Raw genomic sequence first — 114,278 nt, forward strand, 5'->3', positions numbered from 1 at the left:
TCCTCATCGCCGCCAACAAAGACAATCTGGTCAACCCCGTACGCAACACCGGTGGCTTGGCGGCCAAGCTGCGCGCGGCCCAGGTGCCGGTGCGCGAGGTGTATTACGACGGCGTCACCCATACCACGCTGGTGGCGTCGCTGTCGAACTCGCTGAAAAGGCTGGCGCCGACGCTCGACGCAGTCGAGGCGTTCGTGCGTAGCGATGGCGGGCGCAAATAAGCGCAGAGCCTACCAGCGCCGATCCCTCACCTCGAACATCGGATCCGGCCCATTCATCATCTGCCGCACGACGCCCTGCTCGTCGAAGTGCACGTGCATCAGCGAATTCCACACGCCCGCTTCCTTGTAGCGATACGACCACACCTCGTAGTTGCGCTGCATGACGCGCGACTGTTCGGCGGGGCGGCCGATGGTGCGCAGGACGTCGGCCTTGGTGGCCTGGTCGATCTTGAGCGTCGCGAATTTTTCGCCGGTGAGCACTTGCTCGTACGAGACCAGCCGCCCGTCGGGCCCGATATGCGCCATCCAGGTGAACTGGCCGAAGGGTGCGGTGGCGTATTCGAACAACTGGCCGCCGCCCGGGGCGGGGTAGACCGAAGTCGGCTGTCCCATCTTGCTGGTGACGGCCGCCACCGGGTCGCCGACGAGCGGCGCCTGCTTGAAAATCGGTCCGGCGCAGCCGGCCAGGGACAGGGCGGCGCACAGCGTTGCGATTCTGATCATCTTGTTCATGCGTTCCCCCGCAGCTGACTTGTAGCCTCCATGATGCCTGAAGCGCGCCGCAGCAAAAGCTGGTGACGCCAACTGTTTTCGCATATACTGGCGGGTCTGTCCGCGAGGGCAGGTTTTTTTAATCAAATCACGGTGCGCTGGGTTGCGACTCTTGCACCGCATGTGAAAGGTAACATCATGTCCGTAGAAAACATCAACAAGTCGGCAATCATCGCCGACAACGCACGTGGCCAGAACGACACCGGCTCGCCGGAAGTCCAGGTCGCACTGCTGACCGCACGCATCAACGAACTGAACGGCCACTTCAAAGCCCACCAGAAAGACCACCACTCGCGCCGCGGCCTGATCATGATGGTCAACCGTCGTAAGAGCCTGCTGTCGTACCTGAAGAGCAAAGACCTGAACCGTTACCGCGACCTGATCGCCAAACTCGGCCTGCGTAAGTAATTTTTGCGCCAGACGGTTTAGTCACGGAAATGCCTGCGTCAGTTCCAACTGTCGCGGGCATTTTTTGTATCTGGCGTTTGTAGATTTTGCAGTATTGAAATTAGTAGAAGGAGAGGGCGCCAAGCCCTCTTAACGGTGGCCCGACGGGTCATGCGCGGTGAGGTGAACGACAGCTCCTGAAAATCTGTCGGCAAATAGAAAGGGATTACCAATGTTTAATAAAGTTACGAAGACTTTCCAGTACGGCCAACATACCGTCACCCTGGAAACCGGTGAAATCGCCCGTCAAGCCTCCGGCGCCGTCATGGTCTCGGTGGAAGACACCGTCGTGCTCGCCACCGTCGTCGCCAGGAAAGACGCCAAGCCGGGCCAGGACTTCTTCCCGCTGACCGTCGATTACATCGAAAAAACGTATGCTGCCGGTAAAATCCCGGGCGGTTTCTTCAAGCGTGAAGGCCGTCCTTCCGAAAAAGAAACGCTCACCTCGCGCCTGATCGACCGTCCGATCCGTCCGCTGTTCCCGGAGGGTTACCTGAACGAAGTCCAGGTCATCATCCACGTGCTGTCGGTCAACCCTGAAATCGATCCGGACATCCCGGCGATGATCGGTGCCTCGGCCGCCCTGTGCGTCGCCGGCATTCCGTTCAACGGCCCGATCGGCGCCGCCCGCGTCGGCTACGCCAACGGCCAGTACATCCTGAACCCGAGCACCACCCAGCTGAAAACCTCGCAGATGGACCTGGTCGTCGCCGGTACCGAAACGGCCGTGCTGATGGTCGAATCCGAAGCGCAGCAGCTGTCCGAAGAAATCATGCTGGGCGCGGTCGTGTTCGGCCACGACCAGATGCGCGCCGTCATCGACGCGATCCACGCCCTAGTCGAAGAAGGCGGCAAGCCGGAAGTCGAGTGGACCGCACCGGCGAAAAACGAAACCCTGATCGCGCAAGTGTCGGAACTGGCCTCGGCCAAAGTGCGCGAAGCCTACCAGACCCGCGAAAAATCGGCGCGCCAGCAAAAGCTGAAGTCGCTGTCGTCGGAAGTCATGGCAGCCCTGTCGGAACAAGGCGTCAGCGCCGATGCAGCCGAAGTCGGCAACATCCTGTTCGACATGGAAGCCAAGGTCGTGCGTACCCAGATTTTGGATGGCGAGCCACGCATCGACGGTCGCGACACCCGCACCGTGCGCCCGATCGAAATCCGTACCGGCGTGCTGCCGCGTACCCACGGTTCGGCCCTGTTCACCCGCGGCGAAACCCAGGCGCTGGTCATCGCGACCCTCGGCACCGCGCGCGACAGCCAGAAGATCGACGCGCTGATGGGCGAGTACACCGACGACTTCATGATGCACTACAACATGCCTCCGTTCGCCACCGGCGAAACCGGCCGTGTGGGCACCCCGAAGCGCCGCGAAATCGGCCACGGCCGCCTGGCCAAGCGCGCACTCGTTGCCGCCCTGCCTAACCCGGAAGATTTCAGCTACTCGGTGCGCCTGGTGTCGGAAATCACCGAATCGAACGGTTCCTCGTCGATGGCATCGGTCTGCGGCGGCTGCCTGGCGCTGATGGACGCCGGCGTGCCGATGAAGGCGCACGTCGCCGGCATCGCCATGGGCCTGATCAAGGAAGGCGGCAAGTTCGCCGTCCTCACCGACATCCTCGGCGACGAAGATCACCTGGGCGACATGGACTTCAAGGTAGCGGGTACGCCTGCAGGCATTACCGCGCTGCAGATGGACATCAAGATCATGGGCATCACCAAGGAAATCATGCAGGTGGCGCTGGCGCAAGCCAAGGAAGCCCGCCAGCACATCCTGGCCGAGATGCAAAAGGCCGTGCCGACCGTGAAGACCGAACTGTCGGACTTCGCGCCACGCCTGATCACGATCAAGATCAATCCAGAGAAAATCCGTGACGTCATCGGCAAGGGCGGCGCCGTCATCCGCGCGCTAACCGAAGAGACCGGCACGCAAATCGACATCACCGACGAAGGCATCGTCACCATCGCGTCGGTCGACGCCGCCGCCGGCCAGGAAGCCAAGCGCCGTATCGAAGAACTGACCGCCTCGGTCGAAGTGGGCAAGACCTACGACGGTACCGTGCTGAAACTGCTGGACTTCGGCGCCATCGTGCAAGTCATGCCGGGCAAGGACGGTCTGCTGCACATCTCGCAGATCGCCAACGAGCGCGTCAACGCCGTTGCCGACTACCTGAAGGAAGGCCAGCAAGTGCGCGTGAAGGTTCTGGAAACCGACGAGCGCGGCCGCCTGAAGCTGTCGATGAAGGCGGCGGATCCGGCGGAAGCTGCGGCGCAGTAATCATCTTTACAGCGGCTCGCGCCGCTGAAAGTAAAAACCGCCAGTGCGTGAGCCTGGCGGTTTTTTATGGCCATTCGAGAAGCCGGATGGCCAGGTACACCAGCGCCGCAATGGCGAGTCCGAACTTTGTGCCGGACAGGAAGCTGGAATACACCGGATTGCGGCGGTACAAGAATTTTTCGCGGCGACCGAAGATGAATTTCATGGTCTTCTCCCTGGATGGGGGTAATGTGCCATGCAAGCCGTGCGCAGCGTCTACGTAATCTGTTGACAGCAGCCATTGCATTAGCGCAAGACGTCAGGCTAACCAATCCTGCATGGCGTACTCTTGAGCGAGATCAAGCTTTAGGACGCTGGCAGGCGCTAGGAGACGGTTCCGCGCGAGAGGAAGCGCCACGCCCGTCCGGGACCGCCGCACCGCTCAGGCGTTTCATTGGTTCAATAGCAGAAGTGTTATAGTTAGTGATTCTCCAATTGTGGAGCAGCTCGTCCCAGAATCGGGCGCCCACGACAATGACGACCAAAACCAGGATCCATCGATGACGACGAAAGACAACGCCTCCCGTATCAGCCAGCTCATCCAGGAGCACGAAGCCGAGATCGGCTCGCAATGGATCGCGCAACTCGAAGCCCTGCTGGTACGCGGCACCGCCAGTTCGAAAGCGCAACTGCGCGACCATTGCCAGCAATTCCTGGCGGCCTTTGCCGTCGCCACCCGCGCCGGCGAACTGGAGAACATCGAACACCGTTCGTGGGACGAGGTGCGCGACCTGCTGAGCGAAATCTCGTCCAGCCGCGCCAAGAGCGGCTCGACCCCGGGCGAGACCGCCACCTTCGTGTTTTCGCTCAAGCAGCCGCTGTTCGCCCAGCTGACCGCCGGCTTCGCCGATGACGCCGCGGCGCTGGCTGGCGCCTCGTGGGCCGTCAGCGCGCTGCTCGACAAGCTCGGCCTGTACACGATCGAAGTGTTCCAGAAAGCGAAAGACCAGATCATCGTGCGCCAGCAGCAGGAACTGCTGGAACTGTCGACCCCGGTCGTGAAACTCTGGAACGGCATCCTGGCGCTGCCGCTGATCGGCACGCTCGATTCGGCGCGCACGCAGGTGGTGATGGAAAATATCCTGCAAAAAATCGTCGACACCGGCGCCGAGATCGCGATCATCGACATCACCGGCGTGCCGATGGTCGATACCCTGGTCGCGCAGCACCTGATGAAGACGATCGCCGCCGCGCGCCTGATGGGCGCCGACTGCATCATCAGCGGCATCCGTCCGCAGATCGCGCAGACCATCGTCCACCTGGGCGTGAACCTGGAAGACGTCGTCACCAAGGCCACCCTGGCCGACGCCTTCCTGGTCGCCCTCGAACGCACCGGCGCTTCGGTCACCATCCACAAGAAGAACTGAAAGAACCGGGAACACGATGGAACGCATTCCTATTCTGCGCATGGGTGACCTGCTGCTGGTCACGATCCAGGTCGACATGCACGACCGCCTGGCATTGACCCTGCAGGACGACCTGACCGAGCGCATCGTGCGCGACAGCGCCAAGGGCGTGCTGATCGACATTTCGGCGCTCGACCTGGTCGATTCCTTTATCGGGCGCATGATCAGCAACACGGCGGCGATGGCACGCGTACTCGACGCCCAGACGGTCGTGGTCGGCATGCAGCCGGCCGTCGCCATCACGCTGGTCGAGCTGGGCCTGACGCTGCATGGCGTGAAGACGGCACTGAACGTCGAGAAGGGCATGACCCTGCTCGGAAAGAACCTGAACAGATGAGCACCGGGGCAGAATTTGGAGTCGAATTCGACACCGACCTGGTCGACCGTCTCGAGCGGCTGCGCACGGACCGGGTCAGGCTGCCGCTGCGCACTGACGAAGACGTCGTCTACCTGCGCAAGCACGTGCGCGAGCGCGCGGTCGGCATCGGCCTGTCCTTGGTCGACCAGACCAAGCTGATTACCGCTGCCAGCGAACTGGCGCGCAACACGATCAAGTACGGCGGCGGCGGCATGGTCTTCCTCGACAAGCTGGCCGATGGCTTGCGCCAGGGCGTCGGCATCGTTTTCATCGACGCCGGCCCCGGCATCCCCGACCTGGACATGGCGCTGCGCGACGGCTACACCACTGGCGGCGGCCTCGGCCTGGGCCTGGGCGGCTCGAAGCGCCTGGTCGACGAATTCGAGATCGATACCCGTTTTGGGGAAGGGACCGCGATCGCGGTCGTCAAATGGAAACGCTGATCAGTTCCCTCTCGACCCAGCATGTGTATCCGATCGTGCACGCCAGCGACATCGCCGCCGCGCGCCGCGCCGGGCAGAAGCTGGCGCTCGAACTGGGTTTTAACGACACCCGCGCCGGACAGCTGGCGCTGATCGTCACCGAGGCCGGCACCAACCTGCTCAAGCATGCGGGCGAGGGCGTGCTGTACCTGAACGTGGCGCAGGCCGAAGGCGTGCCCGGGGTCGACGTGCTGGCCGTCGACAAGGGACCCGGCATCGCCGACCTCGAGGCCTGCCTGCGCGACGGCATGTCCACCGCCGGCACGGCCGGCACCGGGCTCGGCGCCCTGCGCCGGCTGTCGCACGAATTCGACGTCTGGACGGCGCCCGGCGACGGCGCCGTGTTCTTCATGCGCCTGTGGCGCGACGAGGCGGCGCCCAGCCTGTGCCGCGTCGAAGTCGGCGCCCTGACCGTGCCGCTGGCCGGCGAAGAGGCGTGCGGCGACGGCTGGGGCGTGGCCTGCGACAGCGGCGGCGCCAGCCTGGTCGCGGCCGATGGCCTCGGCCACGGCCCGGATGCCGCCGCCGCCGCCCACGCGGCGATCCGCGAACTGGCGCACCGGCCGCACTCGGAACCGGGTGCCCTGGTCGAGGCCGCGCACGAGGCCTTGCGCAGTACGCGCGGCGCGGCGCTGGCGGCGGCGCGCATCGATTTTGAAAACGATACCGTCCGTTTTGCCGGCATCGGCAATATCGGCGCCTACGTGATCGACGGCGACAGCCGGCGCGCGCTGGTGTCGCATAACGGCATCGTCGGCCACAACATGCGCAAGGTGCAGGAGTTTGCGGTGCCGTGCCCGCCGCACGCCACCTGCATCCTGCATTCGGACGGCATCCAGACCCAGTGGGACCTGGACAAGTATCCGGGCCTGCTGGCGAGGAGTCTCGCGCTGGTGGCGGCGGTGCTGATGCGCGACTTCATCCGCCGCCGCGACGATGCGATGGTGCTGGTGGTACGCCGCAGGGGCCCGGGATGAGCCAGCGCATCCTCACCGTCGCCCTCGAGAGCGACATGGATGTGGTGCTGGTGCGCCAGCGCGCGCGCCAGGTCTCGCAACTGCTCGGCTTTGCCAAGCAGGACCAGGTGCGCATCGCCACCGCCGTGTCGGAAGTGGCGCGCGCGGCCTGCCATGGCGATTGCAGCGCGCGCGCCGCATTCGTGCTGGTCGATACGCCCGCGCGCCAGCAGCTCGAAGTCACCGTCAGCGCCGGCGCGGTGTCCGAGGAAGGCAGCGAAGGCGCGGCGATGGCCGACCAGGCGCTGGTCACCGCGCACCGCCTGATGGACGGCTGCGTGCGCGAGCCCGGCGCCGGTTTCACGGTACGGATGCGCAAGGCGCTGCCGCCGCAAATGCCGGTCAGCGCGACCCAGTTGGGGCAGATCGCCACCGAACTGGCGGCCACGCCCGACGTCGACTCCTACGAAGAAATGCAGCAGCAGAACCGCGAACTGGTCGAGACCCTGGCCGAACTGCGCGAGCGCCAGGAAGACCTGCTGTCGCTCACGCGCGAGCTGGAAGACACCAACCGCGGCATCGTCGCGCTCTACGCCGAGATCGAAGACAAGGCCGAGCGCCTGCGCCGCGCCGACGAAATGAAGTCGCGCTTCCTGTCGAATACCAGCCACGAATTGCGCACGCCGCTGTCGTCGATCCGGGCGCTGTCGAAACTCCTGCTCGACCGCATGGACGGCGAACTCACGCCGGAACAGGAACGGCAGGTGTTCCTGATTTCGCGCACGGCCACCGAGATGTCGGAACTGGTGAACGACCTGCTCGACCTGGCCAAGATCGAGGCCGGCCGGGTGGAAGCGCAGCCGGCGCCGGTCGTGGTCGAGAACCTGTTCCGCGCCCTGAAGGGCATGATGCGCCCGCTGGTCGACACCGACAAGGTCGAGCTGGTGTTCGACAACTACGGCATCGACACGCCGTTCGAGTCGGACGAGACCATGCTGTCCCAGATCCTGCGCAACTTCATCTCGAACGCATTGAAGTTCACCGAGCAGGGTTCGGTGCGCGTCAGCGTCGAGCCTGGGGACGCCGGTGATGCTGGCGAAACGCTGCGCTTCGCCGTCACCGATACCGGCATCGGCATCGATGCCGAGCACCTGCAGCTGATCTTCGAAGAGTTCACGCAGGTCGAGAACCCGCTGCAGCGGCGCAGCAAGGGCACGGGCCTGGGCCTGCCGCTGTGCCGCCGCCTGGCCGAGCTGCTGGGCGGGCGCGTCGACGTTACCAGCCGCCCCGGCGTGGGCTCGACCTTCACGCTGACGCTGCCGCGTCAATTTCCCCAGTCGGCGCCTGCCGGCACCCGAGATACCGAACCATGACCGTCACTCCACCACTCATTCTGAACGTCGACGACAACGACGGCGCACGCTACGCCAAGACCCGGATCCTGCAGAGCGCGGGCTTCCGGGTGCTGGAAGCGGCGAACGGCACCGATGCGCTGGCGATGGTCCGCGAGGACGATCCGGCGCTGGTGCTGCTGGACGTGAAGCTCCCCGACATCAACGGCATCGAGGTGTGCCGCCGCATCAAGGCCGACCCCGACACCAACGGCGTGCTGGTGCTGCAGACTTCGGCCGCGCTGACCGGCCGCGCCGACAAGATCCGCGGCCTCGAAGGCGGCGCCGACAATTACCTGGCCGCGCCGATCGAAGCCGACGAGCTGATCGCCAACGTCAACGCGCTGCTGCGCATGCGCCAGACCCAGGACGACCTGCGCGAAAGCGAAGAGCGCTTCCGCCAGCTGACCGACAACATCGAAGACGTGTTCTGGATGTTTTCGGCGCCCGACGGCGCGCTCGGCTACGTCAGCCCGGCGTATGCCACGATCTGGGGCCGCAGCATCGATTCGCTCAAGCGCCAGCACGCCAGCTGGCTCGACGCCGTGCATCCCGACGACCGTCCGCGCCTGGCCGGACGCTGGGCCACGCTGGCGACCCAGCCGCATTACGACGAGGAGTTCCGCGTGGTGCTGCCGGACGGCGCGATGCGCTGGGTGCGCGACCGCCTGTTCGCGGTGCGTAACGCGCGCGGCGAGGTGTACCGGGTGGCGCGCGTCACCAGCGACGTCTCGGCGCGGCGCGAAATGGAAGGGCTGCTGCGCGCGGCCGACGCCAACAAAAACCAGTTCCTGGCCACGCTGGCGCACGAGCTGCGCAATCCCTTGAGTCCAATCCGCAACGCCGCCACGCTGCTCGGCGTGGGCGGCGAGAACGCCGGCGGGCGCCACGCACATGCGCGCGAAGTCATCCTGCGCCAGGTCGACCACCTGGCACACCTGGTCGACGACCTGCTCGACGTGGCGCGCATCTCGGAAGGCAAGATCGTGCTGCGGCGCGAGGAAGTCAACCTCGGCGCCGTGATCGAACAGGCGCTCGAAACCGCCGGCCCGCTGATCGGTTCGCGCGGCCACACGCTCGCCGTGCACCAGCCCGAGTGCCAGGTCTGGGTCGCGGGCGACCCGGTGCGCCTGGCGCAATCGATGGGCAACCTGCTGCACAACGCGGCCAAGTTCACACCGAAGGGCGGCGCGATCACGCTGAGCGTGACCCTGCATGGCGACAGCGTGCACATCGCCGTGCAGGACAACGGCATCGGCATCGCCGAGGACAGCCTGCCGCGCATCTTCGGCATGTTCGCCCAGGCCGCCGTGCCGCCGGACCGCGCGCCGGAAGGGCTCGGCATCGGCCTGTCGCTGGTCTCGCGCCTGCTCGAGATGCACGGCGGCCAGCTGCATGCGGAAAGCCCGGGCATCGGCCTGGGCAGCACCTTCACGGTGGAGCTGCCGGTCCTGCGCACCAGCGGCGCCGAATGCGCCACCGACGCGGCCGGCGAAGAGACGAACGCCGGCGGCGGCCTGCGTGTGCTGCTGGTGGACGACAACGTCGACGCCATGGAAATGATGGGCTTCCTGCTGGCCGAGATGGGCCACGAAACCTGGACCACGTCGGACGCCGGCGAGATCGAAGCCATGGCGCTGCAGCACCGCCCGCAGGTGATCGTGCTCGACATCGGCCTGCCCGGCGCCGACGGCTACCAGCTGGCGCGCATGATCAAGGCCAACCCGGAACTGGCGCACATCCGCCTGGTCGCGCACACCGGCTACGGCTCGCCCGAAGACCGCCGACGCGCGCAGGAAGCCGGGTTCGATGCGCACCTGGTCAAGCCGGCCGAGCTGGAAGACCTGGAAAAGGCGCTGCGCGGGTAAAGAGTCGAAACCCTACGCCACTGACATATCCGACGTAACGCGTGGAGTCAGGACTCCACCCTACGATCATCCGGTATCGGTAGGGTGGAGTCCTGACTCCACGCGTTTTCGTACCCATGCATACCCGGCCGCCCAAAAAAATGCCCGCACGCGGCGGGCATCGATTTGGACAATCGACCGGACAAAACCGTCCTTATTTATCGGTCACCGTAAACTCGCCGAACGCCTTGAGCTGCTCGCCCACCGCCTTCGGATCGCCTACGACGACGATCGACTGCGCTTCCGGTGCGAAATACTTCTTCGACACGTCACGCACCTGCTGCGGCGTCACCTTCTGGATCAGCGGCACGTACTGGCCGAGGAATTCCGGCGGCAGGCCGATCAGCCAGTTGCGCGCCAGCGTCGAGGCGACCGAGGCTTGCAGCTGGTTGCTGATCAGGTAGCCGCCGGCGACGTAGCGCTTGTTCATCGTCATTTCGTCGGCCGGCACCAGTTCGCTGCCGATGCGGCGGTACTCGTTCAGGTATTCGGTCAGGGCCGCACCCGTGACTTCGTTGCGCACGTCGGCGCCGCCGACGATGGCGCCGCCGGCGCGGTTCATGCGCGCCCCGGCCGAGGCGCCGTAGGTATAGCCCTTTTGCTCGCGCAGGTTGATGTTCACGCGGCTCGAAAAGCCGCCGCCGAGGATGGTGCTGGCCAGGCGCAGCGGCACCTGCTCGTCGGCGCTGGCGGCGATGCCGGGGCCGCCCACGCGGATGGTCGACTGCACGCTGCCCGCGCGTTCGAGCAGGATGCGCGCCGGTTGCGCGGCGCGCGCCGGCGGCGCCGGCTCGGCCAGGGCGGGGCCCTGCGCCTTCCAGTCGCCAAAGGCAGCCTGCACCAGTTTCATCGCCTCGGATTCCTTGATGCTGCCGGTGATGACCAGCAGCGCGCGGTCCGGACGGAAGCGCTGGGCGTGCGCGCCGCGCAGCATGTCCTGCGTGACCGACGTGATGGCGGCGGCGGTCGGCTGGGTATGGCCGTACGGGTGTGCGCCATACACGGCCTGGCTGACCGCGCGCTCGGCGCGGAAGCTCGGCGTGGCCTCGGCCGCGCGCAGCGCCTGCAGCGCATTCGCCTTGGTCAGCTCGACCTCTTTCGCCGGGAAGCTCGGCGTGCGCGACACCTCGGCCAGCAGCGCCATCATCGGGCCGGCCTGCGAAGCGACGGCATTGGCCTGGACGACGATGCCGTCCGCGGCCGGGCCGGCGGCCACCGAGCCGCCCATGCCCTGGGCCGCTTCGGCGATCGCGCGCGAGTCGCGCCTGGCGCTGCCTTCGTTGATCATCCCGGCCAGGATGTTGGCGAAGCCCGGATGGTCCTTGTCGTCGGCGGCAAAGCCGGCGCCGCGCACGGCCAGCACGTAGTCCACGCGCGGCAGGCCCTGGCGCGGTACGACCCAGACCGTCATGCCGTTGGACAGGGTCTTCTTGACGATCTTCGGCGTCGGGATCGGCTTGTCGGCGCCGTAGGGCGGCATGGCGTTGGAGGTGGGAGCCTCGGCAAAGGCAGCCGGGGCGAAGACAAGCGAAATCGCCAGTGTCAGCATCAGTTTGTTCATCGATGCGCTCCTTACTTTTGTGCGCCGGCAGCCGGCGTGGTTGGTGCACCGGCATCCGCCACCTTGGCGACGGGCTTGCGGTCGATGACGGTGCGGTTGTTCTTCACCAGGTAGATCGAGGCCGCGCGCTGGATGTCGGCAGAGGTGACGCCTTCGATCCAGCCCGGGATCTTGTTGACGACGTTGGCGTCGCCCCACAGCGTCTGCAGGCGCGCCAGGGTGTCGGCGCGGCTGATGAAGCTTTCCAGCCCGTTGTTCCAGTCGGCCAGCATGCGCGTCTTCACCCGTTTCAGGGTGGCGGCGTCGACGCCGTCCTTGACGATCTTCGCGACCTCTTCATCCATGGCGTTCAGGATGGCGTCGGCATTCGTGGTCGGCTTGTACATCGTGTAGACGGTGAACAGGGTCGGGCCGCCGAATTCCCACGGGCTGGTGAGGCCGAACAGGACTTCGGTGTTGAGCGCCAGTTCGCGGCCCTTGACCAGGCCCTGGTACAACACGGACGCATCGTCGCCGGCCAGCAGTTCGCCCAGCACGGCCATCGGCGCCTGGTCGCGGCTGCCGCGTTCCGGCATCTTCCAGGCGGCGGCCAGCGCCGGCACTTGCGCCAGCGGGTCGCTCTGCTCGATGCGCTTTTCGGCCTTGTTCAAGCCTTCGCTGAAGTCGCCGCCTTTCGGCACCGGGCGCGCGGCAATGCTGCCGAAGTATTTCTGGGCCAGCGCAAAGCCCTGGGCCGGGGTCACGTCGCCGGCGATCGCCAGCACCGCGTTGTTCGGGCCGTAGTAATCGCGGTGGAAGGCGCGCACGTCGTCCAGGCTGGCGTTCTCGAGGTCTTCGAAGCTGCCGTAGCCGTCGTGGTTGTTCTCCCATTTCTGGAAGGCGTGCTGGCCGATGTCGAGCCACATGAAGCCGCCGTAGGGCTGGTTCTTCACGTTCACGCGGATCTCTTCCTTGACCACGTCCTGCTGGTTCTTGAGCGTTTCCTTGTTGAAGTCGAGCGTCTTCATGCGGTCCGCTTCCAGCCACAGGATCGGTTCCAGCGCGGACGCAGGCGCGGTTTCGATGTAGTTGGTGAAGTCGGGGCGGGTCGAACCGTTGTTGCGCCCGCCCCCGCCGGTGATCGTCTTGTCGAACACGCCTTTCGGCGCGTTCGGCGTCCCCTGGAACATCAGGTGTTCGAACAGGTGGGCGAAGCCGGTACGGTTCTTCGGTTCGAGACGCATGCCGACGTGGTAGACGACGGAGACGCCGACGGTGGGCGAACTGTGGTCTTCGGTGACGATGACGGTCAGGCCGTTGTCGAGTTTCTTGGTGTGGACCGGCAGGTCCCACTTGTCGCTGGCCGCGAGGGCGGAGACCGACAAGCCGAGCCCGGCCAGCAGGACGGGAAGATGGCGCATGCGCATTGATGACCTCGATAGAAGGGCTGAGTCGAATGAAATGCTCCGGACGCAGGGCACCCGAAGCATTTCATCTTAGCGCAAGGGAATATTAGAACGGAAATCCTTTTGCGTATGCATGTTGACCGGACGCAGGGCGGCGAGCCCGTCGATTTGTCGTCTGGTGCCGCAAATCTGCAGTCTGTCGCAATCCGGGCCGGGCGGTGCGGGCGCATCGTTATAGTGACTTCATTGTCAAACTGTATAAGAATTGCCGGGCAAGCGACGTTGTGCGGCGCGGCGGTGGCACAAACAAGAACATGAACACGGAGAAGCACATGAACACATTGTTGAAGTCCGGCCTGGTGGCCATCGGCTTGCTGGCGCTGATGCGCCTGGCGTCGGCCGCGCCCGAAACCGCCACGGAAACGCGTCCGCTCGACGCGCGCGTGGTGCGCATCAAGATCGACGGCGTGGTCGACCTGCGCGTGCGCCAGGGCAGCCCGGCGGCGCTGGTCCTGTCCGGCGAGCCGCGCTTCATCGCGCAGATGACGACGCTGCAAAGCGGCGACACGGTCGTCATCGGCACCGAGATGCACGAGATGCGCATGGGGCGCAAGAACGGCGTGCGCGCCGACCTGGTGATGCCGAACCTGCGCGAAGTGAGTTCGGAGAGCGTCGGCATGACCGAGATCACCGGGTTCAAGGGCGAGGAACTCGAACTGTCGCTGGACGGCGCCGGCTCGATGAACGTGAACGCCGACTTCCGCGTCATCAGCGCCAGCCTCGGCGGCGTGGGCAGCATGCGCCTGGCCGGCATGAACAGCGAGCGCATCAACCTCGACTTGCAGGGCGCCGGCTACGTGACGCTGCTCGGGCGCAGCAAGACATTGACGGCCGAGCTGAGCGGCCTGGGCGGGCTCGACGCGCAGCAGTTCGTGGCGGACGCCGTCACGCTCGAACTATCGGGCCTGGGCAACGCGACGATTACCGCGCACCAGAGCGCCAACCTGAACCTGTCGGGCATGGGATCGGTCACAGTCTACGGCAAGCCGCTCAACCGCCGGGTGAGTGTCGACGGACTGGGCAAGGTCAGCTGGAAGTAAACCACATCGGACAAGGTAGGCGCAAAGACCGATCCACGTACTGAGACAATGAAAAAATTTACCGTAGCGATCCTGCTGGCGCTGGGCCTGAGTTGCGGCCTGCACGGCGCGGCACTGGCAGGTTTCCCCGAAGGGGCGAGCGCGTACAACGCGCGCAATTACGCGCTGGCGATGAAGGAGATCGCCCCGCTGGCGCGCGCCGGCAATCCCGATGCCCAGCACTTGCTGGGCTTGATGTACTACATGGGCCGCGGCACCGCGCGCGACTACAAGCAGGCGTTCACCTGGCATCTGAAGGCGGCGCAGCAGGGCAAGGCCGACGCCCAGTACGTGGTCGGCGCCATGTACTACACCGGCAACGCCGTGCCCCAGGACCAGAAGCACGCCGTCAGCTGGTTTCGCAAGGCGGCCGAGCAGGGCCACGGCGAAGCCCAGCACGCGCTCGGCCTGATGTACCGCTACCACGTGGCCGGCGTGCCGGGCGATCCGGTCATCGCCTACATGCTGTGGAACCTGGCCGCCGCCGCCGGCAACAACAACGCCGTCAGCCAGCGCGCGTCGATCGCCAAAACCATGACGCAGGAGCAGATCGAAGAGGCGCAGGCCCTGTCGCGCACGTGGAAGGTGGGGACGCCGCTGCCGGCGCAGTCGCGCACGGGTGGCGGATGACGCGGTCGGTGACCACGCGGCCCGCCCTTGCCGGGGACAAGCCGCGCATCCGGCAGCTCTACGAAGCGGCGCTCAGGCACCATATCGAGATCATCTGGGGCTGGGATGACGATTGGCAGCAGGCCTATTTCGACAAGGCTTTCGTCGACTTGTCGACGCAAGTGATCGAGGTCGATGGACGTTTCGCGGGCTATCTGCAGGTCGACCACGGCAGCGACGAAGACTACCTGAGCATGCTGGTGCTCGATCCCGGGTTCCGCTCGGACGGTGTCGGCGCACGCTTGCTGGCGACGCTCCAGGCCGACAGCCGGCGCGCGGGCCGCGGCATCTGGCTGCGCGTTTTCCGGACCAATGCGGCGGCGCGGCGGTTCTACGAGCGGGAAGGGTGGGGGCTGGTCGGGGATGAAGGCGATTTCCTGGTCATGCGGCCTGGGACTGGCGTATCGGTTGCCTGAAGCCGTGTGCGCAAGGCTTTGCTTGTCGTGGAAACGATGGTCTTCCCAGGACTGCCCTACACCATTGATTATCTTAAATTAACCAGCAATGTATGCGTGACTTGATTCTCTTTTCTCCCCTTCTTCTGCTCCTTCTTGCTATTGTTTTCGCCAAACTCGTTTACCACCGAACCAACTCGATCGTGTGGGCCAGCACTGTTTTCACCTTGTTTTTCTCTTTTGGTATTGCCTTCGGCCGACTTCCAATTCCATTGCCGACATTAATTTTCTTGCCAATCGCCTTGTATGACCTGATCAATGCGCCGCCTTGTGTGCAGACCAGCGACGGATGTTACTCGGAGGCTGACCCAGTGGGCACCTTGAAGGTCTTTGTTTATCTTTTCTCCCTTCAGTGGGCGTTTTGGACCGCAATATTTGTTTTGTTTCGATATGTGTTCTTTACGAAAAGGCAATGACAGTCACGGAAGAATCCGGCTATTCAATCATCGTCGGTGCATTCGCCGATCCGGCATTCCCGGCGCCCGCGGTCTCGGTCTACGAAGAACGCATGCACCGATGGGTCGTGCCGCCCGCCGGGGCCGAGCATTTCCCGTAAATCATGGAATCGGGCACAGGCCGAGCATCTTCCAAAAATCGGGAATTGAACGTTCTTTATCGTGGAAGTACAGCCACTACCATTGCACTTGCATCCCAGCGCCAACGTTGTAGCAATCAGGAAATTGCAATAGTATCCAGAACCTTAAGGCGTGCGCCGATCGTGCGCCGCCCGTTCGTTCCATTCCGAGGATGTGATTGCATGAAGATTGTTCGCCCGACCCTGCTACTAGCCGCCTGCGTGGCCTCGACCCTCGCGTCGACCCTGCCTCTCCCGGCGCAGGCCGCCGCTGCGTCGAAAACCGCTGCGCCGAAAGCCGCCCTGACAGTGGAGTATCAGAAGTTCACGCTGCCCAACGGCCTGGAGGTCATCTTCCACATCGACCGTTCCGACCCGGTCGTGGCCGTCAACCTGACCGCGCACGTGGGCTCGGCGCGCGAAAAGGCGGGGCGCACGGGTTTTGCGCACCTGTTCGAACACTTGCTGTTCCTGGAGTCGGAAAACCTCGGCAAGGGCGGGCTCGACAAGATGACGGCGCGCATCGGCGGCTCGGGCGCCAACGGCTCGACCTCGCAGGACCGCACGAATTACCTGCAGACCGTCCCCAAGGATGCGCTGGAAAAAATGATCTGGGCCGAAGCGGACAAGCTCGGCTGGTTCATCAATACCGTCACCGAGCCGGTGCTGGCCAAGGAAAAGCAGGTCGTCAAGAACGAGAAACGCCAGGGCGTCGACAATGCGCCCTACGGCCACACCCGCTACGTCATCAACAAGGCGCTGTACCCGGAAAACCATCCGTACAACTGGCAGGTGATCGGTTCGCTCGACGACCTGCAGAATGCGACCCTGGACGACGTCAAGGAATTCTTCCGCCTGTGGTACGTGCCGAACAACGTGACCCTGGTGCTGGCCGGCGACTTCGATCCGGTGCAGGCGCGCAAATGGGTGGAAAAATATTTTTCCGAGATCAAGCGCGGCGATGCAATTCCCGCCCTGGTCAAGCGTCCGGGCGTGCTGAAGCAGACCGTCAAGCTGGCGCATGAGGACAACTTCGCGAAGCTGCCCGAACTGACGATGACCTGGCCGACCGTCGAGGACTTGCATCCGGATTCGTATGCGCTGGAAGTCTTGGCCGAATACCTGTCCGAGACCAAGCGCGCGCCGTTCTACAAAGTGCTGGTGGAAGACACCAAGCTCGCGCCCGCGGTCCAGATCGGCAACCAGACCGCCGAACTGGCGGGCCAGTTCATGCTGCGCATCCGCGCCTTCGAGAACAAGCCACTCGACGAGGTAGCCGGCGCCGTCAACCAGGCCTTCGCCAAATTCGAGGAAGAGGGCATCTCCGAGAAAGACCTGAACCGCATCAAGGCCGGCCTCGAGACCCGTTTCTACAACTCGGTGTCGAGCGTGCTCGGCAAGTCGGCGCTGCTGGCGGAATACAACTACCTGACCGGCAATCCGGGCTATGTGGCCGAAGGCGTCAAGAAGACGCTGGCCGTCACCACGGCCGACGTGCGGCGCGTGTACGACACCTACATCAAGGGTAAACCGTTTGTGGCGACCAGTTTCGTCCCGAAGGGCAAGCTGGCGCTGGCCTTGACCGATTCGTCCAAGGCCGAAGTCGTCGAAGAAAAAGTGGTGCAGGGCGCCGAGAATGCGGTCGATCCGACCGCGAATGCCGAGTACACAAAAACACCATCGACGTTTGACCGCAGCAAGGAGCCACCGTACGGCGAGGCGCTTGCCGTCAAGGTGCCACAGGTGTGGAACGCGACGCTGGCCAACGGCATGCGGGTGGTCGGTATCGAGAACCGGGAAGTGCCGCTGGTGCAGTTCGACATCGCCATCGACGGCGGCCTGCTGCTGGACAAGCCGGAGAAGGTCGGCGTGGCCAACCTGATGGCGCGCATGCTGACGCAGGGCACCGCGAAGAAAACCCCGCAGGAACTGGAAGAAGCGATCCTGCAGCTGGGCGCAACGATCAACGTGACGGCGCGCACCGAGGACGTGCGCATCAGCGTGACGACGCTGGCGCGCAACTACCGTGCGACGCTCGACCTGGTGCAGGAAATCCTGCTGCAGCCGCGCTGGGACGAAAAGGAATTCGCCCTCATCAAGCAAAGCGTGCTGAGCCAGATCCGCCAGCAGGAAGCCGATCCGAACGCACTGGCCGCCATCAATTTCAGCAAGCTGGTCTACGCCAAGGACGATCTCCGTTCGCGCAATATCCTCGGCACCGCCGAGACGGTGAACGCCATCACCATCGACGACCTGAAACGCTATTACAGCGCCAACCTGTCGCCCTCGAATGCGCGCATGCACGTGGTCGGCGCCTTGCCGAAATCCGCCATTGCCGCTTCGCTGGCCGGCCTGAACCGTACATGGAAAGCCAAGCCGGTAGCTTTGCCGGCAGCCACGAGCGCGGCCGGCCAGGCGCCCGGCAAGGTGTACTTCGTCGACGTGCCGGATGCCAAGCAGTCGGTGCTGCAGGTCGGCTACCGGGCGCTGGCCGCCACCGATCCGGACTACTACCCGGCCACCGTGATGAACTACATCCTGGGCGGCGGCGGTTTCGCGTCGCGCCTGACCCAGCAGCTGCGCGAAGGCAAAGGCTACACCTACGGCATCACATCGAATTTCTCGGGCAGCAAGAGCCCCGGACCCTTCATCATCGCCAGCGGCGTGCGCAGCAACGTCACGCTCGAGTCGACCCAACTGGTGAAGCAGATCCTGCAGGACTATCCGGCGACCTATTCGGCGGCCGACCTCGAGACGACCCGCAACTTCCTCGTGAAAAGCAATGCGCGCGCTTTTGAAACGTCCGCAGCCAAGCTGGCCATGCTCGACAACATCAGCAAGTACGGCTGGCGCCCTGACTACGTGAAAGAGCGTGAAGGGATCGTCAAGGCAATGACGCTGCCACGCATCCAGGCGTTGTCGCAGAAGTACCTGGATCCGTCGAAGATGGTGTGGCTGGTGGTGGGCGATGCCAAGACGCAGCTGCCGCGGATGAAGGAGCTGGGGTTCGATGAGCCGGTGCTGATCGCCAAGTAAGCCAGGTTGGCCGCCGGCGTCCAGGATGTTGAATTGGCCCTGGCTTAACGTAGGGTGGGCTCCCGAGCCCACGCGGTGATACGCGGCAGCGAGATCGTCGAGCACGACATCGGAGCCGTTGCGTATCACCGCGTGGGCACAAGTGAAGTGCCCACCCTACGGTAATAGCTTATTGCGCCGGTATTTGAGCCTTCTGCCGCGCCGGTTTCAAGCCCGACACCCCCAGCGACCGAAACAGCCCCAGCGGCACCGCATTGCCCATCGCCTGGTACCCAAGGTCGTTCGGGTGCAAATGGTCGCCGCTGTCGTAGGCCGGCAGGAAGCGCGTCGGGTGCGCCGGGTCGCGCGTGGCGAGGTCGAAGTCGATCACGCCGTCGAATTCGTCGCTCGAACGAATCCAGTTGTTCACCGCCTGGCGCACGACTTCCTTCTCGGGCGAGTAATAGCCCGCTCCCTCGAACGGCGTGAGCGTGGCGCCGAACACGGCGATGCCTTTCGCGTGGGCGCGCGCGATCACCTGGCGGTAGCCGGCGATGAGGTCGGCCGCAGGGATCGGGCTGGTTGCCGGGCTGTTGCCGATGTCGTTAATGCCGATCATCAGAGTCATGTAGCGCACGCCGGCGGTGGCGAGCACGTCGCGGTCGAAGCGTTCGAGGATGCTGCGTCCGCCCAGCAGGTTGGCTGGGTTGCCGAGCAGGCGGTTGGCGCTGATGCCGCGGTTGACCACGCCCAGGCGGCCGTTGATGCCGAGCACCGGGTCGCGCACGGTCTGCAGGCGGCGCGCCAGCCAGTCGGGCCAGCGGTTGTTGGTGTCGGGCGTGCTGCGGGTGCCGTCGGTGATCGAGTCGCCCAGGGTCACGATCGATGGGCCGGCACTGTCGACGTCGACTTCGGTGAGGAAGGGCCAGGCCGTGATCGTGCGCTGCACCGGTAGCGTCGGGGCGGCAGTGAAATTGCCCGGCAGCGAAACGTAGTTGGTCTGCGAGCCCACGTTGTGGATCGTGTTCGCTTCGACCGTACCCGGCAGGTAGAGACTGACGGCGAGATCGCCGAGCGCCGGCACGTTCAGTTCGACCGGGTCGGACAGGACCGGCGCGCCGGGCGGGATCGTCACCGACGCGTTGCCGCCGAAGGTGAGCGCGCGGTCGGTGCCGGGGGCCACGTCGGAGCCGCCGGCGCGCACGCCGATGCGGGCGGCGCCGACGTTCAAGGGCGTGGTCCCCATCTCGTTCGACACGCGGATGCGTACGCGGTTGCCGCCGATGCTGGTGTGGACGATCAGGCGCAGGGTCTGGTCGGTGAAGGTTTGCAGGTTGGCGGCCGGTGGCGGACCGGCCGGGGCCGCGCCCCAGGTGCCGGTCCAGCGCTCGGTGGTCCAGTCCTGGGCGTCGGCGTACTGGCCGGGCAGGGCAAGGGCAATCGCCAGCGCGACGCTGCCGAGCAGCATGCCGCGGCGCGGACGATTCTCTGGCGTGGGACGGGAAAATGCGGATGCCGTTCGGCGCGCAAACTGTGACAGGGCAGCGGACATCGATTGCATGATGTGCTCCTTCGATAGTGGTGGGGGACGACTCGTATGCCTGAGCTCGTGCCCTCCAATCTATGCGGCGGGGATAAGTCTTACAAGATGGTCACGGACGCGTTCGTTGTGCCAGCTCTAAAGTTCCCCAAAAAGCTCATGCATTAGAGAATTTGTTTGCGCTTGAGCACAGCAATCAGAAATATAGTCGCCATCGAGCAACAAAAACAAGGCCGATGACGCTGCCGTACAATGATCGCTTTCTTAATGGAGGCCGAACCATGCGCGCGATCGAAATCACCCAGCCGGGCAAACCCGAGGTACTGCAGCCCTGCGAGCGGCCGACGCCGGAACTGAAAGCGGGCGAGGTGCTGATCAGGGTGCACGCCGCCGGCATCAACCGCCCGGACGTGTTCCAGCGCCAGGGCAACTATCCGGTGCCGCCGGGCGCCTCCGACCTGCCGGGGCTGGAAGTGGCGGGCGAGATCGTCGACGGCGACCTGGGCGATAGCGGTTTTTCGAAAGGCGACATGGTGTGCGCGCTGGTGCAGGGCGGCGGCTATGCCGAGTACTGTGCGGCGCCGCTGGCCCAATGCCTGCCGGTGCCTGCCGGTTTGAGCATGGTGGAAGCGGCGTCGCTGCCGGAAACCTTCTTCACGGTCTGGACCAACGTGTTCGACCGCGCGCAGTTGAGCGAGGGCGAGACGCTGCTGGTGCAGGGCGGCACCTCGGGCATCGGCGTGACCGCGATCCAGCTGGCCACCGCACTGGGCCACCGCGTGTTCGCCACCGCCGGCAGCGACGACAAATGCCGCGCCTGCGAAGAACTCGGCGCCGAGCGCGGCATCAATTACCGCGACGAGGATTTCGTCGCGGTGGTGAAGGAGCTGACCGGCGGACGCGGCGTCGACGTGGTGCTGGACATGGTGGCTGGCGATTACGTGGCGCGCGAGATCGATTGCCTGGCGGACGATGGGCGGATTGCGCTGATTGCGCTGCTGGGTGGGGCCAAGGCGAATGTGGACCTGGGGCAGGTGCTGCGTCGGCGCCTGAGCATCAGCGGGTCGACGCTGCGGCCGCGGCCGGTCGCTTTTAAAGGGGCGATTGCGCGCAACCTGCGCGAGCGGGTGTGGCCGTTGCTGGAGGCGGGCAAGGTGAAGCCGGTGATTTACAGGACTTTCCCGCTGGAGGAGGCGGCCGCGGCGCATGCGCTGATGGAGTCGAGTACGCATGTGGGGAAGATTGTGCTCACGGTGGTGTAAGCCGCTGCGTGGCGGTGCATCGGCTGGCTGAACGCGTGGGCGGGAGACCCGCCCACCCTACACCGCTGCGGTACAAGGCAGCGTTTCGCAAGCCAGCGTAAGGTGGGCGGGTTCCCCGCCCACGCGTTCAACGGACACCAGTTTCGCCGCGCACCATCAATTTGACGTCCAAATCCTTGACGTCTTTTCAACACGCCAGCCCAGCCATTGTTTGACCGCCCCATGAACGGCAGCTAGAATAGCGGGTTATTTGACTGTGGGGTAATATGCGTCCCAAACTCGTTGTAGGTAACTGGAAAATGAATGGCAGCCGCGCGAATAATGCGACGCTGCTCGGCGGTATTGTTGACGGCTTGGGCAGTATCGCCAAGGCAAACGCCGCCGTGTGCGTGCCGGCGCCTTACCTGCAGCAATGCGCCGATGCGCTGGCCGGCACGCCGCTGGCCTGGGGCGCGCAGGACGTGTCGCTCCACGCGAGCGGCGCCTACACCGGCGAAGTCGCCGCGTCGATGCTGGCCGAGTTCGGCTGCCGCTACGCGATCGTCGGCCACTCGGAGCGCCGCGCCTACCATGGCGAGACGAGCGAGCAGGTGGCGCGCAAGGCGCTGGCGGCATTGAATGCCGGCCTGACCCCGATCGTCTGCGTGGGCGAAACCCTCGACGAACGCGAAGCGGGACAAACAAATGTTGTAGTCGGCAAACAAATGTCTGCCGTACTGGAACTGCTTGACGACGACGCCATCGCGCGTATCGTGGTCGCCTACGAACCTGTCTGGGCGATCGGCACCGGCAAGACGGCCACGCCGGCGATGGCGCAGGAAGTGCATGCGCAATTGCGCAGCCAGCTGCGCGAACGCAGCGCGGCGGCAAGCGAGAAGGTCGCGATCCTGTACGGCGGCAGCATGAAGCCGGACAACGCGGTCGAGCTGCTGGCCCAGCCTGATATCGACGGCGGCCTGATCGGCGGCGCGGCGCTCAAGGCGACCGACTTTCTGGCGATCATCGGCGCGGCGGAAGCGGCGGCCTGAAGCCGGGCACTGCTTTTAGAAATTCAGTATTTGCAACGTAGTTAAACTTGGAATGGAATTGGTATGAGCGTGATGTTCAATCTTGTTGTTGTCGTGCAGGTTATCTCCGCACTGGCAATCATTGCCCTGGTCCTGCTGCAGCACGGTAAGGGTGCCGACATGGGCGCCGCTTTCGGTTCCGGCGCCTCGGGCAGCCTGTTCGGCGCCAGCGGTTCGTCGAACTTCCTGTCGAAGTCGACCGCGGTGGCGGCCGCCATCTTCTTCGCCTCGACCCTGTCGCTGGCGTACATGAGCAACAACCGTACCCCGGGCGCGGCGCCGAGCGGCGGCGTGATGGAGCGCATGGCGGCGCCGGCCAATGGCGTACCGGCGAATGCCGGCGCGAACGTGCCTGCCACGACCACCGCCCCTGAAGCCGTTGCGCCGACCGCCGGTGTGCCGGCTGCACCGACGGCCGACGTGCCGCCGGCAGGTCCTGCCGAGACGGTTCCTGCGACGGTGTCGCCGGCGCCGGCTGCGCAGTCGGAGCCAGGTCCGGCCAAGTAATACGTATCGTTTCAGTTGTAGACGTGGGTGGCTCTCTGGGGCTCCCTGCGTGGCTTCAAGGTGGTGGCAGGGTAGCGGATAGGTATCGCGATTCGACGTGCAAACGTGCGTTGAACGCGTGGGCGGAGGAACCGCCCACCCTGCATCCCTCCGGCAAGCGCCCCGCAAGCTCGAATTTTTCCTCTGTAGTACAGCCGGTATTTACCTGACCAGGGCATTTATCCGGTGCTCATGCCTCTTTCGCCATGTTTTCAAAGGCATAACGAAGGAAAGTTTGAGAAATTCCTTGTTTTTCCTTGCGATGGCTCAATTTGAGCATTGAAAAAGGGTGCTAAAGCAGGGTAGAATACTGGTCTCCAGCCGACGTGGTGAAATTGGTAGACACGCTATCTTGAGGGGGTAGTGGCGCAAGCTGTGCGAGTTCGAGTCTCGCCGTCGGCACCAAGATACAGAAAAAGCCAGCAAGGGCAAACGAGCAATTGCTCTCATGCCTGAGCTGGCTTTTTTACGAGGATCAGTCGTACGGTCCTGGTGGCAAGTACGAAGCCAGGATTGCGCGATACGGCGCTGCAGGCATGCAGTGGTTTCATTAACCCGATCGTTCAACATAGGCTTCATCGTGAACCTCGAAAATTACTTCCCCGTTCTTCTCTTCATCCTGATTGGCGTCGGTGTCGGCGTCGCACCCCAGGTGCTCGGATATCTGCTCGGACCGCAACGGCCCGACGCTGCAAAGCTCTCCCCTTACGAATGCGGCTTCGAAGCTTTCGAAGACGCGCGCATGAAATTCGACGTCCGTTACTATCTGGTCGCGATTCTCTTTATTTTGTTTGATCTGGAAACGGCATTCTTCTTCCCATGGGGCGTCTCCATGCGCGAACTGGGCTGGACCGGCTTCATCACGATGATGGTGTTCATTGCCGAGTTCGTGGTTGGTTTCTGGTACATCTGGAAGAAAGGTGCCCTTGATTGGGAATAAGCCATGGCTATTCATGAAGGCGTTCTAAACGAAGGTTTCATTACCACCACAGCCGATAAGCTGATCAACTGGGCGCGCACGGGATCGATGTTCCCGATGACGTTTGGCCTGGCCTGCTGCGCGGTCGAGATGATGCATGTGGGCGCAGCCCGCTATGACCTCGACCGCTTCGGCATTGTGTTCCGTCCATCGCCGCGCCAGTCCGACGTGATGATCGTCGCCGGCACGCTGTGCAACAAGATGGCGCCGGCACTGCGCAAGGTCTACGACCAGATGGCCGAGCCGCGCTGGGTCATCTCGATGGGTTCCTGCGCCAACGGCGGCGGCTACTACCACTACTCGTACTCGGTGGTGCGCGGCTGCGACCGCATCGTGCCGGTCGACGTCTACGTGCCGGGCTGCCCGCCGACGGCGGAAGCGCTGCTGTACGGCATCATGCAGTTGCAGAACAAGATCAAGCGCACCAACACCATCGCGCGTTAATACACTGCGGATTCACCATGACGACAAAACTCGAAGTCCTCCAACTCGCCCTGGAAAAAGCACTGGGCGAGGGCGCTGCCATTTCGGCGGCGCTCGGCGAAGTGACCGTGGTGGTCAAGGCCGCCGATTACCTCAAGGCGATGCAGACCCTGCGCGACGACCCGTCGCTCGCATTCGAAGAAATGATCGACTTGTGCGGCGTCGATTACTCCCAATATGGGGAAGGCACCTGGGACGGCCCGCGCTACGCGGTCACCACCCACCTGCTGTCGCTGGCGAACAACTGGCGCGTGCGCGTGCGCGTCTTCGCCCCCGACGACGAAATGCCGATCGTGGAATCGATCACCTCGATCTGGCGCGCCGCCAACTGGTACGAGCGCGAAGCCTTCGACCTGTACGGCATCCTGTTCGACGGTCATGGCGACCTGCGCCGCATCCTGACCGACTATGGCTTCATCGGCCACCCGTTCCGCAAGGACTTCCCGATCTCGGGCTATGTCGAAATGCGCTACGACCCCGAGCAGAAGCGCGTGATCTACCAACCCGTGACGATTGAGCCGCGTGAGAACATCCCGCGCGTGATCCGCGAAGAAACCTACGGGATGAAATAATGGCTGAGCTTAAGAATTACACCCTGAACTTTGGTCCGCAGCACCCGGCAGCGCACGGCGTGCTGCGCCTCGTGCTCGAACTCGACGGCGAAGTGATCCAGCGCGCCGATCCGCACATCGGCCTGCTGCACCGCGGCACCGAGAAGCTGGCCGAAACGCGCACCTACCTGCAGTCGGTACCGTACATGGACCGCCTCGACTACGTCTCGATGATGTGCAACGAGCACGGCTACGTGCTGGCCGTCGAAAAGCTGCTCGGCGTCGAAGCGCCGATCCGCGCGCAGTACATCCGCGTCATGTTCGACGAGATCACCCGCCTGCTGAACCACCTGATGTGGCTCGGCGCGCACGCGCTCGACATCGGCGCCATGGGTCCGTTCCTGTACGCCTTCCGCGACCGCGAAGACCTGTTCGACGTCTACGAAGCCGTGTCGGGCGCGCGCATGCACGCGGCCTACTACCGCCCGGGCGGCGTCTACCGCGACCTGCCGGACTTCATGCCGAAGCACAAGGAATCGATCATCCGCAGCAAGAAGGCGATCGACCAGCTCAACGAAGACCGCCAGGGTTCGGTGCTGGACTTCATCGAGGCGTTTACCAAGCGTTTCGACGGCTATGTCGACGAATACGAAACCCTGCTGACCGACAATAGGATTTGGAAGCAAAGGACGGTCGGCATCGGTGTGGTCAGCCCGGAAGACGCGAAGGCGATGGGCTTCACCGGCGCCATGCTGCGCGGTTCGGGCGTGGCCTGGGACCTGCGCAAGACGCAGCCGTACGCCGTGTACGACAAGCTCGAGTTCGACATCCCGGTCGGCACCAACGGCGACTCCTACGACCGCTACCTGGTCCGCATGGAAGAGATGCGCCAGTCGAACCGCATCATCAAGCAGTGCATTACCTGGCTGCGCGCGAACCAGGGTCCGGTGATGATCGACAACCACAAGATCGTCCCGCCTGCGCGCGAAGAGATGAAGTCGAACATGGAATCGCTGATTCACCACTTCAAGCTGTTCACCGAAGGCTTCCACGTCCCGCCGGGCGAGGCATATGCCGCGGTCGAGCACCCGAAGGGCGAGTTCGGCATCTACATTGTTTCCGACGGCGCCAACAAGCCATACCGCCTCAAGATCCGCACGCCCGACTATGCGCACCTGCAGAGCCTGGACGAGATGGCGCGTGGCCACATGATCGCCGACGCCGTCACCATCATCGGCACCCAGGACATCGTGTTCGGTTCCATCGACCGATAAGTTCGATCAGTTCAAAGGCAGAAAAGATTATGTTGTTATCCGAGCAGTGCTATAAAAAAATCGACCGCGAGCTGGGCAAGTACCCGGCGGACCAGCGTCAATCGGCCGTGATGGCCGCGCTGGCCCACGCCCAGGTCGAACTGGGCTGGCTGTCGCCCGATACCATGCAGGAAGTCGCCGACTATATCGGCATGCCGGCCATCGCCGTGCAGGAAGTGGCGACCTTCTACAACATGTACAACACCCGCCCGGTCGGCAAGCACAAGATCACCGTGTGCACCAACCTGCCGTGCGCCTTGTCCGGCGGCGAGCGTGCCGCCCACCATTTGATGCACAAGCTTGGCGTCGAGTTTAGAGGCACCACCGAAGACGGCCAGTTCACCGTGCTCGAGGGCGAGTGCATGGGCGCCTGCGGCGATGCGCCGGTCATGCTGGTGAATAACCACCGCATGTGCTCGTTCATGAGCAACGAGAAGATCGACGCCCTGGTGGATGAACTGAAGGAAATCAAGGTATGACCAGCCTGCACGACCGTCACATCAATCCGCTGATCCTGAAGGACCTGGACGGCGAAAACTGGCACCTGGAAGACTACGTCAAGCGCGGCGGCTATTCGGCCCTGCGCCGTATCCTCGAGGGTGGCGTCACCCAGGAACAGGTCATCGCCGACCTGAAGGCCTCGGGCCTGCGCGGCCGCGGCGGCGCCGGTTTCCCGACCGGCCTGAAGTGGAGCTTCATGCCGCGCCAGTTCCCTGGCCAAAAATACCTCGTCTGCAACACCGACGAAGGCGAGCCGGGCACGTTCAAGGACCGCGACATCATCCGCTACAACCCGCACGCGCTGATCGAAGGCATGGCCATCGGCGCCTACGCGATGGGCATCACCGTGGGCTACAACTACATCCACGGCGAGATCTTCCAGGAATACCTGCGTTTCGAAGAAGCGCTGGAAGAGGCGCGCGCCGCCGGTTTCCTGGGCGATGGCATCATGGGTTCGACGTTCAACTTCCAGTTGCACGCCGCGCACGGCTACGGCGCCTACATCTGCGGCGAAGAGACCGCACTGCTGGAGTCGCTCGAGGGCAAGAAGGGACAGCCGCGCTTCAAGCCGCCGTTCCCGGCCTCGTTCGGCCTGTACGGCAAGCCGACCACGATCAACAACACCGAGACCTTCGCCGCCGTGCCGTTCATCATGAACGTCGGCCCCGAAAACTACATGGGCATGGGCAAGCCGAACAACGGCGGCACCAAGATCTTCTCGATCTCGGGCGACGTCGAGCGTCCGGGCAACTACGAGATCCCGCTGGGCACGCCGTTCGCCAAGCTGCTCGAGCTGGCCGGCGGTATGCGCGGCGGCAAGAAGATCAAGGCCGTTATTCCAGGCGGTTCGTCGGCACCGGTCATCCGTGGCGAAGTCATGATGGAAACGGACATGGACTACGACTCGATCGCGAAAGCGGGCTCGATGTTGGGTTCGGGCGCCGTCATCGTAATGGACGAAACGCGCTGCATGGTCAAGTCGCTGCTGCGCCTGTCCTACTTCTATTACGAAGAGTCGTGCGGCCAGTGCACGCCGTGCCGCGAAGGCACCGGCTGGCTGTACCGCATGGTGCACCGTATCGAAAACGGCCAGGGCCGCCCGGAAGATATCGAGCTCCTGAACAACGTCGCGTTCAACATCAAGGGCCGCACGATCTGCGCACTCGGCGAAGCCGCCGCGATGCCGGTCGAAGCCATGATCAAGAACTTCCGTGAGGAATTCATTCATCACATCGAGCACAAGCAATGCTGTGTGCCCGAATACCTTTAAGCCAGGTCAGGTAACGATCAAATGGTTGAAATTGAATTAGACGGCAAAAAAGTCGAAGTCGCACCAGGTTCCATGGTGATGGACGCCGCAAACAAACTCGGAACCTACATTCCGCACTTCTGCTATCACAAGAAATTGTCGATCGCCGCCAACTGCCGCATGTGCCTGGTGGAAGTGGAAAAAGCACCGAAGCCGATGCCTGCCTGCGCCACGCCAGTGTCGCCGGGCATGATCGTGCGCACCCACAGCGACAAGGCCGTGGCCGCGCAGAAATCGGTCATGGAATTCCTGCTGATTAACCACCCGCTCGATTGCCCGATCTGCGACCAGGGCGGCGAATGCCAGCTGCAGGACCTGGCCGTCGGCTACGGTAAAAGCAATTCGCGCTACAACGAAGAAAAGCGCGTGGTCGCGCCGAAAGAAGCCGGCCCGCTGATCTCGATGGAAGAGATGGCGCGCTGCATCCAGTGCACCCGTTGCGTGCGTTTCGGCCAGGAAGTGGCCGGGGTCATGGAATTCGGCATGCTGGGCCGCGGCGAGCACTCGGAAATCACGACCTTTGTCGGCAAGACCGTCGACTCGGAAGTGTCGGGCAACATGATCGACCTGTGTCCGGTCGGCGCGCTGACCTCGAAGCCATTCCGTTACAGCGCACGTCCATGGGAACTGTCGCGCCGTAAATCGGTGTCGCCGCACGACTCGCTCGGTACCAACCTGATCGTCCAGGTCAAGGGCGGCAAGGTCATGCGCGTGCTGCCGCTCGAAAACGAGCACATCAACGAATGCTGGCTGTCGGACAAGGACCGCTTCTCGTACGAAGCGCTGGACAATGCCGACCGCCTGATCAATCCGATGATCAAGCAGGGCGGCCAGTGGCAGGAAACCGACTGGCAGACGGCGCTGGAATACGTCGCCCACGGCCTGCGCAACATCCGTCACGAACATGGCGCCGACAGTATCGCCGCCGTCGCCACCGCGCATTCGACCGTCGAAGAGCTGTTCCTGCTGAACAAGGCCATGCGCGGTTTCGGCGTGAATGCCGTCGACTTCCGCCTGCGCCAGAGCGATTTCGCGCTGGATGGCGCCGTCACGCCATGGCTGGGCATGCCGATTGCCGAACTGTCGAACCTGAAGCGCGCCTTCGTCATCGGCTCGTTCCTGCGCAAGGACCACCCGCTGGTGGCAACCCGCCTGCGCCAGGCGGTGAAGGGCGGCGCCAAGCTGTCGATCCTGCACGGCGCCGACGACGACAACCTGATCCCGACCGCCAACAAGCTCATCGCCGCGCCAAGCGACTGGCTGGCCGTGCTGTCCGAAGTGGTGTCGGCCGTCGCCGCCGCCAAGGAAACCGCAGCCCCTGCCGGCTTCGAGAACGTGCAAGCCGGCGACGTGGCCAAGGCCATCGCTGCTTCGCTGGTCGCGATCGACGGCGACGTGCCGGGCGCGATCCTGCTCGGCAACGCCGTGACGCAGCATCCGGAAGCGTCCAAAATCCACGCCGCCGCGCAATGGATCGCCAACGCCACCGGCGCCAAGTTCGGCTATTTCGTCGAAGCGGCGAACACGGTCGGCGGCCACCTGGTGGGCGCCACGACCAATGTCGATTTGTTCAGCGTACCGAAGAAGGCTTATGTCTTGCTTAACGCGGAACCGGAACTCGACGCAGCCAACCCGCAGCAAGCCGTTGCCGCACTGGCCGGCGCCGAGATGGTCGTCGCCATGTCGCCGTTCAAGCATGGCTTCGAGTATGCCGACGTGCTGCTGCCGATCTCGCCGTTTACCGAGACCGCCGGTACCTTCGTGAACTGCGAAGGCCGGGCACAGAGCTTCAACGGCACGGTGAAACCGCTGGGCGAGACCCGTCCGGCCTGGAAAGTGCTGCGCGTGCTGGGCAACCTGCTCGGCTTGAGCGGTTTCGATTACGACACCGCCGAATCGATCCGCGACGAAGCGCTGGGTAAAGGCATGACTGATCTGTCGGCCAAGCTGAACAACGTGGCGAAACTCGCTCCGTCGGCAGCAAGCCGCTCGGAAGAATCGGGCTCGCTCCAGCGTATCGCTGACGTGCCGATCTATTTCGCCGACGCCATCGCGCGCCGTTCGGAACCGCTGTTGCGTACGGCCGATGGCCAGCAGCCGCTGGCACGCCTGCCGAAAGCCCTGGCCGAACGCCTCGGCGTGAAAGCCGGTGACGTCGTGAAAGTCACGCAAGGCAACGGCAGCGCGCTGCTGGTCGCCGACGTCGACGCCCGCCTGCCGGCGAACGTCGTCCGCGTCGCCGCCGCGCATCCGGCAACCGCAACCCTCGGCGCGATGTTCGGCGCCATCACCGTAGAACGAGCAGGGGAGGGCAACTAATGGCAACGCCCGGTTTTATCGATAACATCTACACCGGCGGCGAATCGCTGCTGGGCCCGGTCTGGCCGCTGGCCTGGACCGTGGCCAAGATCCTGTGCGTGCTGCTGCCGCTGATGGGCCTGGTCGCTTACGCCACCCTGTGGGAACGCAAGCTGATCGGCTGGATCCAGATCCGCGTCGGCCCGAACCGCGTGGGTCCGATGGGCCTGCTGCAGCCGATCGCCGATGCGGTCAAGCTGCTGCTGAAAGAGATCGTCATCCCGGCGAAAGCCACCACCAAGCTGTTCGTGCTGGGTCCGATCATGACGATCATGCCGGCACTGGCTGCCTGGTCGGTCGTGCCTTTCGGCCCGGACGCGGCGCTGGCGAACGTGAATGCCGGCCTGCTGCTGCTGCTGGCGATCACCTCGATCGAAGTCTACGGCATCATCATCGCCGGCTGGTCGTCGAACTCGAAGTACTCGTTCATGGGCGCGATGCGCGCTTCGGCCCAGATGATTTCGTATGAAATCCCGATGGGTTTCGTGATGGTCGTGGTGCTGATGGTCTCGGGCAGCCTGAACTTCTCGGACATCGTCGCCGGTCAAGCCGTCGGCATGGCCGCTTCGAATGGCCTGAACTTCCTGTCGTGGAACTGGCTGCCGCTGCTGCCGCTGTTCGTGATCTATTTCGTCTCCGGCCTGGCCGAATGTAACCGCCACCCGTTCGACGTTGTCGAGGGCGAGTCGGAGATCGTCGCCGGCCACATGGTCGAGTACTCGGGCATGTCCTACGCGATGTTCATGCTGGCCGAATACGCCAACATGATCCTGATCGCCACCCTGGCATCGATCATGTTCCTCGGCGGCTGGCACGCACCGTTCGCGTTCCTGGAATTCGGCGGCGCCTTCGGCGGCTTCTTCTGGCTGTTCCTGAAGATGTTCGCGCTGGTCTCGATGATGATCTGGGTCCGCGGCACCTTCCCGCGTTACCGCTATGACCAGATCATGCGCCTGGGCTGGAAAGTGTTCATTCCGATCACGCTGGTGTGGCTGGTGCTGGTTGCCGGCGTCATGCAGACGTCCTGGAATATCTGGAAGTAAGGAAGCACATTCAAATGAACCGAATTAAAGATATCCTCGGCAGCCTGATGCTGTCCGAACTGTTCAAGGGTCTGGCCCTGACGGGCAAGTATGCCTTGTCGCGCAAGATCACCGTGCAGTATCCGGAAGAAAAGACGCCGATGTCGAACCGCTTCCGCGGCCTGCACGCGCTGCGCCGCTACCCGAACGGGGAAGAGCGCTGCATCGCCTGCAAACTGTGCGAAGCGGTGTGCCCGGCCATGGCCATCACGATCGAATCGGCGCAGCGCGAAGACGGCACCCGCCGCACCACGCGCTACGACATCGACCTGACCAAGTGCATCTTCTGCGGCTTCTGCGAAGAGTCCTGCCCGGTCGACTCGATCGTCGAGACCCACGTGCTGGAATACCACGGCGAAAAGCGCGGCGATCTCTACTACACCAAAGAGATGCTGCTGGCCGTGGGCGACCGCTACGAAGCCGACATCGCTGCCGCTCGAGCGGCCGACGCGAAGTACCGATAAGAAAAAGGCCCGTCAAGTCATGCAATTCACAACTGGTTTGTTCTACGTCTTCGCGGCCATCATGGTGCTGTCCGCGCTGCGCGTCATCACTGCGAAGAACCCGGTGCACGCCGCGCTGTTCCTCGTGCTCGCGTTCTTCAACGCCGCCGGTATCTGGCTGCTGCTGAAGGCCGAGTTCCTCGCCATCGTGCTGGTGCTGGTGTACGTCGGCGCGGTCATGGTGCTGTTCCTGTTCGTCGTCATGATGCTCGACATTAACGTCGACCGCATGCGCGAAGGTTTCCTCGGCTACCTGCCGATGGCCCTGATCATCGGCGCCGTGGTCGTCATCGAAATGGCGCTGGTGCTGTGGAACGGCTACAGCGGCTTTGCCCAGACGCCGGAAGCGGCTGCGCTGAACATCGGCGGCACCAAGGAACTGGGGCGCCTGATCTACACCAAGTACATCTACGGCTTCGAGATCGCCGCCGTGATCCTGCTGGTGGCGATCATCGCCGCCGTGGCCCTGACGTTGCGCCGCCGCAAGGACAGCAAGGCCATCGACCCGGGCGCCGCCGTGCGCGTCCAGCGTAACGACCGCCTGCGCATCGTCAAGATGGCGCCGGTGAACCAGCGCGCCATCGACGAAGCCAACGTGGCTGCCGCAGCAGCAGCAACCGCGGCCGCGCCGAACAAGGAGACCCCATGACTATTTCGCTCGCACACTACCTGGTCCTGGGCGCGATCCTGTTCGCGATCTCGATCGTCGGTATCTTCCTGAACCGGAAGAACATCATCATCCTGCTGATGGCCATCGAACTGATGCTGCTGGCGGTGAACCTGAACTTCATCGCCTTCTCGCACTACCTGGGCGATGCGGCGGGGCAGATCTTCGTGTTCTTCATCCTGACCGTCGCGGCCGCCGAATCGGCGATCGGCCTGGCGATCCTGGTGGTCCTGTTCCGCAACCTGGACACGATCAATGTGGAAGACCTCGACAGCCTCAAGGGCTGACCGGTCTCGGTTGATTAACAATAACGAATAAGGTTCAACATGGCGGAGCAGCTTTCTTCCTCACTCCTACTCGCGGTGCCCCTGGCGCCGCTGGCAGGCTCGGCAATTGCCGGCCTGCTCGGTACCAAGTTCCTTGGTAACGTGGTCGGCCGCAAGGTCTCCCACTCGGCAACCATCCTCGGTGTCCTGATCGCCCTGATCATCTCGGTGCAGACCCTGCTGGCGGTGCTCGACGGCGCCACCTTCAACCAGGACATCTATACCTGGATGCAGGTCGGTACCGTCAAGCTGGCGGTCGGCTTCCAGATCGACACGCTGTCGGCAATGATGATGTGCGTGGTCACCTCGGTGTCGCTGATGGTGCACGTCTACACGATCGGCTACATGGCCGAGGACGAAGGCTACAACCGCTTCTTCTCGTACATCTCGCTGTTCACGTTCGCGATGCTGATGCTGGTCATGTCGAACAACTTCCTGCAGCTGTTCTTCGGCTGGGAAGCGGTGGGCCTGGTCTCGTACCTGCTGATCGGTTTCTGGTACACCCGTCCGACCGCGATCTTCGCCAACATGAAGGCCTTCCTGGTCAACCGCGTCGGCGACTTCGGCTTCATCCTCGGTATCGGCCTGCTGCTGGCCGCCTCGGGCACGATGCACTACGGCGAAACCTTCCAGCAAGCCGACAAGCTGGTCGGCATGACGGTGCCCGGCATTGGCTGGCCGCTGCTGACCGCCGCCTGCATCTGCCTGTTCATCGGCGCGATGGGCAAGTCGGCGCAGTTCCCGCTGCACGTCTGGCTGCCCGACTCGATGGAAGGCCCGACCCCGATTTCGGCACTGATCCACGCTGCGACGATGGTTACCGCCGGTATCTTCATGGTGGCGCGCATGTCGCCGCTGTTCGAACTGTCGGATGGCGCACTGTCGTTCATCATCGTCATCGGTTCGATCACCGCGCTGTTCATGGGCTTCCTGGGCATCATCCAGAACGACATCAAGCGCGTCGTCGCTTACTCGACGCTGTCGCAGCTAGGCTACATGACGGTCGCGCTGGGCGCCTCGGCCTATTCCGTCGCCGTGTTCCACCTGATGACCCACGCATTCTTCAAGGCACTGCTGTTCCTGGGCGCCGGTTCGGTCATCATCGGCATGCACCACGACCAGGACATGCGCAACATGGGCGGCCTGCGCAAGTACATGCCGATCACCTGGATCACCTCGCTGCTGGGCTCGCTGGCCCTGATCGGTACCCCGTTCTTCTCGGGCTTCTACTCGAAGGATTCGATCATCGAAGCGGTGCACGCGTCGAACATCCCGGGCGCCGGTTTCGCCAACTTCGCCGTGCTTGCTGGTGTCTTCGTGACCGCGTTCTACTCGTTCCGCATGTACTTCCTGGTGTTCCACGGGGAAGAGCGTTTCGGCAAGGCGCATGCGCATGATTCGCACGCCCATGACGACCACAAGCAAGCGGTCGCTGCTGGCCACGGCCATGCGGACCCGCACGCCGAGCACGATTCGGATGCGCACCATGAAGAAGACCATGGCCACCACGGCCTGGCCCCGGGCCAGAAGCCGCATGAGTCGCCATGGGTCGTGACCCTGCCGCTGGTCCTGCTGGCGATCCCGTCGGTGATCATCGGTTACCTGGCGATCGGTCCGATGCTGCACGGCGACTTCTTCAAGGACGTGATCTTCGTCGGCGAAAACCACACTGCGATGGAAACCCTGCGCGAAGAGTTCCACGGTGCCGGCGCCATGGCACTGCACGGCCTGCAGACCGCACCGTTCTGGCTGGCACTGGCAGGCGTCGCATTCGCCTACTACTGCTACATGGTCAATCCACGCGTTCCGGCCTGGTTCTACAACAAGTTCAAGTTCCTGCACACGCTGCTGGACAACAAGTACTACATGGACAAGTTCAACCAGGCGGTGTTCGCCGGCGGCGCACGCGCCGTCGGTACCGGCCTCTGGAAGGGCGGCGACCGCGCGCTGATCGACGGCTTGCTGGTCAACGGTTCGGCCAAGCTGGTCGGCTGGTTCGCGACGCTCACCCGTACCTTCCAGACCGGTTACATCTATCACTACGCGTTCGTGATGATCGTGGGCGTCATGGCGACCCTGCTGTACTTCTTCCCGTTCTGGCGCTAATCACAGGCAAAGAAAAAGACAAATGATGCAGTCTACGATCTCTACATTTCCTCCCTACCTGAGCCTGGCGATCTGGCTCCCGATCCTGTTCGGCGTGCTCGTGCTCGCCGTCGGGCGCGACAGCAACCGCGGCTTCGTGCGCCTGCTGGCGCTGGTTGGCGGCGTCGTCAGCTTCCTGCCGACGATCCCGCTGATTGCCAACTTCGACAATGCCGCCCACGGCATGCAGTTCTATGAAGTGGCGACCTGGATCGAGCGTTTCTCGATCTTCTACCGCCTCGGCGTCGACGGCCTGTCGCTGTGGTTCATTCCGCTGACCGCGTTCATCACCGTCATCGTCATCCTCGCCGCCTGGGAAGTCATCCAGGAGCGCGTGGCGCAGTACATGGGTTCCTTCCTGCTGCTGTCGGGCCTGATGATCGGTGTGTTCGCTTCGCTCGACGGCGTGCTGTTCTACTTCTTCTTCGAAGCGACGCTGATCCCGATGTTCATCATCATCGGCGTGTTCGGCGGCCCGAACCGCGTGTACGCGGCGTTTAAATTCTTCCTGTACACGTTCTTCGGCTCGCTGCTGACGCTGATCGCGATCATCTACCTGTACAACGTCTCGGGCACCTTCGACATCCAGAAGTGGCATACCCAGGCGTTGGGCATGAAGGAACAGATCCTGATCTTCATCGCCTTCTTCATGGCCTTCGCCGTGAAAGTGCCGATGTGGCCGGTGCACACCTGGCTGCCGGACGCCCACGTCGAAGCGCCAACCGGCGGTTCGGTCGTGCTGGCCGCGATCATGCTGAAACTGGGCGCCTACGGCTTCCTGCGTTTTTCGCTGCCGATCACCCCGGACGCCGCGCACTACCTGGCCCCGGTCGTGATCGTGCTGTCGCTGGTCGCCGTGATCTACATCGGTCTCGTGGCCCTGGTCCAGAAGGACATGAAGAAACTGGTCGCCTACTCGTCGATTGCCCACATGGGTTTCGTCACGCTCGGCTTCTTCATCTTCAACGACATGGGCGTGCAGGGCGGCCTGATGCAGTCGATCTCGCACGGCTTCGTGTCCGGCGCGATGTTCCTCTGCATCGGCGTGCTGTACGACCGCGTGCACTCGCGTGAAATCGCCGACTACGGCGGCGTCGTCAACACGATGCCGAAGTTCGCGGCCTTCGCCGTGCTGTTCTCGATGGCCAATGCCGGCCTGCCTGCCACCTCGGGCTTCATCGGCGAATTCATGGTCATCCTGGGCGCCGTGCAGTTCAACTTCTGGACCGGCCTGCTGGCTGCGACCGCACTGATCCTGGGCGCGGCCTACTCGCTGTGGATGGTCAAGCGCGTCGTGTTCGGCCCGATCGGCAACAAGCACGTCGCCGAACTGGTCGACTTGAACAAGCGCGAGTTCGCGATCCTGGCCGTGCTGGCAATCGCCACGCTGTGGATGGGCCTGTATCCAGCGCCGATCGCCGAGACGCTGCAGACCTCGGTGGCCGACCTGCTGCAGCACGTGTCCGTGAGCAAGCTCCCGCCGCTGCCTCAATAAATCGAAATAGACGCCATGAATAACACATTGCTAGCGGACGTCGACACCAACCTGGTGCCGGTCTACGCCGAAATCTTCCTCCTGATCGCGGCTTCCGCGATCCTGCTGATCGATATGTATCTGAAAGGGTCGCGCCGCAACGTGACCTACTACCTGTCGCTGCTGACCCTGGTCGGCTGCGCGGTGATCACGGCTGCCGACTTCAATGCTGGTGCGACCGTGTACACCTTCAACGGCATGTACGTGTCCGACCCGATGTCGAACCTGCTGAAACTGTTTACCTACGTGGCCGTCGGCCTGACGCTGGTGTATTCGCGCCAGTACGTGACCGAACGCGGCATGTTGTCGGGTAACCTGGGCGGCGAGTTCTACGTGCTCGCGCTGTTCGCGATGCTCGGCCAGATGATCATGATCTCGGGTAACAGCATGCTGTCGATCTACCTGGGCCTGGAACTGATGTCGCTGTCGCTGTACGCCCTGGTGGCGCTGCGCCGCGACCACGCCACTTCGACCGAAGCGGCGATGAAGTACTTTATCCTCGGCGCACTCGCCTCGGGCTTCATGCTCTACGGTATCTCGATGATCTATGGCGCCACCGGTTCGCTGAACCTGCCGGACATCGCCCGCGTCGCCGCCACCGGCGCCAACCCGACCATCCTCGTGTTCGGCCTGGTGTTCCTGGTGGCCGGCCTGGCCTTCAAGCTGGGCGCGGTGCCGTTCCACATGTGGGCGCCGGACGTCTACCAGGGTTCGCCGACGGCCGTGACGCTGCTGCTGGGCGGCGCGCCGAAGCTGGCCGCGTTCGCCATGGTGATGCGTTTGCTGGTGGAAGCGCTGCCGACCCTGGCCTACGACTGGCAGCAGATGCTGCTGGTGCTGGCCGTGCTGTCGCTGGCGATCGGTAACCTGACCGCCATCGCCCAGACCAACCTGAAGCGCATGCTGGCCTATTCGACCATTGCACAGATGGGCTTCGTGCTGCTGGGCATGATGGCCGGTGTCGTCGGCGACGATGCGAGCAATATGCCGGCCGCGTACTCGGCTGCCATGTACTCGTCGATCACCTACGTGCTGACCACGCTGGGCAGCTTCGGCATCATCATGATGCTGGCGCGTTCGGGCTTCGAGGCCGAGCAGATCGCCGACTTCAAGGGCCTGGGCCGTCGCAGCCCGTGGTTCGCGGTCGTCATGACGATCCTGATGTTCTCGCTGGCCGGCGTGCCGCCGATGATGGGCTTCATGGCCAAGTGGGCAGTGCTGCAAGCCGTCGCCAACACCGGCGCCGTCTGGCTGGCCGTGGTCGCCGTCATGTTCTCGCTGATCGGCGCCTTCTACTACCTGCGTGTGGTCAAGACGATGTGGTTCGACGACGCCGTCGACACCAGCCCGATCGTGACGCCGACCGACATGCGCGTCGCGCTGTCGCTGAACGGCGTGGCGGTGGTGGTACTCGGCCTGATCCCGGGCGCACTGCTGGGCGCCTGCCTGCAGGCGATCCAGCTGACCCTCAAGTCCTAAGCTGCAACGCTGATGGATGTCTCGTTCGCAGGCTGGATCGTCGTGCTGCTTGCCCTGGCGGCGGCCAACCTTCCGTTTGCGAACGAGCGCGTGTTCGGTTTCATCTCCCTGAAGCCAGCGCACACCGGGCTGGCGCGCAACAAACCCTTCATTGCGCGCCTGCTCGAGCTCCTTGTTCTATACTTCCTCGTCGGCGCTGTCGCTTACCTGCTGGAATCCCGCATCGGCAACGTGTTTGCCCAGGGCTGGGAATTCTATGCGGTGACCGGCTGCCTGTTCCTCGTGCTGGCGTTTCCAGGATTTGTGATTCGTTACCTGCGTAAGCGCCGCTGATTTTCCGATCAACGCTTTACCCAGGAGTCCAATGGATTCGCACCTGAAGGAAATCCGCCTCGACGGCGAGATTGCCTACGACGGCAAGTTCCTCAAAGTCTCGCGCGACCGCATTCAACTGCCTGACGGCAAAATCTCGCATCGCGAATACATCCGCCATCCAGGCGCGGTGGTGATCCTGCCGCTGTTCGACGATGGCCGCGTGCTGCTCGAACGCCAGTTCCGCTACCCGAACGACCAGGTCTTCGTCGAATTCCCGGCCGGTAAAATCGATCCGGGCGAGGAGCACCTGGCCTGCGCCAAGCGCGAGCTGGAAGAGGAAACCGGTTATACCGCCACCGACTGGCGTTTCGTCTGCACCATCCACAACGCCATCGCCTATTCCGACGAGCACCTGGAACTGTTTTTGGCGCGTGGCCTCACCGCGGGCGAAGCGAAGCTCGACGAAGGCGAATTCCTGGAAACCTTTACAGCGACCATCCCCGAATTGCTCGACATGGTCAAGGCAGGGCAGGTGACCGACGTGAAGACGATCATCGGCGCCTTTTGGCTGGAAAAGATCGTGAACGGAAACTGGTCGCCGACCTGAGCGATGAAGTTGCCGGTGGCCCTGTTGCTGTTGTGCGTGCTGGCGCCGGCCAGTGCGCGCACGCCTTTCCAGGCGCGTTGCGAAGACACCATCGGGCAAAGCGTCTCGGTGATGTCGTCGAAGCAGAACGGCCACCGCATCGACAACAGCTATTCCTTCCACGGCCTCTCGAGCATGAAGGGCGACCGCGCCCCGGGCAGCTACGTGCTGGGGCTGACGCGCACCGAGTCGCGCGTTGCGGTCAAGGTGGAAGGGCGCATGCTGAGCGACCCGGCAACCGGCTACGAGTGCATCGCGCCGCGGCTGGAGGTGAATCTGTATTACCTGCCGATCGTCGTCTACGTCGGGCGCGAGTTCGCGCCTAATACCTGTGCCTACCGCGAGATCCTGGCGCACGAGATGCGCCACCTGAACATCTACCTGGACTTCCTGCCGCGCGCCGAGAAGGTCGTCAGCGAAGCGCTGGCGCGCCGCTTCGAGGGCAAGCCGCTGTATGCGCCGGCGGGGCAGGCGCGCGATTTGTTGCAGCGCGAAATCAATAGCGGCTGGATGCCCTTCATCAAAGCCGAAATGGCGAAAGTCGAGCGTTTGCAGGCCGCCATCGATACGCCGCAGGAGTACGCGCGTCTCGGCAAAATTTGCGCAGGTGAGGTACAGTCTCTTATCAGACCGGCAAAAAGACAACGAACCACATGAATTCCCAGGCACCACGTTATTTCGCATTGATCCCCGCCGCCGGCGTCGGGGCACGCATGGCCGCAAGCGGCCCCAAGCAATACCTGAAGCTCGGCGGCAAGCCCATGCTGCGCCACGCCATCGACGCCTTCCTGTTCAGCGAACTGATCGCGCATACCTATGTCGTGGTCAGCGCCGACGACCCCGTCATCGACAGCATCGTGCCGAGCCACGGCGTGACCGTGCTGCGCTGCGGCGGCGACACCCGCATGGAGTCCGTGCGCAACGGCCTGGCGGCACTGGCCCCGACCCTGCGCGAAGACGACTGGGTGCTGGTGCACGACGCCGCCCGGCCCGGCCTGGACGAAGCGCTGATCGAAAAACTGATCACCAGCACCGGCGAACACCCGGTCGGCGGCCTGCTGGCCTTGCCGGTGGTCGATACCGTCAAGCGCAGCATCGCCGGCGAGCTCGGTACCGTCTCGCGCGAAGGATTGTGGCTGGCACAGACGCCGCAGATGTTCCGGTATAAACTGCTGCGCGAGGCCCTGGCGTTTGCCAGCGACGCGGCGCGCGATCCGAAACAGATCACCGACGACGCCTCGGCCGTGGAAGCGCTGGGCCTGTCGCCGAAACTGGTCGAAGGCCATCCGCGCAACATGAAGGTGACGCTGCCCTCGGACGTGCGCATCGCCGAAATGTACCTGGCCACGGCCCAACCCGAATTATTGTAAGCACACCATGGCACTCGCATCCTATAACCCGACTCCACCGTTTCGCATCGGCACCGGCTATGACTGCCACCGCCTGGTCGAAGGGCGCAAGCTGATCGTCGGCGGCGTGACCATCCCGCACCGCCTGGGCCTGTTCGGCCATTCGGACGCCGACGTGCTGCTGCACGCCATCATCGACGCCCTGTTCGGCGCCGCCGCGCTGGGCGACATCGGCAAGCATTTCCCCGACACCGACCCGATGTTCGCGGGCGCCGACTCGCGCACGCTGCTGCGCGAAGCGGCCACGCGCGTGGTCGCCACCGGCTACACCATCGGCAACATCGACGCGACCATCATCGCCCAGCAACCGAAGATGGCGCCGCACATCCCGCACATGGTCTCGCGCATCGCCGAAGACCTGGGCGTGTCGCCGCAGCAGGTGAACGTCAAGGCCAAGACCAACGAAAAGCTCGGCTACCTGGGGCGGGAAGAGGGCATGGCTGCGGAAGCCGTGGCCATGCTGATCAAGACCGGCGCTTAAGCAAACGCATGCACCCTGGCAGCTTTGCCAGGGACGTACAGGAGGACGACCTCCCCCAACCGCGGGAATCATCTTTCCGGGACGGCCCGGCTCTTGAAAGGAGAGCCGTTATGGCCTGGATCATGCTGGTTGTCGCAGGAGTACTCGAAGTCGTGTGGGCGTATTCGATGAAGCAGTCGGAAGGCTTTACGCGACTATTGCCGTCGGTCGTCACCATCGTGATGATGATCGCGAGTTTCGCCTTGTTGTCGATGTCGATGCGCACCATTCCCCTCGGTACCGCCTATACGGTGTGGACCGGCATCGGCGCCATCGGCGCATTCATTGTCGGCATCGCCGTACTGGGCGAACAGGTCAACGCGACGCGCATCCTCGCCGCCGTGCTGATTGTCTTCGGCCTGGTGCTGATGAAGCTGTCCGCGGACTAGGGCCGCAGCGCCGCCTGCCGCTTACTGGAGCAGGCGCGCAAACCCGAATGCAGCCCCGGCAGTCGCCACCGCCGTGCCGAGGAACCATTTAATCAGCGTCGCTTCGAGTTGCGAGACGTCCGCTTTGGTTGCCGCATTCCGGGACAGCGCCTCGGCGACGGTTTCGATTTTCGCCAGCCGCACGTCGACGGAACGCATGTCCCTGCGGCATTCGTCGCCAAAACTTTCCAGCTTCGCGCTTCTGAGTTCCATGTGGTCGTCCTCTCCGCGTTTTGCAGCGGTGTCAGTGGGCGTGCGCAGCGGCAGGCGCTGTGGTGCGACGCCGCCGCCGCGTGCCTGCGGCCTGCGGCCCACAGCCGGTTTTGTGGTCTGCTCGTGCATTCTGGTGCCATTCTCTTGTGGTGGGTGAAGCTGCCTTGATGGTGGGGCAGCGCTCCGGCTGGGCCGGTACGTATCGTTGGACTGAAATAACCCGGCTGATATCCCCGCCCTTGTTTGTTCGATGTCAGCAGTTCGCCTCCCGCAGCCACCCGGCAATAAATACCGGGCCGCCTGCAAGGCATGCGGTTCGTTGTTAAACTCTCATTCCAATTCCGCGTGCGCGTGCATTGCGGCAAAAAAATAAGGGGATGATGATGAGCACCCACAACGAGCTGTCGCCACGCGCCGCCTGGCTCCTGATCCTTGCCGCCAGCGCAATCCTGATGATCACCATGGGCGCGCGCCTGACCACCGGTCTGTTCCTGTCTCCCCTGAATACCGCCACCGGCCTGGGCGTGGCGACGATCAGCTTCGCCCTGGCCGTGGGCCAGTTCATGTGGGGCGCGTCGCAGCCGGTATTCGGCGCCATTGCCGACAAATATGGTCCGGCGCGCGTGATCGTGCTCGGCGCGCTGCTGCTGGCCGGCGGCCTGGCCGCCACGCCCTTCGTCGGTTCGGAGTGGGGCCTCCTGCTGACCATGGGCCTGCTCTCGGCCGCGGGCGCCGGCGCCGGCAGCTTTTCGATCCTGATCGGCGCCACCGCCCAGCGCCTGCCGCCCGCGCGGCGCCCGTTCGCCTCGGGCTTCATCAATGCCGGCGGTTCCTTCGGCCAGTTCGTTTTTTCGCCGCTGATGCAATTCCTGATCGCCGGACCCGGCTGGATCATCGCCATGTTCACCATGGCGGCCACGACCCTGCTGACGATCCCGCTGGCCTGGCTGATGCGCGGACGCAAGGCGGCGCAGCCGAGCGTCGCCGCAGCCGGGGCGGCGCCCGTGATGGCGCCGATCGCGGGCATCGGCCTGACCCAGCAACTCAAGCAAGCCATGCGCGACCGCAGCTACCTGTGCCTGCATGCGGGCTTTTTCACCTGCGGCTTCCATATCGCCTTTCTCGTGACCCATCTGCCGGGGGAGGTGGCGCTGTGCGGCCTGCCGGTCGGCGTGGCGGGCACGGCGCTCGGCTTGATCGGCCTGTTCAATATCGCCGGCAGCCTGACGGCCGGCGCGCTGGCGACACGCTATCGCATGAAAAACCTGCTGGCCCTGATGTACTTCAGCCGTGCGCTGATCATCGCCTTGTATCTCGTCGCGCCCAAGACGGCCACGACCTTCTATATCCTCGCCGCCGCGCTCGGCTTCACCTGGCTGGCCACGGTGCCGCCCACCGCCGGCCTGGTCGGAAAACTGTTCGGCATGCGCTACCTGGCTACGCTGTTCGGCCTGACGCTGCTGTCGCACCAGATCGGCGGTTTCTTCGGCGCCTGGCTGGGCGGCCTGGCCTTCGTGCACTTCGGCGACTTCACCTGGATGTGGTACGCCGACATCGCGCTCGCCCTCGCCGCGGCCCTGGTCAACCTGCCGATCCGCGAAGCGCCCGTCGTGCGCGCCGGCGCGCCGCTGGCGAAGATTTGACGATGGCGCGCGACAGCTGGGCCTACCGCGAAGTGGCCGTGCATTCGGTGCCGGAAGGCCGTAGCGGCCGCTTGCAGATCCGTCCGATGCCGGGGCAGGCCTTTGCGCCGTCGATGCGGGTGCAGTGCGCAGGGGCGCTGCGCGACCCGGCGCAATTTCCGGCCGGTACCCGGTTCCTGCTCAACGCCAAGCTGACCGACCGCCTCGGCGGCGAGCCCTTCCTGTATGCCTGGCATGGCGACCCGGTGCAGGTGCTGAGCGCGGCGCAGGCGCGCAAGTTTCTGGCGGCATTCCGGCGCGGCCGCATCTGAGGGGCAGGGCGCAGGTGCCATAACTGCGCGCGCGGCGATCGGCGAAATGGTTACCATCGGGATTTTGCAAACAAAGAAAGAGGGGAAGGCATGGCATCGAAAAAAATCGCAGTCGTGGTGGGCAGCTTGCGCAAGGACTCGTACAGCGGCAGGCTCGCTAAAGTGATGATCCAGCTGGCGGCGGGCAAGCTGGAGATGGAGATCGTCGAGCTGCGCGACCTGCCGATGTATGACCAGGACATCGACACCGACAACCCGCCGCCGGCGTTCACCGCCTTCCGCGAGCGCATCCGCGCCGCCGACGGCGTCCTGTTCATTACGCCCGAGTACAACCGCTCGGTGCCGGGCGCGCTGAAGAACGCAATCGACGTTGGTTCGCGCCCTTACGGCAAGGCCGCCTGGACCGGCAAGCCGTGCGCCATCGTCAGCCAGTCGCCGGGCGCGCTCGGCGGTTTCGGCGCCAACCACCACCTGCGCCAGATGCTGCCTTTCCTGAACATGCCCGCCATGCCGGCGCCGGAAGCCTATCTCGGCGGTATCGCCGACAAATTCGACGGCGACCGGCTGACCGACGAATCGCTGCGCGGCTTCCTGCAGACCTTCGTCGACACCTTTGCCGGCTGGGTCGAACGTCACACCGGCTGAGCCGCGCCGAGCCAGATCCCGCGCCGCCAGGCTCCATTTTTGTTGCGGCGCACATTTGATTTAGCGCAAACACTCGACCTCTCGCTGCCTTAGCCTTGAGCCTTCGTTCAGACAGGCCACGGCATTTTCACTCCATGGCGTTTCCGGACGGATCGTCGGTGCGGGCCTGCGGGCCGTGCGCCGCACAATTCGAATACTCCTACAAACCATTACCCATGAATGAGGCAAGCATGTATCCATTTTCCCAATCGGTAACTCCTGCAGTGCGCACCCACCTGGACGCGCAGACCGCTTTCATGAACGACATGTCCAAGTCGCTGTTCCAGTCCTTCCAGCAGATGTGCAACCTGAACATCCAGCTGGTCCAGACCATGATCGAGGAAACGACCCTGGCCAGCCAGCAGATCCTGACCGCCGACCGCCAGACCGAAGTGCTCAGCGCCGCCGCATCGCGCGCCCAGCCCGCCACCGAAAAGCTGCGCGCCTACCAGCAGCACATCTCGCGCCTGGCGGCCGACGCCCAGGTCGAGCTGGCCCGCGTCACCGAACAGCACGTGCAAAAGACCACGCAGACCGCACGCCAGCTGGCCGACGACGTGGCTCGCACCGCTTCCGAAGAAACCCAGCGCGGCCTGCGCCAGGGCCAGGACACGCTGCAGCGCTTCGTCGATCCGTTCACGACCGGCAACGGCCATGACCGCGCCCAGGGCAATGGCGGCGCCGGCGCCAGCCTGCAAAGCGGCAATGCCGGTTCGAGCCAGGGCATCGGTGCGCAGCGGCCGGACGGCAACGGCTCCAGCGCCCAGTCCGGCAAGGGCGCGCACGGCGCCTGAGACACCACAGGCATTGGGCAGGAGGGTGCACCAGTCCGGCCGGCTGGTTCACGAGCCTTCAGCCAGTGCCTGGCCACCCTCATCCTGGCGCTCGCGGTCGAGCTTTTGCTTCATGGCCGCGACGTCCGCCAGGAAATCGTCCACGCTGTCGTCCGGTGTCGCGCGCATCTCGGGCGGCAGCAGTACCGACATGTAGAGTTCATCGGCCAGGCGGCCATTGCGCTGCTCGTTGCTGATCAGGACCAGCCCCGAGCCCAGCACCGCCAGCGCCGCGCAGACTATCGCGTAGCGCTTGCGCGGCTCGGGTTTTACGGTCGTCAGGTGGAAATACACCATGCCCGCCACCAGCAGGATCGCCACGTGCGAACCGTAGCGGGTAAACACTTCGATCGAATACGCATAGCCCACGGCGGACGAGCTCAGCCGGAACAGCATGAGCGCGACGATGCCGCAGCCGAAGATGAACAGGTGGCGCCCCAGGCGCGCGTGGCGCCCGAACAGGCGGTTGCCGAAGGCCCACAGGCCGCTCCAGACCAGGCCCGCGCCCAATCCATAGGCCAGCGCCAGCAGGTAGCGGAATGGCCGGAAGGCCTGGGTATCGGCCAGCCACATCGTAAACAGCGCCACGATCGACACCAGCAGCGCGCCGGCAAAGCCCGGCAGCACGCCTTCCCAGCCGTGCATGGTACGGTCGACCAGTTCGGCCGGCACCGGAAAACCGGCGGCGCGGATGCGCAGCGTGGTGTGGCCGAGCCGCACCACCGTATCGCCCGTCAGCGGCAACCGGTCGCTGCGCTTGCCTGCGTGCACCACGCCATTGCGGGTGCCGAGGTCGGTCAGCAGCAGGGAGCCGTCCGCATCCGCCTCGACCCGCGCGTGGCGCGGGGCGGCGTAGGCGTCGTCGAGGATGTAATCGTTGTCGTAGCCGCGCCCGATGTGGATCGGCAGGCGCTCGACCCGGTGCCGGTGCAGCACGTCGCCGTTGCGTGCGAGGGTTTCGATGAACCAGGGTCCCGTCATAATTTGCCGGTCCGCCCGAGCGCATACAGGAAAGCGCGCGCCACCCGCATGCCGTTCTCGTAGGACACGCCGGCGACGTCGAGGCGGCTCTGCAGGCTAGCCTGCGGATTGTCGGTGCTGGCCGTGAGCAGGGTGAAGTTGTACAGGCCCGGAAACTTGCGGTAGGCGCGCACGCAGGTGACGGCGCGCAGCGGCAGCGTGTTCGAATGCACGAAACGCTCGCTGCACAGCGGCCCGGTCAAGCGCGCGTCGCGCGTGTTGCCGAGGCGGTCGAGGCCGAACTGGCTGCTTGCCAGGGCGGCAAAGCGTAGCGGATGCAAGTTCGCGGTGCGCAGGTACTGGTGGGTCATCGACACTTGCCCGGTCTGCTGGTTGTCCGACACATAGATCGCCGACTCCATCGCGCAGCTGAGCGTGTCCGAGCTGAACGAGGCTTCGGCCATGACGTTCGAGCGGCCCCAGCAGCGTACCTGGCCGGATTCGCGCACTGGCACCAGGTAGGGGCCCATGTTCTTGATCGAGAACGGCGTGTCGAGCAGGCGCCCGACCATCGCGCGCTGGTGCGCCAGCAATTGCTCGGCGATGAGCGGGTTGAAATCCTTCGGCACCGTGCGCTGGCCGGCGACCTGGCGCAACAGTTGCTGCGCGTATTTCACCGGCACCAGGAAGCTGACCGCCTCGCCGTCGCGCCGCTTGGAGACGTTGATCCCGGCGACGGTGCCGCTCGAGGTGACGCTGGGTCCGCCGCTCATGCCCGAATTGATCGGGCCACTGAAGATCAGCTGGTCGTAGAAGCTGCGGCTGACCACGCCGTTATACGCGCCTTCGGAAATGGCGAAGCCGAGGTCGAGCGGATTGCCGAGCGAGTACAGGTACTGGCCCTGGGTCAGTTTCACCGCCTTGTCGGGCACGCTGAAAAAGCCGCTGCCGTTGCGGTTCACGCGCAGCACCGCCAGGTCGTGCAGCACGTCCACGGCCAGCAGTTCGACCGGCCCGCGCCGGCCATCGGTGTCGACGTATTCGCCGGCGTACACTTCCGGGTCGAGCGCCATTTGCGAGACCACGTGGTAATTGGTCAGCACCAGGTTGCTGGTTCCGACCAGGAAGCCCGAGCCGACGGTGGACTGGGTGCGGCCGTTCTTCAGCAGCATGCGGATCTGCAGCAGGTCGGCCTGGGCCGACGAGTACAGCTGCTGCGCGGCCGAGGAGGGCGGCGGCAGCGTCGTGGTGGTGTCGAGTTCGCCGGGGCCGGGGGCGGCCGGCGTGGTGCCGGGCGGCGTCGCCGGCGGAACCGCCAGCGGTTGTGCTGCCGGCTCCCTGGCGGCCGGCCCTGCCGGCAGCTGGCCGCGCGCCGCTGCGGCGGCAGGGGCCGCGTGGGCCGTGCCGAAGCAGCAGAACAGCAGCAGGCTGGCGATAAATTTCATGCGGGCAAATGCACGGGCTAGGTTGCCCGGCATCGATAGCAGTCGTTGCCTGCTATCTTGCCACTCTACTCTGTTGTCTGCAGAACGTTACAGTTCACCATCTTCAGGCACCAGCTCGGCTGGCGGCGCCATCATGTGGCCGAGCTTGGCCTGCTTGGTATTCAGGTAGCTGTTGTTGAAGGCGTTGCGGTTGACCAGCAGCGGTACCCGCTCGACCACTTCGATGCCGAGGCGGCTCAGGGCGTCGATCTTGCGCGGGTTGTTGGTCATCAGCTTGACCTGCTTGATGCCGAACTGTTCCAGCATCGGCAGGCACAGCTCGTAGTTGCGCGCATCGGCATGGAAGCCCAGCTGCAGGTTCGCTTCGACCGTGTCGGCGCCGGCTTCCTGCAGGCGGTAGGCGCGGATTTTATTGACCAGGCCGATGCCGCGGCCTTCCTGGCGCAGGTAGAGCAGGGCGCCGCGCCCTTCGGCGGCGATGCGTTTCAGCGCGCCCTCGAGCTGGGCGCCGCAGTCGCAGCGCTGCGAGAACAGCACGTCGCCGGTCAGGCATTCCGAGTGCACGCGCGCCAGCACCGGCTCGCCGTTGCCGATGTCGCCGAGTGCCATCACCAGGTGCTCTTTCCCCGTGGAGTGCTCGACAAAGGCGTGCAGCGTGAACTGGGCCCAGGGCGTGGGCAGCGCGCAGGACGTGACGTAGTCGAGCAGGGGGGCGGCGGGCGTGGCGTTATTGGACATGCTGTGCTCTGGTGCGGTTGGAGTAACCGGTAAGTATAAAAGAAATCGGCCACGGCCGTGCGTCCGGCGCCGGCCCGGGCCGCCGCGGGCATGGCTGCATGGTACTCTTGCGGCATAAGAAATCCTCCGATGCCCATGGACCGTTCCCCGAAACCGCTTCCCGCAGCACAGCCTGGCCCCCTCGAGCACACCTCCCGCCGTCCCGCCCGGCGCGGCCTCGGCACCTGGCTGGCGCTGGCCTTTTCCCTGTTGTCGCTGTTCCTGACCGTGCTGCTGGTCGAAGTGGTCGACGTCGCCGCCACCCGCCAGGCGAAAGAGAGCATCGGCCAGGGCCTGCGCGAACTGGCGCTGCAAACGGTCGACAAGCTCGACCGCGGCATGTACGAACGCTACCGCGAGGTGCGGTTGCTGGCGCAGCGGCGCGACCTGGCCCCCGGCCGGGGCAGTATGGAGGACCGCCGCGCCGCGCTCGACAGCATCCAGCAATCCTACGGCTATTACGACTGGATCGGCATGGCCGGCCTCGACGGCCGGGTGCAGGTGGCCGGGCGCGGCCTGCTGGAGGGAGCGGACGTGTCGCAGCGGCCGTGGTTCCGCAATGCGCTCAAGGGCATCAACGTCGGCGACGTGCACGAAGCCGTGCTGCTGGCCAAACTGCTGCCGCAGCAGGAAGGCGAGCCACGCCGCTTCGTCGACGTCGCCTTTCCCTGGAAAGATGCCGACGGCAAGACGCTGGGCGTGCTGGGCGCGCACCTGTCGTGGCAGTGGGCGCGCGCGGTCGAGCGCTCGGTGATCGCGCCGCTGGCCACGCGCGGCCAGGTCGAGGCCCTGATCGTCGGCGGGGACGGCAAGGTGCTGCTCGGCCCGGCCGGCCTGCAGGGCACGAAACTCGACCTGCCCAGCCTGCGCGCGGCCCAGCGCCGCGATGCCGGCCACCTGGTCGAGCGCTGGCCGGACGGCACGTCCTACCTGGTCGGATTCAGCCGCAGCCGCGGTTTCGAGGCCTATCCGGGCCTGGGCTGGACCGTGCTGGTGCGCCAGGCCGAGAGCGAAGCCTTTGCGCCGGCCGAAGCCCTGCGCCAGCGCGCGCTGTGGAGCGGCATCGGCCTGGCGCTGGTGTTTTCGCTGGTCGGCGTGGTCCTGGCGCGCTACATCACGCGCCCGCTGGGACGGCTGGTGCAGGAGGCCGAACGCATTCGCGGCGGCGAGACCCTGCAGCTGGCTTCGGGCGCCGGCAGCTATGTCGAGGTCGAGACCCTGTCGGCCACGCTCAACGCGCTCATCACCGACCTGCGCCACCGGCGCCACGAACTGAAAGGCGCGAATGCCACGCTCGAGGCCCGGGTCGAAGCGCGCACCCACGAACTCGAACGGGCGCTGGCGGCGGTGCAGGCCAGCGAACAGCGCATCGGCGCCATCGTCGAGGCGGCCCAGGATGCCTTTGTCGGCGTCGACATGCGCGGCCTGGTCACCGACTGGAACAGCGCCGCCGAGCGCATGTTCGGCTGGAAGCGCGCGCAAGTGCTGGGCTGGCCGATGCCGGAACTGATCGTGCCCGAACGCTTCCGTCCCAGCACCTACCGGGCCATCGACACGGTGCGCACGACCGGCTACAGCCCGATCCTGGAGCGGCGCATGGAACTGCTGGTAATCAACCGCCAGGGCGTCGAATTCCCGATCGAGATGACGGCCGGCCTGGTCACCGGCGTGGACGGCAATTTTTTTGCCGTGTTCCTGCACGATATCTCCGAGCGCCGGAAAGTGGACCAGCTCAAGAGCGAGTTCATCGCCACCGTCTCGCACGAACTGCGCACGCCGCTGACCGCGATCTACGCCTCGCTGTCGATGCTGGCCGACGGCATCGCCGGAGAACTGCCGCCGGACGTCGCCGGCCTGGTCGGGATCGCGCACGACAGCTGCGAGCGCCTGGTACGCATGGTGAACGACGTGCTCGACCTGCAGAAGATCGAGGCCGGCAGCATGCAGTTCGAGCGCCACCCGCAGCCGCTGCTGCCGGTGGCCGAACAGGCGCTGGCGGGCATGCAGGCCTACGCGGCGCCGATGGGCGTGCGCCTGCTGCTCGACTGCGAGGAAGGCGCGCGCGGCTTGAACGCCGCGATCGACCACGACCGCCTGGTGCAGGTGCTGACCAACCTGCTGTCGAACGCGATCAAGTTCTCGCCGCGCGGCGCCACCGTGACGCTGGCCCTGTGCGTACATGCCGGCGGCGCGCGCCTGTCGGTGCGCGACCAGGGCAGCGGCATCCCGGAAGCCTTCCAGTCGCGCGTCTTCCAGCGCTTCGCCCAGGCCGACGGCGCCGACACGCGCCAGAAGGGCGGCACCGGGCTGGGACTGTCGATCAGCAAGAGCCTGGTCGAGGAGCAGGGTGGGCAGATCAGTTTCGACACGGCGCCGGGCAGCGGTACCACCTTCCACGTCGACTTGCCGCTGGCGTAGAGGATGTGAAAAAAACGTCAGGGCAAGGGATACGGCCGCCCGGCGCCGAGTCGAAGACAGTACGAGGGTACGGCGAGACGAGGCAACGCAGCCATGGCGATTTTTTCACATCCTCGTAGGGTGGTCGGCTCTACCGTGGACCACGATCGTCGGCTGCCTGTGCGCCGCCCACGCGTTCAGGCAGCTTTCGATCAGCCGTGCGTCGTATCGGCAGTCCGTTGAACGCGTGGGCGGCGCAATCGATACCGATGCGCAGCCATCCGGGTGGAGCCGGCCACCCTACCCACCAGTGCGCAGGTAGCGACGCACGCGCGCCAGCAGTTCCTGCGGCTGGAACGGCTTGGTGACGAAGTCGTTGGCGCCGGCGTCGAGCGCGCGCACGGTGTCGCGCTCGGTGTTTTTCGCCGTCAGCATCAGCACCGGCACCTCGCGCCAGGCCGGCGTCGCGCGGATCAGCCCGACGATCGCGAAGCCGTCGACATACGGCAGCATCACGTCGAGCAGGACCAGCGCCGGCGGCTCGGCTTGCGCGACGTGCCGGGCGGCGGCGCGGCCGTCGGCCATGTGCACGACCCGGTAGCCCTGGCGTTCGAGCATGAAGCGCAGGACCTGCGAAATATGGTCGTCGTCCTCGACGACGAGGACGGTCGGGGCGGGATCTGGTTGCATGGCTGTCCAAGTCGGTGGGCTTGGGCCGATTATAGCCAAAAGGCCGGGTAGCAACGGGGCGTTAGCACTTAACGGCTGCCCCGCAGCGGGTCGAGCAAGCCGCGCAAATCGTTATGGTCGAGTTCGTACATCAGGGCCAGCAACTCGCCCAGTTCGCCGCGCGGAAAGCCTTCGCGCGCGAACCAGCCGAGATAATGGCCGGGCAGGTCGGCAATTTTCCGGCCTTCGTACTTCCCGTAAGGCATGGCGCGCGTCAGCAGCAGTGGCAGGTGTTCGGGTTTCATCGTGGCGCCACTTTAGCAAATCCGCCGAACGATGTAGCATGAAGCGAAAGGGGAACTGCCATGGACAAGGATTTCGACCTCGACCGTTTCGTCACCGCCCAGGACCCCGTGTACTCCGATGTCCTGGCCGAGCTGCGCACGGGCCGCAAGCGCACGCACTGGATGTGGTTCGTGTTCCCGCAAATCGCCGGCCTCGGCCAGAGCGAGATGGCGCGCACCTATGCGATCGCGGACGGCGACGAAGCCGCCGCCTACCTTGCGCACCCGGTGCTCGGGCCGCGCCTGCGCGAGTGCGCGCGTCTGGTGTCGCTGCACCGGGACGTGGAGATCGGCGAGATCTTCGACGCGCCCGACGACCGCAAGTTCCATTCCTCGATGACCCTGTTCAGCGACGTCGCGCCCGACGAAGCCGTGTTCCAGACCTGCCTCGACCAGTTCTTCGACGGCCTCCCCGACGCCGCCACGCTGGCACGGCTGTAACTGCTGGCCTCACCTTCAAGCTGGACCGCACCTGCGCGTGGCGCACGAGTGGTTGTGCGTATAATCCGGCAGGTACCTGTCTCTCTCATCAGAAAATAAAAAACTATGGCTTCATCCGAAAACATCAGCATGGCGGTGTTCTGCGACTTCGAAAATGTCGCACTGGGCGTGCGCGACGCCAACTACGAAAAATTCGACATCAAGCCGGTGCTCGAGCGCCTGCTGCTCAAGGGCAGCATCGTCGTCAAGAAAGCGTATTGCGACTGGGAGCGCTACAAGGGTTTCAAATCGACGATGCACGAAGCGAACTTCGAACTGATCGAAATTCCGCACGTGCGCCAGTCGGGCAAGAATTCCGCCGACATCCGCCTCGTCGTCGATGCGCTCGACCTGTGCTACACCAAGTCGCACGTCAACACCTTCGTCATCATCAGCGGCGACTCCGACTTTTCGCCGCTGGTCTCCAAGCTGCGCGAGAATAACAAGCAAGTCATCGGCGTGGGCGTGAAGCAGTCGACCTCCGACCTGCTGGTGGCGAATTGCGACGAATTCATCTTCTACGACGACCTGGTACGCGAAGTGACGCGCGCCGCCGCCAAGCGCAAGGAAGTGCAGGAAGCGCGCAAGTCGGCCCCGCAGAACAAGCGCCCGGGCGACGACCGCCGCAAGGAAGAACTCGAAGCGCGCAAGACGCAGGCGCTGGAAATGGTGGTCGAAACCTTCGACGCGCTGGTCTCCGAACGCGGCGACACCGGCAAGATCTGGGCGTCGCTGCTGAAGGACACCCTGAAACGCCGCCGTCCCGAATTCTCCGAGGTGTATTACGGCTTCCGCACCTTCGGCAACCTGCTCGAAGAAGCGCAGGTACGCGGCCTGTTCGAATTCGGCCGTGACGAAAAATCCGGCACCTATGTCTACCGCAGCAGCGGCGCGAACGCCGCGGCGCCGGCCGAAGCGCCGACCGCCGCCGAGACCATCCTCGACGGCGCGCAGATGAGCGCCATCGCCGACACCGACGAAACGCCGGCAACGGCGGCGGCAGCGGCCGAACCGAAGGAAGAGGGCAAGGGCAAGGGCCGTACGCGCGGCGGACGTGGCCGCAAGAACACGCGCGGCGACATGCCGTTCGTGGCGGTGACGCCGGACGAGGCGGCCGAGGCAGCCGAGGTAGCGCAGTCCACCGAACAGGGCGCGGACGAGGCTGGCGAGAGCTGGCCGATGCCCGCTGCGCTGGAAGAAGTGGTGGCCGTGGTCGAACCGGCCGTGCTGGAAGCCGCGCCTGCGCCGGCAGAGGCGGCGGAAGTGGTAGAGGCGACAGAAACGGCAGAGGCGGCGCCGGCCAAGAAGGAACGCCGCCGTGCGCCGCGCAAACCGGCGGCGAAGAAGGGCGCGCCGGAAGCGGTGGCAGTGGAAGCCGCGACGCTCGAGGTCGCACCCGAGTTGCCGCAGGCCGAAGCCGAGGCGACACCGGCCGAGGTGCCGGTCGCCGAAGTCGCCGCACCGGTGGCGGCGCTGGCGCGGGAAGACGACGAATATGTCTTGCCCGACGACGTCAACGGCAATGTCGCCCCAGGCGAGCGCGGTGCCGCGCGCACCAAAGGCGGCCGCGGCGCGTCGAACCGGCCAGCGTCCGGCGCAGCACGCAAGCCGGCCGCGCGCAGCCGCCGTCCGGCCAAGCCGAAGGCAGGGCAGTAGTCAGGCAAGGGCGGTACGCAAGGGAAGCATGCACTGAGCAGCACCGGCCCTGCGGGCCGGGCCGACCTGCACCGGCAACCGGGTGCGGCGCCGGCGGTCTAACCGATGAATCACAACCGTGGTGAAAGGAGCTGTCATGCGTGCGCTGTCCAAGCTGCTGCTGTCCCTCGTCGTCGTCACACCTTTCGTCCAGGCCGCCCCGCCGGCGCCTGCGACGAACCATCCCATCCTCGGCATCTGGCGCCTGGCGCTGCCCGAACTCCACTGCGTCGAAACCTACCGCTTCCGCGGCGACGGCACCACCCTGGTGACGAGCAAGGAAGAAATCTCCGAAAGCGAATACCGCATCCCCGACCGGCCCAGCAAGAAGGGCTTCTACAAGCTCGAAGACCGCATCGTCAAGGACAACGGCAAGCAGGACTGCTCCGGCGAGATCATCAAGGTCGGCACCAAAGCCACCAACTTCCTGCGCTTCCACCCATCGGGCGCGCTGTTCCTGATGTGCAGCGACGAGACCATGGAGGCGTGCATCGGGCCGTTCGAGCGGGTGGAAGGCGAGGAAGCTTGACGATTTTGTAGGGTGGGCACTTGTGCCCAGCGGTTTCATCATTCGCACATTTGCGCCGTTGATCCCAGCCGCGGCACTGGCGTCCCGTCATATTGCGCACGTTGGGGTGCGCAACGGTACGACCGCGTGGGCTCGAGCCCACCCTACAACGGTGGCTCGCGTTCTCTTCTGGGTGTATATTGCTGGGCGCACCATCACCACCCCACAAAAAATACATGTCCCCGGTTCTCCTCTTCTGCATCCTCATCGGCTATTTCGCGCTCCTGCTCGGCGTGGCCTGGGCTACCTCCCGCAACGCCAACAACGACAGCTTCTTCATCGGTAACAAGAGCAGCAACTGGATGCTGGTCGCCTTCGGCATGGTCGGCACCACGCTCTCGGGCGCCACCTTCATCAGCGTGCCCGGCGCCGTCGGCAAGGATGCCTTCGGCTATGGCCAGATCCTGATCGGCTACGTGTTCGGCTACATCGCCGTGGCCTACATCCTGCTGCCGCTGTACTACCGCCTGAAACTGACCTCGATCTACCATTACCTCGACGTGCGCCTCGGACGGCGCGCCTACCAGAGCGGCGCCGGTTTCTTCATCGTCTCGCGCCTGCTCGGTTCGACCGCGCGGCTGTACCTGGTTGTTAATATTCTCCAGGCCATCATCCTCGACAGCCTCGGCATCCCGTTCTGGGCTACCACCCTCGTGATCCTGGCCATGATCCTGATGTACACCTACCAGGGCGGCGTGAAGACCATCGTCTGGACCGATACCCTGCAAACGACCTGCATGCTGTTCGGCCTGTTCGCCTGCGTCTGGTTCCTGCTGAACGAACTGGGCATGTCGGTGCCCGAGAGCCTGAACGCGATGCAGTCGCAAGACCTGGCGCGCATCTTCACCTGGGACTTCGACAGCCCCAACTTCTTCTGGAAGCAGTTCGTCGCCGGTATCTTCATCGTGCTGACGATGACGGGCATGGACCAGGAAATGATGCAGAAGACGATCTCGGTGAAAACCCTTGCCGACTCGCAAAAGAATCTGCTGAGCCTGACCGCGGTGCTGGTGGTGGTGCTGTCGTCGTTCCTGTTCCTGGGCGGCCTGCTGTACCTGTACGCGCCGCTGGCCGGCGTCACCGCCACCGGCGACAAGATCTTCCCGGCGGTGGTCATGGGCCACTTGCCCGCCGCGGTGCAGATCATCTTCCTGATCGCGCTGGTGTCGGCCCTGTTCCCCAGCGCCGACGGGGCGATTACCGCGCTGACGTCCACCTTCTGCATCGACATCCTCGGCATCAAGCGCCGCCCCGACCTCGACCAGGCCGGCCAGGAACGCCTGCGCCGCCACGTGCACCTCGGCTTCGCGCTGCTGTTCCTGGTGCTGGTGCTGGGTTTTAAATGGATCGACGAGCCGAGCATGATCGTCGTGATCCTCAAGCTGGCCGCCTACACCTATGGACCGCTGCTGGGCCTGTTTGCATTCGGCATGCTGACGAAGCGCACCCTGACCGACCGCCTGGTGCCTTTGGTGACGATCGGCGCGCCGCTTCTTTGCGCGATCCTTGAGTTCAATCAGCAATATTTGCTCGGCAGCTATCGGCTGGGACTTGAACTGCTGATGCTCAATGGCATACTCGTATTCGCCGGCCTGTTTGCGATTTCGCATAAAGAGGCCACGGGTAAACTTGCCGTCACCGTTTGATCTTCCCCTCATTGGAGTTCCGATGTCCTTCAAGCCTTTGACTTCCCTGCGCCGCGGTATCGGCATGTTCTGGCGCGGCCTGGACGCTACCCGCCGCTTCGTGCTCAATGCCCTGTTCCTGATCATCGTGATCGCGCTGCTGGTGGCGATGTTCGGCGGCGGCGCCAAGCCGCTCGTGTCGAAGACCGCGCTGGTGCTGGAACTGCGCGGCGACCTGGTCGAACAGCACAGCGGCGACCTGCGCGACGCCTTGCTGTCGAACGTCGGCGGCGAGACGCGCCGCATGATCGAGCTGCGCGACCTGCTGGTCGTGCTCGACGCCGCCGCCAGGGACAAGCACATCGGCAGCGTGCTGCTGATGCTCGACGAACTCGACGGCGGCGGCCTGGCCATGCTGCACGAGGTCGGCGCCGCGATCGACCGCGTCAAGGCGGCCGGCAAGCCGGTCGTCGCCTGGGGCGGCAACTTCGACCAGAAGCGCTACCTGCTCGCTTCGCACGCCAGCGAAGTCTATGTGCACCCGATGGGCATGGTCATGATCCAGGGCTTCGGCAGGCACCGCAACTATTACCGCGACGCGCTCGACAAGGTCGGCGTGACGGTCAACCTGATGAAGGTCGGTACCTTCAAGAGCGCCGCCGAACCCTTCATCAGCAATGGCCCCTCGCAAGCCTCGATCGAGGCCGACACCTACCTGTACGGCGCGCTGTGGCAGGGCTACACCGCCAGCGTCGAGAAGAACCGCAAGCTGGCGCCCGGCGCCGTGGCGAAGAGCGTCGACCAGCTGCCGCAGCTGATGGAAGCGGCCGGCGGCAGCGCGGCGCAGGTGGCGCTGAACCTGAAACTCGTCGACGGCATCAAGACCAAGGATGAAGTACGCGCAATGATGATCAAGCGCGGTGTCTACGAGGAATCGATCAAGACCTTCCGCCAGGTGTCGTTCGGCGACTACCTCGCGCGCAATCCGCAAAAAGCCTTTGGCGACGCGGTCGGGGTGGTCGTTGCCTCGGGCGAGATCGTCGACGGGCAGGGCGGCCCCGGCGTGGTCGGCGGCGTCTCGACCGCCAACATGATCCGCCGCGCGCGCGAGGACGATGACATCAAGGCGCTGGTGCTGCGCGTCGATTCGCCCGGCGGCAGCGCCTATGCTTCGGAGCTGATCCGGCGCGAACTGGAACTGACACGCGCGGCCGGCAAGCCGGTCGTGGTGTCGATGGGCGACGTCGCCGCATCGGGCGGCTACTGGATCTCGATGGCGGCCGACGAAGTCATCGCCGACCCATCGACCATCACCGGCTCGATCGGCGTGTTCGCCATCCTGCCGACCGCCGACAAGGTGGCCGACAAGCTGGGCGTGCGCACCGCCGGCGTGACCACCACCTGGCTGGCCGACGCCTACAACCCGCTGCGCCCGCTCGACCCGCGCTTCGGCCAATTGGTCCAGTCGAGCATCAACAACGTCTACCGCGAATTCACCACGCGGGCGGCGGCGGCGCGCAAGACCACGCCGGCGAAAATCGACGAAGTCGGCCAGGGCCGGGTCTGGACCGGCGCCCAAGCCAGGGAACGCGGCCTGGTCGACCGCCTCGGCAGCTACGGCGACGCGCTGCGCTCGGCCGCCAAACGCGCGAAACTGGGCGACGACTTCCGCGTCGCCTATGTCGAGCGCCCAGGTTCGACCTTCGAGCGTTTGCTGTCGGCGATCGGCGTGTCGGCGGCCCAGGCCATGACCATCCAGGTCAAGCTCGGCATGCTGCCGGACGCGATCCCGAACGCCGCCGTGGCCGGCGTGGCGAAAGACCTCGGCTGGTTGTCGGAACTGGCGGACGGCAAGAAGCCGTTTGCGGCCGTCACCCATTGCCTGTGCGAGCTGCCATGACCGTGAACAGGTAAAGCCATGTAGCGGATTTGTATCCGCTGTTACAAATTGCGCAAGCGTTCCAGCGGGCGCCGGACCCATCCGGCGCCCGTTTTTTCGTGTATTTGCGCCTTACGTCGCCCTATGGTGTAAAGCCGTGTAAAGCCCTGTCCCGCAGGCGTCCCCATGCCGCCGATCTGGCGCGGATGCTATGTACGTTACGAAACATATTCATCGCGTGTGGCGTGCTACATTCCAAGCTGATTACATTGCGCTTTTGTCAGCAAGTACGCCGAACATCAAGGATGAGCATGGATTCCACCGTTACCCCGAACAAGACCCCGAAGACCGACCCGCGCCGCAAGAAGCGCAGCAAGCGCATTGGCAGCGTGATCGCCGTGCTGGCCATGGTGGCGCTGGCGGCACTGGCCTGGCACCTGACGCACCGCACGCCGCAGGGCGCCGGTGCGGGTCCGGGTGCTGCGGGGGCACGGGGCGGTGCAGGTGCGGGTCCTGGCGGTGGCCCTAGCGCGGGCGGACCGGGCGGTCCGGGCGGCGGACGGCGCGGCGCACCGGCCACCACGGTGGGCGTGGCGACGGCCGAGCAGGTCGACATCCCGGTCACGCTCGAAGCCCTGGGCACGGTCACGCCGGCGGCGATCGCCACCGTGCGCCCGCAAGTCTCCGGTGTCCTGCAAAAGATCAACTTCACCGAAGGGCAGATCGTGCGCGCCGGCCAGGTGCTGGCGACGATCGACCCGCGCCAGTCCGAGATCGCCCTGCTGCAGGCCACCGGCCAGCGCCAGCGCGACGAAGCCCAGCTGGAAAACGCGCGCCTGCTGCTGTCGCGCTACCGCACGCTGCTGGAACAGGACTCGATCGCGCGCCAGGAAGTCGACACCCAGGCCGCGCTGGTGCGCCAGCTGGAGGCGACCGTGAAAACCGATACCGCCGCCGAGAACCTGGCGCGCCTGAACCTGAGCTATGCCCAGGTCAAGGCGCCGATCAGCGGCCGCGTCGGCCTGCGCACGGTCGACATCGGCAACCTGGTCGGTAGCGGCGACGCCAACGGCATCGCCGTGATCACCCAGTTCTCGCCGATCGACGTCGAATTCGCCGTGCCGCAGGACCAGGTGCCGGAACTGCAGGGCCGCATCGCCGAGAACGCCAGGCTGGCCGCCACCGCGCTCGACCGCACCCGCAGCACCGCGCTCGCCACCGGCCGCTTCGCCGCGCTCGACAACCAGGTCGACGTCCAGACCGGCACCGTGCGCGCCAAGGCCCGTTTCGAGAACACCGACAACAAGCTGTTCCCGAGCCAGTTCGTCAACCTGAGCCTGCAGGTGCGCACGATCGAGGATGCCGTCGTGGTGCCGGTCAACGCGCTGCGCCATGGCGCCAACGGCGATTTCGTGTACGTGCTCAATCCGCAGGAGAAGACGGTCGCGCTGCGCCAGGTGACGCGCGGGCAGGCGACCGGCGACAAGGTGCAGGTGGCCACGGGCCTGAAAGCAGGCGAGCAGGTGATCACCGAGGGCGCCGACCGCCTCAAGGATGGCGCCAGAGTGACGCTGCCGGGCGACCGGCCGCAGGGGGCAAACGGTGCGGCGGGACGCCAAGGCGCCCAGGGCGAGCGCCCACGCCGCCAGCAGCGCGAGGGAAGCACGCAATGATCGAGGTTCGTCCGCAAGGGATCGTAAGGTGGGCGGCTTTGCCGCCCACGCGTGCAACGCACCGATGCATCTCGCTTAAGCGTGCATTTGATTCTGCTTTCGTTTTGCTTCGCGACGGTTCATCCGCTGGTTGGACGCGTGGGCGGGAGACCCGCCCACCTTACGGGTCTGCCCCATACATTGAGGTATGCTCATGAGCCCTTCAGGCCCGTTCATCCGCCGCCCGGTCGCCACGGCCTTGCTGATGCTGGCCATCGTGCTGGCCGGCCTGGTCGGCTACAAGTTCCTGCCGCTGTCCGCGCTGCCGCAGGTCGACTTCCCGACCATCCAGGTGCAGACCCTGTACCCGGGCGCCAGCCCCGAAGTGATGGCGCGCACGGTCACGGCGCCGATGGAGCGCCAGTTCGGCCAGATGTCGGGCCTCTCGCGCATGAGTTCGACCAGCGCCGCCGGCGTCTCGATCGTCACCCTGCAATTCGGCCTCGGCCAGACGCTCGACGTGGCCGAGCAGGAAGTGCAGGCCGCGATCAATGCCGGCGGCTCGCTGCTGCCGGCCGATTTGCCGGCGCCGCCGGTCTACGCCAAGGTCAATCCGGCCGACGCGCCGGTGCTGACGCTGGCCATCACCTCCGACACCGTGCCCCTGACCGAAGTGCAAAACCTGGTCAACACGCGCCTGGCGCTGAAGATCAGCCAGGTCTCGGGCGTGGGCCAGGTCACGCTCTCGGGCGGGCAGCGTCCGGCGGTGCGCATCCAGGCCGATACCGAGGCGCTGGCCTCGTACGGCATGGGCCTGGACTCGCTGCGCACCGCGATCACGGCGGCGAACGCCAACAGCGCCAAGGGCAGTTTCGACGGCCCGACCCGCGCCTACGCGATCAACGCCAACGACCAGCTGGTCACCGTCGAGGACTACAAAAACCTGATCGTCGCCTACCGCAACGGCGCCCCCGTGCGCCTCGGGAACGTGGCGCAAGTGGTCGACAGCGCCGAGAACGTGCGCCTGGGCGCCTGGGCCAACATGAAGCCGGCGATCATCCTCAACGTGCAGCGCCAGCCAGGCGCGAACGTGATCGCCACCGTCGACGCCATCAAGGAACGCCTGCCCGAACTGCAGGCCGGACTGCCGGCCGCGCTGCGCCTGGACGTGCTGTCCGACCGCACCACCGGCATCCGCGCCTCGGTCGAGCACGTGCAGATCGAACTGCTGCTGGCCGTGGTGCTGGTTGTGCTGGTGATCTTCGCCTTCCTGCACAGCATCCGCGCCACCGTGATCGCCAGCCTGGCCGTGCCGATCTCGCTGATCGGCACCTTCGGCGTCATGTACCTGCTCGGCTACAGCCTGAACAACCTGTCGCTGATGGCGCTGACGATCGCCACCGGCTTCGTCGTCGACGATGCGATCGTCATGATCGAGAACATCGCGCGCTATATCGAGGAAGGGGAGAAGCCGATGGCCGCCGCCATCAAGGGCGCGGCGCAGATCGGTTTTACGATCATCTCGTTGACGGTGTCGCTGATCGCCGTGCTGATCCCGCTGCTGTTCATGGGCGACGTGGTCGGTCGCCTGTTCCGCGAGTTCGCGGTCACCCTCGCGATCACGATCCTGATTTCCGGCGTGGTGTCGCTGACGCTGGTGCCGATGATGTCGGCGCGCTGGCTGCGCAGCCACGAAGAGGAAAAGCCGGGCAAGTGGGCGAACAAGACCCAGGCGTTTTTCGACCGCGTGATCCACAAGTACGACCGCGGCCTGGACTGGGTGCTGGCGCGGCAGGGCCTGACCCTGATCGTCGCCCTGGCCACGCTGGGGCTGACGGCGCTGCTGTGGGTGGTGATCCCAAAAGGCCTGTTCCCGACCCAGGACACCGGCCAGCTGCAGGCGCGCGTGGAAGCGCGCCAGGCCATCTCGTACGAACGCATGGCCGAGATGCAGCAGGCGGCGGCGAAAGCCATCCTGCAGGACCCGGCCGTGGAGTCGCTGGCCTCGAACGTCGGCGTCGATGCCGCCAACAACACCATGCTCCACACCGGCACCATGCTGATCAACCTGAAGCGCGACCGCGACGGCGACCCCGACGAGATCATGACGCGCCTGAAGCGCCGCGTCGCCGGCGTGGCCGGCTTGAGCCTGTACCTGCAGCCGACCCAGGACCTGACCATCGACGCGGAGAGTGGCCCGACCCAGTACCGCGTCTCGCTCGAAGGGGCGGACAACGCCACCGTGATCGAATGGGCGCGCAAGCTGGTCGCGCGCATGGCCGAGCAAAAGCAGCTGAGAAACGTCACGACCGACGCCGGCGCGGTCGGCGCCGCCGCCGTGGTCCACATCGATCGCGACACCGCCTCGCGCCTGGGGATCACCGCTTCCAGCATCGACGACGCGCTCTACAGCGCCTTCGGCCAGCGCATCGTCTCGACCATCTTCACCGAAACCAACCAGTACCGCGTGATCCTCGAAGCGCAACAGGACGAAGCGATGTCGCTGCAGGCGCTGGGCCGCCTGCAGCTGCGCACCAGCTCGGGCGAGCCGACGCCGCTGTCGGCGGTGGCGACCATCCGCGAAGAGCAGGCGCCGCTGCAGGTGACCCACGTGGCGCAATACCCGGCCACGACCATCGGCTTCGACACCGCCAACGGCGCCTCGCTCGGCCAGGCGGTCGATGCGATCCGCGCCGCCGCCGCCGACATCAAGCTGCCGGCCGCCGTGACCCTGAGCTTCCTCGGCGCCTCGGGCGCTTACGAAAACTCGCTGTCGAACCAGCTGTGGCTGATCCTGGCCGCCGTGGTCTGCGTCTACATCGTGCTCGGTGTGCTGTACGAGAGCTACATCCACCCGCTGACGATTCTCTCGACCTTGCCCTCGGCCGGCGTCGGTGCGCTGCTGGCGCTGTGGGTGACGGGACAAGGACTGGGCGTGATCGGCATCATCGGCATCATCCTGCTGATCGGCATCGTCAAGAAGAACGCGATCATGATGATCGACTTCGCGATCGAGGCCGAGCGCGACCAGGGCATGACGCCACTGGATGCGATCCGCCAGGCGGCGCTGCTGCGCTTCCGCCCGATCCTGATGACGACGCTGGCGGCGCTGTTCGCGGCGGTCCCGCTGATGTTCGGCTGGGGCGAGGGCGCGGAGCTGCGCCGGCCATTGGGCCTGGCGATCTTCGGCGGCCTGATCCTGTCGCAGCTGCTGACATTATTTACGACGCCGGTGATCTATTTAGCTTTTGATCGTGTTTCGCGCCGCTGGAGCGGCAAGGCGCCGGCCAAGCCGCGTGAGGTTGGCGCATGAACCTGTCGAAGCCCTTTGTCCAGCGCCCGATCGCGACCGTCCTCCTGACGCTCGGGCTGGCGCTGGCCGGCATCGGCGCCTTTTTCGTGCTGCCGGTGTCGCCGCTGCCACAGGTCGACTACCCGACGATTTCGGTGTCGGCTTCCTTGCCGGGCGCGAGCCCCGAGACCATGGCCAGCAGCGTCGCCACGCCGCTCGAGCGGCGGCTGGGCGTGATCGCCGGCGTCAACGAAATGACCTCGAACTCGGGCAACGGCTCGACCCGCGTCAGCCTGCAGTTCGACCTGAACCGCAAGATCGACTCGGCCGCGCGCGAAGTGCAGGCCGCGATCAATGCCGCCCGTGCCGACCTGCCGTCCACCCTGCGCAGCAACCCGACCTACCGCAAGGCCAATCCGTCCGACCAGCCGGTGATCATCCTGGCGCTCACCTCGCAGACGCGCAGCCCCGGCCAGATCTACGACGCGGTGTCGAACATCGTCCAGCAGCGCGTGGCCCAGGTGCCCGGCGTGGGCGAAGTCGAGATCGGCGGCGGCTCGCTGCCGGCGGTGCGCGTCGAGCTGCTGCCGTACGCCCTGAACCGCTACGGCGTCTCGGCCGAAGACGTGCGCGCCGCCATCCAGTCGAGCAACCCGAACCGCCCGAAAGGCGCGCTGGAAGCGAACGGCAACCGCCTGCAGATCTATTCGCAGGCCGACACGCCGACCAATGGCCGCACCGCCGCCGACTACCGCGACCTGGTCGTGGCCTGGCGCGGCGGCGCCGCGATCCGCCTGCAGGACGTGGCGCAAGTCATCGACGGCCCGGAAAACATCAATACCCTGGGCCTGTTCAACGGCGAACCGGCCGTGATCGTGCTGATCACGCGCCAGCCGTCGGCCAACGTGATCGAAACGGTGGACGGCGTGCGCGCGCTGCTGCCGGCGCTGCAGGCGCAACTGCCCGGCGACGTCAAGCTGCAGGTGGCGTCGGACCGTACCAACTCGATCCGCTCATCGCTGCACGAGATCGAATTCACGCTGATGCTCTCGATCCTGCTGGTGGTGCTGGTGGTGAGCGTGTTCCTGCGCAGCGTGCGCGCCACCATCATCCCGGCGGTGGCCACCGTGGTCTCGCTGCTGGGCACCTTTGGCGTCATGTACATGCTGGGCTTCAGCCTGAACAACCTGTCGCTGATGGCGCTGACGGTCGCCACCGGCTTCGTCGTCGACGACGCCATCGTGGTGCTGGAAAACACGGCGCGCCATATCGAAGCCGGCATGGACCGCATGCAGGCGGCGCTGGTCGGCGCGCGCGAAGTGGGCTTTACCGTGCTCTCGATCAGCCTGTCGCTGGTGGCGGTGTTCATCCCGCTCCTGTTCATGGGCGGGCAGGTGGGGCGCCTGTTCCGCGAGTTCGCGGTGACCTTGTCGGCAGCCGTGATGATTTCGCTGGTGATTTCGCTGACCACCACGCCGATGATGTGCGCCTGGCTGCTCAAGAAGGGCCATACCATCGAACGCGCGCCGGGGCGCCTTGCGCGCTGGTCCGAGGCCGGTTTCAACCGCCTGCTGCGCGTCTACGAACGCTCGCTCGACTGGGCGCTGGGCAGCATGGCGCTGGTGATGGTGATCCTGGTGTTCGTGGTCGGCCTGAACGTCTACCTGTTCTCGGCGGCGCCGAAAGGCTTCTTCCCGCAGCAGGACACGGGCCAGATCAGCGGCGGCATCCGCGCCGACCAGAGCATCTCGTTCCAGGCGATGCAGGCCAAGATGAAGCAGCTGGTCAACATCATCAAGCGCGATCCGGCCGTGAATACGGTGGTCGGCTTCACCGGCGGCGGGCGTGCCGGCGGCGGCTTCATGTTCATCGACCTCAAACCCGCCTCCGAGCGCACCGACAAAGGCCAGGCCGTGATCGCGCGCCTGCGCCCGCAACTGGCGCGCGTGACCGGGGTTTCGCTGTTCCTGAACCCGGTGCAGGATTTGCGGATGGGCGGGCGCTCCAGTAATTCGACCTACCAGTACACGCTCAAGAGCGACAACGCCGAAGACCTGAAGGCCTGGGCCGCCAGGCTGGCCGACGCCATGAAGCGCCAGCCGCAGCTGGTCGACGTCGATACCGACCAGGCCGAGAACGGCGTCGAGATGTTCGTCACCATCGACAAGGACAGCGCCGCGCGCCTGGGCATCAACACGCGCGACGTCGACAATGCGCTGTACAACAACTTCGGCCAGCGCCAGGTATCGAAGATCTACGATGAGTTGAACCAGTACAGCGTGATCATGGGCGTGGCGCAGCAGTATGCGCAATCGCCCGAAGCGCTGAAGGACGTGTACGTGCCGGCGCGGCCGACCAGTGGCACTGCGCCGGCATCGTCCACGCCGGTCGCCGCCAGCACCACCGGTGGCGCAACGAGCGGCACCACCACCGCGGCCGGCACGCCCACGCCGGCCTCGAACCTGACCGCCACGCGCGACGCTTCCAGCGGTTCGGCGCTGTCGAACAGCGTCACCACCATGGTGCCCTTGTCGGCGATCGCCAGCTTCGCCGAAAGCTCGACCCCGACCTCGGTCAACCACCAGGACGGCGAACTGGCGACGACGGTGTCGTTCAACCTGGCCGAAGGCGCCAACCTGGACGACGGCAAGGCGGCGGTGAAGCAGGCCGAAGCCGACATCGCCATGCCGTCCAACGTGCGCGGCAGCTTCCAGGGCACGGCGCGCGCGGCCGAGGAATCGAACAAGGAGCAACCGCTCCTGATCCTGGCGGCGATCGTCGTCATCTACCTGGTGCTCGGCATCCTCTACGAAAGCCTGGTGCACCCGATCACGGTGCTCTCGACCTTGCCGTCGGCCGGCGTCGGCGCCGTGCTGGCGCTCCTGATGTTCGACATGGAGTTCTCGATCATCGCGCTCATTGGCGTGTTCCTCCTGATCGGCATCGTCAAGAAGAACGCGATCCTGATCATCGACTTCGCGCTCGACCTCGAACGCGCGAAAGGCGTGTCGGCGTTGGTGGCGGTGCGCGAAGCGTGTTTGCTGCGCTTCCGCCCCATCCTGATGACGACGCTGGCCGCCGCACTCGGCGCGCTGCCGCTGGCGATCGGCTTCGGCGAAGGCTCGGAATTGCGCCGGCCGCTGGGCATCGCCATCATCGGCGGCCTGATCGCCAGCCAGCTGCTCACACTGCTCACCACGCCGGTGGTTTACGTCCTGCTCGACAAGCTGCGCCGCAAGAAGCCCGACGAGCACATGCTGGCGCGCCATCCGATCGAGGGCGAGGCGATTCCTTCCATTTCGAAATGAGATTCTGTATGCGACAAGACACGACGTTCCGACTGACTTTGCTGGCACTGGCCTTGAGTTTGGCCGGCTGCGCCGTCGGCCCCGCCTACGTACGCCCCGAAGCGCCGCAATCGGCCACCTTCAAGGAGCTCGACGGCTGGGTGCCGGCGGCGCCCGCCGATGCGCTCGAGCGCGGGCCCTGGTGGCAGCTGTTCGGCGATCCGCTGCTCGACCAGCTCGCAGCCGGCGTCGAAGTCTCGAACCAGAACGTGGCGATCGCGGTCGCCAACTATGCGCAGGCGCGCGCCGCCGTCGCCCAGCAGCGCGCGGCCCTGTTCCCGACGGTGTCCCTCAACCTGTCGGGCGACCGTTCCGGGGTGCGTTCGCAAGGCGCCGACAACAGCTATCGCCTGAACCTGGGCGGCAGCTGGGAGCCGGACGTCTGGGGCCGCCTGCGTGCGGGCGTCGCCAGCGCCCAGGCCGGGCTGGAGGCGAGCGCCGCCGACCTGGCCAGCGCGCGCCTGTCGAGCCAGGGCGAACTGGCCTCGAACTATTTCACGATCCGCGCGCTCGACGCCCAGAGCGCACTGCTTAGCCGCACGATCGCCGGCTACGAGCGCGAGCTGCAGATCACGCAGAACCGCTTCAACGTCGGCATCGCCGCCCGCACCGACGTGCTGCAGGCACAAACGCAACTGGCCAGCGCGCGCAGCGACGCCTTGACGCTGGCGCGCCAGCGCGCCCAGTTCGAACATGCGATCGCGATCCTGGTCGGCAAGGCGCCGGGCGAATTCACGCTCGCCGCCAGTCCGGAGTGGCGCGTGACGGTGCCCGACGTGCCGGTCGGCGTACCGGCGACGCTGCTGCAGCGCCGCCCCGACATCGCCGCCGCCGAGCGCGACGTCGCCGCCGCCAACGCCGAGATCGGCATCGCGCGCGCGGCCTATTTCCCGAACATCGGCTTGTCCGGTTCGCTCGGTTCCGGCGGCAGCCGCGTGGGCGATCTGTTCTCGGTCTCGAACGCGGCCTGGTCGTTCGGCCTGTCGGCGGCGCAGTCGGTCTTCAACGCCGGCGCCATCCGCGCCAGCGTCGCCGGCGCCGAGGCGCGCCAGCAGGCGGCGGTCGCGCGCTACCGCCAGACGGTATTGAATGCCTTTGCCGACGTCGAAGACCAGCTGGCCGCCACCCGCGTACTGGCCCAGCAGCAGGAGTTGCGGCGCCAGGCATCGGAAGCGGCCGACCTGGTCGAGCAGCAGATCATGAACCGTTACCGCGCCGGACAGGTCGGTTATACCGAGGTGGTGCAGGCCCAGGTCACGGCGCTGAACGCGCGCCGTTCGCTGGTGCAGGTGCAGAGCGACCGCCAGACGGTCGCCGTCGCGCTGATCCAGTCGCTTGGCGGCGGCTGGCAGGCGGGCGCCGCGCCTTGAAGTATCGGGCCCGGCCCCAAACTCCAGTGTTCAACAACTCAGCGTCGGGCCCGTCATGTTCTTCTTCCGTCATCCGCAACCCATCATCGATGGCCGCGCCGTCGCCGTGCAGGTGGTGCAGCAAAAAGCCACGCAGGCAGTGTCGCGCACGGTGCTGATCGTGGAGAAAGCGCCTGAAGCAGCCGGACCGACTGCCGCGCCGGCGCTGCATGAGCAGCATCCGTCGGCATGATCGATGGCATGTCTAGACGAATGCTGTCGGAAAATCTTACGAAAAGATAACATTTTTGTACGGAAAATATGTAAGTAATTGTTTCTAAAGGTAAGTTTCTAACAGGCACGGTTCCTGCTAACTAGTGATCTTGCGAGGTTTGTAACCGCGTCGGGGAGTAGTTGAAGCAGGTTCCCTTAACTTTAGAAACGGTCGGTCAACGACCAATTACCTGGACAGGAACAATTCGATGAAGCTGATGAAAAGTTTGAAAAGTGCCGCTGCCATTGCCTTGCTGTTTTCGGCAGGCGTCGCCAGTGCTGCTACGTACCAGTTCAACCTCACCGGCGATTACACCGCCAGCTGGCAGCTCAATTCCACCGTCACGCCGGATGCCGCTGGCGAAGGTGAAGGCTTTATCCTGTGGGATGTCGAGGGTAATTTCCCAGGCTCGCTGTTCAACGTCGCCGACCTGACGTTCTACAATGCCGACATCGGCGGCGGCATGGAAATCTATGATTTCTATGGCGACACCTATCTGGTGGTGACCGACGGCACCCAGCTGTACACCGGTAGCGAAGAGAGCCCGACCTTCCGTCTCGGCACCTTCAACCTGACCGAATACCTGGGCTCGGGCGCCTACACCCTGACCGTGACCGACCTCGACGCCGGTCCTGGGACCGACCCTGATCCGGACCCAGTCGACGTGCCTGAACCGGCAACCGCCGCCATGCTGCTCAGTGGCCTGGGCATGCTGTACGCTTCGCGCAAGCGTCGCCAGGGTAAATAAGGTTTGGCCCCAGCCGGTGTTCGCATCGGCTGGGGAAGTGGCTTGCTCCATCCCTCCGCGCCGGTTTCCACGGGCGCACAGTCAATCGACACCCCCGCAAAGATTCAATAAGACCCTTCGCGCCGCCGCAGCAACTGCCAGCCAATCACGCCGAGCGCCAGGCCGGCGCCGACCACCAGTGCGGTATTCGATTGCGGCTGCGTTTTTTGTTGACCGCTGTGGATGCCGCTGGCGCCATCTTGTGGCGCGTATAGCGCACCGACCGTGTTGCCGGTGCGGTCGGCCCGTTTCGACCAGGCGTCGAGGAAGCGGCCCATCAGCATTGCCGGCAGGGGTGCGGCCAGTTCGCTGAGCTTCATCAGCGCCGCCGGCGCGCCGATCACGGTCGTGGCGTGCGGTTGCCGGGCCAGGGCGACGACGGCGTCGGCCACCTTTTCGGGCGCCAGCGTGCCCGGTGGGTAGGACAGTTTCGCGCCCGTGTAATTCGCCGCGTGGCGAAAGCCCGGCGTGTCGACGAAGGTCGGATAGACGTCGCAGACATGAATGTCCGGATGCGCCTGCAGTTCGGTGCGCAGGGCGTCGCTGAAGCCGCGCAGGCCGAACTTGCTGGCCGCATAGGCGGCGGAATAGGGCGCGGGCACGAAGCCGCCGACGGAAATCATGTTGACCCAGATGCCGTGGCCCTGGCGCATGAACACCGGCAGCACGGCGTGCGCCTCATGCATGTGGCTGAGCAGGTTGGCTTCGATCACGCGCCGGTGATCTTCGAGCGGCACCTCGTCGTACTTGCCGACCACGCCGATGCCGACGTCGCTGAACCACAGGTCGATCCCGCCCAGGATCTCCTGTGCTTCGGTGGCGAGGGTGCCGACGGCGGCGGCGTCGGTCACGTCGACGACGCGCACGTCGGCGCTGCCGCCGGCGTCGCGGCACCGGCGCGCGACGTCGTCGAGTCCTTCCTGGCCGCGCGCGGCGAGCACCAGCATGGCGCCGGTCCGGGCGAAAGCGATCGCGGTGGCGGCGCCGATGCCGCTGGAGGCGCCGGTGATGACGACGCGGGTAGCGCTGGCAGGTGTGGTGGAAGGTGTGGTGGGATTCATCGTGCTTGCCTTGTGAGTTGTCGGTTCATGCAAGCCCATGTTGCCCTAATTACTGCGTTCGAGGGCGCACGCCTCGACCTGTTCCTCGCGCCGCGCCCAGCGCTGCGCCAGCACCGCGCACACCATCAGCTGGATCTGGTGGAACAGCATCAGCGGCAGGATGATCATGCCCAGCGCCGACGGCGCAAACAGCACCTTTGCCATCGGCACGCCGCTGGCCAGGCTTTTCTTCGAACCGCAGAACACGATCGTGATTTCGTCTTCCTTCGAGAAGCCGAGGCGGCGGCTGGTCCAGGCGGCCAGGCCCAGGGCAATCGCCAGCATCAGGCAGGACAAGCCGATCAGCGCGGCCAGCGTGGCGCCCGAGATGTGCTGCCACAGGCCTTCGGTGACCGACTCGCTGAACGCCGTGTACACCACCAGCAGGATCGAGCCCTGGTCGACATAGCGCAGCACCGGCTTGTGGCGGTCGATGAAGGCGCCGATCCACGGTCGCAGCAGCTGGCCGGCGATAAAAGGGAGCAGCAACTGCTCGACGATCTTCCAGATCTGCGCCAGGCCCGTGCCGCCGGCGCCTTCGGCACCTTGCAGCACGAAGGCGCTCACCAGCACCGGCGTCAGGAAGATACCGAGGAAATTCGAGGCCGAGGCACTGCAGACGGCGGCGGCCACGTTCCCGCGCGCCAGCGCCGTGAAGGCGATCGAGGATTGCACGGTGGAGGGCAGCACGCACAGGAACAGGATGCCCATCGTCAGTTCCGGCGTCAGCACCATCAGCGCCAGCGGTTCGATGGCCAGGCCCATGAGCGGGAACATGACGAAGGTGCAGGCCAGCACCAGCAGGTGCAATCGCCAGTGGGTCAGTCCCGCCACCAGCGCTTCGCGCGACAGTTTGGCGCCGTGCAGGAAGAACAGCAGGCCGATCGCCACCGTGGTGACGTCGCCGAGGACGACGGCGGCTTGGCCGCTGGCCGGCAGCAGGCTGGCCAGCAGCACCATCCCCATCAGGCCGATGGTAAAGGCGTCCAGCGCGAGGCGGCGCAGGAGCGTGGAGAAGGAAGAGGCGATGCGTCCCATAGTGTTTATCCGGCGGCGAAACGGCCATTCTAGCCTGAGCCTGAGGGATGCGCCCGTCGGCCGTGGGTGTTCAGCGCCACTACCTGAACTCATGTATTGACGCCGAAAAATCGTTTTCCGGCGCTCCCCAACCGGGCTATACTCCCCGCTTGAATTTTTCTCAACCGGGGTCCTACCTTGTTCAAATCGATCGTTCTTCCCGTCGCCCTGTTAGGCGTCGCAGCGCATGCCATGGCCGATGAAGGCCAGTGGCAGCCGCACCAGCTGCCGCAACTGAAATCCGAACTGAAACGCATCGGCATCACGATGCCGGCCGAGAAGCTGGCCGACCTGTCGAAGCATCCGATGAGCGCGATCGTCTCGCTCGGCGGCTGCTCGGCCTCGTTCGTGTCCCCGGATGGCCTGGTGGTCACCAACCACCACTGCGCCTACGGCGCCATCCAGCGCAACGCGACCCCGGAAAAGAACTACATCGTCGACGGCTTCCTCGCCAGGACCCGTGCCGAGGAACTGCCGGGCGGCCCGAACTCGCTGGTGTACGTGACCGAGAAAGTCGAGAACGTCACCGACCGCGTGTTGAAAGACCTGGGCCCGGACCTGACCGGCCGCCAGCGCAACGAGGCGATCTCGGGACGCATCAAGGCCCTGATCGCCGAATGCGAGAGCGACAAGGCCTACCGCTGCTCGGTGCCGGCCTTCCACCGCGGCCTCGAGTACTACCGCATCAGGCAGCTGATGATCCGCGACGTGCGCCTGGTGTACGCGCCATCGGACAAGATCGGCAACTTCGGCGGCGACATCGACAACTACGAATGGCCGCGCCAGACCGGCGACTATTCCTTCCTGCGCGCCTACGTCGGCCCGGACGGCCGCCCGGCCGACCCGTCGCCGAACAACGTGCCCTATAAATCGAAGGACTTCCTGGTGGTCTCGGCCGAAGGCCTGAAGAACGGCGATCCGATCCTGCTGGCCGGCTACCCGGGCCGCACCAGCCGCTACAAGCTGCCGTCGGAAGTGCGCTTCGCGCGCGACGTCGACCTGCCGGGCCGCGTGTCCACCATCACGGCCGACCTCGACGTGATCGCGTCCGCCACCAAGGGCAACCCCGCCTGGGACGTGCGCTACGCCAGCGTGGCGAAAAGCCTGAACAATGTGCTCAAGAAGAGCCAGGGCCTGCTCGACGGCTTCGCGCGCAAGGACATCGCCGCCATCAAGGACGTGCAGGACGCCGAGTTCCGCGGCTGGTACGCAAAGAATGGAAGCGGCCCCAAGCTGCTGGCCGATCTCGACGCCGTGATCGCGCTCGACATGGCGCTCTCGCGCGAAGAAGCCGCCTATGCCGAAGCCACCCACAGCGACCTGCTCAAGAGTGCGCGCCTGCTGTACCGCCTTGCGCAGGAACGCCAGAAGCCGGACGCCCAGCGCGACAGCGGCTACCAGGAACGCGACCTCTCGTTCATCAAGGCGCGCCTGACCCGCCTCGAACAGTCGTTCGTCCCGAGCGTCGACCAGGCGCGCTATGCCGCGGCCCTGAACCGCTACGCGAAGATCGATGCGAAGCTGCACCCGCAAGGCCTGGACGCGCTGGTGCCGGATGCGAATGGCCTGGCTGCCCTGTACCAGTCGACCGAGCTGGCCGATACCGCCAAGCGCCTGGCCTGGATCGGCCAGGACGTGAATGCCTTCCGCGCTTCGAAGGACCCGTTCATCATGCTGGCCGTGCGCATGAACGAGGTTGCCAATGGTCTCGAGGAACGCCGCAAGGAAGTCGACGGCAACCTCGACCGCACCATCCCGCAATACATGTCGGCCGTCATCGCGTACAAGAAATCGCAGGGCAAGCCCGTGTATCCCGACGCGAATTCGACGCTGCGCGTGACCTTCGGTACCGTCGCGCCGTATGCGCCGCGCGACGGCCTGGTCAAGGGTCCGTTCACGACCGTCGAGGGCATCGTCGAAAAGGCCACCGACAAGGATCCGTTCCTGGTGCCGGCGGCGCTCACCGAAGCCGTCAAGGCCAGGCGCTATGGCGTGTTCAAGGACCCGGTGCTGAACACGGTGCCGGTCAACTTCCTGTCGAGCGCGGACACGACCGGCGGCAATTCCGGTTCGGCCATCATGAACAAGCGCGGCGAACTGGTCGGCCTGAACTTCGATTCGACCTATGAATCGATCACCAAGGACTGGTACTTCGACACCGCCATCACGCGCGCGATCCACGTCGACATCCGCTACATGCTGTGGGTGATGAAGGAAGTCGACCATGCCGACAACCTGTTGAAGGAAATGACGATCAAGTATCCGAAGAAGTAATTCCGGGTCGATCAAGCGCCGCGGCCGGAGCGATCCCGCCGCGGTTTTTCGTTGGTGGGCATGCCCACCCTACGGCGAGCGTATCCGGTTCCAGGCTAGCGGCAAAAAAAAACCGCGGCGTGAGGCGCCGCGGTTGCCGGACGAAGACTGCTGCGCCGTCAGTGCACCGCTGCCTTGCCGATATGCTTGCCGAGGAAGGCTTCGAGCTTTTCGTAGAACGCGGTGCGGTTGGCCGTGTCGTAGAAGCCGTGGCCTTCGTTCGGCGCCAGGAACCATTCCGGCGGACGGCCGGCGGCGACCAGGGCGGCGCGCATCGCTTCGGCGTGCGCCACCGGTGCGCGCTTGTCGTTGCCGCCGTGGACCAGCAGCACCGGCGCCTTGATCCTGGCCGCCAGCGTGACGGGCGAGTTGCGATCGAGTTCGGCGCGGTCGTCGCCGACGTATTTCCGCACGACGTTGGTCATGTAGGCGTCGTTGCGGTTGTTCTCGGGCTTGGCCAGCAGCTTCAGGTCGTAGACGCCGACGTAGCCGACCGCGCATTTGAAGGTGGCCGAATCGCGCGCGGCCAGCATCATCGACGCATAGGCGCCGAAGCTGGCGCCGTAGGCGCAGACCCGCTCGCCGTCGATGCCGCCCTGGGCGACCGCCCAGCGCGTGGCGTCCTCGAGATCGTCGATGATCTTGCCGCCCCACTGGCGGTAGCCCGCTTCCTGGAAGTTGACGCCGCGCCCGCCCGAGCCGCGGAAGTTCACCTGCAGCACCGCATAGCCGCGGCTGGCCAGGAACTGGGCGTCGTCGTCGAAGAACCAGTTGTCGGACGGCCCGTGCGGGCCGCCGTGGGGCAGCACCACCAGCGGCAGCTTGGCTCCCGGCGCATGCGCCGGTACGGTCATGTAGCCGTGCAGCGCCAGCCCATCGCGCGCCTTCAGGCTGATCGGACGGCGTTCGGCCATGCGTTCCGGATCGATCGCTTCCATTGCCGCGAACAGCATGTCGGCCTTCATCGTCGCGCGGTTGAACAGGTAATAGGTGCCCGGATCGCGGTCGCTGCGGACACTGAACAGCAGCAGCGTGCGGTCGTCGCTGGCGTCGATGAAATGGACGTGCTGGCCGGGGAATTGCGCGCTCAGTTGCTTGTGCAGCAGGGCGTCGGCGCTGTTCTCGTCGAAATAGCGCACGCGCGGTACGCCGACGCTGGAGTAGGCGCCGAACGGGATGGTGTCGCTCGCGTACAAGGCGCCGGCGAAGCTGCCGACCGCATCCTCGAACAGGACCGTGCGCTTGCCGCTGGCGGTGTTTTCGAGGACCAGCTGGTCCGGCTCGCCGCCGGCCGAGTAGAGCGCCACGAAATCGCGGTCGTTCGAACTGAAATGCAACGGCTGGTAGCGCCGTCCCAGCTTCGCGTCGAGCTTGTTCCAGCGACCGCTGGCGTCGTCGAAGCGGAACTGGACGGCATGCGAGGTTTCGTCGACGCCGGTCGCAAAGCGCGGCTTGCCGCTGCGCTGGAGGACGAATCCCATGTCCGTCATCGGCACGTCGGCGACGATGGCGCGCGTGGCCTTGTTCGAATCGACGTCGAACAGCAGGGTGTTCTTGCCTTCCCAGGCGTGGCTGGTGATGAACACGTGCCCGTCGCGTTTGAGCGAAACGTCTTCGACGTAGCCGAAGCTCTCGTCGTTGCCATAGCGGTCGCCACGGCTGGACGAGTCGCGCATGCGGTAGCCGAACAGGTATTCCTGCTTCTTGCCGTCGATGTCGGTGGCAACCACTTCGCCGGTGGCCTGCGGCTTTTCGCGCGAACCGAATTCGCGCCCCTTCGCCACCACCAGGCGGGTCGGGCTGGCCCAGTAATAATCCGCCGGCACCTCGTACACCGGGAAGCGGATCGCGCCGGTCATCTTCATGTCCGGCAGCGAGTACATCATCACAACCGGAATCAGGCGGTTGCCGTTCGGGACACGCGCGGTGATTGCGATGTGCTTGCCGTCCGGGGCGAGGCGCGGATGGGAGAACTGGTCTTCCTGCACGAAGGCGGCGAGCGGGATCTGGGTGGGGGCCGCCTGGGCCATGGCGGGCCGGGCCGGCAGGATGGCCGCCAGTACCGTCACGAAGACAGCCGGGTTGAGGGCCACGAGGTGCGAACGCATGAAACGTCTCCTTCTGGTTATAAGTATGTGATGCAGGTAGGCGTGCCGGATTTATTTCGCGAATTTACTTCACGTAGTTATTCATTAATTATTTCAGTATATCAATCGCATTTTCAGAAATGAAAATCTTTTTGGCAACATGTCGCATCGGCGCGACCCCGTACCTGCGTTGCATATTCGCGGCGCAGCGTGCATACTCGCCAGCCCGATGAGCTGCACCTGTTTCCCTTATTTTCCAGCCCCGGCGTGCCCGGGCGCGTCGACGCTCTTCCGCCGCCGCGCATGAACGACACACTCGCCTTTTTCGGCTTCTCCACCACCCCGCTCGAACTGGTTTCGTTTGCCCTGGCGGCTACCACGGTGCTGCTCAACATCCGCCAGAACCACTGGGCCTGGCTGTTCTCGATCGCCTCGTCCGCCACCTATGCGGTCGTCTTCTTCGACGCGCGCCTGTACGGCGACAGCGGCCTGCAACTGGTGTTCATCGCCGCCTCGGTGTGGGGCTGGTGGCAGTGGCTGCGCGGCGCTGGGGCCGGCACTAGCACGACCGGGCTGGTCGTCACGCGCCTGGGCCGCGCCGGCTGGGCCTGGGCGCTGGCCGGCTGGGGCGCGGCCTTCCTGGCGCTGTCGTGGTTCCTGCAGAATTACACGAACACCGACGTGCCGCACATGGATGGCTTCCTGACCGCGGGCAGCCTGGTCGGCCAGCTGCTGCTGGCGCGTAAAAAAGTCGAGAACTGGCACGTGTGGATCGTGGTCGACGTGCTGTACGTCGGCCTGTACGTGTTCAAGGACCTGCACGTGACGGCGGTGCTGTATGCGGTGTTCGTGGTGCTGGCGGCGCGTGGCCTGCGCGCCTGGAGCAATATCGCGCAGGTGCAACGATGAGCAGCGCGGGCCCGATGATGCGCCGCATCGCCGTGCTGGGCGCGGAATCGTCCGGCAAGTCGACCCTGTGCGGCGCGCTGGCGCGCCGTTACGACACGCTGTGGGTGCCCGAATACCTGCGCGAATTCGTCGATACGCACGGGCGGGTGCCCTTCGAGGAAGACCAGGCCGGCATCGCCCGCACCCAGCGCGCGCGCGAAGATGCCGCGGCCGCCGGGGCGAACGCCTTCCTGTTCTGCGACACGACGCCGCTGATGACGGCGCTCTACAGCCAGGTGTACTGGGGCCGGGTGGATGCGGAGCTGGCGTGGCTGGCCGCGAAGCATGATTATGCGCTGACGCTGGTGACGGCGCCCGATACGCCCTGGGTGCCGGATGGTTTGATGCGCGAATCGGAGGAAATGCGGCAGCGGGTGTTCGCCATGCTGGTGGGGGAACTGGATGCGCGCGGCATCCGCTTCGTGCTGCTGGAAGGGGACCTGCCGCACAGGCTGCGGCAGGTCGAAGCGGCACTCAAGGTGCTCATGCCTTTGTAGGGTGGGCTCGGCCCACGCGGTCCACCTGTCGATCTGTGCCGGCTTGGCTTCGACCGGCTGCGTGTGCAGACCGATCGACGTGGCATTCGCCTTTACACTCAAACGTTGGGCGACCGCCGTACCGCGTGGGCGTAGCCCACCCTACAAATTCCTTAAAAGTCGACCTGCGCCGACAGGCGGAAGGTACGCGGTGCGCCCGGCAGCAGGTAGCCGCCCAGGTCCTGGGTGACGTCGCGCCAGTAGAATTTGTCGAACAGGTTGTCGACGCGGACGCGCAGGGTCACGCTGCTCGCACCCATCTTCATGGCGTAGGCCGCACCCAGGCCGACCACGTGGTAGCCGGGCACGTCGACGGTATTCTCCGGATCGAAGGTCTTCTTGCCCGCGTACTGCCACTGGCCATTGAGCTTCAGGCCCGGCACGGCGGCCAGCGCATACTCTCCCCAGACGGTCGTCTTCAGCTCGGGCACGTTGGTGACGCGCTTGCCGTCCAGCGCGGCGTTGCCGGTGTCCTGCTGGCGTGCGCGCAATGCCATCAGCGAGGCGCCGTAGGTCAGGCCGTTCGAGGCGCGCTGGGCCGACAGTTCGAGGCCGCGGTGATTGCGTTCGCCGTTGCGGACAAACGTGTCCGCTGCATTGGTGTATTCCAGGCCGGTGGTGATCTGGAACACGGCGGCGCTGACCGACACGCCGGCGCCGAGGATGCCCTTGGCGCCGAACTCGAGCTGCTTCGAACGGTTCGGTCCCAAATCCTGGTTGGCATTGGTGGTTTCGATCGGCGCCACGCCGCCCGATTCCAGGCCGTGCGCGAGCGTGCCGTAGACGTTCCAGTTGCGGCTCGGGCTATAGACCAGCGAGACGTTCGGCAGCGTGAACGATGCCTTGTCGCTCACCCACGGCAGCTCGGACTCGGGCTGCTGGTCGCTGTCGATCTTCACGTAGCGCACGCCGGCGTGCACTGCCAGCTGCGGCGACAGGGTAAGGATGTCCTGCACGTAGATGCCGCGCTCGCGGTCGCGGAAGCGTTCGTAGACCGGGCCGGTGGCCGGGTTGCCCGGCGCCGGGTCGGTCACCAGCGGCCGGTAGATGTTGCTGTAGCCGGCGTAGTCGTAGACGTAGTCGCCGTAGCTGTTGTGGCGCTCGGCGTAGCTGGCGCCGACGGTGAGCAGGTGGCGCACGGCGCCGCTGCTGAAGCGCCCCTGCAGTTGGGCCTGCAGGCCGAACGGCGTCTTGCGTTCGCCCACGCTCTGGTAGTCGTAGACGTCGTAGTCGCCGTTCGAGCAGTAGCCCGGATAGAAGCCCTCGCCCTCGTTGCTGCAGCCATAGGGGAAGGCGGTGTAGTCGTCGCGCTTGAACCAGTGCTTGTTGGCGCTGACCGTGGCGTTCCAGTCGGCGTTCAGCTTGTAGGCGAAACGCAGGCCGAGGTTGGTGCTGTCGGTATCGACCGGTTTGGTCCAGGGCTGGTCGTTGAGCAGGGTCTTGGGCGACACGTTCACCGGCAGATCGACGCCGCGAATGAGCTGATAGCCGGGCGCGGTGATCTGCTCCTTGTGCTGGAAGTCCATGTCGAGTTCGAGCTTCGCATCGGGCGTGATCTGCCAGTCGAAGGCGCCGGAGGCGAACTGGCGCTTGCCGTCGGCGCCGCGTACGTAGGAGCGCAGGCGGTCGGCGGCGGCGTTGATGCGGTAGCCGAAGCGCGTGTCCTCGAAGCGCCCGCCGATGTCCGCCTCGGCGTGCACGCTGCCGCGCTCGCGCGCCTCGACCAGCACCGAGCGCAGCGGCGTATCCGTCGGGCGTTTGGTCACGAAGTTCAGCACGCCGCCGGGCGCGGCCACGCCCGCCTGCAGGCCGGCCACGCCCTTGAGCAGTTCGAAGCGTTCCTTGTTCTCGAGCGGGATCTGGGTATCGCCGGCAATCGCGATGCCGTCCTTGCGGTAGCCGGAGTTGTTGTTCAGTTTGAAGCCGCGTACCGAAAACTGTTCGGCATAGCCGACCGCGTTGTAGGCGTCGCCGACCGAGGCGTCGTACTGCACGGCGTCGCTGGCCGAGCGGATCGACAAATCCTGCATCTGGCTGCGCCCGATGGCGACGACCGAGGCCGGGATGTCCATCAGCGGCAGGTCGGCGAAGCCGCCAATGCTGGCGCGGTCGCTGACGGTCCATTTGCTGCCGGTGACGACGACGGAAGCGATCGGCGTACTTGGTTGGTCGGCCTCGACGGCCTGGGCAGTCTGGGTGGTCTGGGCTTGAACCGAGAATGCTTGCGCGAGGGCGCAGGCGAGGAGGGAATGCTTGAAGACGGGTTTCATGATGTGCTCGTGGTTTGCGCGGCGCATGCGCGACGCGTGAATACAACCGGAGCCAACGTGGGGGAAGGGCAAACAAGGGATGCACTGCTTGACGCGCTTTCCTTCGCTGGCATTATCCAGATCAGGTACGAAGGGTATCTCTCACCCGGAACAACGTTCCAGGACCCCTAGCGAGGCGCGAGTGTAACACGGAGTTTTATCCGTGTGGTAGTTCTGGCAATGGGGTAGGGTGGGCACTTGTGCCCACGCGGATGGGACCGGTGGGCATTCGCGAAGTAAAACGAACCGGAATGCGTGCGTGAGAAGGTATTGAAGCGGCGCGGCATGCATCAGCACGACCGCGTGGGCACAAGTGCCTTTCGTGGCCCGGCCCACCCTACGTATCTACACCTCCACCGGCTCCCGCAACGGCGCCGCATGCTCATGGTGCGAGCGCGCATGCAGCAGGTGGCGCTGCAGCGTCGCGCGCGTGCTGCCCTCGATCGCGCGCCAGTTGTCGCGGCGCTGGGCGGCGCGCTTGCGGTGCTTGGAAGGCATGTCGGCCAGCGGTTTCAGGTAGAAGGGCAGGGCGACCAGCCAGGTGTCGCCGGGCAGTTCGACGCCGCCCAGCACCTTCCAGAAGCCATCGTAGGCATTCGCGAAGTGCTTGATTTCGTCCGGATCGTAGGCGATGTGCGCGGTGCATTTCACGGCCAGCACCTGGTCCATGCCGACCGATTGCGCCAGCCCCTGCATTGCCGCGAAGCAGAAGAAGCTGGGCGAATTGTTGGGGAAGCAACGCTCGAAAGCCTCGAAGGCTTCGCCCGAATCGGTCCAGCGGCCCTGGTTGCGCGCGACCAGGGGCACCAGCGGCGCCGGTACGCCGGCGATTTTTCCTTCGACCCAGGAAAACGACAAGCGGTGCAGCACCTTGCCGTCGGCCAGCAGCGCGATCGTCAGGTCGCCCTCGGCATTGGTGCGCGACGCCATCTCGAGCCGGATCAGGAAGGCGTGTTCCTCGACCGTCTGCTCCCACAAGGTCAGGCCGCCGCCCGCGTACACGGCCGCCTTGTAGGCCGTGTCGAACGTCGTCTCCTCGAAGCGGTAATGGGACAGCACGCATTGCACGCGCTGGCGCGGGCTCAGGCCCTGCACCAGATAGGCCGGGTGGCTCAGGTGGTGGAAGGGATCGTCGTTGGGCGGCGTCAGCACGTGGTTGCGGTAGACGTCGAGCTTGCACAGCGCGGCGTGGTCGCGGTAGAACCGCAGCACGCGCGCGCTGCGCGCCACCGACAGCAGCCAGGAAGAAAAGCGCAGCTCGCTGCGACGGGCGAGCCAGTAACGGGTCAGGTGAGCGAGGATCATGGGACGCTCCGTGGAAGACGGCGGGTTGCGAAGAGTCTCATGGTGTCCCAGCCGGCCGGGCCCAGCGGTGCGATTGCTCAAGAGAAACATATTCTCTGTGGCAATATTTTCGACGGCATCATCCCGTCGCGCGTACGCATCGTCAGCATCGTGGTTCTCTTTCAGGTCGTTTTATTCTCTGGAGTAAACATTCTTTATTGCAAGATTAGCACGATCCGCGCGCGGCTTCCCGAAAAACTGTTCCATACTCGGCCTCCTACTTGTGCGGAGACCCCGATGGCATACGAACTGTTCTATTGGCCCGGCATCCAGGGCCGCGGCGAATTCGTCCGGCTGGCGCTGGAGGAAGCGGGCGAGGATTACGAAGACGTGGCGCGCGGGCCGGGCGGCGTCGATGCCTTGATGGCGGCATTGAAGGAGGGGCCGACGCCGAGCTTCGCGCCGCCTTTCCTGCGCAGCGAAGGCATGACGATCGGCCAGACGGCGGCGATCTTGATGGTCCTGGGCGAGCGCCATGGCCTGGCGCCGCAGGACACGGCCGGGCGGCTGTGGACGCACCAGTTGCAGCTGACGATTGCCGACCTGGTGGGCGAAGCGCACGATACCCACCACCCGGTCGGCAACAGCCTGTATTACGAAGACCAGCAGGAAGAAGCGCGGCGCCGGGCGGGCGATTTCACGGCGGCGCGCATCCCGAAGTTTTTCAATTATTTCGGCCACGTGCTGGGCGACAAGGACTACCTGCTCGGCGCGGAAATCACCTACGCCGACCTGTCGCTGTTCCAGACCATCGAGGGACTCGCCTACGCCTTTCCCAAGGCGACCGGACGCGCGCTGGCGCAGCATCCGAACCTGGCGGCGCTACGCCGGCGTGTAGCCGAGCGTCCGCGGATTGCGGCCTACCTGGCGTCGACGCGCCGCATCCCGTTCAACGAAGAGGGCATCTTCCGCCGCTATCCGGAACTGGACAGTTAGTCCCACTCAGTTCCAATCCGGTCCGAAGTCGGGGCTCACCAGACGCTCGCCACGGTCGAGCGCATCGATGGCGGCGACGTCGTCCGCACCCAGCACGAGCGTGCACGCGGCCAGGTTGCCGGCCAGGTTTTCTCGCCGCGTCGACGAGGGAATCGCCGTGTAGCCTTGCGCCAGCAGCCAGGCCAGCGTCACCTGGGCCGGGGTCGCCTCCAACCGCGCGGCGATCGCGCCGATGACCGGGTCAGTCAATACCTTGCCGTACGCGAGCGGCATGTAGGCCGTCACGCCGATGCCGTGTGCGCGCGCAAAGGCGGCGACCCTGCGGTTGTGCAGGTAGGGATGCAGCTCGACCTGGTTGGTGGCGATGTTGGCCGCGCCGACCGCGTCAATCGCTTCCTGCATCAGGGGAATCGTGAAGTTGGAGACGCCGATCTGTCGCGTCAGGCCCAGTTGTTGCGCTTCCAGCAGCGCCGCCATCGATTCGGCGACCGGCACCGCGCCGCCCGGCGAGGGCCAGTGGATCAGCGTCAGGTCGAGCTGGTCGAGGCGCAGCTTGCGCAGGCTCTCCTTCAAGCTCGGGATCAGGGCGTCGCCGGCCAGGTGTTCGGTCCAGATCTTGGTGGTGACGAACACGTCCTGGCGCGGTACGCCGCTGGCTGCCAGGGCCGTGCCGACTTCGGCTTCGTTGCCGTAGATCTGGGCGGTGTCGATGTGGCGGTAGCCGAGGTCGAGGGCGTTGGCGACGCTGTCGATGGCCGTCTGGCCTTGCAGGCGGAAGGTGCCGGCACCGATTGAAGGCATGTGCATGGTGTTTTCCTTTCAATAGTGGATCAAGCGAATTCAGTTTCTTTGGCAGCGGCAGTCACGACGCGGGCTTCGCGTTTGTCGAGGCGGCCGGCCAGCGTGGTCAGGGCCAGTGCGCCGACCACGATCAGGGCGCCGATCGGCGGTGTCGCCATCAGGCCGGCGTGTTTCAGGACCAGGCCGCCGCCCCAGGCGCCGAGCGCGATGCCGAGGTTGAAGGCGGCGATGTTCAGGCCGGAAGCCATGTCGACCGCCTGCGGCACGTCGCGTTCGGCGCGCTGCACGACGTACAGCTGCAGCGCCGGCACGTTGCCGAAGGCGACCGCGCCCCAGGCCAGCACGGTGGCCACGACCAGTACCGGATGCGGCGCGGTGAAGGTCAGCAGGGCGAGCACGGCGGCCAGCAGCGCGAACACGATCTGCAGTGCGCGCACCGGTCCTTTGCTGTCGGCCAGGCGGCCGCCCCAGATGTTCCCGGCCGCGACCGAGACGCCATACACCAGCATCACCAGGCCGACGCTGCCTGGCGCGAAGCCGGCCACGTCCTGCAGGATCGGCGCCAGATAGGTGAACGCAATGAACGAGCCGCCGTAACCGAGCGTGGTGATCGCATACACCAGCAACAGGCGCGGCTGCTTGAGTACCGCGAACTGTTTCGCCAGGCTGGCCGGCTTGGCGCCGCCGATCGACTTCGGTACCAGCAGCGCGCTGCCGATCATGGCGACGACGCCGAGCGCGGCCACGGCCAGGAAGGTCGACTGCCAGCCGAACTGCTGGCCGATCCAGGTGCCGAGCGGCACGCCGGTGACCAGCGCCACGGTCAGGCCGGCGAACATCAGGGCGATCGCGCTGGCCGCCTTTTCCTTCGGCACCAGGCTGGTGGCGATGGTCGAGCCGATCGAAAAGAACACGCCGTGGGCAAGGCCGGTCAGCACGCGCGCGGCCATCAGGGCGGCGTAGCCGGGCGCGATCGAGGCGACCAGGTTACCGGCGGTGAACAGCAGCATCAGGCCGATCAGCAATTGCTTGCGCGGGATGTGCGCGGTGAGGGCGGTCAGCAGCGGGGCGCCGACGGCGACGCCGAGCGCATATACGCTCACCAGCAGGCCGGCGGAGGGAACGGACACGCCGAGACTGGCGGCGACGTCGGGAATCAGGCCGACGATGACGAATTCGGTGGTGCCGATGGCAAAGGCGCTCAGGGTGAGCGCCCACAGGGCAAGAGGCATGGTGACTCCGGTAGATTTGGACAGGCATGCAGTGTGCGCGCAGCGCTTCATGCGAAAAATCCCTTGCCGTACAATAGACTTTTGACTGGGAGTCACGAATGATCGATGTGGAGGCTTTGATTGCCTTCTCCGCCGTCATGGATGCCGGCTCGTTTTCCGGCGCCGCCGAACGGCTCGGACAAACGCCATCGGGCGTCTCGCGCACCATCGCGCGCCTGGAAAAACACCTCGGCCTGACGCTCCTGCACCGCACCACGCGGCGCCTGCAACTGACCGACGAGGGCGCCTGGCTGCTCGAACGCGCGCGTGCACTGCTGGCCGACCTCGCCAATACAGAAGCCGAAGCGGCCGCGCGCCGTTCCCAGCCCGCCGGCCTGGTGCGCGTGAATGCGGCCACGCCGGCGCTCGGCCACCTGCTGGCGCCGCTGGTGCCGGCCTTTCTCGACGCCTACCCGCTGGTGCAGCTGGAACTCACCAGCGGCGAAACGGTCGTCGACCTGATCGAGGAGCGGGCGGATCTGGCCATCCGCATCGGCAACTTGCCGGACTCGACCCTGAACGCGCGCCGCCTCGGCGCCAGCCGCATCCGCGTGCTGGCGGCGCCGGGCTATCTCGAACGCCATGGCGCGCCGACGAGCGTGGCCGAACTGGCGCGCCACCGCCTGCTGGGCTTTTCGGCGCCGGCCTCACTGAATACCTGGCCGCTGGCGCATGGCGGCGCCGAAGGCTACACGATCGCCCCGGCAGTGAGCGCATCGAGCGGCGAAACGGTGCGTCACCTGGCGCTGGCCGGCGCCGGCATCGCCTCGCTATCGGACTTTCTCACGCGCGACGACCTGGCGGCAGGACGGCTGGTGCCGGTGCTGGCAGAGGCCGCGCTGCCGTGGTCGCAACCGGTATGGGCGGTGTTCTATAAACAGGGCGGACTGGCGCCGCGGGTGGCGGCGCTGGTCGATTTCCTGGCGCGCGAACTGGGGCCGCTGCTCGATGCCTGAGCACCCGGGCGGTGCTGCGCAACACACGAATTCGTTGCGTGAACTTGGCGCAGGCGCTACGCTCAAAGCACGGCAAGGGTCAACAACACTGAGAAAATCCATCCACCATCCTGAAAGGACAGCGTTATGAGTGCAGAGGTCAAGCCGGTCGAAGAAGGCATGCATACCGTTACCCCGCACCTGGTCTGCGCCAATTGCCACGAGGCGATCGAGTTCTACAAAAAGGCCTTCGGCGCGGTCGAAGTCATGCGCTCGCCCATGCCCGACGGTAAAGTGGGCCACGCCATGCTGCGCATCGGCGACTCGCCCCTGTTCCTGGCCGACGAATTCCCCGACTACGGCTCCTTCGGCCCATTGAGCCTGAAAGGGTCGCCGGTGACGATCCACCTGTCGGTGCCGAACGTCGACGCCATCTGGGCCAGCGCCAGGGAAGCCGGCGCGACCGTGCGCATGGAACTGGCCGACATGTTCTGGGGCGACCGCTACGGCCAGATCGTCGATCCGTTCGGGCACATCTGGTCGATGGCGACGCATATCCGCGATGTTTCGCCGGAAGAGATGGAAGAGGCGATGAAGCGCGAGTGCGCCTGACCCTGGTGCGGCCTGCCAGGTGATTCAAGGCGCAGGCTGGTCCGGACCGCCTTCCTTCAGCTGGCGTGACAGTTTCCACGCCATCAGGGCAAGGGCGGCGACCCCGGCCACCAGCAGCGCCCATAGCCAGAGCGATTGCTTGCCGGCCGCTGCCGTCTCGCCGCCCGCATCGCTGGCGCCGCCCTGGCGCACCGGCTCGCCAGCTTTTGCCTGTTCCAGCGCGGCCAGTTCGCGCATGCTGAAACCGGGTGCGACCTGGCTCAGCGGCACCTGGCTCGACTCGACGCCGCCATGACCGAAGGCGAGGGTGTACGGCCCCTTGCCGCCGGCCAGGAAGACCATGCGCGCCGGCGTCCAGCGCAGGCGCAGGCCGGGACGATCCGCGATTTTTGCCTGCGGCCGCACGACCCACTGCGCCGCGTGGGTCGGGACTATGTCGATATCGCCCGAGGCGCGGCGCTGGCCATCCTGCATCAACTGGAAGAAGGTCGCGTTCGCCACCGGCTGCAACTGCACCGCGGCGAGATTGTCCGCCGTCGTTCCTGGCGCGCTGCCGGCCAGCTTGCGGTAGTGGCCGATGAGCGCGGGCAGCACCACATTCTGGCCCTGCAGTTCCAGCCCGACGGCGTCGGCCGGCACCCCGATGGGCGCGTCGTACAGCAGGTCCTGGCCCGTGGTGCCGGCCCTCGGCTGCAGCACGACGCTGTCCGATTGCGCCGCGGTGCGCAGGCGGGCGACCCGTTCGGCGTGGATGGCCCCGAACGTGACCGGGGTGCCCTCCAGCCAGCGGAGGCGCGCGAAGCGGAACGTGTGCGGCGCGAATTCGATCCGGTCCTTGCGCACGCTCGCGCCCTGGCCGTTGTCGAGCCAGCTGACCGAGGTCTCGACCAGCGTTTCCCACGACGCCAGGTCGTCGCTGGCCTCGAGCGCCAGGCGCGCGCCGTAGCTGTTCATGCCGGGCGGTAGCGACAGGACAAGTGCGCCGACGGGGCCGGCATCCTTGACGGCCGGTCCGGCGCCGTGCAGGTCGAGCACCAGGCTGTCGAGTACCTCGCCGGTGTTGCGCGCCGGTGGCGCGGTCACCGAGATCACGGCGCCGCCCGCGTCGGTACGGATTTGCAAGCCGTCGGGCAGGCGCGACGAAGCCGGGGAGGCGCCGGCAGGCGCGCGCACGGGAAAGACCGCGACCGGCGCCGTCGACCGCTGTTCGACCCAGCGGCGTGACTGCACCGCCGGTTCGAACAGGGCAAAGGGCAGGGCCGTGCCGGCTGCGTCGAACACGCGCAGGTCGCGCAGGTCGGCCGTGCGCGCTTGCAGGTAGACGGCGCGCGGCACCTGCAGCTGCACCACCGCCTGCTTGCCGCTGGCGTCCAGCGGGATGCGGTAGGCGTAGTCGCCGGGACTGTCGCCCGGGCCGGCGGCCGCCGACATGAATGTGGCGGCGGCCAACGGCACGAAGGCGATGCGCAAGCGCGCGGACAATGCTGGCATGGGGTCTCCCGTTCAGGTGCTGCGTTGGGGTGAAGCGGCGGCTGCCTCGGATTTCGGATAGGGCGCCAGGTAGCCCACCAGTACCATCAGCAAGCCGACGCCGACGAAGGAGACGATGCGCGCCATGCTGCCGCCGTTGGCCATGTCGACCATGACCAGCTTGACCAGCACGATGCCGAGCAGGACGGCGCCGGTGGCCCAGGTACGGCGCATGGTCCGCTGGGCGGCGAAGCGCATCAGCACCAGCGCGCTGGCGCTCCAGACCAGCGACAGCATGGCCTGCACGAACTGCGAGGCCGCCAGCTCGTCGACCTGGTAGGCGATGCCGAGGTAGTGGGCGGCGCTGCGCAGCAGGATCAGGTTGAACCAGATCCAGGTCGCGACCAGGGCGGCGACGCGCAGGCGCTGCGTCAGCCCCGGACGTGTGCCGGCCACCATCCTGCCCGCGCCGATGCCCAGCACCAAGGCAAAGCCGGTCGTGAGGTCGAGCGGGTTGAGCAGCGGGATATACGGCAGGGGCGCCATGGTGCCGTCCTGCCCCAGGTTCCATACCGCCGCCAGCAGCAGAATCAGCAGTGCGCCGGCGGGAATCAGCACCGTGCGATACCAGTCCTGCAGCGGCGCCGCCGGCCAGGCCGCGGCGGCGCTGCGTTTGATCAGCCAGGCCAGAACCAGCATCATCGCCCAGGTCGGCAGGTAATTGCCCCAGGCGGAACCGATCGCCGAGTGTCCTTCCGCCGCCAGCTGGTCGGCACCCCTGCCATCGACCAGCCAGCGCCCGATCAGGACCGCGCCGGTGGGCCAGAGCGCGAGCCACGGCCCGGCCGTACGCAGCGTGTGGACGGCCCGCAGCGGCAGTCCGGCAAGCGGCGCGCCATACCGGTTCCAGCGCAGCAGCACGTATTCGCCGCCGGCCAGGAGTACAGCCCAGGCCAGCCAGCCGGCCGGGGCGGGCAGCGCGTGCATGCCGTACAGGACCTCGAGCATCGACAGGGTGTAGAGTGCCAGCGTTCCCCAGCTTGCCACGCCCAGCCAGCGCAGGCGCGGCCAGGCCAGGCGCCGCGCCAGCGGCAGGCAGGCGGCGGCCGAGACGGCGACCCCGAGCGCGTACAGGAAGTCCCAGCGCTGCCCCGGCAAGCCCAGGCCTTCGGGCAGGTAGTCGACCAGCCGGTCGGCGCCGATCCGCAGCGCCGGCCCGAACCACCATACGCCGCCCCACAGCAGCATGGCGGCCGGCAGCTTCGTGGCGCCGGTCTGTTCGGCCGGGCGGTCGAGCATCCTGCTGGTGGCGAGCGCCGCCAGCGCGATCATCAGCACGCCCAGCAGAGGGGCGTCGGTGACGAGGCCCGCGCCGTGCGACAGCGCCATGAGCGCGACCACCGCGGCCAGTGCGCACGCGCCCGCCAGTTGGGCAAGCAGCGCCAGCCGCTCGGCGCGCTGCCACGCCATGCGCGCACTGGCCAGGTAGAGGAGCCCGGCCGTCAACAGCGCGCCGGCGGCCAGCAGGTTGGCCAGCGTGCCGCCGCTGGTGCGCAGGATGGCCTCGAGCCAGGCGCCGGCCAGCAGCCAGAGCGCCGCGATCGTGATGCTCCAGTTGGCGATGCGCGCCAGGGCCGGGTGCGCCGCGTCCGCATGCTGGTGGAAGTTGCGCGCCATGGCGAAGGCGCTGCCGGCCAGCAGCAGGAAGCCCAGGCCCAGGTTCGAGTCGCGCGCCGCGTCGCCATCGAGCCCGGCGGCGGCGCCGATGAAGCTCGCCCATGCGCCCGCCTGCAGCAGCAGGCCGAAGATCCAGGTCGCGCGCTGGCCGCGCTTCAGGCCGAACCAGACGAAGCCGGCGCCTTCCAGCGCCCAGGCCGCCGAGGTCCAGCGTCCGTCGAGCGCGAACGGAATCGCCAGCGTGCCGAAGATGGCGCCCAGTGCCAAGAAGGTTTCGACCAGCACGCGCCAGCGCTCGCGTCCGCGGCGCAGCAGGAACAGCGCCAGCAGCAGGTAAAAGGCGCCCAGCCCCAGGGCCGACAGCGCCAGCCCGAACGGCTTGTCGCGCACCAGCCCCGCCTGCAGGCCGAAGGCGAGCAGGGGCGTGCCCAGCACCAGGGTGGCGTCGACATAGTGCTTCAGGCGCGTCTGCTGCTGGCGCGCAAAAGCGAGCGCGACGCCGACGTACATCAGGAAGAACAGGATCAGGAAGCCCTGCGCCGAGCCGTAGTTGGCGCCCGTGTAGCGCAGGCCGCCCCAGGCCGAGCCGACGATGAAGGTAAACCCGAAGCCCAGCAGGTTCAGCGGCCGCCAGGCGCGCTTGATGGCCAGCGCGAACACGCCCGCATTGAGCAGGGCGTAATACGAGAACAGGGCGATGTGGTTGCCCTGGCCGGACGAGACCATCAGCGGGCAGGCGAAACCGCCGGTGATGCCGAAGGCCGCCAGCCAGGGCGCATCCTGCAGCACGGCGAGCAGGCAGGTAAAGGCGGTCAGGGCCACCAGCAGGGCGAAGGCAAAGCCTGCCGGCAGCAGATCGTAGCGGTTGTAGGCACCGAAGATCACCAGCATCAGGATCGCGATCGCCGTTCCCTGGATCGGCAGGCCGATCTCGCGGCGCGTGGCGCGGATGCGCCAGCCCCATCCCAGCAGTGCCAGGTCGGCCAGCACCACGCCAGCCAGCCTGAGTTCGATCGGAACCGTGATCGTCGCGGCCACGTACTTGAGCAGGAAACCGACGCCGACGAAGAGGATCACCAGGCCGAGCTTGGCGACCAGGTTCCCGGTCAGCAGCCAGGTCTTGGCGGCCACGAGCCAGCGCGGCGGCGTAAAGGTGGAAGCGAGGGCAGGGGCGGGTGGTGCGGCGGGTTCGGCGCTCCAGGCGGCCTCGTCTTCGGGTAGCGACCGCGGTGGAGCGGCCGTATGAGCGGCCGGACGTGCGGTCTCGGTCGAGACCCGCGCGATGGGTTCGGGCTGAACGGGCAGAGCTGGTTCGGCACGCGGTGGTTCAGGGACAGGTTCCGGCACGGGCGCGGTGGGTGCATCCGGTTGCGGCGGCGCGGCCGTCTGGCGCCAGGCCGTGTCCGGCACAGCTGGCTGCCGCCACACCCGGATCATCTCGCGCAAGGCGGCAACTTCGTCTTCCAGTTCGCGCAGCCTGCGGTTGCGGCCGGCGCCCATGATCCATGCGGCGAAAAACGGATACGCCAGCGCCAGCAGAACCGCCCCTGCGATCATGTCCATGTGTTCCCCCGGCCTCTGCTGTACTTCGATCGGTAGGCTTGTTATTTCAACAAGCTCGCAGAGGATACGTCCGGTATTGCACGTCGTCAATCATTTGCTGGCGCCGCGTCGCCGCCAGGCATCACTTTCACCCGGCCGCGTGCAGATGGTCGTACAAAATGAGACTGCCGATGACGATCAGCACCACGCCGCCGACGATCTCGGCGCGCTTGCCCACCAGCGCACCCAGGCCGCGGCCCAGCATCACGCCCAGGGTGACCATGACGAAGGTGGCAAAGCCGATGGCCGCGGCCGTGGCGAAGATGTTGGCGTCGATAAAGGCGAGGCCGGCGCCGACAATCAGGGCGTCGATGCTGGTCGCCATGCCGGTGACGGCCAGGCGCAGGAAGGAGTGGCTGTTCGGCTTTTCTTCCTCGAGTTCGGGCTCACCCCAGCCCTCGTGGATCATGCGCAGGCCGAGCGCGCCCAGCAGTACGAAGGCGATCCAGTGGTCCCAGGCCTGTACATAGGGTGCGGCGGCGTTGCCGAGCGCCCAGCCGAGCAGCGGCGTCAAGCCTTCGATGACGCCGAAGATGAGGCCGGTGCGCAGCGCCTCGCGCAACTGCGGCCGCTGCAGGGCCGCACCCTTGCCGACGGCGGCGGCAAAGGCGTCGGTGGACATGGCGAGGGCAAGCGAGGCGGTAGCGGCGAAATTCATGCAAGGTCTTTCCGTCGGGCGAACACAAAGGCATACCTGCGCGGCCCGAACACGCGCAGGTATGCCAAAGGTCTTGCCAACCGAACGAGCATGTAAAAAAATCGCCATGGCGGCGTTGCATCGTCTCGCCGTACCCACGTACTGTCTTCGACGATGCGCCTTGCCCTGACGACTTTTTTACACACTCGGCGGCTGCCCGTACCACGGCGCGCTTGTCATGGCGCCGAGTATGTTGATACGGGAACTCGCAGCGCAGTGTGCAGGCGCGAGCAGGCTACTCCCCAATGGATGGCGATATTGTAACCGATGGCAACCTGGAAGGCTCGGCAATTCAGGCTTGAGCACCGCAGCGCATGAGCATTTGCACAACAGGGTAGGGCAACGTAGACTGGGCCGCGTGACCAAACGAGGAGAACACCGTGGACAACCACGACAGCCATGAAGACATCAGCGCACTCGACATCGTGATCGTGCCGCCCACGCACGACCTGGGCGACGGCTTCCAGGTACGGCGGGCGCTGCCGAGCCGGCAGCGGCGCATGGTCGGCCCCTTCGTTTTCCTCGACCAGATGGGGCCGCACGTATTCGATGCCGGCCGCGGCCTCGACGTGCGGCCCCATCCGCACGTCTGCCTGGCCACCGTCACCTATCTGTTCGACGGCGAGATCCTGCACCGCGACAGCCTGGGCAGCGTGCAGGCCATCCGGCCCGGCGAAGTCAACTGGATGACGGCCGGGCGCGGCATCGTCCACTCGGAGCGTACCGACAGCGCGCTGCGCCAGGGGCAATCGAACCTGTTCGGCCTGCAATGCTGGGTCGCGCTGCCGACCCGGCACGAAGAATCCGATCCCGCCTTTGCCCACATCGAAGCCGGCGCCTTGCCGTTCATCGAAGGCGAGGGCGTCGAAGCGCGTGTGGTGGCCGGCAGCTTCTGGGGTCGGCGCGCACCGGTAGCGACCTTGTCCGACATGTTCTACGTCGACGTCAAACTGAAAGCCGGCGCGCGCATCGCGATGCCGCCGGAATACCCGGAGCAGGCGATCTATATCGTCGAAGGCAGGCTCGACCTTGGCCGCGACGGCGTCTTCGAACCCGGCCAGCTGGTGGTGCTCAAACCCGGTGCCGAAGTGATGCTGGGCGCGCCCGGACCGGGGCCGACGCGCATCATGCTGCTCGGCGGCGAACCGATGGACGGTCCGCGTTTCCTGTCCTGGAACTTCGTCGCCAGTTCGGAAGAACGGATCGAACAGGCCAAGCGCGACTGGCAGGCCGGCGCCTTTCCGCAGGTGCCGGGCGAGACCGAATTCATTCCGCTGCCCGAGCAACAGGGCAAACCGGTGCGTTATCCGTAAACCAAGGTTCTGCCTGCAAAAGCATTGCAAACAAGGTAAGATTGCCGCTCTTTATTTCTGAGGAGCAATTCATGCCTGCAAGCTCGCACTCCCTCGATGCCGTCCAGCGCATCGCCGCCTTTTCCGACGGTGCCCAAGGCGGCAACCCGGCCGGCGTCTGGATCGGCGCCGCCTTGCCCGATGCCGCCGACATGGCGCGCATCGCCCATGAAGTCGGCTATTCCGAAACCGCCTTTGCCGCCCGGCTGGATGACGGTTGGCGCGTGCGCTATTTTTCGCCCGAATCCGAAGTGCCGTTCTGCGGCCATGCGACGATCGCGCTCGGCGCCGCGCTGGCGGCCAGCCACGGCGACGGCGTCTACAAGCTGGTATTGAACGATGCCGCGATCACCGTCGAAGGCAGGCGCAGTAGCGGGCCGGATGGCAGCGTCCTGACCTCGGCCGCGCTGCAATCGCCGCCGACCCGCAGCGCGCCGGCACCGGCCGCCATGGTGGAGGAAGCGCTGGCGCTGTTCGGTTACCGCGCCGACGACCTCGATCCGCGCATCCCGCCAGGCCTGGCCCACGGCGGGGCCGATCACCTGGTACTGGCCCTGCAGAGCCGCGCACTGCTGGCCGCCATGCGCTACGAGCTCGACGCCGGGCGCCGCTTCATGCGCGCACACGGCCTCGTCACCGTGGTGCTGGTGTGGGCCGAGACCACGACGCTACTGCACACGCGCAATCCGTTTGCCTCGGGCGGCGTCTATGAAGATCCGGCCACCGGCGCCGGCACCGCCGCGCTGGCGGGCTACCTGCGCGACCTCGGGTGGATGCCGGGCGGGGCGATCGACATCGTGCAGGGTGAGGACATGGGCATGCGCTCGCGCCTGCGCGCCGAGTTCGGTGCGGAGAAGGGGGGGGCGATCCGGGTATCGGGCACGGCGCGTCCAATCTGATGTTTATTTCCTGATCACAATTTTTATCATTTTTTAAATAAAAGGGGTAAAAGTACGTTTGCTCATCAGTTAGGAAGTTTCACCAAAGATTGATAATTATCAGCAACCGAGCTTTCTGAAATTAAACAATCTAAGGAATCCTGACATGGAACTGCGCCAAGCAAACGTTACCCCTCCAGCAAACGCTGCTGCGATTCGCCCATTTGGCGAGAAGCAGGTCGTCCAGCGCGCAGTCGAGTCCCTGCCGTTCACGATTCGCCGCGTCCGCAGCGAGGACGAGCTGCTCAAGGCCGTGCAGATCCGCCATGCCGCTTACGCACGCCACATTCCCGAGTTCGCACGCTCGCTGGCCTTGCCGGAAGCAGCCGATTACGAAAGCGACGCCGTGGTGCTGCTGGCCGAGTCCAAGCTCGACGGTACGCCACTAGGAACGGCCCGCATCCGCACGAACATCCACCAGCCGCTGCACATCGAGGAATCGGTGGTGCTGCCGCAATGGCTGCAAGGGCGCAGCCTGGGCGAAGTCGAGCGGCTGGGCGTGAGCCATGGACGGATCGGCCACGTGGTCAAGGTGGCGCTGGTCAAGGCCTTCTTCGAGTTCTTCGAAAAGCAGGGCCTCGAATGGGCCGTCATCTCGGCCCGCACGCCGGTCGACCGCCAGTACGAGCAACTGCTGTTTGCCGATGTGTTCGGTGAAAACGAGCTGGTGCCGCTGCGTCACATCGGCGATATCCCGCACCGCATCATGGCCTTCGAAATCGCCACCGGCGAAGCGCGCTGGCGCGCCGCGGCCCATCCGCTGCTGAAGTTCTTCCGCGAGACCGATCACCCGGACATCGACGTCGGTCCGAAAGTCGCGCTGCCCGGCAAGACCCTGGCGATGCCGTCGCGTCTCCAGGTGACAACGCCCAGCGGCGCCATGCGCACGGCGGCCTTTGCCTAAGTAGATATTGCATGACGGCATCAAATTAAAGTTGTATCCTTGCGATTGATCAGGCCGCGATGGAATTCGCGGCCTGTATACATTGCTTGATACCGCTTATGCCAAAAACCACCGTTCCCGCGCACAGTTCATCCTCGGCATCAGCCGAGGCAATCCTCGAACGTGTGCTGCGGGTGTTCGCGTATTACCTGATCCCCATCGGCATCGGCCTGTTTTCGATCGCCGCACTGTTGTTTTGGCACAACCATTACAAGGTAAGCGAGCCGGAGACGCTGCTCCTGCGCGTGCTGGTGGAAGACGAGGGCGCGGCGCCCGCGCCCGCCGCCGCATTGGCGCGCCTTGCCGCCCGGCCGGCCGTCCCCAGTTTTAACGCCAACCTCGGCAGCGAGCCTGTCTGGTTCAGCTTCGTGCCCATGGCCGCCTCGGTCGAGCACGACGTCATCGAATTCCCCTCGCGCCATGCGCTCTCGATCCAGTGCTGGGATGGGAGCACCTTGCGTCCGCTGGGCGAGGCCAGCCGCAGCCTTGCCAACGGCGCGCTTGCCGCCGTCAAGGCTGGGTTCGCGCTGCGCGTGGCCAGCCTGCCGGCGGAGATGCTGTGCAAGGGCACCTTCGCCGGCCCGGCCCGTTTGAGCGTGATGCAATGGCCGTCGGAACAGTTCGAACTGTCGGTGGAACAGTACCACCGCAAGTCCGGCCTGCTCGACGGCGGCATGATCGTGCTGGCCCTGTTCGTCCTGCTGACCGCCCTGATCAACCGCCAGCCGCTGTACGTCCTGTTCTCGGGCTGGCTGATCCTGAACCTGCGCGTCGGCGCGCTGTCGGCCGGCTGGGACATCCAGTGGCTGGGGCAGACCGTGCCCGCCGACTGGCTGCTGCTCTCGCGCTCGGTGACGCTGACCCTGTACGGCATCGCCACGCTTACCCTCTACCACCACCTGCTGCGCGCCAGCCTCGAAACGCTGCGTTATCCGGCGGCGATGCGCGCCATGCAGTGGCTGTCGATGCCGCTGCTCGCGGCCGCGGTGTTGCTGCCTTACCATCTCTACCTGCCGATCGTGTGGCTGACCTGCGCCTGCTGCCTGACGGTCATGATGGCCGGCCTGCTGAAGGTCATCGTCGCGTCGCAAAACCGTGTCGCCAGCTGGTTCGCCGCGTCCTTCGCACTGACGATCGTCGCCACGCTGGTCGAGATCGTGTCGGCGGCGCTCGGCGCGCGCGAAGTGATTGGCGTGATCAACAGCGTCACGGCGGCCCTGGCCTCGAGCCTGCTGGCCGCGCTGGCGGTGGCCGAGCAAATGCGCGCCGAGACCGAAAAGCGCGAGCAGGCGCAGCGCAAGCTCGAGGAAGCCTACGAGGCCATGCCGGTCGGGCTGTTCACGCTCGACCTGCAGGGCGGCTTCCTGTCGGCCAACCCGGCCTTGTGCCGCATGCTCGGCTGCGAGCTGCCGACGGCGGGGCGCACGCTGTGGCGCCAGTTCTTCGACGACGCCGCCTGGCTGCACCTGCGCGAACAGGTGCACCAGCAGACCACCATCGAGATGGAAATCGCCAACCGCGACGGCGCGCGCCGCTTCCTGGTGCGCGCGACGCTGGCGCACGGCCGCATCGAAGGGGTGCTGGAAGATATTACCGAAAAAACCAAGGCCACCGAGCAGCTCCAGTTCATGGCCAACAACGATCCGCTCACGCGCGTGTTCAACCGGCGCGGCATTGAAAAGATGTTCGAGGGCGCCGCCACCTCGCTGGCCGCCGGCAAGCCGATGGCGATCGCCTACATCGACCTCGACCGTTTTAAACTGATCAACGACCTGTTCGGCCATGGCGCCGGCGACGAAGTGCTCAAGCAGGTGTGCGAACGCATGGCCATGATGCTGGCCGGCGGCCAGCAGATCGGCCGCGTCGGCGGCGACGAATTCGTGATCGTCATGCCCGACACCGCGATTCCGCTGGCGTCCCTGATTTGCCGCGGCATCGTCGAACGCATCGGCGGCACGCCGTACCGGGTCGGCGACAAGGCCTTCCACGTGCGCGGTTCGGTCGGCCTGATCGAAGTGTCGAACGGGATGCCGATGCGCGACGCCATTTCGGCCGCCGACCGCGCCTGCCGCGAAGCCAAGGAGCACAGCGACGGCCTGGTCGTGTACGAACGCCATGCCGCCGCTTTCCACGAACGCGAGGCCGAACTGAACCTGGTGGCCAAGCTGCAGGGGCCGAGCGCGACCGAGGGCCTGTTCATCGAGATGCAGCCGATCATGTCGCTGAAGAATCCGCACGATTCGCTCAACTTCGAGGTGTTGCTACGCATGCGCGGCCCGGACGGGCGCGTGATGCCGGCCGGCCCGCTGATCGGCGCCGCCGAGAAATGCGGCCGCGCGGGCGTGATCGACCGCTGGGTGCTGAATACGACGCTGGGCTGGATCGCCGAGAATCTCGGGCGCCTGCCGAATACCCGCTTCGTCTGCATGAACCTGTCGGGCGCCTCGCTCAACGACGAGCGCTTCGTCGCCGACACGCTGGAGATCCTGGGGCGCCACGTGCACGTGGCCGGGCGCCTGTGCATGGAGATCACCGAAAGCGTGGCCCTGCATGACCTCGACAATACGCGCCGTTTCATCGACCAGGTGCGCAATTTCGGCGTCAAGGTGGCGCTCGACGACTTCGGCGCCGGCTACACCTCGTTCTCCTACCTGAAGGAATTGCCGGCCGACGTGCTGAAAATCGACGGCAACTTCATCGTCAACATCAACGCTCATCCGGCCAACGTGGCGATCGTCGAAGCCATCGTCAGCCTGGCGGTCAATCTCGGCATGAAGACCATCGCCGAATGGGCCGAAGATGCGGCGACCGTGCAGACCCTGGCCGAGATCGGCGTCGATTACGTGCAGGGCTGGGCCGTGGCGCGCTCGCTGGCGCCGGAGCGCATGCTGACGGCGGCATCGTCGGCGAGCTTCATCCAGGATCCGGAATTGCTCGAGCTGCTGCCGAACCTCGGCAACGGCACGGCGCTGGATTTACGCGGGATGATGAAGTTTCATTGAGGTTGAATGTCCGCGTGGACGGGAAACCCGCCTCTCGTGGCCCGGTCCACCCTACACAAATGCCTGCGGGTTTATTGAATCGTCGCCAGCGTCGGACGGCTCGGCCGGTCTGCATCGATCAGCATCATCTGCGCACGCGCCGCCTTCAGGGTGGCGACGTCGCGCGCCAGCGGGCGGTCGCGCTGCGGGACGCGCGGGCGCCAGGATTGCTGCTCCACCATGGCCGGCGGCGCCTCGTAGCGCTGCACGCTCACCGGCTGGACGTCGCTGGACGGCTCCATCGCGCTGCCCGGTGCGGCATTCGCCGTCAGGCGCGTGGCGCGGGCGCCGCTTTCGCAGGGCTGGTCGGTCAGCGTCACATGGCCGGCGCCATCGACACATTTCAGGATCTCGGAACCCGCCAGCGCGGCGGGGGTGGCGGCAAGGGCCGCAATGATCAAACTCAGTTGAGAGGCCAGGCGCTTCATGGCTACCTCCATCGATACGATGGAGCCATTGTCCTGGCCGAGGCTGTCTCAGTATGTTCGGTGCTTCACGGTGCGCGAACATTGTCAAAAAAACCACGCATGAGTTCACTCAGCGGGTCATGAACAGCTACGGCTTCTGCGCCACCAGCTGGATCTCGACCAGGAAGTCATGGTGCAGGGCCGGCACCGGCACCACCGCGCGCGCCGGCTTGTGGTCGCCGAACACGCGCGCATGGATGCCGTTGAAGGCAGGCCAGTGCGCGACGCCGGCCAGGTAGGCCGTGCATTGCACCACGTCGCCAAACCCGCAGCCGGCCGCGCGCAGCACCTGTTCGCACTGCGCGAAGACCGACTCGCACTGGGCCTCGAAGGAGGCACCGGGCGCAACGCTGTCCCTGGCCGGCAGGATGCCGGACAGGAAGACCAGGCCGCCGGCCGCCACCGCCTGCGAATAATGTCCGGCCGGCGCCGGCAGCTCGGGCGACTGGATGAATTCCATCAGGCTACCAGCTCACTGCTTACCAATTCGGCGAAACGGGACAGGTCGACGTTGCCGCCGCTGATCACGATGCCGACGCGCTTGCCCGCCACTGGCACCACGCCGCACAGCGCCGCCGCCGCGCCCAGGCAGCCGGTTGGCTCGACCACCATCTTCATCCGTTCGGCGAAGAATTTCATGGTCTCGACCAGTTGGGCGTCGGTCACGGTGACGATGTCGTCGACCAGGCGTTTGATGACCTCGAAATTGTGCGTGCCCACGTGGGTCACCATGGCGCCGTCGGCGATCGTCCTGGGCACGCCGATATGCACGACTTCCCCTTTGCGCAGCGATTGCTGGCCATCGTTGCCGGCTTCCGGCTCGACGCCGATCACCTTGCAATCGGGCGACAGGCCGCTGGCCGCCAGCGCGCAGCCGGACAGCAGGCCGCCGCCGCCGAGCGGCACCAGCAGGATGTCGAGCGGGCCGACGTCTTCGAACAATTCCTTGGCCGCCGTGCCCTGGCCGCAGATTACGTCCGGATGGTCGTAGGGTGGAATCAGGGTCATGCCGCGCTCGTTCGCCAGGCGGCTGGCGATTTCTTCGCGGTTTTCCGTATAGCGGTCGTAGAACAGCACTTCGCCGCCGTATTCCTTCGTTGCCTGGACCTTGAGCGCGGGCGCGTCGCTGGGCATGATGATGGTGGCGCGGATGCCGGCCAGGCGCGCCGACAGGGCGATCGCCTGCGCGTGGTTCCCCGAGGAGAAGGTCAGCACGCCGGCTGCGCGCTGGACGTCGCTGAAGCGCGCGATCGCGTTGAAGGCGCCGCGGAATTTGAAGGCGCCCATGCGCTGGTAGTTCTCGCACTTGAAGAACAGCTGCGCGCCGGTGCGCGCATTGGCGGTGGTGGAGGTGAGCGTCGGCGTGCGGTGGGCGGCGCCTTCAAGACGCGCGGCAGCCTGTTCGACGTCGCTGCAGGTGAGGGTGGCGGTAGCGTTCATGGGGTAAAAAATAAAGAAGAATCAGGTTGCCAGGGGAAGCGCCAGCTGCACCAGCAGGCCGCCGCCTTCGCGGTTGCGCACCGTGAGTTCGGCATTGTGGCGGGTGACGACGCGCTCGACGATTGCCAGGCCCAGGCCCGCGCCGTTCGCCTGCCCGCGCGCCGTGTCCAGGCGGGTAAACGGTTTCAGCAGCTGGTTGATCTGGTCGTCCGGTACGCCGGGACCATGGTCGGCGATCTCGACGACGGCGCGCCGGCCATGCGCGGTGCTGCGCACGTGGCAGGCGATATCGAGTTCGGTGAAGTCGGCGCCGGGCGTGCGCGCGTAGCGGCGCGCGTTCTCGACGATGTTGTTGATCACGCGGCGCAGGTCGATCTCGTTGCCGAGCACCTGCACGTCGTCTTCGAGGTCGGTCGATACGCGCATGCCGGGCAGGCGCCGCGCATGCTGCGCGCAGTCGGCCAGCAGGTGCGAGAGTTCCACCTCGATGAAGCTGGACGCTTCGGTCGGCTTGGCGTAATCGAGGAACTGGCCGATGATGGCGTCCATCTGGGCGATGTCCGACTGCATGCCTTCGCGCGCGTCCGTCGACAGGTTCGCCATTTCGAGTTCCAGCTGCATGCGCGCCAGTGGCGTGCGCAGATCGTGCGAGATGCCGGCCAGGATCACGGCGCGGTCCTTTTCGACTTGCGCCAGGTCTTCGACCATCTGGTTGAAGCTGCGGTTCGCCACGATGATCTCTTTCGAGCCCCGTTCGGGCAGGGGCGCCGGACGCTCGCCCTTGGCGATCGCACGCGCCGCCGCCGTCAGGCGCGCCAGCGGCCGGTTGATCAGGCTCGAGATGAATGCCGCGCCGAGCAGCGACAGCACGCCCACCACGCTGGCCCAGCCCAGCCACTGGATGCGCGTCAGGCCGACGATGCGTTCGCGTTCGAGCATCAGCCAGTACTGGTCGTCCTCGATGGTAAAGCTGATCCAGAAGCCGGCCATGCCGTTCACGCGGCTGGAAAAGCGGGTTTGGGGTCCGAGCTTTTCGCGCACGGCGGCGGCGATTTCCGGCATCAGGCGGGTGTTCGGCGGCGGGTCGACCTGGTCGGTGTCTTCGAGCGTGAAGATGCGGATGCCTTCGTTGGAGACCAGTTCGAACAGCAGCTCGCGCCGCAGTTCGGGCGCCGAGTGGGTCAGCGCCGCCTTGGTGATCGTCACCACCGAGACCACCAGTTCGGCGGTCTGCTGGACTTGCGGCCCGCGCTGGAACACGTTCATCAGGCCGATCCACGAACCCATCGACAGTGTCGTGAGGAGCGAGAGCAGGAAGAAGGTGCGCCAGAACAGGCCGCTCTTCATCCAGCCCATGCGCCTGGACTTGCGTGGTGAAAACGAAGAGAGCACTTAGCGCGGCTGCCCTTCAGGGATGAAGACGTAACCGAGGCCCCAGACGGTCTGGATGTAGAGCGGGCTCGATGGATCCGGTTCGATCAGCTTGCGCAGGCGCGAGATTTGCACGTCGAGCGAACGGTCGAAGACTTCGTATTCGCGCCCCCGGGCCAGTTCCATCAGCTTTTCGCGCGACAGCGGCTGGCGCGCGTGGCGCGCGAACACCTTCAGTACCGAGAATTCGCCGGTGGTCAGGGGCACCGTCTCGCCGTTCTTCTTCAGCGTGCGCGTGCCGAGATCGAGCACGAACTGGCCGAATTCGAAGGATTGCGGGGTTTCCGACGGCGCGCCAGGGATTTCGTCCGGACCCTTGCGGCGCAGGACGGCGCCGATGCGGGCCACCAGTTCGCGCGGATTGAAGGGCTTGGGCAGGTAATCGTCGGCGCCCATTTCGAGGCCGACGATGCGGTCGACGTCTTCGCCCTTGGCCGTCAGCATGATGATCGGGGTCTGGTCGCCGGCGCCGCGCAGGCGGCGGCAGATCGACAGGCCGTCTTCGCCGGGCAGCATCAGGTCGAGCACGAGCAGGTCGTAGCGCTCGCGCAGCCAGAGCTTGTTCATGGCCGGCGCGCTTTCGGCAGTGACGACCTGGAAGCCCTGTTCGGTGAGATAGCGGCGCAGCAGGTCGCGCAGGCGCACGTCGTCGTCGACGACCATGATCTTGGCGCTATGGCCGCCGGTCTGGCCGGCGCCAGCGCCGGCATTATTCGAGGTGGAAGCAGAATTCATATGCTGTCAATTTGTCAGATTCATATCGCTATGGTAACTTCTCTTCGCTGCGCGTTTAGGATTTACAGACAGGTCATTACATTGTGTTACAAACTTTACCCAATCTGGCTTATACCCGGAGAGAGTTCCACATACACTGGGAACCAATGAAACACAGCTTATCCGTTTATCCAGCACCACGGAAGAGGAACACCATGACAAACGCGCTCGACAAAACCAATGCAGCAGCCCTGGCCCCGGGCCGGCTCGCCCGCCTGGCGCGCCATGGTGTGGCCGTGTGCCTGCTTGCCTGTGCCGGCATCGGCGCCGCCCAGGCACAATACCATGGCCGCCGCGACGACGCCCAGATGCAGCCGCCGCCCGCGGCCAGGGGCGAGCGCCTGCCGCCGCAGATCGAACAGCCGCGCGAGCAGCGTGGATATGAACAAATGCGTGACCAGCAGCGCGAACAGCAGCGCGCTTATGAAGAACAGCGGCGCCAGATGCAGCAGATGCAGCAGGCCGAGGGCAACCGCGAAGGCGGTCGCCGCGGCGGGCGCCTGACGCCGGACGAGCGGCGCGACCTGCGCCGCCAGATCAACGAAGCGGGGATGGATATCTATCCGAATGCGCAGCGGCGGTAAGCCACCTGCATTGTTGTGCACGCAGCCGGGACAATGTCCCGGTTTTTTTTCGGCCAGCGCTTTGCATTGATAGTCGTCATTTCATAAGGGGATTCTCACGGATTGTTGCAAGCAATTATTTATTTACTCCTAACAACATGATAGGCTGATGCGTTGCGATCCTGTCTTCTCGACTGGATCGCGTTCATCCGGGAGTGCGAACGTGTCCGATACCGCTGTAGTCAATCCGTCCGCGTCCGCCGCCCGCTTCGATTCCACCGGCCCTGCGCATTGCCTGCAGCGGCGGCCCGACGGCATCCATGCCGACCCGGCCGTGCCGGGCACGACCGTGCTGGCCGCGATCGACGGCATTTTCCGCGCCGGCAGCGTCTTGGTTGGCATCGACTATCCGGTGCTGATGAAGGCGATCTACGGCAGCGGCGCCGCCTTGCCGACAGGCGCCGACGGCCGCCCGCTGGTGCGCCTGGCCAAGGACATCGTCCCCTTCAACGTCGGGCGCCGCAGCCTGTACCGCTCGGTGCGCATCGACGGCGGCGAGGCCGAATATTGTTTCGAACCGGTCTACCTGGCCGGGCCCGGCGGCGAAGAGATCGCGACCCGCCTCGACTTCGACGAATTCGTGGCCGACATGTGGATGAAAGGTATCCGCTTCGGCATCGATCCCGCCGTCGTGCACGCGGGGATCGCCAACCCGGGTCTTGGGCGCAGCGTGGTGGCGCGCCGGCTGGAACCCGTGGCCGGCATCGATGCCAGCGTGGTCGAGGTGTCCGACGACATCCACCGCAGCGACGCGCCGCGCCAGCTCTCGAACGGCAAGCTCGACCTGATGTGCTTCCAGAACCGCTTCCCGCAGGTGCGCGGCGACACCCGGCTGCTGCAAAAACTCCCGGGCCGGGTGGGGCAGCCCGGCTTCGAACTGTCGGGTATCCGCATCGAACCGGCGCCGCCGGCCGACCTCGACCTGGGCGCGTATGCCGGGGAGGGCTCCATCGTCGAAAAAAACGCCGCGGGCGAATACCTGGTGGCGGCGCGCACCGGTTTTCTCAACGTCGATGCGAAGACACGCCGGATCGCCGTCGGCGACAAGATCGTCAGCCGCGACGGCGTCAGCGCCAGGACCACCGGCAACCTGCAACTCACCGGCGACTACGAGGAGTTCGGCGACGTGCAGGAAAAGCGCGTCATCGAGGGCAATGGCATCACCGTGCATGGCAGCGTGTACGGCGCGATCGTTTCGCGCGGCGGCATGGTGCGCCTGCGCGCCACCCTGGTCGGCGGCAGCGTCCACAACAAGCGCGGCGACGTCCAGGTCGACGGCGTCAGCGCCAACGCGGTCGTGCAGGCCAGCGCCGGCACGGTGACGCTGGGGCGCGCCGAGAACTGCGTCGTCTCCGGCACGCGCGTGCGCATCGAGCACGCAGTCAACTGCGAGATCATCGCCGATGAAGTCGCGATCGGCAGCGCCGAAGGCTGCGCCGTGGCCGCGCGCCGCATCAGGATCGACACCGGCGCGCCCTGGCGCGGCAGCGAGATGCTGGTCTATGTGCTCGCGGCCGACTGCGGCCCGATCGACGCGGTGCTGGAACAGGTCGGGGCGCGCCTGGCGCAGTTCGATGCCGCCATCGACGCCCACAAAACGGAACTGGCGTACCTGTGCGCCAGGCCGGCGGTGCGCAAGTACCTCGAGATCGCCGGGCGCGTGCGCAGCGGCGAAACGCTGCTGAACCCGGCCCAGGCCGGACAGTTCAAGCTGATGGGGCAGGCGGTGGCGGCGGACCTGACGCGCATCGGCGAAGTCTCGGCGGCGCGCAAGGCTGCCGAGCTTGAAAAGCGCGAGGGGCAGGCGCTGCTGACGCGCTTCACCGCCCAGCGCGACGAGCGCGCGGCCGGCAGCGACCTGCTGCTGGGCGAGATCAGGGGCGACACCCAGGTGCGCACGCTCACTTTCGATCCGGACGGCGCTCCCTGCTACGACCTGGCCGCGCGCGAGATCAAGGCGAAACTGCGCGGCAATGCCGGCGCGCTCCTGCATGCGGCGGCGTCGGGCGGCTTCGCCTGGCCGGACCACACATCGACATTACCAATTTGACTTCGAATGATGTAGTTAGGAAATATTGACTGTACTCAATAAGGATAAGCGCGGCAAGTTCTACCATGGTGGCTGTTACCGAGAGGAGCCATCATGCACAAGGACATTACCGCTTTCCGCCCGGCAGGCAATCAATTCCTGAGCTTCACGCTCGGCGGCCTCGAATACGGCCTCGACTTCAGCAAGGTGCAGGAGCTGCGCATCCTGAAATCCCTCGAGCGCTTCGCCGCCGACGGCGCCATCGTCGAAGGCGTGGCCGTCTCGCGCGGCGTGATCATGCCGATCGTCGACATGCGCGCCGCTTTTTGCGGCCACCCGGTGGCCACCATGCCGACCACCGACGTCATCATCCTCAAGCTGTCGACCTGCGTGATGGGGATGGTGGTCGACGGCGTCACCGACGTCGTCAGCCTGGCGCCCGAGCAGATTTCGCCGATTCCGGGTGCGGATGGCGGGGCGATCGATTACCTGATCGGGCTCGGGGTGACGGAAGGGCGGCGGCTGATCCTGGTGGATATCGACCGGCTGATGTCGATCGACAAGAAGACCAGCACGCGCCAGGTGGCGTGAACGACAGGACGTAGGGTGGGCGCCCCGTGCCCACGCGTGAAGCGTGCATTGTGTTGGCTTGGTCTTTCTTAAAACGAAGCCAACACGGTGCGACGTTTACGCGTGGGCACGGGGCGCCCACCCTACACATCACGCAGCCAACCCTTCCAGCTGCTCCTGCAACTCCAGCCACTCGTTCTCCAGCGCCGCCAGGTCGCGCACGCAAAACGCCTGGTCGGCCACCAGGTTCTTCAACTCATCCTTCTTGTCGGCGTCGTAGATCGATGGCTCCAGCAGGCGCGCGTCGATGCCGGCCTTTTTCGTGTTCAGCTTCGCCATCTGCTCCTCGACCCGCTTGAGGCGGTTTTCGATCGGCTTCTTCAGGGCGGCGACGCGCTGGCGCTCTTCGGCGCCGAGGCGCTTCTGCTCCTTGCGGTCGGCGGCCGGCACCACCGGGGCGGCCGCCACCGGCGCCGCGGCCGGCTTGGCCGGTGCCGCCGCTGCCGGCTTGGCGCCCGGCAGCGCGTCGGTGCCCTTGCCCAGCTTGGTCTTGAACAGCCAGTCCTTGTAGTCGTCCAGGTCGCCGTCGAAGGGCTGCAGGCGGCCGTCGGCGACGATGATGAACTGGTCGGTCGTGGCGCGCAGCAGGTGGCGATCGTGCGAAACGACGACCAGCGTGCCTTCGAACTGCGCCAGCGCCATCGTCAGCGCCTCGCGTGTTTCCAGGTCCAGGTGGTTGGTCGGTTCATCGAGCAGCAGCAGGTTCGGACGCTGCCAGACGATCAGCGCCAGCGCCAGGCGCGCCTTTTCGCCGCCGGAGAAGGGCGCGATCGGGCTGGTCACCATCGTACCCGGGAAGTTGAAGCTGCCGAGGAAGTTGCGCAGCTCCTGCTCGCGCACGGTCGGCGCGATTTTCGCCAGGTGCCACAGCGGCGACTCGTCGTGGCGCAGCATCTCGACCTGGTGCTGGGCGAAATAGCCGATCGACAGGCCTTTCCCCAAAGTGGCGTCGCCGGTGAGGGGCGCCAGTTCGCCGGCGATGGTCTTGATCAGCGTCGACTTGCCGGCGCCGTTCACACCCAGCAGGCCGATGCGCTGGCCGATCTGCAGCGAAAAGTCGATGTGCTTGACGATGGTCTTGGCACCGACCTTGTCGCCATGCTCGTCGAGGATCGGATAGCCGGCGTCGACCTTTTCCATGACCAGCAGCGGATTCGGCGCCGCCAGCGGATCGCGGAATTCGAACGAGAATTCGGCGGCGGCGCGCAGCGGCGCCAGTTCTTCCATCTTCGCCAGCGCCTTCATGCGGCTCTGGGCCTGGCGCGCCTTGGATGCTTTCGCCTTGAAGCGGTCGATGAAGGATTCCAGGTGCGCGCGGGCGCGGGCCTGCTTTTCCATCGCGCTGGCGGCCAGCACCATCGCGGCGGCGCGCTGGCGCTCGAACGACGAGTAGTTGCCCGAGTAGCGCTTGAGCTTACGCTCGTCGATGTGCACCACCACGTTGACGATCTCGTCGAGGAAGTCGCGATCGTGCGAGATGATGACCAGCGTGCCCTGGTAGCGTTTCAGCCAGTCTTCCAGCCAGATGATCGCGTCCAGGTCCAGGTGGTTGGTCGGTTCGTCGAGCAGCAGCAGGTCGGACGGGCACATCAGCGCCTGCGCCAGGTTCAAACGCATGCGCCAGCCGCCCGAGAAGCTGGCCACCGGCTGCTGCATCTGGTCGAGCGTAAAACCCAGGCCCAGCAGCAGCTGTTCGGCGCGCGACTGCACCGTGTAGGCGTCGGCATCCATCAGGGCGCCGTGGACGTTGCCCATCTCGATGCCATTGTCGTGCGTGTGCGGCGCCGCTTCCAGCGCTTCCAGTTCGGCCTGCAGGCGGCGCAGCGTGACGTCGCCGTCGATCGCATATTCGAGGGCCGGGCGGTCCAGCGCCGGCGTCTCCTGCGCCACATAGGCCATGCGCCACTTGGCGGGGAAATCGATCTCGCCCTGGTCGGCATGCAGTTCGCCGCGCAGCATGGCGAACAGGCTCGATTTGCCGGCGCCGTTGGCGCCGATCAGGCCGATCTTGTCGCCGGGGTTCAGGGTCAGGTCGGCGTTTTCCAGCAGCGGCTTTATGCCGCGCATCAGGCTGACGTTCAGGAAGCGAATCATGCGAGTTCTTTACTTGGTTGGTGCTGTGATAGTGTACGGCGGCCGTCGGCGTTGTGTTGGCGTGCGTGGCCCGCAGCGGTAACCGGCGGGCATGCCCGCCCTACGACCGTCCGTGCACGTAGGGCGGGCATGCCCGCGTGGTGATCAAGCGTTCTGCAGCTGCTCGGCAGTAAGCAGGAACACCGCCTCGTCGCCCGCGCTCGTGGTGAGCCAGGTCAGGCCCAGGTGGCCGAAGGCGGCTTCGGCGTACTCGGCCTCGTTGCCGATCTCGACCACCAGGATGCCTTCCGGCGTCAGGCGTTCGGCGGCGCCGGCGACGATCTTGCGTACCAGGTCCATGCCATCGGTGCCGCCGTGCAGGGCGATCTGCGGCTCGCGCAGGTATTCCGGCGGCAGCTTGGCCATCGAATCGGCGTTCACGTAGGGCGGGTTGGTGACGATCAGGTCGTACTTTTTAAACGGGACGTTCTCGTACAGGTCCGATTCGATCGGATTGACGCGGCCCTCCAGCTTGTAGTCGCGGATGTTGCGTTCGGCGACAGCCAGCGCATCCTTGGAGATGTCGACCGCGTCGACCACGGCGTTCTGGTAGACGTCGGCAATCATGATCGCCAGGCAGCCGGAGCCGGTGCACAGTTCGAGCACGTTCTCGACTTCGTACGGGTTCGTCACCCACGGGCTGAAGAAGTTCGGGATCAGCTCGGCGATGAAGGAACGGGGCACGAGCACGCGCTCGTCGACGTAGAAGGCGTAGGTGCCGAGCCAGGCTTCGTTGGTGATGTAGGCGGCCGGCACGCGCTCGCTTGTCCTGCGCTCGATCACGGCCAGCACCTGCAGCACTTCTTCCGGCAGCAGTTTGGCGTCGAGGAAGGGGTCGAGCCGGTCGAGCGGCAGTTTCAGGGTATGCAGGACCAGGTAGGCCGCTTCGTCGAAGGCTTCGGCGCTGCCGTGGCCGAAGAACAGCCTGGCGGCGTTGAAGCGGGTGACGGCGTAGCGCAGCAAATCGCGCGGGGTGCTGAAATGGGTGGTGGTCATGGCGTGTCCTCGCGTTCCGGGTTTCTGGTGGTCTGATTAACTAAGTAGCCAGCAAGTTTTCCAGGGTACGGCGGTAGATGTTCTTCAGTGGATCGATGAAGCGCAGCTCGACGTGTTCGTCGATTTTATGGATGCTGGCGTTTGGTGGGCCGAATTCTATCACCTGGGGACAGATGCGGGCGATGAAGCGCCCATCGGAGGTCCCGCCGCTGGTCGACAGTTCGGCCGCCACGCCCGACTCTTCCCAAATCGCGCTGCACACCGCATCGGACAGCGTGCCCTTCGGGGTCAGGAAGGGCAGGCCGGAGAGGGTCCATTCCAGCGCGTACTCGAGGCCGTGGCTGTCGAGGATCGCATGCACGCGCGCTTCCAGCCCTTCGGCCGTGCTCGCGGTCGAAAAACGGAAGTTGAAGTCGATCGTCATGTGGCCCGGGATGACGTTGGTCGCGCCGGTGCCGGAATGGACGTTCGAGATCTGCCAGGTGGTGGGCGCATAGTACTCGTTGCCCTCGTCCCAGACCTCGGCGGCCAGTTCCGCCAGCGCCGGCGCAGCCTGGTGGATCGGGTTGCGCGCCAGGTGCGGGTAGGCGATATGGCCTTGCACGCCCTTGATCACGAGGTGGCCGGAGAGCGAACCGCGCCGCCCGTTCTTGATCATGTCGCCCAGGATGTGGGTCGACGTCGGCTCGCCCACCAGGCAGTAGTCGAGCGTGACGCCGCGTTCTTCCAGCAGGTCGCAGACGACCACGGTGCCGTCGACCGCCGGGCCTTCCTCGTCGCTGGTGATCAGGAAGGCGATCGAGCCGTAGTGGTCCGGATGCGCCGCGATGAACTCTTCGCAGGCGATGACCATCGCCGCGATCGAGGTCTTCATGTCGGCCGCGCCGCGGCCATACAACCTGCCGTCGCGGACCGTCGGAATGAACGGCGCCGAGGTCCACTGCTGCACCGGCCCGGTCGGCACGACGTCGGTGTGGCCGGCGAACACGAACACCGGCGACTCGGTACCCTTGCGTGCCCACAGGTTGGTGACGCCATTCGATACGATGCTCTCGCAGACGAAACCGAGCGGCGCCAGCAGCTCGGCCAGGCGCTGCTGGCAACCCTTGTCCTGCGGCGTGATCGAATCGAGCGCGATCAGCTCGGCGGCCAGTTCCTGGGTGCGCGAAGTCCGGATCATGCGGCCCCCACGAGGCGCGCGTAGTTGTCGGGGCTGAAGCCGACCGCGAGGGCGCCGTCACCCTCCAGCACCGGGCGCTTGATCACCGAGGTATGTTCCAGCATGAGTTCGAGGGCCGACGCCTTGTCGACGATCTGCGCCTTGCGCTCGTCGGGCAGGTTGCGCCAGGTCGTGCCCTTGCGGTTGACCAGGATTTCCCAATCGAGCTGGTCGAGCCAGCGCGCGGCCGTCGCGCGGTCGAGGCCCGCCTTCTTGAAGTCGTGGAAGGCGAAATCGACGCCGTTGTCGAGCAGCCAGGTGCGGGCTTTCTTGACGGTGTCGCAGTTGGGAATACCGTAGAGCGTCTTGTTCATGGGTTCAAATAGTGCAGGGCAGAGGCTGCCGAAAGCGTGGTGGTTCGGGAAGGCCGGCAGGATAGCATATGCCCATCCCGGCAGTGGATGTCGCACATGGGCCAGATGCCGAACTGCCGGGCAGCGCGCGTGTCTTAGGAGGAGGAGCCGCAATAACGCGGCGCTTCACTAGCGGGAGGAGACCATGAAAGCATTGCTTGCCGCAGCGTTCGCCTTGCTGTTCACATCCGCTTGCACCACCCAGTATTACAACGCGCCCCACGAGATGGCCGACGTCTACGGCACCTATCCGCTGTCGGACGGCGGCATCCTGCGCATCGAGGGCCGCGACAACCGCGCCTGGGCGCGCCTGAACGGCAGCGAGCCCATGAAACTGACCTCGGTCGGGCCGCTCGAATTCGTCGCGGAGGACGAGATGCTGCACCTGCAATTCGAACCGCTGCCGTTCACGACCGAGGTGGTCGTGCAGCGTTCGCCTTGATCAGGCGTTGTGATTACGTATTAAGCGTAAATTCGGTGAAAGTCGGCGCCGGCGGCTCGTCCGGTTTGTTGGTGCTCTCCTCTTTCGAGGCCGGCCCGTTGTTGAGCAGCCAGAGCAGATTGGTCGCCGAGTCCGCATTCGCTAGCGCTTCTTCCTGGGTCACCAGGCCGGCCTGCACCAGCGCCAGCAGTGCATATTCAAACGATTGCGAGCCGGGCGAGAGGCTCTTGTCCATCGCTTCCTTGATCGCGCCGAGTTCACCCTTTTCGATCAGGTCGGCGACGTAGCGGGTACCCAGCATGACTTCGACGGCCGGCTGGCGCGTACCGCCGGCGGCGGCGCGCACCAGGCGCTGCGAGACGATGGCGCGCGTGGCCGAGGCCAGGTCTTGCAGCAGGGCGGGGCGGTTCTCGACCGGGTAGAAGCCGATGATGCGGTTCAGGGCGTTGTAGCTGTTGTTGGCGTGCAGGGTGGCCACCACCAGGTGGCCGGACTGGGCGTAGGCCAGGGCCGCGCCCATGGTGGCCTGGTCGCGGATCTCGCCGATCAGGATCACGTCGGGCGCCTGGCGCAGGCTGTTGCGCAGGGCGAGGTCGAAGTCGAGCGCGTCGCTGCCGATTTCGCGCTGGTTGACGATCGATTTCTTGTTCTTGAACAGGTATTCGATCGGGTCTTCCAGCGTCAGGATGTGGCCGCTGCGCCCTTCGTTGCGGTAGTCGAGCATCGACGCGATCGTGGTCGACTTGCCGGAACCGGTGGCGCCGACGACCAGCAGCAGGCCGCGCTTTTCCATGATCAGTTCGGCCAGTACCGGTGGCAGGCCGAGTTCGCCCAGCGGCGGAATCGTGGCCGGCACGAAGCGGAACACCGCCGAGACGCTGCCGCGCTGGCGGAAAGCCGAGAGGCGGAAACGGCCCAGGTTGGGGACCGAGATGCCCATGTTCAGTTCGTTGGTGCGCTGCAGTTCTTCGAGCTGGGCGGGTGTGGCGATCTCCGATAGCAGCGAATCGATGTTGTCGGGGTCGAGCTTGTGCTGGTTGATCGGGATGAGGTTCCCGTTGATCTTGATGTGGACGGGAGAGTTGACCGCGAAGAACATGTCCGACGCGTTTTTTTCTTTCATGAGCTGGAACAGGCGGTCCATGGCCATGTGGTGTGTCTCCCGGTGGTGCTTTTGATGGCGGATATGTCGTGCGTTCGTTGAGCGCGTGGACGGCTCGTAATTCAGGCCCCCGGCCTGAATTACTCCACGCGCTTGACGTGCTTACACCCCGCGCAGCAGCTCGTTGATGCCGGTCTTCGAACGCGTCTGCGCATCGACGCGCTTGACGATCACGGCGCAGTACAGGCTGTACTTGCCGTCGGCGGACGGCAGCGAACCCGACACCACCACCGAACCCGACGGGATGCGGCCGTAGGTGACTTCGCCGGTTTCGCGGTTGTAGATCTTGGTCGACTGGCCGATGTAGACGCCCATCGAGATCACCGAGTTTTCTTCGACGATGACGCCTTCGACGATTTCCGAGCGGGCGCCGATGAAGCAGTTGTCTTCGATGATGGTCGGATTGGCCTGCATCGGTTCCAGCACGCCGCCGATGCCGACGCCGCCCGACAGGTGGACGTTCTTGCCGATCTGGGCGCAGGAGCCGACGGTGGCCCAGGTGTCGACCATGGTGCCTTCATCGACGTAGGCGCCGATGTTGACGTAGGACGGCATCAGCACCACGTTCTTGCCGATGAAGGAACCGCGGCGCGCGACGGCCGGCGGCACCACGCGGAAGCCGCCCTTGGCGAAATCGTCGGCGGTGTAGTCGGCGAACTTGGTCGGCACCTTGTCGTAGAACTGCATGCCACCGCCGCCTTCGATGGGCACGTTGTTCTCGAGGCGGAACGACAGCAGCACGGCCTTCTTGATCCACTGGTTGACGATCCACTCGGAACCCTCTTTTTGCGCCACACGCAGGGTGCCCGCGTCGAGGCCGGCCAGCACTTCGGCCACGGCGTTGCGCACGTCGGCCGGGGCGGTCGATGGGCTGAAGTCCGCGCGCTGTTCCCACGCGGTGTCGATGATGTTCTGGAGCTGTTGGGTCATGATGGTGATCTCGGTGTCAGGATTCTTTGCGCAGGGACTGGCAGAACTGGACGATGCGATTGGCTGCTTCCAGCCCTTCGTCGACGCCTGCCACCAGCGCCATGCGGATGCGGTTGCGGCCCGGATTGGTCCCGTGCGCGTCGCGCGCGAGGTAGGATCCGGGCAGAACCGTCACATTATATTCGGCGTACAGCCGGCGTGCGAAGTCGGTGTCCGACAGGCCGGTGCGGCGCACGTCGGCCCACAGGTAGAAGCCGGCGTCGGGCAGCTCGACGTCCATCACTTCGCGCAGGAGCGGCGTGATGAGCTTGAACTTTTCCTTGTACAGCGTGCGGTTGTCCTGCACGTGGGTTTCGTCGTTCCAGGCCGCGATCGAGGCGGCCTGCACCACAGGCGACATCGCGCCGCCGCAGTAGGTGCGGTACAGCAGGAAGCGCTTGAGCAGGGCCGGGTCGCCGGCCACGAAGCCCGAGCGCATGCCCGGCACGTTCGAGCGCTTCGACAGGCTCGAGAACACGATCAGGTTCGCATAGTCGTGCCGCCCGAGCTGGTGCGCCGCTTCCAGCGCGCCCAGCGGCGGCGCCGCGCCGGCATAGATCTCGGAATAACATTCGTCGGCCGCGATCACGAAGCCGTGGCGGTCCGCCAGCGCGAACAGTTCGCGCCAGTCGTCCAGCGTCAGCACGGCGCCGGTCGGGTTGCCCGGCGAGCAGACGTACAGCAGCTGCACGCGCGCCCACACGTCGTCCGGCACGGCGCCGTAGTCGGGCGCGAAGTTGCGCGCCGGGTCCGAGTTGACGAACCAGGGCGTGGCGCCGGCCAGGTAGGCCGCGCCTTCGTAGATCTGGTAGAACGGGTTCGGGCACAGCACCAGCGGGTCGGGGCGGCTGGCGTCGACGACGCAATGGGCGATCGCGAACAGCGCCTCGCGCGAACCGTTGACCGGCAGGACCATCGTCGCCGGGTCCAGGTGCGGCAGGCCGTAGCGGCGCTCGAGCCAGCCGGCAATGGCCGCGCGCAGCGGCTCGCCGCCGACCGTGCTCGGGTAGTTCGACAGGCCGGCCACCGCATGCATCAGGGCCTTTTCGATGAACGAGGGCGTCGGGTGCTTCGGTTCGCCGATGCCGAGGCTGATCGGCGCGAGATCGGCATTCGGCGTCACGCCGGCGAACAGCGCGCGCAGCTTTTCGAAGGGGTAGGGGTGGAGCTTGTCGAGGTTGGGATTCACGGCGGTCGAGGTAGAAACGCGAAACGACCATTATAAGCCGATACCATCATGCGCCGCGCCGGCAGCGGCACGCCTGGCTTCAGGCTTGCAGTGCCGCTTCGATCGTGTCCAGGGTCGCGCCCATCCGCACCGCGCGCACGCCGTTGCGCCCGGCATCCTTGACCGCATACATGGCGCGGTCGGCGCAGACGAAAAATTCCTTGATGTCGTCGAGCTGGGTCGGCACGATCGTCGCCACGCCCAGACTGGCGGTAACCCAGCGCGAGGTCGTCGAGCGCGGGTTCGGAATGTTCAGGGCTTCGACGTGGGCGCGGATCGCTTCGGCCAGCGCGCAGGCGGCCTCGAAACCGGTTTCGCCGAACAGCAGCGCGAATTCCTCGCCGCCGTAACGTGCCGCCAGGTCGGTGGCGCGCAGCGCATGCGATTGCAGCGCCATCGCCACCTGCTGCAGGCAGGTGTCGCCGGCCGCGTGGCCGAGGCTGTCGTTGTAGCCCTTGAAGTGGTCGACGTCGAGCACGATCAGCGACAGCGGCTCGCCCGAGCGGACCGCGCGCTGCCATTCCTTGTCCATGAAGCTGTCGAAGTGGCGCCGGTTGGCGATCTTTGTCAGCGGGTCTGCCAGGGCGGCGCGCTGCAGCGCATTCTCGGACTGCTTGTGGTGGGTGATGTCGTGCAGCAGGGCGACGAACAGCGGCTGGTCGGCCGCCATCGGCGTCAGCGTGAAATCCATCGCGCGCAGGACGCCGTCGCGCCGGCGGATCAGCACTTCGCGCGCGCCGCGGCAGGCCGGATCCGCTCCTTCAGCCATCTCCTGGCTGAACAGGTCGAGGTATTCCTGCGCCACCGAGGGCGCCAGCAGGTCGTCGAGCGCGGCGCCGCTCAATTCGCCCGCCGCATAGCCGAGGTAGCGGTCGCAGGCGGGATTGGTGTACTGGATGCGCCCGGACGGTTCGATCACCATCAGGCCCTCGTCCATGCTGTCGACGATCAGGCGCAGGCGTTCGGCCTGCTGTTGCTGCGACAGGCTGGTGCGGCGGAACTGCAGCTGGGCGCGCACGCGGGCGCACACCTCGGCCAGGCGCAGCGGCTTGGCGATGTAATCGGAGGCGCCGATGTCGAAGGCGGCGACGATGTCGTCGGTATCCGTCTTCGCGCTCATGAAGATGACGGGGATGTTGTGGGTAGCAGGATGCGCCTTCAGGCGGCGGCACACTTCCATGCCATCCATGCCGGGCAGGACGATGTCGAGCAGCACCAGGTCCGGCTGCGCCTGGAGAACAATGGCGAGGGCCCGTTCGCCGCTGTTGGCAACGAAGGTCTGGTAACCCTGCTGGAGCATCATGGAACGCATCATCCCGAGCTGGGAAGGGGCATCGTCGACGATCAAAATGGCAGCCTGGCGCTTGCTTGCGG

102 protein-coding genes, 1 tRNA gene and 1 riboswitch (2 of these 104 only partly in view) are annotated in these 114,278 nt (G+C 65.5%); of the genes, 69 read left to right on the forward strand and 34 right to left on the reverse strand.

The window, feature by feature from the left end; translation table 11 throughout:
- Positions 1–221, forward strand: the 3' end of a protein-coding gene (locus AC56LG_RS11175; RefSeq protein WP_497166174.1) for an alpha/beta hydrolase. 646 nt of this gene lie to the left of the window's left edge; only the last 221 of its 867 coding nucleotides appear in the window; its start codon lies off the left edge, out of view; it ends in the stop codon at positions 219–221.
- A 9-nt stretch (positions 222–230) separates the two neighbouring features.
- Here the strand turns inward: AC56LG_RS11175 and AC56LG_RS11180 are convergent, their stop codons facing one another.
- A complete protein-coding gene (locus AC56LG_RS11180; RefSeq protein WP_497166175.1) occupies positions 231–734 on the reverse strand; it encodes a hypothetical protein in 504 nt (167 codons plus the stop codon).
- A 177-nt stretch (positions 735–911) separates the two neighbouring features.
- Between AC56LG_RS11180 and rpsO the strand changes: the two genes are divergently transcribed.
- The gene (rpsO, locus tag AC56LG_RS11185; protein ID WP_192055423.1) at positions 912–1,181 is read left to right on the forward strand and encodes a 30S ribosomal protein S15; all 270 of its coding nucleotides are present in this window, start codon (positions 912–914) and stop codon (positions 1,179–1,181) included.
- Between the two features lie 211 nt (positions 1,182–1,392).
- On the forward strand, positions 1,393–3,495 hold the full coding sequence (gene pnp, locus AC56LG_RS11190) for a polyribonucleotide nucleotidyltransferase (protein ID WP_497166176.1): 2,103 nt from the start codon (positions 1,393–1,395) through the stop codon (positions 3,493–3,495).
- A gap of 64 nt (positions 3,496–3,559) precedes the next feature.
- Here pnp and AC56LG_RS11195 read toward each other — a convergent pair whose 3' ends face one another.
- Positions 3,560–3,700 (reverse strand): hypothetical protein, encoded by a 141-nt coding sequence (locus AC56LG_RS11195; protein ID WP_497166177.1) that lies wholly within the window; start codon positions 3,698–3,700, stop codon positions 3,560–3,562.
- Between the two features lie 334 nt (positions 3,701–4,034).
- Between AC56LG_RS11195 and AC56LG_RS11200 the strand changes: the two genes are divergently transcribed.
- From AC56LG_RS11200 to AC56LG_RS11225, 6 genes are read left to right on the forward strand one after another with little or no spacing between them, the layout of a single operon-like run.
- Positions 4,035–4,901 carry an STAS domain-containing protein gene (locus AC56LG_RS11200; RefSeq protein ID WP_497166178.1) on the forward strand — a complete coding sequence of 289 codons (867 nt, stop codon included), beginning with the start codon at positions 4,035–4,037 and terminating at the stop codon, positions 4,899–4,901.
- Between the two features lie 16 nt (positions 4,902–4,917).
- Complete coding sequence (locus tag AC56LG_RS11205; RefSeq protein ID WP_497166179.1) at positions 4,918–5,277, forward strand: STAS domain-containing protein; 360 nt, start codon at positions 4,918–4,920, stop codon at positions 5,275–5,277.
- The gene (locus AC56LG_RS11210; RefSeq protein ID WP_497166180.1) at positions 5,274–5,741 is read left to right on the forward strand and encodes an anti-sigma regulatory factor; all 468 of its coding nucleotides are present in this window, start codon (positions 5,274–5,276) and stop codon (positions 5,739–5,741) included. Before AC56LG_RS11205 ends, AC56LG_RS11210 begins: the two co-directional genes overlap by 4 nt.
- Positions 5,729–6,757, forward strand: a complete 1,029-nt coding sequence (locus tag AC56LG_RS11215; RefSeq protein ID WP_497166181.1) for an ATP-binding SpoIIE family protein phosphatase — start codon at positions 5,729–5,731, stop codon at positions 6,755–6,757. Before AC56LG_RS11210 ends, AC56LG_RS11215 begins: the two co-directional genes overlap by 13 nt.
- Positions 6,754–8,109, forward strand: a complete 1,356-nt coding sequence (locus AC56LG_RS11220; protein ID WP_497166182.1) for an ATP-binding protein — start codon at positions 6,754–6,756, stop codon at positions 8,107–8,109. Before AC56LG_RS11215 ends, AC56LG_RS11220 begins: the two co-directional genes overlap by 4 nt.
- Positions 8,106–9,995 (forward strand): hybrid sensor histidine kinase/response regulator, encoded by a 1,890-nt coding sequence (locus AC56LG_RS11225; RefSeq protein ID WP_497166183.1) that lies wholly within the window; start codon positions 8,106–8,108, stop codon positions 9,993–9,995. The genes AC56LG_RS11220 and AC56LG_RS11225 overlap by 4 nt, the downstream gene beginning before the upstream one ends.
- Positions 9,996–10,188: 193 nt before the next feature.
- On the opposite strand, the gene AC56LG_RS11230 is transcribed toward AC56LG_RS11225, so the two are convergent.
- On the reverse strand, positions 10,189–11,595 hold the full coding sequence (locus AC56LG_RS11230; protein WP_497166184.1) for a M16 family metallopeptidase: 1,407 nt from the start codon (positions 11,593–11,595) through the stop codon (positions 10,189–10,191).
- An 11-nt stretch (positions 11,596–11,606) separates the two neighbouring features.
- Positions 11,607–12,995 carry a M16 family metallopeptidase gene (locus tag AC56LG_RS11235; RefSeq protein ID WP_497166185.1) on the reverse strand — a complete coding sequence of 463 codons (1,389 nt, stop codon included), beginning with the start codon at positions 12,993–12,995 and terminating at the stop codon, positions 11,607–11,609.
- A 317-nt stretch (positions 12,996–13,312) separates the two neighbouring features.
- Here AC56LG_RS11235 and AC56LG_RS11240 point away from each other — a divergent pair, with 317 nt between their 5' ends.
- From AC56LG_RS11240 to AC56LG_RS11265, 6 genes are all read left to right on the forward strand, one after another.
- Complete coding sequence (locus tag AC56LG_RS11240) at positions 13,313–14,080, forward strand: GIN domain-containing protein (protein ID WP_497166186.1); 768 nt, start codon at positions 13,313–13,315, stop codon at positions 14,078–14,080.
- A gap of 48 nt (positions 14,081–14,128) precedes the next feature.
- Positions 14,129–14,749 (forward strand): tetratricopeptide repeat protein, encoded by a 621-nt coding sequence (locus AC56LG_RS11245; protein WP_497166187.1) that lies wholly within the window; start codon positions 14,129–14,131, stop codon positions 14,747–14,749.
- Complete coding sequence (locus AC56LG_RS11250; RefSeq protein ID WP_497166188.1) at positions 14,746–15,204, forward strand: GNAT family N-acetyltransferase; 459 nt, start codon at positions 14,746–14,748, stop codon at positions 15,202–15,204. Before AC56LG_RS11245 ends, AC56LG_RS11250 begins: the two co-directional genes overlap by 4 nt.
- 92 nt (positions 15,205–15,296) lie before the next feature.
- Entirely contained in the window at positions 15,297–15,659 is a 363-nt protein-coding gene (locus AC56LG_RS11255) for a hypothetical protein (protein WP_497166189.1), read from the forward strand.
- Positions 15,656–15,799, forward strand: coding sequence for a hypothetical protein (locus AC56LG_RS11260; RefSeq protein ID WP_497166190.1), 144 nt, complete (start codon positions 15,656–15,658; stop codon positions 15,797–15,799). The genes AC56LG_RS11255 and AC56LG_RS11260 overlap by 4 nt, the downstream gene beginning before the upstream one ends.
- 201 nt (positions 15,800–16,000) lie before the next feature.
- Complete coding sequence (locus AC56LG_RS11265; RefSeq protein ID WP_497166191.1) at positions 16,001–18,853, forward strand: M16 family metallopeptidase; 2,853 nt, start codon at positions 16,001–16,003, stop codon at positions 18,851–18,853.
- 169 nt (positions 18,854–19,022) lie between these two features.
- Here AC56LG_RS11265 and AC56LG_RS11270 read toward each other — a convergent pair whose 3' ends face one another.
- Positions 19,023–20,393 (reverse strand): SGNH/GDSL hydrolase family protein, encoded by a 1,371-nt coding sequence (locus AC56LG_RS11270; protein WP_497166192.1) that lies wholly within the window; start codon positions 20,391–20,393, stop codon positions 19,023–19,025.
- A gap of 260 nt (positions 20,394–20,653) precedes the next feature.
- On the opposite strand from AC56LG_RS11270, the gene AC56LG_RS11275 reads away from it, so the two are divergent.
- From AC56LG_RS11275 to AC56LG_RS11390, 24 genes are all read left to right on the forward strand, one after another.
- The gene (locus AC56LG_RS11275) at positions 20,654–21,634 is read left to right on the forward strand and encodes an NAD(P)H-quinone oxidoreductase (protein ID WP_497166193.1); all 981 of its coding nucleotides are present in this window, start codon (positions 20,654–20,656) and stop codon (positions 21,632–21,634) included.
- Between the two features lie 266 nt (positions 21,635–21,900).
- Positions 21,901–22,662, forward strand: coding sequence for a triose-phosphate isomerase (gene tpiA / locus AC56LG_RS11280; protein ID WP_497166194.1), 762 nt, complete (start codon positions 21,901–21,903; stop codon positions 22,660–22,662).
- A gap of 63 nt (positions 22,663–22,725) precedes the next feature.
- Positions 22,726–23,208, forward strand: coding sequence for a preprotein translocase subunit SecG (gene secG, locus AC56LG_RS11285; protein WP_497166195.1), 483 nt, complete (start codon positions 22,726–22,728; stop codon positions 23,206–23,208).
- 359 nt (positions 23,209–23,567) lie between these two features.
- Positions 23,568–23,652: transfer RNA gene (locus AC56LG_RS11290), tRNA-Leu, on the forward strand.
- Between the two features lie 175 nt (positions 23,653–23,827).
- A complete protein-coding gene (locus AC56LG_RS11295) occupies positions 23,828–24,187 on the forward strand; it encodes an NADH-quinone oxidoreductase subunit A (RefSeq protein ID WP_056336180.1) in 360 nt (119 codons plus the stop codon).
- Between the two features lie 3 nt (positions 24,188–24,190).
- Positions 24,191–24,670: a NuoB/complex I 20 kDa subunit family protein gene (locus AC56LG_RS11300; protein ID WP_056333529.1), complete on the forward strand. Its 480-nt coding sequence runs from the start codon at positions 24,191–24,193 to the stop codon at positions 24,668–24,670.
- Between the two features lie 17 nt (positions 24,671–24,687).
- Positions 24,688–25,281: an NADH-quinone oxidoreductase subunit C gene (locus AC56LG_RS11305; protein ID WP_192055366.1), complete on the forward strand. Its 594-nt coding sequence runs from the start codon at positions 24,688–24,690 to the stop codon at positions 25,279–25,281.
- Positions 25,281–26,534: an NADH-quinone oxidoreductase subunit D gene (locus AC56LG_RS11310; protein WP_497166196.1), complete on the forward strand. Its 1,254-nt coding sequence runs from the start codon at positions 25,281–25,283 to the stop codon at positions 26,532–26,534. The genes AC56LG_RS11305 and AC56LG_RS11310 overlap by 1 nt, the downstream gene beginning before the upstream one ends.
- 29 nt (positions 26,535–26,563) lie before the next feature.
- A complete protein-coding gene (gene nuoE, locus AC56LG_RS11315; protein ID WP_497166197.1) occupies positions 26,564–27,052 on the forward strand; it encodes an NADH-quinone oxidoreductase subunit NuoE in 489 nt (162 codons plus the stop codon).
- Positions 27,049–28,344, forward strand: coding sequence for an NADH-quinone oxidoreductase subunit NuoF (nuoF, locus tag AC56LG_RS11320; RefSeq protein WP_497166198.1), 1,296 nt, complete (start codon positions 27,049–27,051; stop codon positions 28,342–28,344). The genes nuoE and nuoF overlap by 4 nt, the downstream gene beginning before the upstream one ends.
- 21 nt (positions 28,345–28,365) lie before the next feature.
- Positions 28,366–30,702: an NADH-quinone oxidoreductase subunit NuoG gene (gene nuoG, locus AC56LG_RS11325; RefSeq protein ID WP_497166199.1), complete on the forward strand. Its 2,337-nt coding sequence runs from the start codon at positions 28,366–28,368 to the stop codon at positions 30,700–30,702.
- Positions 30,702–31,784, forward strand: coding sequence for an NADH-quinone oxidoreductase subunit NuoH (gene nuoH / locus AC56LG_RS11330; protein ID WP_497166200.1), 1,083 nt, complete (start codon positions 30,702–30,704; stop codon positions 31,782–31,784). Before nuoG ends, nuoH begins: the two co-directional genes overlap by 1 nt.
- A 14-nt stretch (positions 31,785–31,798) precedes the next feature.
- Entirely contained in the window at positions 31,799–32,287 is a 489-nt protein-coding gene (nuoI, locus tag AC56LG_RS11335; protein WP_497166201.1) for an NADH-quinone oxidoreductase subunit NuoI, read from the forward strand.
- A 19-nt stretch (positions 32,288–32,306) separates the two neighbouring features.
- The gene (locus AC56LG_RS11340; protein ID WP_497166202.1) at positions 32,307–32,975 is read left to right on the forward strand and encodes an NADH-quinone oxidoreductase subunit J; all 669 of its coding nucleotides are present in this window, start codon (positions 32,307–32,309) and stop codon (positions 32,973–32,975) included.
- A complete protein-coding gene (nuoK, locus tag AC56LG_RS11345; RefSeq protein ID WP_497166203.1) occupies positions 32,972–33,280 on the forward strand; it encodes an NADH-quinone oxidoreductase subunit NuoK in 309 nt (102 codons plus the stop codon). The genes AC56LG_RS11340 and nuoK overlap by 4 nt, the downstream gene beginning before the upstream one ends.
- Before the next feature lie 39 nt (positions 33,281–33,319).
- Positions 33,320–35,425: an NADH-quinone oxidoreductase subunit L gene (gene nuoL, locus AC56LG_RS11350; RefSeq protein WP_497166204.1), complete on the forward strand. Its 2,106-nt coding sequence runs from the start codon at positions 33,320–33,322 to the stop codon at positions 35,423–35,425.
- Between the two features lie 22 nt (positions 35,426–35,447).
- Complete coding sequence (locus AC56LG_RS11355) at positions 35,448–36,959, forward strand: NADH-quinone oxidoreductase subunit M (protein WP_497166205.1); 1,512 nt, start codon at positions 35,448–35,450, stop codon at positions 36,957–36,959.
- A 15-nt stretch (positions 36,960–36,974) separates the two neighbouring features.
- On the forward strand, positions 36,975–38,477 hold the full coding sequence (gene nuoN / locus AC56LG_RS11360; RefSeq protein ID WP_497166206.1) for an NADH-quinone oxidoreductase subunit NuoN: 1,503 nt from the start codon (positions 36,975–36,977) through the stop codon (positions 38,475–38,477).
- A gap of 12 nt (positions 38,478–38,489) precedes the next feature.
- Positions 38,490–38,810: a DUF2818 family protein gene (locus AC56LG_RS11365; protein ID WP_497166207.1), complete on the forward strand. Its 321-nt coding sequence runs from the start codon at positions 38,490–38,492 to the stop codon at positions 38,808–38,810.
- 31 nt (positions 38,811–38,841) lie between these two features.
- Positions 38,842–39,399, forward strand: coding sequence for an NUDIX domain-containing protein (locus AC56LG_RS11370; protein WP_497166208.1), 558 nt, complete (start codon positions 38,842–38,844; stop codon positions 39,397–39,399).
- A 3-nt stretch (positions 39,400–39,402) separates the two neighbouring features.
- Positions 39,403–40,095 carry a hypothetical protein gene (locus AC56LG_RS11375; protein ID WP_497166209.1) on the forward strand — a complete coding sequence of 231 codons (693 nt, stop codon included), beginning with the start codon at positions 39,403–39,405 and terminating at the stop codon, positions 40,093–40,095.
- A complete protein-coding gene (ispD, locus tag AC56LG_RS11380) occupies positions 40,092–40,808 on the forward strand; it encodes a 2-C-methyl-D-erythritol 4-phosphate cytidylyltransferase (protein WP_497166210.1) in 717 nt (238 codons plus the stop codon). The genes AC56LG_RS11375 and ispD overlap by 4 nt, the downstream gene beginning before the upstream one ends.
- Positions 40,809–40,815: 7 nt before the next feature.
- Complete coding sequence (gene ispF / locus AC56LG_RS11385; RefSeq protein WP_497166211.1) at positions 40,816–41,328, forward strand: 2-C-methyl-D-erythritol 2,4-cyclodiphosphate synthase; 513 nt, start codon at positions 40,816–40,818, stop codon at positions 41,326–41,328.
- 110 nt (positions 41,329–41,438) lie between these two features.
- On the forward strand, positions 41,439–41,756 hold the full coding sequence (locus AC56LG_RS11390) for a DMT family transporter (protein ID WP_497166212.1): 318 nt from the start codon (positions 41,439–41,441) through the stop codon (positions 41,754–41,756).
- A gap of 21 nt (positions 41,757–41,777) precedes the next feature.
- Here the strand turns inward: AC56LG_RS11390 and AC56LG_RS11395 are convergent, their stop codons facing one another.
- Positions 41,778–42,137: a hypothetical protein gene (locus AC56LG_RS11395; protein ID WP_497166213.1), complete on the reverse strand. Its 360-nt coding sequence runs from the start codon at positions 42,135–42,137 to the stop codon at positions 41,778–41,780.
- A 251-nt stretch (positions 42,138–42,388) separates the two neighbouring features.
- On the opposite strand from AC56LG_RS11395, the gene AC56LG_RS11400 reads away from it, so the two are divergent.
- The 4 genes from AC56LG_RS11400 to AC56LG_RS11415 all read left to right on the forward strand — a co-directional run bounded on the left by AC56LG_RS11400 (position 42,389) and on the right by AC56LG_RS11415 (position 45,440).
- On the forward strand, positions 42,389–43,651 hold the full coding sequence (locus AC56LG_RS11400; RefSeq protein ID WP_497166418.1) for an MFS transporter: 1,263 nt from the start codon (positions 42,389–42,391) through the stop codon (positions 43,649–43,651).
- 2 nt (positions 43,652–43,653) lie between these two features.
- Positions 43,654–43,962, forward strand: a complete 309-nt coding sequence (locus tag AC56LG_RS11405; RefSeq protein WP_497166214.1) for a hypothetical protein — start codon at positions 43,654–43,656, stop codon at positions 43,960–43,962.
- Positions 43,963–44,052: 90 nt separating this feature from the next.
- Complete coding sequence (locus AC56LG_RS11410) at positions 44,053–44,607, forward strand: NADPH-dependent FMN reductase (protein ID WP_497166215.1); 555 nt, start codon at positions 44,053–44,055, stop codon at positions 44,605–44,607.
- A gap of 230 nt (positions 44,608–44,837) precedes the next feature.
- Entirely contained in the window at positions 44,838–45,440 is a 603-nt protein-coding gene (locus AC56LG_RS11415; RefSeq protein WP_497166216.1) for a phasin family protein, read from the forward strand.
- Between the two features lie 48 nt (positions 45,441–45,488).
- On the opposite strand, the gene AC56LG_RS11420 is transcribed toward AC56LG_RS11415, so the two are convergent.
- The 3 genes from AC56LG_RS11420 to ribA all read right to left on the reverse strand — a co-directional run bounded on the left by AC56LG_RS11420 (position 45,489) and on the right by ribA (position 48,622).
- A complete protein-coding gene (locus AC56LG_RS11420) occupies positions 45,489–46,460 on the reverse strand; it encodes an FHA domain-containing protein (RefSeq protein WP_497166217.1) in 972 nt (323 codons plus the stop codon).
- Positions 46,457–47,884 (reverse strand): S1 family peptidase, encoded by a 1,428-nt coding sequence (locus AC56LG_RS11425; protein ID WP_497166218.1) that lies wholly within the window; start codon positions 47,882–47,884, stop codon positions 46,457–46,459. Before AC56LG_RS11425 ends, AC56LG_RS11420 begins: the two co-directional genes overlap by 4 nt.
- Before the next feature lie 87 nt (positions 47,885–47,971).
- The gene (gene ribA / locus AC56LG_RS11430; RefSeq protein WP_497166219.1) at positions 47,972–48,622 is read right to left on the reverse strand and encodes a GTP cyclohydrolase II; all 651 of its coding nucleotides are present in this window, start codon (positions 48,620–48,622) and stop codon (positions 47,972–47,974) included.
- 135 nt (positions 48,623–48,757) lie between these two features.
- On the opposite strand from ribA, the gene AC56LG_RS11435 reads away from it, so the two are divergent.
- Entirely contained in the window at positions 48,758–51,079 is a 2,322-nt protein-coding gene (locus tag AC56LG_RS11435; protein WP_497166220.1) for a sensor histidine kinase, read from the forward strand.
- Between the two features lie 279 nt (positions 51,080–51,358).
- On the opposite strand, the gene AC56LG_RS11440 is transcribed toward AC56LG_RS11435, so the two are convergent.
- Together AC56LG_RS11440 and AC56LG_RS11445 are read right to left on the reverse strand one after the other, a co-directional pair.
- On the reverse strand, positions 51,359–51,748 hold the full coding sequence (locus tag AC56LG_RS11440) for a response regulator transcription factor (protein WP_497166221.1): 390 nt from the start codon (positions 51,746–51,748) through the stop codon (positions 51,359–51,361).
- A 68-nt stretch (positions 51,749–51,816) separates the two neighbouring features.
- Positions 51,817–52,032 carry a DUF3820 family protein gene (locus tag AC56LG_RS11445; protein WP_497166222.1) on the reverse strand — a complete coding sequence of 72 codons (216 nt, stop codon included), beginning with the start codon at positions 52,030–52,032 and terminating at the stop codon, positions 51,817–51,819.
- Between the two features lie 60 nt (positions 52,033–52,092).
- Here AC56LG_RS11445 and AC56LG_RS11450 point away from each other — a divergent pair, with 60 nt between their 5' ends.
- The 11 genes from AC56LG_RS11450 (at position 52,093) to AC56LG_RS11500 (ending at position 68,980) form a co-directional block, all read left to right on the forward strand.
- Positions 52,093–52,512, forward strand: a complete 420-nt coding sequence (locus tag AC56LG_RS11450) for a DUF1810 domain-containing protein (protein WP_497166223.1) — start codon at positions 52,093–52,095, stop codon at positions 52,510–52,512.
- 105 nt (positions 52,513–52,617) lie between these two features.
- Entirely contained in the window at positions 52,618–54,207 is a 1,590-nt protein-coding gene (locus AC56LG_RS11455; RefSeq protein ID WP_497166224.1) for an NYN domain-containing protein, read from the forward strand.
- 136 nt (positions 54,208–54,343) lie between these two features.
- Positions 54,344–54,775: a hypothetical protein gene (locus AC56LG_RS11460; protein WP_497166225.1), complete on the forward strand. Its 432-nt coding sequence runs from the start codon at positions 54,344–54,346 to the stop codon at positions 54,773–54,775.
- Positions 54,776–54,990: 215 nt separating this feature from the next.
- Positions 54,991–56,460: a sodium:solute symporter gene (locus tag AC56LG_RS11465; RefSeq protein WP_497166226.1), complete on the forward strand. Its 1,470-nt coding sequence runs from the start codon at positions 54,991–54,993 to the stop codon at positions 56,458–56,460.
- Positions 56,461–56,482: 22 nt separating this feature from the next.
- Positions 56,483–58,339 carry a signal peptide peptidase SppA gene (gene sppA, locus AC56LG_RS11470; RefSeq protein WP_497166227.1) on the forward strand — a complete coding sequence of 619 codons (1,857 nt, stop codon included), beginning with the start codon at positions 56,483–56,485 and terminating at the stop codon, positions 58,337–58,339.
- 290 nt (positions 58,340–58,629) lie between these two features.
- On the forward strand, positions 58,630–59,991 hold the full coding sequence (locus AC56LG_RS11475) for an efflux RND transporter periplasmic adaptor subunit (RefSeq protein WP_497166228.1): 1,362 nt from the start codon (positions 58,630–58,632) through the stop codon (positions 59,989–59,991).
- Between the two features lie 193 nt (positions 59,992–60,184).
- Positions 60,185–63,283, forward strand: coding sequence for a multidrug efflux RND transporter permease subunit (locus tag AC56LG_RS11480; RefSeq protein WP_497166229.1), 3,099 nt, complete (start codon positions 60,185–60,187; stop codon positions 63,281–63,283).
- On the forward strand, positions 63,280–66,570 hold the full coding sequence (locus AC56LG_RS11485; protein WP_497166230.1) for an efflux RND transporter permease subunit: 3,291 nt from the start codon (positions 63,280–63,282) through the stop codon (positions 66,568–66,570). The genes AC56LG_RS11480 and AC56LG_RS11485 overlap by 4 nt, the downstream gene beginning before the upstream one ends.
- An 8-nt stretch (positions 66,571–66,578) precedes the next feature.
- The gene (locus AC56LG_RS11490; protein WP_497166231.1) at positions 66,579–67,979 is read left to right on the forward strand and encodes an efflux transporter outer membrane subunit; all 1,401 of its coding nucleotides are present in this window, start codon (positions 66,579–66,581) and stop codon (positions 67,977–67,979) included.
- Between the two features lie 55 nt (positions 67,980–68,034).
- Positions 68,035–68,211, forward strand: a complete 177-nt coding sequence (locus AC56LG_RS11495) for a hypothetical protein (protein WP_497166232.1) — start codon at positions 68,035–68,037, stop codon at positions 68,209–68,211.
- Positions 68,212–68,440: 229 nt separating this feature from the next.
- A complete protein-coding gene (locus AC56LG_RS11500) occupies positions 68,441–68,980 on the forward strand; it encodes a PEP-CTERM sorting domain-containing protein (RefSeq protein ID WP_497166233.1) in 540 nt (179 codons plus the stop codon).
- A 104-nt stretch (positions 68,981–69,084) separates the two neighbouring features.
- Here AC56LG_RS11500 and AC56LG_RS11505 read toward each other — a convergent pair whose 3' ends face one another.
- A complete protein-coding gene (locus AC56LG_RS11505; protein ID WP_497166234.1) occupies positions 69,085–70,080 on the reverse strand; it encodes an SDR family oxidoreductase in 996 nt (331 codons plus the stop codon).
- Between the two features lie 45 nt (positions 70,081–70,125).
- Complete coding sequence (locus tag AC56LG_RS11510; protein ID WP_497166235.1) at positions 70,126–71,157, reverse strand: bile acid:sodium symporter family protein; 1,032 nt, start codon at positions 71,155–71,157, stop codon at positions 70,126–70,128.
- Between the two features lie 177 nt (positions 71,158–71,334).
- Between AC56LG_RS11510 and AC56LG_RS11515 the strand changes: the two genes are divergently transcribed.
- Entirely contained in the window at positions 71,335–73,470 is a 2,136-nt protein-coding gene (locus AC56LG_RS11515; protein WP_497166236.1) for a S46 family peptidase, read from the forward strand.
- 158 nt (positions 73,471–73,628) lie between these two features.
- On the opposite strand, the gene AC56LG_RS11520 is transcribed toward AC56LG_RS11515, so the two are convergent.
- Complete coding sequence (locus tag AC56LG_RS11520; RefSeq protein ID WP_497166237.1) at positions 73,629–75,617, reverse strand: alpha/beta hydrolase family protein; 1,989 nt, start codon at positions 75,615–75,617, stop codon at positions 73,629–73,631.
- A 282-nt stretch (positions 75,618–75,899) separates the two neighbouring features.
- Between AC56LG_RS11520 and pnuC the strand changes: the two genes are divergently transcribed.
- Both pnuC and AC56LG_RS11530 read left to right on the forward strand, forming a co-directional pair.
- The gene (gene pnuC / locus AC56LG_RS11525) at positions 75,900–76,505 is read left to right on the forward strand and encodes a nicotinamide riboside transporter PnuC (protein ID WP_497166238.1); all 606 of its coding nucleotides are present in this window, start codon (positions 75,900–75,902) and stop codon (positions 76,503–76,505) included.
- A complete protein-coding gene (locus AC56LG_RS11530) occupies positions 76,502–77,041 on the forward strand; it encodes an AAA family ATPase (protein ID WP_497166239.1) in 540 nt (179 codons plus the stop codon). The genes pnuC and AC56LG_RS11530 overlap by 4 nt, the downstream gene beginning before the upstream one ends.
- A gap of 152 nt (positions 77,042–77,193) precedes the next feature.
- Here AC56LG_RS11530 and AC56LG_RS11535 read toward each other — a convergent pair whose 3' ends face one another.
- Together AC56LG_RS11535 and AC56LG_RS11540 are read right to left on the reverse strand one after the other, a co-directional pair.
- Entirely contained in the window at positions 77,194–79,350 is a 2,157-nt protein-coding gene (locus tag AC56LG_RS11535; RefSeq protein ID WP_497166240.1) for a TonB-dependent siderophore receptor, read from the reverse strand.
- Positions 79,351–79,431: 81 nt separating this feature from the next.
- Positions 79,432–79,529: riboswitch (TPP riboswitch) on the reverse strand.
- 205 nt (positions 79,530–79,734) lie between these two features.
- Complete coding sequence (locus AC56LG_RS11540; protein WP_497166241.1) at positions 79,735–80,694, reverse strand: DUF535 family protein; 960 nt, start codon at positions 80,692–80,694, stop codon at positions 79,735–79,737.
- Positions 80,695–80,970: 276 nt separating this feature from the next.
- Between AC56LG_RS11540 and AC56LG_RS11545 the strand changes: the two genes are divergently transcribed.
- Positions 80,971–81,669 carry a glutathione S-transferase gene (locus tag AC56LG_RS11545; RefSeq protein WP_497166242.1) on the forward strand — a complete coding sequence of 233 codons (699 nt, stop codon included), beginning with the start codon at positions 80,971–80,973 and terminating at the stop codon, positions 81,667–81,669.
- Between the two features lie 6 nt (positions 81,670–81,675).
- Here the strand turns inward: AC56LG_RS11545 and dkgB are convergent, their stop codons facing one another.
- Together dkgB and AC56LG_RS11555 are read right to left on the reverse strand one after the other, a co-directional pair.
- Positions 81,676–82,476, reverse strand: a complete 801-nt coding sequence (gene dkgB, locus AC56LG_RS11550; protein WP_497166243.1) for a 2,5-didehydrogluconate reductase DkgB — start codon at positions 82,474–82,476, stop codon at positions 81,676–81,678.
- Positions 82,477–82,499: 23 nt separating this feature from the next.
- Complete coding sequence (locus AC56LG_RS11555) at positions 82,500–83,702, reverse strand: MFS transporter (protein ID WP_497166244.1); 1,203 nt, start codon at positions 83,700–83,702, stop codon at positions 82,500–82,502.
- Between the two features lie 98 nt (positions 83,703–83,800).
- Here AC56LG_RS11555 and AC56LG_RS11560 point away from each other — a divergent pair, with 98 nt between their 5' ends.
- Positions 83,801–84,697, forward strand: a complete 897-nt coding sequence (locus tag AC56LG_RS11560) for a LysR family transcriptional regulator (protein WP_497166245.1) — start codon at positions 83,801–83,803, stop codon at positions 84,695–84,697.
- Positions 84,698–84,823: 126 nt separating this feature from the next.
- Complete coding sequence (locus AC56LG_RS11565; protein WP_192052410.1) at positions 84,824–85,288, forward strand: VOC family protein; 465 nt, start codon at positions 84,824–84,826, stop codon at positions 85,286–85,288.
- Between the two features lie 24 nt (positions 85,289–85,312).
- On the opposite strand, the gene AC56LG_RS11570 is transcribed toward AC56LG_RS11565, so the two are convergent.
- The 3 genes from AC56LG_RS11570 to mntP form a co-directional block, all read right to left on the reverse strand.
- Positions 85,313–86,779: a DUF3999 family protein gene (locus tag AC56LG_RS11570; RefSeq protein ID WP_497166246.1), complete on the reverse strand. Its 1,467-nt coding sequence runs from the start codon at positions 86,777–86,779 to the stop codon at positions 85,313–85,315.
- 12 nt (positions 86,780–86,791) lie between these two features.
- Positions 86,792–89,998, reverse strand: a complete 3,207-nt coding sequence (locus AC56LG_RS11575) for a DUF2339 domain-containing protein (RefSeq protein WP_497166247.1) — start codon at positions 89,996–89,998, stop codon at positions 86,792–86,794.
- 127 nt (positions 89,999–90,125) lie between these two features.
- Positions 90,126–90,695, reverse strand: coding sequence for a manganese efflux pump MntP (gene mntP / locus AC56LG_RS11580; protein ID WP_497166248.1), 570 nt, complete (start codon positions 90,693–90,695; stop codon positions 90,126–90,128).
- A gap of 419 nt (positions 90,696–91,114) precedes the next feature.
- Between mntP and AC56LG_RS11585 the strand changes: the two genes are divergently transcribed.
- From AC56LG_RS11585 to AC56LG_RS11600, 4 genes are all read left to right on the forward strand, one after another.
- Positions 91,115–92,047: a pirin family protein gene (locus AC56LG_RS11585; protein WP_497166249.1), complete on the forward strand. Its 933-nt coding sequence runs from the start codon at positions 91,115–91,117 to the stop codon at positions 92,045–92,047.
- A 71-nt stretch (positions 92,048–92,118) separates the two neighbouring features.
- Positions 92,119–92,985 carry a PhzF family phenazine biosynthesis protein gene (locus tag AC56LG_RS11590; protein ID WP_497166250.1) on the forward strand — a complete coding sequence of 289 codons (867 nt, stop codon included), beginning with the start codon at positions 92,119–92,121 and terminating at the stop codon, positions 92,983–92,985.
- 145 nt (positions 92,986–93,130) lie between these two features.
- A complete protein-coding gene (locus tag AC56LG_RS11595; protein WP_497166251.1) occupies positions 93,131–93,928 on the forward strand; it encodes a GNAT family N-acetyltransferase in 798 nt (265 codons plus the stop codon).
- 98 nt (positions 93,929–94,026) lie between these two features.
- Complete coding sequence (locus AC56LG_RS11600; protein ID WP_497166252.1) at positions 94,027–96,969, forward strand: putative bifunctional diguanylate cyclase/phosphodiesterase; 2,943 nt, start codon at positions 94,027–94,029, stop codon at positions 96,967–96,969.
- Positions 96,970–97,040: 71 nt separating this feature from the next.
- Here the strand turns inward: AC56LG_RS11600 and AC56LG_RS11605 are convergent, their stop codons facing one another.
- The 5 genes from AC56LG_RS11605 to ompR all read right to left on the reverse strand — a co-directional run bounded on the left by AC56LG_RS11605 (position 97,041) and on the right by ompR (position 101,009).
- Positions 97,041–97,436 (reverse strand): DUF4124 domain-containing protein, encoded by a 396-nt coding sequence (locus AC56LG_RS11605; RefSeq protein WP_497166253.1) that lies wholly within the window; start codon positions 97,434–97,436, stop codon positions 97,041–97,043.
- A gap of 127 nt (positions 97,437–97,563) precedes the next feature.
- Positions 97,564–97,935, reverse strand: a complete 372-nt coding sequence (locus AC56LG_RS11610) for a RidA family protein (protein WP_497166254.1) — start codon at positions 97,933–97,935, stop codon at positions 97,564–97,566.
- Positions 97,935–98,915, reverse strand: coding sequence for a threo-3-hydroxy-L-aspartate ammonia-lyase (locus AC56LG_RS11615; RefSeq protein ID WP_497166255.1), 981 nt, complete (start codon positions 98,913–98,915; stop codon positions 97,935–97,937). Before AC56LG_RS11615 ends, AC56LG_RS11610 begins: the two co-directional genes overlap by 1 nt.
- Before the next feature lie 21 nt (positions 98,916–98,936).
- Complete coding sequence (locus tag AC56LG_RS11620; RefSeq protein ID WP_497166256.1) at positions 98,937–100,271, reverse strand: sensor histidine kinase family protein; 1,335 nt, start codon at positions 100,269–100,271, stop codon at positions 98,937–98,939.
- Between the two features lie 36 nt (positions 100,272–100,307).
- Complete coding sequence (ompR, locus tag AC56LG_RS11625; protein ID WP_229445267.1) at positions 100,308–101,009, reverse strand: osmolarity response regulator transcription factor OmpR; 702 nt, start codon at positions 101,007–101,009, stop codon at positions 100,308–100,310.
- A gap of 266 nt (positions 101,010–101,275) precedes the next feature.
- Between ompR and AC56LG_RS11630 the strand changes: the two genes are divergently transcribed.
- From AC56LG_RS11630 to AC56LG_RS11640, 3 genes are all read left to right on the forward strand, one after another.
- Positions 101,276–101,704 (forward strand): hypothetical protein, encoded by a 429-nt coding sequence (locus AC56LG_RS11630; RefSeq protein ID WP_497166257.1) that lies wholly within the window; start codon positions 101,276–101,278, stop codon positions 101,702–101,704.
- A gap of 202 nt (positions 101,705–101,906) precedes the next feature.
- Entirely contained in the window at positions 101,907–103,793 is a 1,887-nt protein-coding gene (locus tag AC56LG_RS11635) for a flagellar assembly protein A (RefSeq protein ID WP_497166258.1), read from the forward strand.
- A gap of 93 nt (positions 103,794–103,886) precedes the next feature.
- Positions 103,887–104,363, forward strand: coding sequence for a chemotaxis protein CheW (locus AC56LG_RS11640; RefSeq protein ID WP_497166259.1), 477 nt, complete (start codon positions 103,887–103,889; stop codon positions 104,361–104,363).
- Positions 104,364–104,492: 129 nt separating this feature from the next.
- Here the strand turns inward: AC56LG_RS11640 and AC56LG_RS11645 are convergent, their stop codons facing one another.
- From AC56LG_RS11645 to AC56LG_RS11660, 4 genes are all read right to left on the reverse strand, one after another.
- A complete protein-coding gene (locus AC56LG_RS11645) occupies positions 104,493–106,496 on the reverse strand; it encodes an ATP-binding cassette domain-containing protein (protein WP_497166260.1) in 2,004 nt (667 codons plus the stop codon).
- Between the two features lie 144 nt (positions 106,497–106,640).
- The gene (gene prmB, locus AC56LG_RS11650; RefSeq protein ID WP_497166261.1) at positions 106,641–107,531 is read right to left on the reverse strand and encodes a 50S ribosomal protein L3 N(5)-glutamine methyltransferase; all 891 of its coding nucleotides are present in this window, start codon (positions 107,529–107,531) and stop codon (positions 106,641–106,643) included.
- Between the two features lie 40 nt (positions 107,532–107,571).
- Positions 107,572–108,711 carry a succinyl-diaminopimelate desuccinylase gene (gene dapE / locus AC56LG_RS11655; RefSeq protein ID WP_497166262.1) on the reverse strand — a complete coding sequence of 380 codons (1,140 nt, stop codon included), beginning with the start codon at positions 108,709–108,711 and terminating at the stop codon, positions 107,572–107,574.
- Complete coding sequence (locus AC56LG_RS11660; RefSeq protein ID WP_497166263.1) at positions 108,708–109,064, reverse strand: ArsC family reductase; 357 nt, start codon at positions 109,062–109,064, stop codon at positions 108,708–108,710. Before AC56LG_RS11660 ends, dapE begins: the two co-directional genes overlap by 4 nt.
- A 184-nt stretch (positions 109,065–109,248) precedes the next feature.
- Here AC56LG_RS11660 and AC56LG_RS11665 point away from each other — a divergent pair, with 184 nt between their 5' ends.
- A complete protein-coding gene (locus AC56LG_RS11665) occupies positions 109,249–109,545 on the forward strand; it encodes a hypothetical protein (RefSeq protein WP_497166264.1) in 297 nt (98 codons plus the stop codon).
- A 13-nt stretch (positions 109,546–109,558) separates the two neighbouring features.
- On the opposite strand, the gene AC56LG_RS11670 is transcribed toward AC56LG_RS11665, so the two are convergent.
- The 4 genes from AC56LG_RS11670 to AC56LG_RS11685 all read right to left on the reverse strand — a co-directional run.
- Positions 109,559–110,695: a PilT/PilU family type 4a pilus ATPase gene (locus AC56LG_RS11670; protein WP_497166265.1), complete on the reverse strand. Its 1,137-nt coding sequence runs from the start codon at positions 110,693–110,695 to the stop codon at positions 109,559–109,561.
- 114 nt (positions 110,696–110,809) lie between these two features.
- Positions 110,810–111,637 (reverse strand): 2,3,4,5-tetrahydropyridine-2,6-dicarboxylate N-succinyltransferase, encoded by an 828-nt coding sequence (gene dapD, locus AC56LG_RS11675; RefSeq protein WP_497166266.1) that lies wholly within the window; start codon positions 111,635–111,637, stop codon positions 110,810–110,812.
- A 16-nt stretch (positions 111,638–111,653) separates the two neighbouring features.
- Positions 111,654–112,865, reverse strand: coding sequence for a succinyldiaminopimelate transaminase (dapC, locus tag AC56LG_RS11680; protein ID WP_497166267.1), 1,212 nt, complete (start codon positions 112,863–112,865; stop codon positions 111,654–111,656).
- Between the two features lie 79 nt (positions 112,866–112,944).
- A protein-coding gene (locus tag AC56LG_RS11685; RefSeq protein ID WP_497166268.1) for a diguanylate cyclase crosses the window boundary here: on the reverse strand, positions 112,945–114,278 show its 3' portion. It continues 25 nt past the right edge of the window; only the last 1,334 of its 1,359 coding nucleotides appear in the window; its start codon lies off the right edge, out of view; it ends in the stop codon at positions 112,945–112,947.

The sequence above is a fragment of the Telluria sp. ZB2R32 genome (assembly GCF_059685715.1).

Coding starts and splice junctions, on each gene's coding strand:
- AC56LG_RS11225 (WP_497166183.1), top strand. CDS start 8,106: ATGACCGTCACTCCACCACTCATTCTGAACGTCGACGACAACGACGGC.
- AC56LG_RS11510 (WP_497166235.1), bottom strand. CDS start 71,157: ATGGGACGCATCGCCTCTTCCTTCTCCACGCTCCTGCGCCGCCTCGCG.
- nuoE (WP_497166197.1), top strand. CDS start 26,564: ATGTTGTTATCCGAGCAGTGCTATAAAAAAATCGACCGCGAGCTGGGC.
- AC56LG_RS11230 (WP_497166184.1), bottom strand. CDS start 11,595: ATGAACAAACTGATGCTGACACTGGCGATTTCGCTTGTCTTCGCCCCG.
- AC56LG_RS11265 (WP_497166191.1), top strand. CDS start 16,001: ATGAAGATTGTTCGCCCGACCCTGCTACTAGCCGCCTGCGTGGCCTCG.
- sppA (WP_497166227.1), top strand. CDS start 56,483: ATGTCCTTCAAGCCTTTGACTTCCCTGCGCCGCGGTATCGGCATGTTC.
- pnuC (WP_497166238.1), top strand. CDS start 75,900: ATGAACGACACACTCGCCTTTTTCGGCTTCTCCACCACCCCGCTCGAA.
- AC56LG_RS11300 (WP_056333529.1), top strand. CDS start 24,191: ATGGCTATTCATGAAGGCGTTCTAAACGAAGGTTTCATTACCACCACA.
- AC56LG_RS11595 (WP_497166251.1), top strand. CDS start 93,131: ATGGAACTGCGCCAAGCAAACGTTACCCCTCCAGCAAACGCTGCTGCG.
- AC56LG_RS11670 (WP_497166265.1), bottom strand. CDS start 110,695: ATGGCCATGGACCGCCTGTTCCAGCTCATGAAAGAAAAAAACGCGTCG.
- AC56LG_RS11205 (WP_497166179.1), top strand. CDS start 4,918: ATGGAACGCATTCCTATTCTGCGCATGGGTGACCTGCTGCTGGTCACG.
- AC56LG_RS11355 (WP_497166205.1), top strand. CDS start 35,448: ATGATGCAGTCTACGATCTCTACATTTCCTCCCTACCTGAGCCTGGCG.
- secG (WP_497166195.1), top strand. CDS start 22,726: ATGAGCGTGATGTTCAATCTTGTTGTTGTCGTGCAGGTTATCTCCGCA.
- AC56LG_RS11455 (WP_497166224.1), top strand. CDS start 52,618: ATGGCTTCATCCGAAAACATCAGCATGGCGGTGTTCTGCGACTTCGAA.
- AC56LG_RS11645 (WP_497166260.1), bottom strand. CDS start 106,496: ATGATTCGCTTCCTGAACGTCAGCCTGATGCGCGGCATAAAGCCGCTG.
- dapE (WP_497166262.1), bottom strand. CDS start 108,711: ATGATCCGGACTTCGCGCACCCAGGAACTGGCCGCCGAGCTGATCGCG.
- AC56LG_RS11475 (WP_497166228.1), top strand. CDS start 58,630: ATGGATTCCACCGTTACCCCGAACAAGACCCCGAAGACCGACCCGCGC.
- AC56LG_RS11445 (WP_497166222.1), bottom strand. CDS start 52,032: ATGAAACCCGAACACCTGCCACTGCTGCTGACGCGCGCCATGCCTTAC.
- AC56LG_RS11495 (WP_497166232.1), top strand. CDS start 68,035: ATGTTCTTCTTCCGTCATCCGCAACCCATCATCGATGGCCGCGCCGTC.
- nuoH (WP_497166200.1), top strand. CDS start 30,702: ATGGCAACGCCCGGTTTTATCGATAACATCTACACCGGCGGCGAATCG.
- nuoF (WP_497166198.1), top strand. CDS start 27,049: ATGACCAGCCTGCACGACCGTCACATCAATCCGCTGATCCTGAAGGAC.
- AC56LG_RS11400 (WP_497166418.1), top strand. CDS start 42,389: ATGATGAGCACCCACAACGAGCTGTCGCCACGCGCCGCCTGGCTCCTG.
- AC56LG_RS11220 (WP_497166182.1), top strand. CDS start 6,754: ATGAGCCAGCGCATCCTCACCGTCGCCCTCGAGAGCGACATGGATGTG.
- AC56LG_RS11340 (WP_497166202.1), top strand. CDS start 32,307: ATGCAATTCACAACTGGTTTGTTCTACGTCTTCGCGGCCATCATGGTG.
- ribA (WP_497166219.1), bottom strand. CDS start 48,622: ATGTCCAATAACGCCACGCCCGCCGCCCCCCTGCTCGACTACGTCACG.
- AC56LG_RS11485 (WP_497166230.1), top strand. CDS start 63,280: ATGAACCTGTCGAAGCCCTTTGTCCAGCGCCCGATCGCGACCGTCCTC.
- AC56LG_RS11610 (WP_497166254.1), bottom strand. CDS start 97,935: ATGGAATTCATCCAGTCGCCCGAGCTGCCGGCGCCGGCCGGACATTAT.
- AC56LG_RS11545 (WP_497166242.1), top strand. CDS start 80,971: ATGGCATACGAACTGTTCTATTGGCCCGGCATCCAGGGCCGCGGCGAA.
- AC56LG_RS11270 (WP_497166192.1), bottom strand. CDS start 20,393: ATGCAATCGATGTCCGCTGCCCTGTCACAGTTTGCGCGCCGAACGGCA.
- AC56LG_RS11465 (WP_497166226.1), top strand. CDS start 54,991: ATGTCCCCGGTTCTCCTCTTCTGCATCCTCATCGGCTATTTCGCGCTC.
- AC56LG_RS11560 (WP_497166245.1), top strand. CDS start 83,801: ATGATCGATGTGGAGGCTTTGATTGCCTTCTCCGCCGTCATGGATGCC.
- AC56LG_RS11210 (WP_497166180.1), top strand. CDS start 5,274: ATGAGCACCGGGGCAGAATTTGGAGTCGAATTCGACACCGACCTGGTC.
- AC56LG_RS11500 (WP_497166233.1), top strand. CDS start 68,441: ATGAAGCTGATGAAAAGTTTGAAAAGTGCCGCTGCCATTGCCTTGCTG.
- prmB (WP_497166261.1), bottom strand. CDS start 107,531: ATGACCACCACCCATTTCAGCACCCCGCGCGATTTGCTGCGCTACGCC.
- AC56LG_RS11555 (WP_497166244.1), bottom strand. CDS start 83,702: ATGCCTCTTGCCCTGTGGGCGCTCACCCTGAGCGCCTTTGCCATCGGC.
- AC56LG_RS11435 (WP_497166220.1), top strand. CDS start 48,758: ATGGACCGTTCCCCGAAACCGCTTCCCGCAGCACAGCCTGGCCCCCTC.
- AC56LG_RS11565 (WP_192052410.1), top strand. CDS start 84,824: ATGAGTGCAGAGGTCAAGCCGGTCGAAGAAGGCATGCATACCGTTACC.
- AC56LG_RS11405 (WP_497166214.1), top strand. CDS start 43,654: ATGGCGCGCGACAGCTGGGCCTACCGCGAAGTGGCCGTGCATTCGGTG.
- nuoN (WP_497166206.1), top strand. CDS start 36,975: ATGAATAACACATTGCTAGCGGACGTCGACACCAACCTGGTGCCGGTC.
- AC56LG_RS11180 (WP_497166175.1), bottom strand. CDS start 734: ATGAACAAGATGATCAGAATCGCAACGCTGTGCGCCGCCCTGTCCCTG.
- AC56LG_RS11440 (WP_497166221.1), bottom strand. CDS start 51,748: ATGCAACCAGATCCCGCCCCGACCGTCCTCGTCGTCGAGGACGACGAC.
- AC56LG_RS11200 (WP_497166178.1), top strand. CDS start 4,035: ATGACGACGAAAGACAACGCCTCCCGTATCAGCCAGCTCATCCAGGAG.
- nuoI (WP_497166201.1), top strand. CDS start 31,799: ATGAACCGAATTAAAGATATCCTCGGCAGCCTGATGCTGTCCGAACTG.
- AC56LG_RS11640 (WP_497166259.1), top strand. CDS start 103,887: ATGCACAAGGACATTACCGCTTTCCGCCCGGCAGGCAATCAATTCCTG.
- AC56LG_RS11620 (WP_497166256.1), bottom strand. CDS start 100,271: ATGGGCTGGATGAAGAGCGGCCTGTTCTGGCGCACCTTCTTCCTGCTC.
- AC56LG_RS11305 (WP_192055366.1), top strand. CDS start 24,688: ATGACGACAAAACTCGAAGTCCTCCAACTCGCCCTGGAAAAAGCACTG.
- dkgB (WP_497166243.1), bottom strand. CDS start 82,476: ATGCACATGCCTTCAATCGGTGCCGGCACCTTCCGCCTGCAAGGCCAG.
- AC56LG_RS11395 (WP_497166213.1), bottom strand. CDS start 42,137: ATGCACGAGCAGACCACAAAACCGGCTGTGGGCCGCAGGCCGCAGGCA.
- nuoG (WP_497166199.1), top strand. CDS start 28,366: ATGGTTGAAATTGAATTAGACGGCAAAAAAGTCGAAGTCGCACCAGGT.
- AC56LG_RS11540 (WP_497166241.1), bottom strand. CDS start 80,694: ATGATCCTCGCTCACCTGACCCGTTACTGGCTCGCCCGTCGCAGCGAG.
- AC56LG_RS11665 (WP_497166264.1), top strand. CDS start 109,249: ATGAAAGCATTGCTTGCCGCAGCGTTCGCCTTGCTGTTCACATCCGCT.
- nuoL (WP_497166204.1), top strand. CDS start 33,320: ATGGCGGAGCAGCTTTCTTCCTCACTCCTACTCGCGGTGCCCCTGGCG.
- pnp (WP_497166176.1), top strand. CDS start 1,393: ATGTTTAATAAAGTTACGAAGACTTTCCAGTACGGCCAACATACCGTC.
- AC56LG_RS11615 (WP_497166255.1), bottom strand. CDS start 98,915: ATGAACGCTACCGCCACCCTCACCTGCAGCGACGTCGAACAGGCTGCC.
- ispF (WP_497166211.1), top strand. CDS start 40,816: ATGGCACTCGCATCCTATAACCCGACTCCACCGTTTCGCATCGGCACC.
- AC56LG_RS11490 (WP_497166231.1), top strand. CDS start 66,579: ATGCGACAAGACACGACGTTCCGACTGACTTTGCTGGCACTGGCCTTG.
- AC56LG_RS11275 (WP_497166193.1), top strand. CDS start 20,654: ATGCGCGCGATCGAAATCACCCAGCCGGGCAAACCCGAGGTACTGCAG.
- AC56LG_RS11240 (WP_497166186.1), top strand. CDS start 13,313: ATGAACACATTGTTGAAGTCCGGCCTGGTGGCCATCGGCTTGCTGGCG.
- rpsO (WP_192055423.1), top strand. CDS start 912: ATGTCCGTAGAAAACATCAACAAGTCGGCAATCATCGCCGACAACGCA.
- AC56LG_RS11415 (WP_497166216.1), top strand. CDS start 44,838: ATGTATCCATTTTCCCAATCGGTAACTCCTGCAGTGCGCACCCACCTG.
- AC56LG_RS11575 (WP_497166247.1), bottom strand. CDS start 89,998: ATGGACATGATCGCAGGGGCGGTTCTGCTGGCGCTGGCGTATCCGTTT.
- AC56LG_RS11390 (WP_497166212.1), top strand. CDS start 41,439: ATGGCCTGGATCATGCTGGTTGTCGCAGGAGTACTCGAAGTCGTGTGG.
- AC56LG_RS11420 (WP_497166217.1), bottom strand. CDS start 46,460: ATGACGGGACCCTGGTTCATCGAAACCCTCGCACGCAACGGCGACGTG.
- AC56LG_RS11410 (WP_497166215.1), top strand. CDS start 44,053: ATGGCATCGAAAAAAATCGCAGTCGTGGTGGGCAGCTTGCGCAAGGAC.
- AC56LG_RS11245 (WP_497166187.1), top strand. CDS start 14,129: ATGAAAAAATTTACCGTAGCGATCCTGCTGGCGCTGGGCCTGAGTTGC.
- AC56LG_RS11450 (WP_497166223.1), top strand. CDS start 52,093: ATGGACAAGGATTTCGACCTCGACCGTTTCGTCACCGCCCAGGACCCC.
- AC56LG_RS11660 (WP_497166263.1), bottom strand. CDS start 109,064: ATGAACAAGACGCTCTACGGTATTCCCAACTGCGACACCGTCAAGAAA.
- mntP (WP_497166248.1), bottom strand. CDS start 90,695: ATGAATTTCGCCGCTACCGCCTCGCTTGCCCTCGCCATGTCCACCGAC.
- AC56LG_RS11255 (WP_497166189.1), top strand. CDS start 15,297: ATGCGTGACTTGATTCTCTTTTCTCCCCTTCTTCTGCTCCTTCTTGCT.
- tpiA (WP_497166194.1), top strand. CDS start 21,901: ATGCGTCCCAAACTCGTTGTAGGTAACTGGAAAATGAATGGCAGCCGC.
- AC56LG_RS11375 (WP_497166209.1), top strand. CDS start 39,403: ATGAAGTTGCCGGTGGCCCTGTTGCTGTTGTGCGTGCTGGCGCCGGCC.
- AC56LG_RS11530 (WP_497166239.1), top strand. CDS start 76,502: ATGAGCAGCGCGGGCCCGATGATGCGCCGCATCGCCGTGCTGGGCGCG.
- AC56LG_RS11630 (WP_497166257.1), top strand. CDS start 101,276: ATGACAAACGCGCTCGACAAAACCAATGCAGCAGCCCTGGCCCCGGGC.
- AC56LG_RS11605 (WP_497166253.1), bottom strand. CDS start 97,436: ATGAAGCGCCTGGCCTCTCAACTGAGTTTGATCATTGCGGCCCTTGCC.
- nuoK (WP_497166203.1), top strand. CDS start 32,972: ATGACTATTTCGCTCGCACACTACCTGGTCCTGGGCGCGATCCTGTTC.
- AC56LG_RS11520 (WP_497166237.1), bottom strand. CDS start 75,617: ATGCGTTCGCACCTCGTGGCCCTCAACCCGGCTGTCTTCGTGACGGTA.
- AC56LG_RS11235 (WP_497166185.1), bottom strand. CDS start 12,995: ATGCGCCATCTTCCCGTCCTGCTGGCCGGGCTCGGCTTGTCGGTCTCC.
- AC56LG_RS11370 (WP_497166208.1), top strand. CDS start 38,842: ATGGATTCGCACCTGAAGGAAATCCGCCTCGACGGCGAGATTGCCTAC.
- AC56LG_RS11425 (WP_497166218.1), bottom strand. CDS start 47,884: ATGAAATTTATCGCCAGCCTGCTGCTGTTCTGCTGCTTCGGCACGGCC.
- AC56LG_RS11590 (WP_497166250.1), top strand. CDS start 92,119: ATGCCTGCAAGCTCGCACTCCCTCGATGCCGTCCAGCGCATCGCCGCC.
- AC56LG_RS11460 (WP_497166225.1), top strand. CDS start 54,344: ATGCGTGCGCTGTCCAAGCTGCTGCTGTCCCTCGTCGTCGTCACACCT.
- AC56LG_RS11570 (WP_497166246.1), bottom strand. CDS start 86,779: ATGCCAGCATTGTCCGCGCGCTTGCGCATCGCCTTCGTGCCGTTGGCC.
- AC56LG_RS11195 (WP_497166177.1), bottom strand. CDS start 3,700: ATGAAATTCATCTTCGGTCGCCGCGAAAAATTCTTGTACCGCCGCAAT.
- ompR (WP_229445267.1), bottom strand. CDS start 101,009: ATGGTCGTCGACGACGACGTGCGCCTGCGCGACCTGCTGCGCCGCTAT.
- AC56LG_RS11215 (WP_497166181.1), top strand. CDS start 5,729: ATGGAAACGCTGATCAGTTCCCTCTCGACCCAGCATGTGTATCCGATC.
- AC56LG_RS11310 (WP_497166196.1), top strand. CDS start 25,281: ATGGCTGAGCTTAAGAATTACACCCTGAACTTTGGTCCGCAGCACCCG.
- AC56LG_RS11480 (WP_497166229.1), top strand. CDS start 60,185: ATGAGCCCTTCAGGCCCGTTCATCCGCCGCCCGGTCGCCACGGCCTTG.
- ispD (WP_497166210.1), top strand. CDS start 40,092: ATGAATTCCCAGGCACCACGTTATTTCGCATTGATCCCCGCCGCCGGC.
- AC56LG_RS11600 (WP_497166252.1), top strand. CDS start 94,027: ATGCCAAAAACCACCGTTCCCGCGCACAGTTCATCCTCGGCATCAGCC.
- AC56LG_RS11535 (WP_497166240.1), bottom strand. CDS start 79,350: ATGAAACCCGTCTTCAAGCATTCCCTCCTCGCCTGCGCCCTCGCGCAA.
- AC56LG_RS11250 (WP_497166188.1), top strand. CDS start 14,746: ATGACGCGGTCGGTGACCACGCGGCCCGCCCTTGCCGGGGACAAGCCG.
- AC56LG_RS11505 (WP_497166234.1), bottom strand. CDS start 70,080: ATGAATCCCACCACACCTTCCACCACACCTGCCAGCGCTACCCGCGTC.
- AC56LG_RS11260 (WP_497166190.1), top strand. CDS start 15,656: ATGACAGTCACGGAAGAATCCGGCTATTCAATCATCGTCGGTGCATTC.
- AC56LG_RS11365 (WP_497166207.1), top strand. CDS start 38,490: ATGGATGTCTCGTTCGCAGGCTGGATCGTCGTGCTGCTTGCCCTGGCG.
- dapD (WP_497166266.1), bottom strand. CDS start 111,637: ATGACCCAACAGCTCCAGAACATCATCGACACCGCGTGGGAACAGCGC.